At 58.7% G+C, this 115,343-nt stretch carries 80 protein-coding genes and 1 riboswitch (2 of these 81 running past the window's edge); of the genes, 36 read left to right on the top strand and 44 right to left on the bottom strand.

Going from position 1 to position 115,343, the window contains the following annotated elements; all coding sequences use genetic code 11:
* Nucleotides 1–87: the start of a hypothetical protein gene (locus HFP54_RS05250; RefSeq protein WP_168564336.1), read on the bottom strand. The gene continues 1,488 nt to the left of window position 1, outside the view; the window shows 87 of its 1,575 coding nt (coding positions 1–87); it begins with the start codon at nt 85–87; its stop codon lies beyond the left edge, outside the window.
* Between the two features lie 278 nt (nt 88–365).
* Between HFP54_RS05250 and HFP54_RS05245 the strand changes: the two genes are divergently transcribed.
* Entirely contained in the window at nt 366–2,804 is a 2,439-nt protein-coding gene (locus tag HFP54_RS05245; RefSeq protein ID WP_168564335.1) for an HzsA-related protein, read from the top strand.
* A 14-nt stretch (nt 2,805–2,818) separates the two neighbouring features.
* The gene (locus tag HFP54_RS05240; protein WP_168564334.1) at nt 2,819–4,663 is read left to right on the top strand and encodes a c-type cytochrome; all 1,845 of its coding nucleotides are present in this window, start codon (nt 2,819–2,821) and stop codon (nt 4,661–4,663) included.
* A 69-nt stretch (nt 4,664–4,732) separates the two neighbouring features.
* Here HFP54_RS05240 and priA read toward each other — a convergent pair whose 3' ends face one another.
* Nucleotides 4,733–7,078, bottom strand: coding sequence for a replication restart helicase PriA (priA, locus tag HFP54_RS05235; RefSeq protein WP_168564333.1), 2,346 nt, complete (start codon nt 7,076–7,078; stop codon nt 4,733–4,735).
* 236 nt (nt 7,079–7,314) lie between these two features.
* On the opposite strand from priA, the gene nadD reads away from it, so the two are divergent.
* Complete coding sequence (nadD, locus tag HFP54_RS05230) at nt 7,315–7,935, top strand: nicotinate (nicotinamide) nucleotide adenylyltransferase (protein WP_168564332.1); 621 nt, start codon at nt 7,315–7,317, stop codon at nt 7,933–7,935.
* Nucleotides 7,936–8,049: 114 nt separating this feature from the next.
* On the opposite strand, the gene HFP54_RS05225 is transcribed toward nadD, so the two are convergent.
* The 3 genes from HFP54_RS05225 to HFP54_RS05215 form a co-directional block, all read right to left on the bottom strand.
* Nucleotides 8,050–9,657, bottom strand: a complete 1,608-nt coding sequence (locus HFP54_RS05225; protein WP_206036012.1) for a calcineurin-like phosphoesterase C-terminal domain-containing protein — start codon at nt 9,655–9,657, stop codon at nt 8,050–8,052.
* Nucleotides 9,658–9,853: 196 nt separating this feature from the next.
* Nucleotides 9,854–10,405, bottom strand: coding sequence for an NADPH-dependent FMN reductase (locus HFP54_RS05220; RefSeq protein ID WP_168564331.1), 552 nt, complete (start codon nt 10,403–10,405; stop codon nt 9,854–9,856).
* Between the two features lie 108 nt (nt 10,406–10,513).
* Nucleotides 10,514–11,224, bottom strand: a complete 711-nt coding sequence (locus tag HFP54_RS05215; RefSeq protein WP_168564330.1) for a hypothetical protein — start codon at nt 11,222–11,224, stop codon at nt 10,514–10,516.
* A 512-nt stretch (nt 11,225–11,736) separates the two neighbouring features.
* Between HFP54_RS05215 and HFP54_RS05210 the strand changes: the two genes are divergently transcribed.
* Nucleotides 11,737–13,533: a transglutaminase domain-containing protein gene (locus HFP54_RS05210; RefSeq protein ID WP_168564329.1), complete on the top strand. Its 1,797-nt coding sequence runs from the start codon at nt 11,737–11,739 to the stop codon at nt 13,531–13,533.
* 7 nt (nt 13,534–13,540) lie between these two features.
* Here the strand turns inward: HFP54_RS05210 and HFP54_RS05205 are convergent, their stop codons facing one another.
* Nucleotides 13,541–13,987 carry a bis(5'-nucleosyl)-tetraphosphatase gene (locus HFP54_RS05205; protein WP_146410751.1) on the bottom strand — a complete coding sequence of 149 codons (447 nt, stop codon included), beginning with the start codon at nt 13,985–13,987 and terminating at the stop codon, nt 13,541–13,543.
* Nucleotides 13,988–14,194: 207 nt separating this feature from the next.
* Here HFP54_RS05205 and HFP54_RS05200 point away from each other — a divergent pair, with 207 nt between their 5' ends.
* The 6 genes from HFP54_RS05200 (at nt 14,195) to HFP54_RS05175 (ending at nt 21,123) form a co-directional block, all read left to right on the top strand.
* Nucleotides 14,195–14,743, top strand: a complete 549-nt coding sequence (locus HFP54_RS05200) for a cob(I)yrinic acid a,c-diamide adenosyltransferase (protein ID WP_146410753.1) — start codon at nt 14,195–14,197, stop codon at nt 14,741–14,743.
* A gap of 235 nt (nt 14,744–14,978) precedes the next feature.
* The gene (locus HFP54_RS05195; protein WP_145302971.1) at nt 14,979–15,317 is read left to right on the top strand and encodes a P-II family nitrogen regulator; all 339 of its coding nucleotides are present in this window, start codon (nt 14,979–14,981) and stop codon (nt 15,315–15,317) included.
* 268 nt (nt 15,318–15,585) lie between these two features.
* Nucleotides 15,586–18,231: a [protein-PII] uridylyltransferase gene (gene glnD, locus HFP54_RS05190; protein ID WP_146410755.1), complete on the top strand. Its 2,646-nt coding sequence runs from the start codon at nt 15,586–15,588 to the stop codon at nt 18,229–18,231.
* Between the two features lie 353 nt (nt 18,232–18,584).
* A complete protein-coding gene (locus HFP54_RS05185) occupies nt 18,585–18,797 on the top strand; it encodes a hypothetical protein (RefSeq protein ID WP_168564328.1) in 213 nt (70 codons plus the stop codon).
* Between the two features lie 84 nt (nt 18,798–18,881).
* A complete protein-coding gene (locus tag HFP54_RS05180) occupies nt 18,882–19,688 on the top strand; it encodes a hypothetical protein (RefSeq protein WP_168564327.1) in 807 nt (268 codons plus the stop codon).
* A gap of 409 nt (nt 19,689–20,097) precedes the next feature.
* Nucleotides 20,098–21,123: an ROK family protein gene (locus HFP54_RS05175; protein ID WP_146410761.1), complete on the top strand. Its 1,026-nt coding sequence runs from the start codon at nt 20,098–20,100 to the stop codon at nt 21,121–21,123.
* On the opposite strand, the gene HFP54_RS05170 is transcribed toward HFP54_RS05175, so the two are convergent.
* The 4 genes from HFP54_RS05170 to HFP54_RS05155 all read right to left on the bottom strand — a co-directional run bounded on the left by HFP54_RS05170 (nt 21,120) and on the right by HFP54_RS05155 (nt 31,512).
* A complete protein-coding gene (locus HFP54_RS05170; protein WP_168564326.1) occupies nt 21,120–22,118 on the bottom strand; it encodes a glycosyltransferase family 2 protein in 999 nt (332 codons plus the stop codon). The two genes, HFP54_RS05175 and HFP54_RS05170, sit on opposite strands and share 4 nt — an antisense overlap.
* Nucleotides 22,119–22,156: 38 nt before the next feature.
* Entirely contained in the window at nt 22,157–23,590 is a 1,434-nt protein-coding gene (locus HFP54_RS05165) for an O-antigen ligase family protein (protein ID WP_168564325.1), read from the bottom strand.
* A 432-nt stretch (nt 23,591–24,022) separates the two neighbouring features.
* A complete protein-coding gene (locus tag HFP54_RS05160; RefSeq protein ID WP_168564324.1) occupies nt 24,023–24,673 on the bottom strand; it encodes a PEP-CTERM sorting domain-containing protein in 651 nt (216 codons plus the stop codon).
* A gap of 95 nt (nt 24,674–24,768) precedes the next feature.
* A complete protein-coding gene (locus HFP54_RS05155) occupies nt 24,769–31,512 on the bottom strand; it encodes an Ig-like domain-containing protein (protein WP_168564323.1) in 6,744 nt (2,247 codons plus the stop codon).
* A gap of 107 nt (nt 31,513–31,619) precedes the next feature.
* Between HFP54_RS05155 and HFP54_RS05150 the strand changes: the two genes are divergently transcribed.
* Nucleotides 31,620–31,847: a hypothetical protein gene (locus HFP54_RS05150; RefSeq protein ID WP_168564322.1), complete on the top strand. Its 228-nt coding sequence runs from the start codon at nt 31,620–31,622 to the stop codon at nt 31,845–31,847.
* A 185-nt stretch (nt 31,848–32,032) separates the two neighbouring features.
* On the opposite strand, the gene HFP54_RS05145 is transcribed toward HFP54_RS05150, so the two are convergent.
* From HFP54_RS05145 to HFP54_RS05135, 3 genes are all read right to left on the bottom strand, one after another.
* Complete coding sequence (locus HFP54_RS05145) at nt 32,033–33,109, bottom strand: DUF1559 family PulG-like putative transporter (protein ID WP_168564321.1); 1,077 nt, start codon at nt 33,107–33,109, stop codon at nt 32,033–32,035.
* A gap of 85 nt (nt 33,110–33,194) precedes the next feature.
* Nucleotides 33,195–33,479, bottom strand: coding sequence for a hypothetical protein (locus HFP54_RS05140; protein WP_146410776.1), 285 nt, complete (start codon nt 33,477–33,479; stop codon nt 33,195–33,197).
* Nucleotides 33,448–34,521 carry a DUF1559 domain-containing protein gene (locus HFP54_RS05135; protein WP_146410778.1) on the bottom strand — a complete coding sequence of 358 codons (1,074 nt, stop codon included), beginning with the start codon at nt 34,519–34,521 and terminating at the stop codon, nt 33,448–33,450. Before HFP54_RS05135 ends, HFP54_RS05140 begins: the two co-directional genes overlap by 32 nt.
* Before the next feature lie 274 nt (nt 34,522–34,795).
* On the opposite strand from HFP54_RS05135, the gene HFP54_RS05130 reads away from it, so the two are divergent.
* Nucleotides 34,796–35,395: a hypothetical protein gene (locus tag HFP54_RS05130; RefSeq protein ID WP_168564320.1), complete on the top strand. Its 600-nt coding sequence runs from the start codon at nt 34,796–34,798 to the stop codon at nt 35,393–35,395.
* A 54-nt stretch (nt 35,396–35,449) separates the two neighbouring features.
* On the opposite strand, the gene HFP54_RS05125 is transcribed toward HFP54_RS05130, so the two are convergent.
* On the bottom strand, nt 35,450–36,304 hold the full coding sequence (locus tag HFP54_RS05125; RefSeq protein ID WP_168564319.1) for an SDR family NAD(P)-dependent oxidoreductase: 855 nt from the start codon (nt 36,302–36,304) through the stop codon (nt 35,450–35,452).
* Between the two features lie 126 nt (nt 36,305–36,430).
* Here HFP54_RS05125 and pyk point away from each other — a divergent pair, with 126 nt between their 5' ends.
* Nucleotides 36,431–37,870: a pyruvate kinase gene (pyk, locus tag HFP54_RS05120; protein WP_146410784.1), complete on the top strand. Its 1,440-nt coding sequence runs from the start codon at nt 36,431–36,433 to the stop codon at nt 37,868–37,870.
* 51 nt (nt 37,871–37,921) lie between these two features.
* On the opposite strand, the gene HFP54_RS05115 is transcribed toward pyk, so the two are convergent.
* On the bottom strand, nt 37,922–38,554 hold the full coding sequence (locus HFP54_RS05115) for a thymidine kinase (RefSeq protein ID WP_145302947.1): 633 nt from the start codon (nt 38,552–38,554) through the stop codon (nt 37,922–37,924).
* 95 nt (nt 38,555–38,649) lie between these two features.
* Between HFP54_RS05115 and HFP54_RS05110 the strand changes: the two genes are divergently transcribed.
* Both HFP54_RS05110 and HFP54_RS05105 read left to right on the top strand, forming a co-directional pair.
* Nucleotides 38,650–39,519 (top strand): hypothetical protein, encoded by an 870-nt coding sequence (locus HFP54_RS05110; RefSeq protein ID WP_168564318.1) that lies wholly within the window; start codon nt 38,650–38,652, stop codon nt 39,517–39,519.
* On the top strand, nt 39,516–40,214 hold the full coding sequence (locus tag HFP54_RS05105) for a class I SAM-dependent methyltransferase (protein WP_168564317.1): 699 nt from the start codon (nt 39,516–39,518) through the stop codon (nt 40,212–40,214). Before HFP54_RS05110 ends, HFP54_RS05105 begins: the two co-directional genes overlap by 4 nt.
* Nucleotides 40,215–40,227: 13 nt before the next feature.
* Here HFP54_RS05105 and HFP54_RS05100 read toward each other — a convergent pair whose 3' ends face one another.
* From HFP54_RS05100 to HFP54_RS05085, 4 genes are all read right to left on the bottom strand, one after another.
* Nucleotides 40,228–40,602 carry a hypothetical protein gene (locus tag HFP54_RS05100; RefSeq protein WP_168564316.1) on the bottom strand — a complete coding sequence of 125 codons (375 nt, stop codon included), beginning with the start codon at nt 40,600–40,602 and terminating at the stop codon, nt 40,228–40,230.
* A gap of 62 nt (nt 40,603–40,664) precedes the next feature.
* Entirely contained in the window at nt 40,665–45,194 is a 4,530-nt protein-coding gene (locus tag HFP54_RS05095; protein ID WP_168564315.1) for an Ig-like domain-containing protein, read from the bottom strand.
* A 247-nt stretch (nt 45,195–45,441) separates the two neighbouring features.
* Nucleotides 45,442–48,027, bottom strand: a complete 2,586-nt coding sequence (locus tag HFP54_RS05090; RefSeq protein WP_168564314.1) for a dockerin type I domain-containing protein — start codon at nt 48,025–48,027, stop codon at nt 45,442–45,444.
* Between the two features lie 262 nt (nt 48,028–48,289).
* Nucleotides 48,290–63,028 (bottom strand): dockerin type I domain-containing protein, encoded by a 14,739-nt coding sequence (locus HFP54_RS05085; RefSeq protein WP_168564313.1) that lies wholly within the window; start codon nt 63,026–63,028, stop codon nt 48,290–48,292.
* A gap of 550 nt (nt 63,029–63,578) precedes the next feature.
* On the opposite strand from HFP54_RS05085, the gene HFP54_RS05080 reads away from it, so the two are divergent.
* Nucleotides 63,579–64,382 carry a tetratricopeptide repeat protein gene (locus tag HFP54_RS05080; RefSeq protein WP_197135937.1) on the top strand — a complete coding sequence of 268 codons (804 nt, stop codon included), beginning with the start codon at nt 63,579–63,581 and terminating at the stop codon, nt 64,380–64,382.
* A 60-nt stretch (nt 64,383–64,442) separates the two neighbouring features.
* On the opposite strand, the gene HFP54_RS26115 is transcribed toward HFP54_RS05080, so the two are convergent.
* From HFP54_RS26115 to HFP54_RS05060, 4 genes are all read right to left on the bottom strand, one after another.
* Complete coding sequence (locus HFP54_RS26115; RefSeq protein WP_206036010.1) at nt 64,443–65,924, bottom strand: DUF1559 family PulG-like putative transporter; 1,482 nt, start codon at nt 65,922–65,924, stop codon at nt 64,443–64,445.
* Nucleotides 65,925–65,963: 39 nt separating this feature from the next.
* Nucleotides 65,964–67,439 (bottom strand): hypothetical protein, encoded by a 1,476-nt coding sequence (locus HFP54_RS05070; protein ID WP_168564311.1) that lies wholly within the window; start codon nt 67,437–67,439, stop codon nt 65,964–65,966.
* A gap of 92 nt (nt 67,440–67,531) precedes the next feature.
* Entirely contained in the window at nt 67,532–68,194 is a 663-nt protein-coding gene (locus tag HFP54_RS05065; RefSeq protein ID WP_168564310.1) for a hypothetical protein, read from the bottom strand.
* Entirely contained in the window at nt 68,169–68,687 is a 519-nt protein-coding gene (locus HFP54_RS05060; protein ID WP_261346679.1) for an RNA polymerase sigma factor, read from the bottom strand. The genes HFP54_RS05065 and HFP54_RS05060 overlap by 26 nt, the downstream gene beginning before the upstream one ends.
* 252 nt (nt 68,688–68,939) lie before the next feature.
* On the opposite strand from HFP54_RS05060, the gene HFP54_RS05055 reads away from it, so the two are divergent.
* Nucleotides 68,940–70,544 carry a glycine--tRNA ligase gene (locus HFP54_RS05055; protein WP_168564705.1) on the top strand — a complete coding sequence of 535 codons (1,605 nt, stop codon included), beginning with the start codon at nt 68,940–68,942 and terminating at the stop codon, nt 70,542–70,544.
* 136 nt (nt 70,545–70,680) lie between these two features.
* Nucleotides 70,681–72,852, top strand: coding sequence for an RNA polymerase sigma factor (locus HFP54_RS05050; protein ID WP_168564308.1), 2,172 nt, complete (start codon nt 70,681–70,683; stop codon nt 72,850–72,852).
* Between the two features lie 12 nt (nt 72,853–72,864).
* Here HFP54_RS05050 and HFP54_RS05045 read toward each other — a convergent pair whose 3' ends face one another.
* Genes HFP54_RS05045 through HFP54_RS05035 form a run of 3 tightly spaced genes read right to left on the bottom strand, consistent with a single transcriptional unit; the run spans nt 72,865 to nt 74,930 of the window.
* Nucleotides 72,865–73,404, bottom strand: a complete 540-nt coding sequence (locus tag HFP54_RS05045; protein WP_168564307.1) for a hypothetical protein — start codon at nt 73,402–73,404, stop codon at nt 72,865–72,867.
* A 24-nt stretch (nt 73,405–73,428) separates the two neighbouring features.
* Nucleotides 73,429–74,289 carry a hypothetical protein gene (locus tag HFP54_RS05040; RefSeq protein WP_168564306.1) on the bottom strand — a complete coding sequence of 287 codons (861 nt, stop codon included), beginning with the start codon at nt 74,287–74,289 and terminating at the stop codon, nt 73,429–73,431.
* Nucleotides 74,286–74,930: a MotA/TolQ/ExbB proton channel family protein gene (locus HFP54_RS05035; RefSeq protein ID WP_146410813.1), complete on the bottom strand. Its 645-nt coding sequence runs from the start codon at nt 74,928–74,930 to the stop codon at nt 74,286–74,288. The genes HFP54_RS05040 and HFP54_RS05035 overlap by 4 nt, the downstream gene beginning before the upstream one ends.
* 264 nt (nt 74,931–75,194) lie before the next feature.
* On the opposite strand from HFP54_RS05035, the gene HFP54_RS05030 reads away from it, so the two are divergent.
* From HFP54_RS05030 to HFP54_RS05020, 3 genes are all read left to right on the top strand, one after another.
* Entirely contained in the window at nt 75,195–77,342 is a 2,148-nt protein-coding gene (locus tag HFP54_RS05030; protein WP_168564305.1) for a spermidine synthase, read from the top strand.
* Nucleotides 77,343–77,800: 458 nt separating this feature from the next.
* Nucleotides 77,801–78,097: a flagellar biosynthesis anti-sigma factor FlgM gene (locus HFP54_RS05025; RefSeq protein ID WP_168564304.1), complete on the top strand. Its 297-nt coding sequence runs from the start codon at nt 77,801–77,803 to the stop codon at nt 78,095–78,097.
* 401 nt (nt 78,098–78,498) lie between these two features.
* Entirely contained in the window at nt 78,499–78,993 is a 495-nt protein-coding gene (locus HFP54_RS05020) for a Fur family transcriptional regulator (RefSeq protein ID WP_146410821.1), read from the top strand.
* A 55-nt stretch (nt 78,994–79,048) separates the two neighbouring features.
* Here HFP54_RS05020 and HFP54_RS05015 read toward each other — a convergent pair whose 3' ends face one another.
* A complete protein-coding gene (locus HFP54_RS05015) occupies nt 79,049–79,474 on the bottom strand; it encodes a hypothetical protein (protein ID WP_168564303.1) in 426 nt (141 codons plus the stop codon).
* 204 nt (nt 79,475–79,678) lie between these two features.
* Here HFP54_RS05015 and HFP54_RS05010 point away from each other — a divergent pair, with 204 nt between their 5' ends.
* A complete protein-coding gene (locus HFP54_RS05010) occupies nt 79,679–80,560 on the top strand; it encodes a tetratricopeptide repeat protein (RefSeq protein WP_168564302.1) in 882 nt (293 codons plus the stop codon).
* A 202-nt stretch (nt 80,561–80,762) separates the two neighbouring features.
* Nucleotides 80,763–81,089, top strand: coding sequence for a hypothetical protein (locus tag HFP54_RS05005; protein ID WP_146410828.1), 327 nt, complete (start codon nt 80,763–80,765; stop codon nt 81,087–81,089).
* On the opposite strand, the gene HFP54_RS05000 is transcribed toward HFP54_RS05005, so the two are convergent.
* From HFP54_RS05000 to HFP54_RS04990, 3 genes are read right to left on the bottom strand one after another with little or no spacing between them, the layout of a single operon-like run.
* Complete coding sequence (locus tag HFP54_RS05000) at nt 81,082–82,020, bottom strand: CNNM domain-containing protein (RefSeq protein ID WP_146410830.1); 939 nt, start codon at nt 82,018–82,020, stop codon at nt 81,082–81,084. The genes HFP54_RS05005 and HFP54_RS05000 overlap by 8 nt on opposite strands.
* Nucleotides 82,017–83,339: a CNNM domain-containing protein gene (locus HFP54_RS04995; RefSeq protein ID WP_197135947.1), complete on the bottom strand. Its 1,323-nt coding sequence runs from the start codon at nt 83,337–83,339 to the stop codon at nt 82,017–82,019. Before HFP54_RS04995 ends, HFP54_RS05000 begins: the two co-directional genes overlap by 4 nt.
* A 9-nt stretch (nt 83,340–83,348) precedes the next feature.
* Nucleotides 83,349–85,118, bottom strand: coding sequence for an ABC-2 transporter permease (locus HFP54_RS04990; protein WP_168564301.1), 1,770 nt, complete (start codon nt 85,116–85,118; stop codon nt 83,349–83,351).
* 312 nt (nt 85,119–85,430) lie between these two features.
* Here HFP54_RS04990 and HFP54_RS04985 point away from each other — a divergent pair, with 312 nt between their 5' ends.
* From HFP54_RS04985 to HFP54_RS04975, 3 genes are all read left to right on the top strand, one after another.
* On the top strand, nt 85,431–85,625 hold the full coding sequence (locus HFP54_RS04985) for a Flp family type IVb pilin (RefSeq protein WP_145302886.1): 195 nt from the start codon (nt 85,431–85,433) through the stop codon (nt 85,623–85,625).
* Between the two features lie 201 nt (nt 85,626–85,826).
* The gene (locus HFP54_RS04980) at nt 85,827–86,378 is read left to right on the top strand and encodes a hypothetical protein (protein ID WP_146410835.1); all 552 of its coding nucleotides are present in this window, start codon (nt 85,827–85,829) and stop codon (nt 86,376–86,378) included.
* Between the two features lie 73 nt (nt 86,379–86,451).
* The gene (locus HFP54_RS04975; protein ID WP_168564300.1) at nt 86,452–87,366 is read left to right on the top strand and encodes an NAD-dependent epimerase/dehydratase family protein; all 915 of its coding nucleotides are present in this window, start codon (nt 86,452–86,454) and stop codon (nt 87,364–87,366) included.
* Here HFP54_RS04975 and HFP54_RS04970 read toward each other — a convergent pair.
* From HFP54_RS04970 to HFP54_RS04955, 4 genes are all read right to left on the bottom strand, one after another.
* A complete protein-coding gene (locus HFP54_RS04970) occupies nt 87,332–87,898 on the bottom strand; it encodes a DUF6580 family putative transport protein (RefSeq protein ID WP_206036009.1) in 567 nt (188 codons plus the stop codon). The genes HFP54_RS04975 and HFP54_RS04970 overlap by 35 nt on opposite strands.
* A gap of 73 nt (nt 87,899–87,971) precedes the next feature.
* Nucleotides 87,972–88,145: a DUF1289 domain-containing protein gene (locus HFP54_RS26330; RefSeq protein WP_390656861.1), complete on the bottom strand. Its 174-nt coding sequence runs from the start codon at nt 88,143–88,145 to the stop codon at nt 87,972–87,974.
* A 97-nt stretch (nt 88,146–88,242) separates the two neighbouring features.
* The gene (locus tag HFP54_RS04960; RefSeq protein ID WP_168564299.1) at nt 88,243–89,019 is read right to left on the bottom strand and encodes a DUF4465 domain-containing protein; all 777 of its coding nucleotides are present in this window, start codon (nt 89,017–89,019) and stop codon (nt 88,243–88,245) included.
* 247 nt (nt 89,020–89,266) lie between these two features.
* Entirely contained in the window at nt 89,267–90,073 is an 807-nt protein-coding gene (locus HFP54_RS04955; protein ID WP_315853849.1) for a DUF1559 family PulG-like putative transporter, read from the bottom strand.
* Between the two features lie 228 nt (nt 90,074–90,301).
* A riboswitch (cobalamin riboswitch) is annotated at nt 90,302–90,583 on the bottom strand.
* Between the two features lie 240 nt (nt 90,584–90,823).
* On the opposite strand from HFP54_RS04955, the gene kdsB reads away from it, so the two are divergent.
* The 3 genes from kdsB (at nt 90,824) to HFP54_RS04940 (ending at nt 93,901) form a co-directional block, all read left to right on the top strand.
* Nucleotides 90,824–91,606, top strand: coding sequence for a 3-deoxy-manno-octulosonate cytidylyltransferase (gene kdsB, locus HFP54_RS04950; protein WP_168564297.1), 783 nt, complete (start codon nt 90,824–90,826; stop codon nt 91,604–91,606).
* A 155-nt stretch (nt 91,607–91,761) separates the two neighbouring features.
* Nucleotides 91,762–93,408 (top strand): CTP synthase, encoded by a 1,647-nt coding sequence (gene pyrG, locus HFP54_RS04945; protein ID WP_146410845.1) that lies wholly within the window; start codon nt 91,762–91,764, stop codon nt 93,406–93,408.
* A gap of 88 nt (nt 93,409–93,496) precedes the next feature.
* On the top strand, nt 93,497–93,901 hold the full coding sequence (locus HFP54_RS04940) for a DUF1844 domain-containing protein (protein WP_146410847.1): 405 nt from the start codon (nt 93,497–93,499) through the stop codon (nt 93,899–93,901).
* Between the two features lie 94 nt (nt 93,902–93,995).
* On the opposite strand, the gene hisB is transcribed toward HFP54_RS04940, so the two are convergent.
* The 3 genes from hisB to hisD all read right to left on the bottom strand — a co-directional run bounded on the left by hisB (nt 93,996) and on the right by hisD (nt 97,213).
* Nucleotides 93,996–94,583 carry an imidazoleglycerol-phosphate dehydratase HisB gene (gene hisB / locus HFP54_RS04935; protein WP_146410849.1) on the bottom strand — a complete coding sequence of 196 codons (588 nt, stop codon included), beginning with the start codon at nt 94,581–94,583 and terminating at the stop codon, nt 93,996–93,998.
* A gap of 137 nt (nt 94,584–94,720) precedes the next feature.
* Entirely contained in the window at nt 94,721–95,788 is a 1,068-nt protein-coding gene (gene hisC / locus HFP54_RS04930; protein ID WP_206036065.1) for a histidinol-phosphate transaminase, read from the bottom strand.
* 63 nt (nt 95,789–95,851) lie between these two features.
* A complete protein-coding gene (hisD, locus tag HFP54_RS04925; protein ID WP_146410851.1) occupies nt 95,852–97,213 on the bottom strand; it encodes a histidinol dehydrogenase in 1,362 nt (453 codons plus the stop codon).
* A 190-nt stretch (nt 97,214–97,403) separates the two neighbouring features.
* Here hisD and HFP54_RS04920 point away from each other — a divergent pair, with 190 nt between their 5' ends.
* Together HFP54_RS04920 and HFP54_RS04915 are read left to right on the top strand one after the other, a co-directional pair.
* Nucleotides 97,404–98,468: a threonine aldolase family protein gene (locus tag HFP54_RS04920; RefSeq protein WP_146410854.1), complete on the top strand. Its 1,065-nt coding sequence runs from the start codon at nt 97,404–97,406 to the stop codon at nt 98,466–98,468.
* Nucleotides 98,469–98,517: 49 nt separating this feature from the next.
* The gene (locus HFP54_RS04915; protein ID WP_168564296.1) at nt 98,518–100,224 is read left to right on the top strand and encodes a glycosyltransferase family protein; all 1,707 of its coding nucleotides are present in this window, start codon (nt 98,518–98,520) and stop codon (nt 100,222–100,224) included.
* 31 nt (nt 100,225–100,255) lie between these two features.
* Here HFP54_RS04915 and queC read toward each other — a convergent pair whose 3' ends face one another.
* Nucleotides 100,256–100,960, bottom strand: coding sequence for a 7-cyano-7-deazaguanine synthase QueC (gene queC, locus HFP54_RS04910; RefSeq protein WP_390656859.1), 705 nt, complete (start codon nt 100,958–100,960; stop codon nt 100,256–100,258).
* Nucleotides 100,945–101,913, bottom strand: coding sequence for a 3'-5' exoribonuclease YhaM family protein (locus HFP54_RS04905; RefSeq protein ID WP_146410860.1), 969 nt, complete (start codon nt 101,911–101,913; stop codon nt 100,945–100,947). The genes queC and HFP54_RS04905 overlap by 16 nt, the downstream gene beginning before the upstream one ends.
* A gap of 387 nt (nt 101,914–102,300) precedes the next feature.
* Between HFP54_RS04905 and HFP54_RS04900 the strand changes: the two genes are divergently transcribed.
* Nucleotides 102,301–103,374: a c-type cytochrome domain-containing protein gene (locus HFP54_RS04900; protein ID WP_168564294.1), complete on the top strand. Its 1,074-nt coding sequence runs from the start codon at nt 102,301–102,303 to the stop codon at nt 103,372–103,374.
* 243 nt (nt 103,375–103,617) lie between these two features.
* Entirely contained in the window at nt 103,618–105,828 is a 2,211-nt protein-coding gene (gene ppk1 / locus HFP54_RS04895) for a polyphosphate kinase 1 (protein ID WP_146410864.1), read from the top strand.
* A 124-nt stretch (nt 105,829–105,952) separates the two neighbouring features.
* Here ppk1 and purB read toward each other — a convergent pair whose 3' ends face one another.
* Nucleotides 105,953–107,407, bottom strand: a complete 1,455-nt coding sequence (gene purB, locus HFP54_RS04890; protein WP_315853848.1) for an adenylosuccinate lyase — start codon at nt 107,405–107,407, stop codon at nt 105,953–105,955.
* Between the two features lie 168 nt (nt 107,408–107,575).
* On the opposite strand from purB, the gene HFP54_RS04885 reads away from it, so the two are divergent.
* Nucleotides 107,576–109,648 carry a membrane or secreted protein gene (locus HFP54_RS04885; RefSeq protein WP_168564293.1) on the top strand — a complete coding sequence of 691 codons (2,073 nt, stop codon included), beginning with the start codon at nt 107,576–107,578 and terminating at the stop codon, nt 109,646–109,648.
* A gap of 111 nt (nt 109,649–109,759) precedes the next feature.
* On the opposite strand, the gene HFP54_RS04880 is transcribed toward HFP54_RS04885, so the two are convergent.
* The 4 genes from HFP54_RS04880 to larB all read right to left on the bottom strand — a co-directional run bounded on the left by HFP54_RS04880 (nt 109,760) and on the right by larB (nt 113,734).
* Nucleotides 109,760–110,755: a DHH family phosphoesterase gene (locus HFP54_RS04880; protein WP_145302829.1), complete on the bottom strand. Its 996-nt coding sequence runs from the start codon at nt 110,753–110,755 to the stop codon at nt 109,760–109,762.
* Nucleotides 110,755–111,771, bottom strand: coding sequence for a bifunctional riboflavin kinase/FAD synthetase (locus HFP54_RS04875; protein ID WP_168564292.1), 1,017 nt, complete (start codon nt 111,769–111,771; stop codon nt 110,755–110,757). Before HFP54_RS04875 ends, HFP54_RS04880 begins: the two co-directional genes overlap by 1 nt.
* 81 nt (nt 111,772–111,852) lie before the next feature.
* Nucleotides 111,853–112,770, bottom strand: a complete 918-nt coding sequence (locus HFP54_RS04870) for an NAD(P)H-hydrate dehydratase (protein WP_168564291.1) — start codon at nt 112,768–112,770, stop codon at nt 111,853–111,855.
* Nucleotides 112,771–112,879: 109 nt separating this feature from the next.
* Complete coding sequence (gene larB / locus HFP54_RS04865) at nt 112,880–113,734, bottom strand: nickel pincer cofactor biosynthesis protein LarB (protein WP_168564290.1); 855 nt, start codon at nt 113,732–113,734, stop codon at nt 112,880–112,882.
* A 275-nt stretch (nt 113,735–114,009) separates the two neighbouring features.
* Here larB and HFP54_RS04860 point away from each other — a divergent pair, with 275 nt between their 5' ends.
* Both HFP54_RS04860 and HFP54_RS04855 read left to right on the top strand, forming a co-directional pair.
* Complete coding sequence (locus HFP54_RS04860; protein WP_146410874.1) at nt 114,010–115,224, top strand: argininosuccinate synthase; 1,215 nt, start codon at nt 114,010–114,012, stop codon at nt 115,222–115,224.
* Between the two features lie 84 nt (nt 115,225–115,308).
* On the top strand, nt 115,309–115,343 hold the 5' end (the start) of the coding sequence (locus HFP54_RS04855; RefSeq protein ID WP_146414167.1) for a glycosyltransferase family 4 protein. It continues 1,144 nt past the right edge of the window; only the first 35 of its 1,179 coding nucleotides appear in the window; its start codon is at nt 115,309–115,311; its stop codon lies off the right edge, out of view.

Raw genomic sequence — 115,343 nt, 5'->3', positions numbered from 1 at the left:
CGCCAATTTCCACAGGTCGGTTTGGGCGGCGGCAGAGGCGCTGAAGGCAAGAACGCCGACGATCAGAAAGGCGGGAATGCGTGACATGGTGTTCTGCCGGAAGGCGGGAGGGAATCGAAGGGGAAGCATGAATGCTCTTGGACGTGCACATTTTAGGCGAGACAAATTCGCCGTCGGAAAGCGCATGGCATCCTGCACCGCGGTGCGTCGATTTGACCGCTTTGATCTGGCAGTGATTCGTTCGCGGTTTGATACACTGGGATCACACGTGGAATCCCCTTCACGCCCGCCCCCGCCAAAGAATCCAACCGTCACGGACCGTCGGATCAAATTCGCCGACGTGCTCCGGTCGTGGATTGACCGCTATGCCCACCGTAAAGTTTTGTTGTGCGATCGGCATCCTGTTTTGCAGTTTCCGCTTCTTGGAAGCCGCATCTTTAGAACAGGATCCGTTGCCAGGCAATGTCGCGGAGATCGTGTTTGCCGAACGGTCACTGAACTATGACGGGCATTGGTACGCTAATTTCGGATACTACGCCGATGACCGAGATCGTAAAGCGTACGGGGATCTTGGACGCTTGGCAAAATTGGATGTCGCTACTGGCAAAGTCACCATCTTGTTAGACGATCCAAAGGGGGCGGTTCGCGATCCGGTCGTACACTATGACGGCCAAACGATCGTCTTTTCGTACCGCCCCGGCGATACCGATTATTACCATCTGTACGAGATTCAAGCCGATGGCACGGGGCTTCGGCAACTGACCGATGGTCCCTTTGATGATATCGAACCGACCTGGATGCCAGACGATTCGCTGGTGTTTGTTTCCACACGTGCCAAGCGTTGGGTGAACTGCTGGCTGACGCACGTCGCGGTACTGTACGCTTGCGACCGAAACGGCCAAAACATTCGCCAGTTGTCAGCCAACATTGAACATGACAACACCCCGTGGCCATTGAATGATGGCCGCATCTTGTACCAGCGTTGGGAATACATCGACCGATCACAAGTCGACTATCACCATCTTTGGACGATGAATCCCGATGGTTCCGGTGCAATGGTGTTCTATGGGAATCAAAGCCCGTCGACGTTGATGATCGATGCCAAGCCCATACCGGGAACGGACAACGTCGTGTCTATCTTTTCACCCGGCCACGGACGCAAGGAACATGCCGGCGCGGTCTACGTCGTCAGTCCCAAACGAGGACCGGATCAAGAATCGTCAGCGATTCGAATCACACCAGAGAAGGATTTCAACTATCGCGATCCCTATCCCATCACGCGAGATCTGATTCTTTGTGCCCGAACCAACAAACTGCTGTGGATTCGTTCTGATGGCCAGAAGGGTGAACTGTATCAAGTGGACGCCGAACGCGCCGAGCAATCCGTCTGGGTTCACGAACCACGTCCCCTGGTCCCGAGGCAACGCGAGCCGGTCATTCCATCGCGGGTCGATGCAAGCCAAGCGACTGGACGAATGTTTTTGTCGGATGTCAATCAAGGACGGCGGATGAAGGTGGGCGGGAAACCGATCACTCGTCTGCTGGTGGTCGAATCCTTACCAAAGCCGATCAACTACACCGGTGGTATGGAACCGATCAGCTATGGCGGAACCTTCACGCTGGAAAGACTGTTGGGAACGGTTCCCGTCGAAGCAGACGGGTCTGCATTCTTTGAAGTGCCGGCGTTGCGATCGTTGTTCTTTATCGCGGTCGATGAGGATGGGGACACCGTGAAGCGTATGCAGTCGTTCACCAACGTGATGCCCGGTGAGACCACCGGCTGTGTCGGATGCCACGAGCATCGGACACAAAGTCCCGACATGATCGACACCACCCAGGACTATCTCGCGATCGGCCGGCCGCCAAGTCAAATTCAGCCCATCGAAGGTGTTCCCGATGTTTTTGACTTTCCGCGTGACATCCAGCCCATCTTGGATCGACATTGTGTCACTTGCCACTGTACGGAACGTCGCGACGGCGGTGTGATGCTAACGGGAGATCACGGGCCGGTTTACTCGCACAGCTATTACATGCTGACGTATTTGAAGCAGTTCGTTGACGGACGCAACGAGGCGAAAAGCAATCTGTCACCTTATTCCATCGGTGCCGTGGTCAGTCCGTTGATGCAAAAGTTGTCAGGCGAACATCATGGCGTCATGGCAACCGAGTCGGAACGAAAGATCGTGAAGTACTGGATTGAGACGGGGGCACCCTATCCAGGGACCTATGCGGCGTTGGCCAGCGGAATGATTGGCGGCTATCAAGAAAACAAACAGGTGCATCATACGGGTCGGGAGTGGCCGGAGACGGTTTTGGCCGCGTCGGCGATTCGGCGACGATGCGTTTCTTGTCACGAGAAGATTCCGAAGGATCTTTCCGACAATTCCCAGATCTCGTTTTGGCGTCCGACGTGGGACGAGCCGAATTTGGGGAGAACACGTCACATCGTTTTCAATCTGACACATCCCGAGAAGTCTTTGGTCCTGCGGGCACCGCTGGCCAAGGACGCAGGGGGCGATGGCCGTTGCGGTGACAAACCCGTGTTTCGGTCTAAAGACGATCCCGACTATCAAGCAATTTTGTCGATGATTCGCGCCGGGCATCAAGATTTGCAGAAGCGAAAGCGGTTTGACATGCCGGGGTTTGAACCAACCTGGCCCTATGTCCGAGAAATGAAGCGGTTCGGAGTTTTGCCAGCGGAGTTTCAATTCGGACGCGATGCCATTGATGTGTACGAAACAGATCGGGCTTATTGGGAATCGCTTTGGTATCATCCGGTGGATCACGAGGTCACAGTGCCATGAAAAGGTTCGGTCGGATGCCAAAGTTGCTTGTCGTGTTCTGGTTAGGATTGCTGGTTTGGGAATCTCATTTTGGCCGGGCGCGGACGGCCGATGCCGGTGCTTCTGAATTCAAGTCTCCGATGCATTTGCTTGTCTCGGAAGACCAGCAAACGTTGTTTGTGTGCGAGACGACCGGACAAGCGCTCGCGGTCATTGATACTGAAAATCGAGGGCTACGAAAGAGAATCCGGTTGCCGGAGAATCCAACCGGGGCGGCGATTCTGGATTCAAATCGCTTGTTAGTGACCGCCGGTGCCGCTGACGGGGTGGTGCTGGAGGTGGACGTTGAATCGTCGAAGGTGAGTTCGATCCAACATGGGCTGCATGCGCCGGTTGCTCCCGTGGTCGATGCAAAGCGGAAACGAATCTACGTCGCTGATCGATATCGATCCAGCATCGTTGTGATGGGGTTGGACGGCAGGGTGATCGAACGTGTGGCGGTGTCACGCGAACCCTGTGCCGCGGTGATGACCCCTGATGGTCGAGCGTTGGTCGTTGCACACGAATTGCCCGATGGCACCGCCGACGGTCAATACTTGGCGTCAAAGGTGGTGTTGATCGACCTCGATTCGCTGCACACGGTCACGCTTGAACTGCCCAACGGATCCAATTCGCTACGGGACGTTTGTGTGGATGCCGATGGTCGGTTTGCATACGTGACGCACGTTTTGGCCAGGTATCGATTGCCGACCACTCAGTTGGAACGAGGTTGGATGAACACCAATGCGGTGACAGTGATCGATGTTCCGGAACAGCGAGTGGTCAACACGGTCTTGCTGGATGAAATCGATCGTGGGGCTGCCAATCCGTGGGGCGTTGCGGTTGATGGGGGCGGCAGTCGACTTTGTGTTGCCCATGCGGGCACGCAAGAAATTAGCGTGATCGATCGGGCGGATTTGCATCACCGATTGAACGAAGTGGCAGCCGGTCGAAAGGTGACCGAGGTGTCGAATCAAGCGAAAAACGTTCCCAACGATTTGGCATTCTTGGCGGGGGGGCGACAACGCATCGACGTGAACGGCAATGGTGCCCGGTCGCTAGTCATCTTTGGTGACACCGTGGCAGTCGCCATGTTTTTTACGGACGAAATCGCTTTCGTTGATTTGTCGGGGACGAATCCGAAGCAAGTCGGCCGATTGAAGCTTGGCGATGATGTGGAGATGACGCCGCAGCGTCGGGGCGAGATGTTTTTCCATGATGCTTCATTGTGTTTTCAGACTTGGCAAAGCTGTTCCAGTTGCCATCCCAGTGATGGGCGGGTGGATGGATTGAACTGGGACTTGCTGAACGATGGGATCGGCAACCCGAAGAACACCAAGTCGTTGTTGCTGTCGCATCAGACGCCGCCGGCTATGGCACTGGGCGTTCGTGCGAATGCGGAAGCCGCCGTGCGTGCCGGGATTCGGCACATTCAATTCGCCGTGCGTCCGGAGGCGGATGCGTCGGCAATCGACGAGTATTTGAAAAGCCTGCGTCCGATGCCCAGCCCCCACCGTATCGATGGCCAACTGAGCGAAGCGGCCCAGCGAGGTCGCGAGGTTTTCGCCACATCGGGCTGCATCCACTGCCACGCCGGACCGAACTTCACCGAAGGCAATGCTTATGACGTGGGGACTGGTTTGAATCGGGAACGTGGAAAGCGATTTGACACACCGTCGCTGGTGGAAGTCTGGCGTACCGCGCCGTATTTGCACGACGGACGTGCGGCCACCATCGAAGACGTCTTGGTGAAGTTCAATGAAAATGATCGTCACGGACGAACGTCCGAATTGAGTGACGAACAGGTCAATGATCTGGTGGCGTACGTTCTGTCGCTGTAATCAGGTGGGAAGGTTGCTCAGCGATTCGATGCCAGGCACGAGTGAGTGGTGAATCAGGATTTAGTTTGGCTACAGCATGTCCATCGGGTCGATGTCCACGACGTACTGGACGTCATCCTTTTCGGGGATACGGAAATCCTGGCAAGCACGCCGAATGGTTTCGCCCAGCGGGCCGGATTCCGGGCACTGCAGTAGAGCGTGGAAACGAAACTTGCCGCGTAGACGAGCAATCGGGGGCGGGGCAGGGCCCAGGATGCGAATTTCGTGTTTCAGCAAGTCCCGCGTTGCTTCGATGCGTCCCACCAATTCTTCGGCGATACGTTCGGTGGTCTCTTCTTCGGTGCCACGGATGATGATCCGAGCGACGCTGCCCCACGGCGGGTAGTTGTACTTCTTTCGGTTGACCAATTCGTCTTCGGCAAACCCGATGTAATCGTGCCGCGATGCCGCTTGGATAGCGGGGTGTTCCGGGGAATAGGTTTGCACGATCACGCGACCACCGCGGTCACCACGGCCGGTTCGTCCGGCGACTTGGGTGACCAGTTGGAATGTTCGTTCAGCGGCGCGAAAATCGGGGAAGTGCAGGGCACTGTCGGCGTTGATCACGCCAACCAATAACACGTTGGGAAAGTCCAAGCCTTTGGCGATCATCTGTGTTCCCAACAGGATGTCGATCTTTCCTGATCGAAATGCTGAGAGCACCTTTTGGTGGCTGCCCGGTCGCCGCATGGTATCGCTGTCCATCCGTGCGACATTGGCGTTGGGGAACCGTGCCTTGACTTCGACTTCTAGTTTTTGTGTGCCCAGGCCTCCGTATCGGATACCGTCGAATCGGCATGCCGGGCACCATGGAGGCGTCGCGATGCAAAAGTCACAGTAGTGGCACATCGCTTTGCCGCCGTCGCGATGGTGCGTCAGTGGCATGTCGCAATCCGGGCACGCGACAACGTGACCGCACGATGGGCACTGGATGGTGGTCGCAAACCCTCGCCGATTTAGCAGCAAAATGCACTGGCCCTTTTCATGGATTGTTTCTTGAACCGCTTGATGAAGCGGGCGGCTGATCGCACCCACGGTTCGATCGTCTTTGATGCGCATGTCGACCAATTGAACGTCGGGCATGGCCCGGTCATGCACTCGATCAGGCAGCGATAGACGTTCGGCGTGGCCGGTTCGTGTGGCATGCCAAGATTCCAGCGACGGCGTGGCGGAACCCAGCAGCACGGGAATGCCCAGTGAATTTGCACGAGCGATGGCCACCTTTCGGGCGTGATATCGAGGCTGGGTGTCCTGTTTGAACGAACCATCGTGTTCTTCATCGATGATGATCAGCCCCAGTTTGGGCAGGGGGGCGAACACGGCGCTTCGCGGGCCGATGACGACTTGAACTTCGCCGCTGCGGATTCGCTGCCATTGGAAATGGCGTTCGGCGGGCGTCATCTGGCTGTGTAAAACCGCGACGCTATCGAAGCGTCGTTCGAAACGTCCCCGTGTTTGCGGAGTCAGGCTGATTTCGGGCACCAACACGATCGCACCGCGGCCGAATTTCACCAAGTGTTCGATTGCACGAATGTAGACTTCGGTTTTTCCACTGCCGGTCACGCCATGCAGCAGCATGACCTTGGTTTTCTCCGATTCAACGGCTTGATTGATCTGTTTCAATGCGTCCGATTGCGAGTCAGTCAGATGGTGTGTTTTCTCCGCTTCCCCGTCGTTGATTTGCCAGCGGGTGGACATGCCGCTGTTTTGTTCACGTCGGCGTTCGCTGGACAGCAATCCCTTTTTGTGTAGACGCCGAATCGGGTCTTCGGTGCAACCGACTTGGATGCTGATCTGGGCCGCCGTCATGGGGGCGTTTGCGGCCAGCAGTATTCGCGCAACAGCTTGTTGCTTGGGTGACAGGCCGGCTACGATTTCTTCTGTCAAATCTTTGGGGTCGGCCCGGAAATACGTCTTCTGTTTCGTGCCGGCGCTGCTTCGTACGCTGGACGGAATCAGCGTGTCGAAGACTTGTCCGGCGGGTGCCTGGTAGTAGTGGGCGATCCAAAGGACCAGTCGAACCAAAGCTGGATCGCACAGAGGTTCCTCGTCCAGCAGTTCACTGATCTCACGCAGTTTGTGCCGGCTTTTGCCGGCCATGTCGACATGGATGCACCAGCCCATCGTGCCGCCCCGTCGTCGTCCCAGCGGGACACGGACTCGCGACCCGGGTTGGATGTGTGACCGCATTGCATCGGGAATTGCGTAGTCATACGGGCCGTGCGGCGACTGGCTGAAGACAACGCGGGCGATTGCGGTTTCTTCGGCTGCGACCAATTCCCAGGGCGGCGGCGATTTATCGAACAGATCCACCTGACGCGACGCGTCATCCCCGCGGTTGCGGTGGGGCGGATCGTGGTCAAAATCGTGCGTCATGGCGTTGCCCGACGGCGGACTCGTGTCGTGGGGGGCGTGATTGCAGGCATCTGTCAACATAATGCATCCCTTCGAAAGTGTCGTTGGCTGGCATTTTGCCGATGTCGTTGACACGTCTGGTCACCCGCGGGGCGAACTGAGGCATGCGGATGCGTTGGGGCCATGGCTCGAGAATGATTCACGGTCGAAAGATGGCCGTCGTTGCCCGGACCGATAGACAAGAGTGACATTTCATCATGCGTATTGGCGTTTTTGGGGGATCGTTCGACCCGGTGCATCTGGGGCATTTGTGGATCGCCGAATCAGCAATCGAAACACTGGGGTTGGACCAATTGAGGTGGATCCCGACGGCGACGTCCCCGCTGAAACAGGATCGGCAGGCGGCCGCGGATGAAACCCGTGTGGCCATGCTGCGGTTGGCATTGGGCGGTGCCGACCAACACATCGTCGACGATCGCGAAATTCGCCGGGGTGACGTTAGCTATACCGTCGACACCTTGGCGGAGCTGAAAGCAGAATTTCCCGACGATGATCTGGTGTTGATCGTCGGCAGCGATTTGGTCCCCACCTTGCCAAAGTGGCGTCGACTGCAAGACATCTTGTCCCTGGCCCAACTGTCGGTGTTTCATCGCGGCGGCGAACCGCCGATCGACTTTGGGGGGCTGGAGCAGGCGTTGGGTGCTTCGGTCGTCGGTCGTCTGAAAGACAGTCTTGTCGAAGTCCCGCGGATTGAAGTTTCCAGCAGCGAGATTCGCCAGCGGGTGGCCCGCGGAAAAAGCATTCGGTTTCGCGTGCCCCACGCGGTCGAAATGCTAATCAAGACCGAATCGCTATACCGACGATCCGCAGAGGCCTGAGGTCCGCGATCGTTCCGATGCTTCGGTCCGGTCAACGGATAGACTTAAGCTTTCAATCACAGCAGCATCGCACCGGCGGTACGATCACCGGTGGGAACAACCACTGCAAGCTGACTATTCGACCCGCATGATTCGGTGATCGATGATTTCACGGCCATCGGCAAAGACCGCTTTGACTTCGATGCGGTGCGTGCCGGCTGGCAAATGTGTCGGCAGCATTCCGCGGAACATGTGTGGCGTTACGTGCGGTTTGGGCAAGTCGATCCACGTTCGCTCGGCCAGAGCTTCTTCGGACCGTTTAGCACGAACGTATGCCGGGTCTTCGATGCGGATCGCGTCCATGTCCGACCAGTCAGCATCGTTCACGCGAATTTGGCACTGGGTGTTCGCATCGGCGGCGAACACGTTGGCGATTGCAACGGTGGTTGCCAGATCTGATGACGCGACCTGTTCGGGCAAGTAGATGTTCATTTGGTGTTCGGCGGGACGGCTGGCCGCACGAAAATCCAACGAATAATTTTGGCCGTCAAACGACATGATGGAATAGCCGTTGGGGGCACCGTCGCTCATCGTGGCGTGCGGGATTCCACGTTCATCAGGTTGGCCACGCCACCAACTGCCACACACCGTGACGTTGATGATGTGGTGATGAGGCTTGGGGCCTTGCCAGCCGTCTTCGTCACCGATCAGCACGTGCTCCATGTAGTGCGTGTGAGCGGAGATTGAAACCGTGGCGGGGCGTTTTTCGATCAGTCGATACAGATCTTGGCGGTCGTCGACGTTTTGCAGGGGGATGTGCATCATCAGCACGACCAATTGATCCTCAGGGATCATGGCCAAATCGTTACGGATGAAGGTCAATTGATCTTCGCCCAATCCACCGTGATAGTGGGCCCGCTGACCGTCGTGCTTGGCGACCCAGGTCACGTCATCCAAAACCAAGAAATGCGTCGGGCCGTGATCAAAAGAGTAGTAATTCGGGCCGTAGTGACTTTCGAACGTTTCATCGCTCAGTCGATCGTTCGGCGCGTCGTAGTTGATGTCGTGATTGCCGATCACGTTGTACCAGGGGATACCGATCAGCGCGATGGCTTGATTCAACGGTGGCATCACCGACAGGTCATCGAACACGATGTCGCCCAGCGTGACACCGAACGAGGCGCCGTGACCATCTTCGGCAATGATCTGTTCGATCACATCGTGCGCCATGTATTCGACTTCCTTGACGTTGCGTGGTTGGGTGTCGCCGAACAACAAGGCTTTGAATTGGTCCGGTTCGTCACGACGTGTCAAAGGAAAGTCGACGGATTCGGGCAGCGGCCCGGTCGGTTCGACGCCGGGATATCGAAAGTCCTTGGGCGATCCGTTCGGCTTATGGATGTAATAGAACTGAGGCAGATTGTCGGAATCGACCGGTGTCATCCAGTTGCGAGGTTTGATGACGAACAGAATCGTGTCGTCGGTGACCGGCAAGCTGTACTTTCCATGCTGGTCGGTTTTGACGATGTCCCTTCCGTTGCTGACCTTAATGTTTGCCAATCCGGGTTCGCCTTCATCACGAATGCCATTCGCATTGACGTCTTCGAAAACAGTGCCGACGGCGGTTTGGCCGTTAGCCGGGGCGTGATGCGAATCGTGTTGGTGGGCGGTCAGATTCGCGCCGCAGATCGCGACAATCGCGGCCGCAAAAATGGATCGAGTACGAGGGAACCGGATGTTCACGAGAGACCTCAGGCAGGGGCATGGTTGGGATGTCGAAGCATCGGCCGCACCGCCACTGGGAAGTGGTGAATTAGGGCGAGGCGGGCGGCCGAGTTTCCTTTGAAGACAGAACTGTACTCGTTGGTTTCAGAATGATCGCCGTTAGATTCGTAAAGGCCCGATGAAGATTTCCTGAGGCTCACCTCCATTCCGGGGCCTAGGCGTCGTCGTCGGCTTCACCGGAGGGTTGAGCCAGCAGGGCGTCGGAGATCGTCAGCGTTTCGCGGATCAGCAGATCGACGCGGTCAGAAATGCTGTCGTCGGCCAGGGAGTTGCCTTCGAAACTTTCGCCGGTCGCATAGATGAAACGCGGCACGATCAGACAGCGAAAATCCAACATCAGACTGTTCGCCAGCCCCATCGCTGACATGTAACTACCGGCACCGCCGGCGGCCAACATCAGTCCAACGACCTTGTCGGTCCATGCTTTGCCGGTCAATTCCACCGCATTTTTGATCGCCGCATTGACGTCATAGTTGTAGACCGGCGACGCGATCAAAATGGCGTCGGCGTCGCGAATCCGTTGGGCCAGATCGGCCACGTTCTCGTGCCCATAGGCGGTGGCGCCGTCGCAGGGGGGCAGTGGGGTTTCGGCCAGGTCAAAGAAATAACACTGACGGCCCTGTTGGTCCAAACGTTGATACGCCGCCTTGGCCAAAATGCGGCTGCGGCTGGTCGGGTGCAGGCTGGAGCTGAGAACAAGCAACATGAACGAATCCTTGGCGTGGTGAATCGCCAACGATTGTTTCGGACCTTACGTCCAGGGGGAAGGCCGCCGGTGACGGCTTTCCCGACGTGCTGGCTTTTTCCAGAGGCTTCAAACGCCCCAGGATTCGGCGTCCAAGCTCGTTTCTGAATCCATCCCCAAACGATTCTTCAGCATGGTGAATCGGTTCAAATAGGCTTCGCTGCTGCTGTGAACATGTTCCGCCTCGGTGATGAATTTCAGTTTTTCATCGGGGTACACGTCGCCTTGGATCAGCACTTGGCGAAAGTCGTCCAGCGGTTCGCCGTAGGCGATCAACAGTTTGTGCTCGTCCAATTGGACTTCCTGTTTCTTGGCCGGGTTGATCACCGCGATCCCGGTGCAGCCGTCATTAAGCAGCAGGTCTTCGAATTCCCACAGGATACTCTTCAGCACCGGGACATCGATGTGTTCGCGATACAGATCTTCGTCACGGCCGCGAGCGTGATGGCTGGATTCCAGCGCGACGTCGACCACCGCGCCGAGCGGTTCGACCAGTTCCAGGAACAGTTCCATTAGGCTGCCGCGTGTGGCGGAAGCCATGATCACCGGGGTCCGTGTCTTGCTGGCTTCGTCGACGTATTCGTCGTATCGGAAGCCTTGCCTTGGTTTGATTTGCACGTCGTAGGACGGTCGGATCGCGTCGGTCAATTCGAACGCATCGTAGGTCCGGATGCCCATGTGGACTTGCAGTTCTTCGTCGCTGAGCGATTCAAAGCTTCCCGATGCTTTGCCGGTGGCGTCGCTGGCGTTGGTTCGAAGGATGCGTTTCAGGAAGCCCATAATTGAAACTCTGTGGCGTTAGCCCTTGGATAATGACGACCCCGTCTTGGTCGCCTCGGATGCCGTGCGTGTGCGAAACTTGATCGACCGCACCGACGACCCTGTACACCCAACGCTAGGCCCCGATCCGCCCGCAAGCGTGCCGAAGTGAACCGCCGAACGGCAAATCTGGGAACCGAAGGTCACCCCAAGCGTCAAAGCCGGAACAGTCGATACGACCGCGCTGACTGCGATAGCCGATGCATGATCGCCCGCCTGCGGCCGGCGGCGTCATCGAATGGTCCGGCGGCGGAGCGACAAATCGGGCAGGCGGGATAGACTGGTGGCAGACACCCGGCGTTGCTTGTTGTCCCTGGACAGGTCGTTATCGCGACCGGCCCGGCGGTTTTCCGATGGGGGTTGGGCGTGTTCCAATGGTGCGATCGGATGGACCGGATGTACGCACGGCATCATTGAATCCCGGCTTTTCTTTGATCCCCCATTGCTTCTTACTGGCACGGTTAGGACCCAACATGATCGATCCCATCGCAGATTCGCCTCACGCGATCCGACAGACCGTGTGGGCCTTGCCGCTGACGCACGGACTGGGGGTGATATTGGCACTCGGTTTTTGCGTGGGATGCGATTTGCCGGAACGACCGATCGTGGATAAGAAGCCCGCGGCCCGGCCGACCCTGCCCAGCGACGAAGAAACGTTTGAGGTTCCCACCACGGTGTGGAACGACGACTGGGACGCCTGGTTTTACTACGTGATGGATCAGCGTCCGGTCGGGTACAGCCACATTTCTGCCCGCATGGGCGCCCAACGCCGCGACGACTTTTTGATCGATGTGCCTGCCGCGCCGGCGCTGGAACTGATGCGGACCGAGACCCGCTCCAATTCGCTGTGGTTTGATGTCCGCGATGTGATCCGATTTGATCGCGGAAATGCCTCCTTTATCCAATCGCTCAGCCAGGTGACGCGTGAGTCGGTCGAGGGGGAGCTGCGTTCGTTTTGGAGCCAGTTGAGGGTGGGCCCCGCCGAAACCCAATCGATCGGCGTTGTCGAAAACGATCAACTGTCGATCGAAACATTTCGCGGGCAACGTCGGATCACACAAAACGCTCCATGGGAAGACAGTGTGCGCGGGGCGATGGCGGTGATTCAGTCGCTGCAGTCCAGTCCCATGCAGCCGGGAGAAACGCGAAAGATCAAACACATTCTGCCAATCACGAATGAACTAGCCACGGTCAATCTGAGCGCCATTTCCAAGACATCTGTGCCCTGGCACGACGGTACCACGCGAATGTTGTTGGAAGTCATCGAAGAAGTGAACACTGGCGGACAAACCAGCAACGAATTGGTCTTGTGGGTCGACGATGAGGGCCAGATCCAGCGGACGTTCACACCCGCGCTTCGACTGTTGTCGTATCGCGTCAACAAAGAAGAATTGCCTGACTTGTTGGAGCCGGCGGATGGCCCGGGAGCCCAGCTGGACATCGACAACTTGGCAATGACGCCCCCGGCATGGGCGGCGGTCGAAGGTAAAAAAATCGATGCCCCCGAGCGGGCGTCCCGAGTGGCTTTTGTGATCACGCCGATCCGCGAAAATCCGGAGCAGCCGACGGTCCTGGAACCTGCACCGGATCAGTATTTCAATCGCATGAAGGACGGGCGGATTCGTCTGTTGATCAGCCGCCAACGTGAAAAAGTCAGTCAGGGATTCGAACCGTACGAAACGGAATCCGGCCCCGGCGACACTCGCCCGACGTCTTTATTGAACTTCAACGCATCCAATGTTCGAGAACTGGGACGCGTTGCGTTGAAAGGGCTGGACCTGACCGAGCGTGACATGGCGGTGGAACTGAATCGTACAGTCCACACTTTGGTTCAGCAGTCCACCTACGCGGGACAGTTCACCCGGGCGTCGGATGTTTTGCTGGCGTCCCAGGGTGGTGCAATGGAGTCTTCGGTCTTGCTGGCCGCTCTTTTGCGTGAACGCAAACTACCGTCGCGGTTGGCGCTGGGGTTGGTCTATGTGCCCGGCGACCAGCCCAAGTTGGCATTCACCGTCTGGACGTTGGCGTTGGCCGATGGCAGCTGGGTTTCATTGGATCCGGTGACCGGACGCGAAGCACCGGCTGATCGTATCGTGCTGAAGATGTTGGACACGACCAAACCGATTGATCGCGATGTGTTCGTGCCGATCTTTCAGTGGATGCAGAACACAAAAATACGTGTCCAGGGATTCTCTTTGAAGAAGGAAGAAGAACCCGTTGCCGAGGACGATGATTTGAACTCGGAATTGCTGTTGCCGCTAAGCCAGTGACCGGCGGCTAGGGGGTATCGCCCCAGAACTGCGCAACACTTTTCAGCAATGGGTCGATCGTTTGCGGCTGAATGGCGTGTGGCGGTGCCCAGGCCCACCATCGGAATCCTTCGTGTTCGGTCAGTTTGATTTCGGGTTTATGATCGATGTGCCCTAAGAAGTAGGTCACCACTTTCTCATACGATTGTCCGGCCCATTTCTTGTACTGGACGGGATAGCGGATTTGGAAACGAAAGTCCGGGTCCCATCGCACAAGGTCCGGGGAAACACCAATCTCTTCTTCCATTTCCCGCTTGGCGGTCTGTAAATCGTCTTCGCCCGGATCGCGGTGCCCTTTGGGCAAGTCCCAGCGATTCGGGTGTCGCATCAACAGGAACTCGGTGACCGGATCACCGGTAACCAACAGCACCCCCGCCGCATAAACCTTGCCGTCGTCAGCGATGTGTTTCGTCATAAGGGGTCAAGCGATCCGAACAGAAGTAAACCGGAAGCGACGCGTGCCAAGCTGACCCGCATTGGAATCCCATGACCGGGCGTCTGGGGGACTTGTCGTCTTGGTGCGAACGTCTACAAAGCAATCGAGCCAAGCAGGATTGGCTCCTTGCCTGAGGCGAGTCAAGTCGAAACGTATCATCCGCGAACAAGTGAAAGCCCGGCTCAAGTGAAAATCTATACCCGAAGCGGTGACGGTGGCAGTACGGGATTGTTCGGTGGGCCTCGTGTTGAAAAGGACGATGTCCGGATCGAAGCTTACGGAACCGTCGATGAACTGAATGCCGTTTTGGGATGGTCGCGGTCGGCGGGATTGCCCGAAGCGATCGATGGTCAAATCGAAAACGTCCAAAGTGAATTGTTTTCGTTGGGCGCGGAATTGGCGACACCCGAGCCGGACAAGCACGGCTTGCGGGTGATCGGATCCGACCACATCGAACGGTTGGAAACTTGGATCGACGATGCCGAGCGGTCACTGCCCGAATTAAAGTCGTTCATCTTGCCGGCCGGTGATGAGGCGTCCACCCGGTTGCACATCGCACGCGGGGTCTGTCGCCGAGCCGAACGCCGGGTCGTATCGCTCCGTCGCCACGTCGGTGATGCGATATCGGAAGATCTGGTGATCTATTTGAACCGTCTCAGCGATTTCCTGTTTGTCCAGGCAAGGGCAGCCAACCATCGGACGGGGCAGGGCGATCAGCCCTGGCGAAAACCCTAGCCAAAGGCCCTGATTTTCGCTCTGTGACGGGCATTGTGGCGATGGTCCGCCACGGCCTGCACATCGGCGTCGCCCGGCTGTTCCCAAGCCCTCGACGTTGTACAATGCACGTCGAAATTGGGACTCTCGTTCGGACGATTTGATCTGTCGTTCGGCGGCCCACCCGTCCATCGGCTCGCCGCGTCTCTGCCGGTAGCCAACCCTATGATCAGCTGCCTGTTAGAGGATATCGGTCGTGAAGAAAGTCGAAGCCATCGTCCGCCACTTCAAATTGGAAGACGTCAAAAACGCGTTGACTGACCATGGGATCCACGGAATGACGGTCAGCGAAGTTCGTGGTTTTGGCCGTCAAAAAGGGCACACCGAAATCTATCGCGGCACGGAATACGCCATCGATTTCGTTCCCAAGGTGAAGATCGAAGTCATCTGTACCGACGAGAACTTGCAAACGGTGATCGACACCATTTTGCAGACCGCCCAAACCGGCCAGATCGGTGACGGTAAAATCTTCGTGACCAATTTGGAAGATTCGATCCGGATCCGTACCGGCGAGCGCGGCGAAGAAGCGCTGTAGGCGACGCCGAAGTATCGCGCCGATGGTGATGTTCGTCGCGGTCTTCCGGTCCGGACCAGCATCGGTTTTCTGCGTCGGGAGTCTTTCGGTCGGTGAAGTCGCCAAGCAGGGCTCAGTGGCCGGGGACGTTTGCTTCGATGCAAGCCACGGACCGATTGGTGCGACAGGTTTTGGCCGTCATGCCGTATGACGGTCGATGGGAACAATAGGCGGCCGCCGTGGATCGCGACCGTCTTGTTTGCGGAATTGATTCACAGAATCGAATTACATGTCTTTTCAACCGGTCGTTCTAGCAGCGCGAGAGCGACTGGCTCAGGTACGCGAAAAGATCCGTGGCCAACACGCCGACGGGTCGCCCGGATTTCAAGTCGCCAATCGTATGGCCGACTTGTACGACGATGTCGTCTTGATGGTCTGGGAATCCGCATCACGGAAGTTGCAGCACGATCTGGGGTTTCGCGGTTTAGCGTTGGTCGCGCACGGCGGATTCGGACGTCGCGACTTGGCACCGTTTTCCGACGTCGATTTGATGTTGTTGACGACGGCACGATCGGCCGGATTGGCGACCGAGGTTGCCGGGATTCTGACACGTGATTTGGTCGATGCCGGGCTGGACCTGGGGTTTTCCATTCGCGGTCCGGCCGAAGCCTGCAAACGGGCCTGGACAGATCCCGTCATTTTTTCATCGCTGGCGGAATCACGTTTTCTGGCGGGCAGTTCCACGGTGTTCGGTCAATACTTTGATCGATTGCGAAAGGGCAGCATCCGACGCCAGTATCGTTTGACCAAAGCGGTGGTCGAAGCGCGAAGAAGCGAACGCCTGAAATGGGGCGAGACAAACTATCTGTTGCGTCCGAACGTCAAGAAGTCGCGTGGTGCACTTCGTGACATCCAGCTGGTGCGTTGGATCGGGTTTGCCCGCAGCGGCGAATCGGATTTGGAGAAGCTTTATCGGCTGGGAGCGCTTCCGGCGGAAGATTTGCGACAACTGCGTCACGCATACGCGTTCATGTTGCGGTTGCGGAATGAGTTGCACTTTCGGGCCGGCCGCAGCCAAGACGTGCTGGATCGCGCGACGCAAATGGAGATCGCTGAACAGTGGGGATATGAGAACAGCGAAGGGGTGTTGGCGGTCGAGCATTTCATGCAGGACTATTTCGAACACACACAGAATGTTCGCTATGCCGCCGCCTATTTCACCGACGACACGCTGTCACAATCACGATTGTCACGCGTCAGTGAACGGGCACTGTCACGCAAGTTGACCGAAAACATCCGGATGGGGCCGACGCAAATTTGGGTGGTCGATTCCGATTTGGATCGCTTCGCCACCAGCCTGCCGGACGTGTTGCGTTTGATGAATCTGGCCAACCAGCACTTCAAACGGATTTCGCACCGAACTTGGCAAGCGATTCGGCATTCGATGGCCCGTCGCAACCCCAGTCCACCAGATCCCGATTCGATCAATGCGTTTTTGGGCCTGTTAAGCAAGCCCGGGCGTTTGGCGTCGCTGTTGCGGCGGTTGCATGAATTGCGTGTCTTGGAACAGCTGATTCCACCGATGAAGCGGTGCCGAGGCTTGTTGCAGTTCAACGCGTATCACAAGTACACGGTCGACGCACACTGCATTCGCGCGGTCGAAGCGGCAACGAAGTTGGAAGAATATTCGTCGTCGATGGCACGGCGGTATGCCCGGCTGAAAGACAAGGCCATTCTGCACTTGGCCCTGCTGATTCATGACCTTGGCAAAGGTTATGAAGAAGACCACTGTGAAGTCGGGCGGCGGATCGCCGGTGAAATCGCGGATCATCTGGAGTTGGACGACGCCAGTCGCGAAACTTTGCAATGGCTGGTTCACAAACACTTGATTGTCAACGTCGCCGCATTCCGCCACGATCTAAATGATTCCCAAGTGGTGTTGTCGTTCGCCGCAGAAGTCGGGTCGATTCGAAGGCTGGAGTTGCTGATCGTGCACGCCGTGGCGGACTTGATTGCCGTCGGCCCCGGCGTGGCTTCCGATTGGAAAATGAATCTGATCGAAGACTTGTACTTGCGGACCCGACGCTATTTCGAATCCGGGACGTTGCCCGATGAGATGGATGCTGAAACCGCCAGCCAACGCAAACAGATTGCCGAGCAGTTGGCGGACTCGGGTGCACCGAAGATCGGTTTGGATATTCTGAACGCATTGCCGTTATCGATTCTTCGGCGAATCACACCGGACCAATTGGTCGGCGAATTGACAGGCATCGCCCAATGGTATGAAACCGGGCGTTCATCGTGCTGCGTCGCAAACTATGACTCCAGTTTCTTGGCGATGCGATACACCGTGTTGCATCGCGAAGCACGCCGAAATATTGGAACGTTCGCACGCAGCACCGGCGCGCTTAGCGGTTTGGGGTTGCAGATCATGCGCGCCGATGTCGACACGATCGAAGTGGATGATCAAGAGGTGGCGTGGGATTCGTTTTGGGTGTTGGACCCCGATCATGAAGACCCGCCACCACAGCACCGGGTGAATGAAGTCTGCAACCACGTTTGCCGATTGTTGGCCGATCCCACAGCGCCGGTGACTGCCCACCGAGATACATGGCGTGGCGCATCGATCCGTGAACCTGATTCGGTGGATGTGTTGCCAACGAAGGTCACCTTCGATAACGACACGTTGGAACAGTACACCATATTGTCGTTGTTCGCTTATGATCGTCAGGGCTTGTTGTATCGCGTGGCCCGGGCGATGGCGGAACTATCGATCGTGCTGCACTTTGCCAAGATCGACACACACCTGGATCAGATCGCCGACGTCTTTTATGTCACCGAATCGGATGGCAACAAGATTGTCGATCCGACACGCCAAAAAGTCGTCCAGCAGTCCATCTTGGAATCGCTGGAAATGGCCGGGCGTCGCGTGTAAGACTTTGCCGGTTTTGCAGCAAAGATCGATCGACGTCATCGAATCGGAATGACGAAATCAAGACGATCGATTCGGATCGAAGGATCACCAATGTTGATGCGAATCGGCGAACGATTTTGGATCGCATTGGTTCTCACGCGGGGGGCTTTCAAAGCCTACGCCAAATTTCTGCAGCTTGTTTGCACCGGCGCAACGGCGCGGCAATGGTTTGGTGGTTCAATGACCGCCTTCGTTTGTTGATTCCCCCGCCGCGGTAACCAACCCGCGGATAGATGTGGTTCAGGTTACCACGATTCCGGGACGCGAATCCGACGCGGTGATCGAACAGCTATATGCGTTGATTTCGACTTGGTTTGGCCTGGCAAGCAGATGCACGCCAAGCGGGCCGATTTCGACTGGCCGTCATCCATCCCGGTGCATTCGCCGATGCCACGCGACGTGGCGTCGGCAATGCACCGGGCAATGACGCAACGCGTGACGCATGGGATCAATCATCGCCGGTGGCAATCACCAGCGCTTTTGTGATCGACCGCGTCACCGCCGCAGGCTGTTGGGTCTTCTTTTGAATTCCGCGTAGGAAGACTGTGGGTTTTAGACGCCGACGGGATTCTGTTCGAACAAGTGTTCCCTTTCAACAAGGAAGTCTGTTTATGCGTACCTTCGCGACACTTGCCATCATTTTGCTGTTGGTCACCCTGGCGGTTCCAGCATCGGCCGATGCCGATTTGGATGCACTGCTGGGCGAATTGTCGTTCGGAGAATCCCAATTGGTCAGCGACAGCGCGATGCCGTCGGACGCTGAAGAAGCCATTGATCAGTTGCCACCCCCGGACGCCAACGTTGCCAGTGAGCAACCGGAGTTGGGCTTTGCCAACGATGGCATGATTGAATCGGATCAAGATGACCTTGCCCTGACAGACCCGATTCCGGCGTCAGGAACACTGGTTCAGCAACAGCCGGCGTATCAGGCAACACCGTCCGTTGAACTGGCACCACAAACCGCCATCGGTCCCGCTGTCGAACAACCGACCGCATTGCCACAGCCGATCGTCTCGGAAAACACCGCCATGGCCGGGGCCGCCCATCAGGCCGGTTGTTCGTGCAATCGGTGCAGTGGACACGGGGCAAACATGCGGGGTCAGGCAAGCTTTGCGGGTTGTAGCTCGGGGCAATGTGGTTCGGCCTATCAATGCACGCCGCACCGCAAGCCGACTCTACCGCCGCCATCGACATTCCAACAGGTGTTCCACAGTCGACCGGCCAACGCTGATCTCTGGGCCGGCTATGAAGCCGAGGCGGCGCATCGCGAAGCACACGCCTACAAACATGTTCGCGGCCAATGCGATTGCTTTAAGAAAAAATCTTGTTTCCTGCACCGGGCGTCGCCGCCGGTGTACCGAGGGTCCTGTGACGAGTGTCAATGTTCGTCAGGGGGCTGTGACTGTTCACACCATTAGCGGGTTGTGAAACCGAAGGGTCGGCGTTCATGAAGGACGCCGACCCTTTTTTCGTTTGATGGGAAACGTCCCGCGGTTGGATGGCCTGCAATGCCGCGTCCCGGGGGACTTTGATCCACCGGCGAAAAAAGGCCGAAAAAAAATTGCCGGCCTGAAAATCCGCTACAGGATTCGGACCGAGGTTGCCGATCAGACTTGTACCATGGATTGGGAGGGTGGAACGATCGGTGCCATCGTTCCAGCAATGATGGGCCATGGTGAGGCAGGGAGGGCTTCACCATGGCCCTTCTCTTTGCGCTAAGGCGATTTCGTCAGTGAATCGACGCCGGGCTGGCTTTTGATCGGCGCCCGATGGGTGTTTAATGAGCGGCTGATCCTGTCGCATGAACCCTGTTGAGCCAGCTACGCCATGTCAGAACCGAATCGCAGCAACGAGAAAGACACCGAAAAGGCGGACAAGTTTTGGATCGGCTTTGATCTTGGTGGCACCAAGATGCTGGCCATCGCCTATGACCAAAATTGGAAGGAACTCGGCCGCCGCCGTCGCAAGACCCGCGGACGTGATTCGTCCGACAGCGGATTGGACCGCATCTGTTCGACGATCGAGCGATTGCTAAACGAAAACGATCTGTCCGCAGACCAGATCGCGGGCATCGGTATCGGTTGCCCTGGACCAATCGATGTGGACAAAGGACGTATCTTGGTCACACCCAACCTGGGTTGGAACAACTTGGACGTTCGTGACAAGTTGAAGAAGCGATTCGATTGTCCGGTGGCCGTGGTCAATGACGTTGATGCCGGTGTCTATGGCGAGTATCGCTTTGGTGCCGCAAAGAAGGCCCGCTGCGTGGTGGGGATTTTTCCGGGAACGGGCATCGGTGGCGGATGTGTGTACCAAGGCCAGATTCTTCAGGGTGCCGGAATCAGTTGTATGGAGATCGGTCACACTCGAATTTCCAGCAGCGATCGTGCAAGCGGTTATGACTTGCCCGGAACGTTGGAAGCTGAAGCCAGCCGATTGACCATTGCCGCCGAAGCGGCCAAGGCGGCTCATCGTGGCGACGCGCCAGCGCTGAAAGAAATTGCCGGGACAGATCTGGCGGAAATTCGCAGCGGTGCGCTATCGGAGTCCATTGAAAAGGGTGATTCCGCGATTCACCACTTGGTGGAAACGGCCGCCGAAACGGTCGGCATTGCGGTCGTCAACATCGTGCACCTGTTGGCACCCGACAAGATTGTGTTGGGGGGTGGCTTGGTCGAAGCGATGGAAGATCTGATTGTCGGCACGGTGAAACGCACTGCACGCAAACGCGTGATGAGCGTTTACCGCGATCGATTCGACGTTGTGCCGGCAAAGTTGGGCGACGACGCCGGGGCACTTGGGGCCGCTGCGTGGGCAGCCAGCACCTTTGGCGACGAATCGGAAGAAGACTAATCGATTCGGGATTGAAAACGTCGTCCGATCCGATTCAAGGTTCGACGTGGATTCCACAACGACGCTGACAGCAATCGCATGCGGCCTCGCAGCGGCCTGTGCCCGTAGATTTCCCCCATCGCGCGTCGATAGTTTGCCAGCGCGATGTTGTCCAACCGCTCGCCGATTGCCTTTGTCACCGGGCGGTTTTTTCGCTGTGATTGAAATTCGGCCAGGTCACATGTCGGTATGCCTTCGCGACGACGCTTGGCTTGGTCGATCGCATAGTCGTAGTGCAGTCGCATTTCTTCCAATCGTCGGCTGCTAAGACTGGTGTCGTGCGCGCGATATAGATACAGACTGTCCGGAACATTCATCAACTTTCCGACTTCTGCCATCCGTAGGAACAAGTCCCAGTCTTCAAAGAACCGGTGTTCCCAGTATCCGCCCACCGCCCGCATGCAATCGGTTCGCATCATGCTGGCGCCATGAACCATCCCGTGGTCGCCTCGTAGCAGTGCACGGTAAATCGAATCGTGGTTTTGCGGCATCGGTACCGGACGTCCCGCGGTACGGTCACCAAAGTACGCAAAGCTGCTGCCCACCATGGACACGTCAGGGTTTGCGTCCAAAGCATCCGCCAAGCGTTCCAAGCGACTAGGGTCCGACCAGTCGTCGGCATCCATTCGCGCTAAGTACTGTCGGGTGCAATGAGCTAAACCGACATTCCCCGCAGCGGCCGTTCCCCGATTGGATTGGGGGATGATTTTGATGCGTGCATCATCGACGCTTTGCAGATATGCCAGGGAATCGTCTGTCGAGCCGTCGTCGACGATGATGAATTCGAAGTCCTGATAGCTTTGGTACAGGATCGATTCCACTGCGTCGACCAAATACGGCATCGCATTGAAAACCGCCATCTGGACGCTAACGCCGGGGCGCAGCGGACCGCTTGCCCCAGATATTCTTGCGAATGTCTGCGGTTCGCTGGTCGACAGTGTTCCGGATGCGGGCACGATGAATGGAAGTCAGGCGGACAAACGATAAATCAGCATCATTGGACCGACGTTTGATCGGAGGGACGCTTCGGTGGATCAACCGAAGCAGACGCGGAACCGGTGAAGTCGGCGTTGCCGACAAGCGATGGCCAGCTTGGCATTCCAAACCTTTTGTCGCTGGCCAAGTTCCCATAGATCACCGGCGCAAACAGTCCGGTCATCCACAGCAACGTGGACGAAAAAGGAAACGTTTCAAAAACGGTGTCTTCGAACATTCCCGAAACAAGGACGTAGGCGGAGATTCCTCGCACGAAAGGCTCATTGGACGTCAGGCCTACCAGCAGTGTCCAGCCGACCAAGACCAACGCAAGAATGCCCGCGAAGATGCCGCCGGAAAACAAACAGTGCAAAACAAGGTTATGCGTGTGCTGGGAAAACTCAGCCAGGAGAATCGGCGCGCTGTTCAAACCCCATCCCGTCCATGGACGCTGGGCAATCAACGACAACGCTTCGGTCCAGATGACAGTCCGCCCCGTCGCAGTGGTCAATTCCGATGCGTCGCCCGTTTTGGTGCCCAGCGAAACAATGGTCGAACCAAAGTCTTCTGCGCCGTTGCCTAGCCCATAAACCAGTATTGCGGCGAAGAAGCCGACGCCGGCCATGGCGGCCAAGATTCGTCCGAACCGACTGGCCGCCAGGTCGATCAGCATCACGATGGTCGATGCCATTCCGGCCGCGATTGCGGTGCGGCTTTTTGTTTCGATTGCCGTCGCGATGGCCAACGCGATTAGGGCATACAGGATCAATCCTTTCTGCGGTGACACCGTCCCGACACGACCACCCCGCAACAAGGCAATGCAAATCACAATCGCAAGCACGGCGACGCGTCCAACGGAGTTGGGGTGTGCTGTGCCTGACATCCGCAAAACAACGGTTTCGCCGATCAGCCGTTCCTCGTAGACGCCGATTTCAGGGACGAACAAATACAGAAACCAAGACACCACCATGTGCATGACCAAACCGGTCAACACCATCAGCACGATGGTTCGCAATGACAGGAACGACAACGCGGTCGGGATGAACAGGACGTAAATGCAATAGATCAATGCAGCGACGCGGCACACATTGGCGACTTCGTCCAAGGCAAACAGTGACGTCCCCAAAAAGACGAATCCCAGTGCGACGAAGAACATTCCGGGCAAACGGGCCAATGCATCGCGGACCCGCCAGTTGGTCAGAAAACCCAAGAAGCCGACGCCACCGGCAATTCCCGACACGACCAGTTTGAGCGCGACCTGCCAGTCCAAACCGACTGAATCGCTCTCCGCCGCGTTCCGGAAGCCCACGTCCAACGGATTGACCAACGCGGCCGCTAAGAGAGCCAACGCGCAGGCCAATGGTGCCAGTGGCGCAGCCAAGACCGCTTCCAACCGCGATTCGGGCGGTGATGGGGCGGAGCTTGACAAAGGGATCGACAGCGGACGACTCATGGGGAAACAGTCTGATTCAAAGCCGTGCCGTGGCCAATGGAAAAGAGGTCCCGGTGGCGAATGTGGGGTGGCCCTGTAGGGGTTGTGCCAGATCTTTGTGGGGACCCAGCCGGCAGACCTGGTCAAGCGTCGCCGCTGACTCCTCTGTGGTGGGGGGCATCAGTATTGATGCGTCCACGCGTCCGGGCAAGCACCTGCGGTGATTCAAAGGTGCGAGGTCATCGGCCATCTTGATTTGCAGACGCTGAGGAAGAATCCCTCATTGATGCGGTCAAAGAGATTCGCGATGCCACCAAGCTTTCGCGTGGAATCGACCGCGTTAGCGCATGAAAAAAGCGGAACTGGTCACTTAGGACCAGTTCCGCCTTGTCAGTTTCGGGCCGAGATCGACGGCGGGCCGACGATCATCCGCGATTGAAGTCGCAGACCCCTTTACTTCTTGGCTGCCGTCTTGCGACGAAGACGCATGCGATAGGCAACGCCACTGCTGATCAGACCCAACGCGGCCAACGACGTCGGTTCGGGAACCGCGGTGATCGAGACACTAGCCGGATTGAAAATGATACCTACCGGATCGATCGCGGCACCACCCACCGCATTGACTCCATCAAAACCGGTGAAAAACGGGGTGATGTCGGCCAACCCGTCGTCAACGGTTCCGATCGGCTGTTCAAGCGTCACGAATTCAGCGCGACCGAACACAAAGCTCGTTGGCCCTTGGACGCCACCTACAAACGTAGCGGCATCAAAGCCACGAATTTCTCCGGGCACACTGTCGTCAACACCGGGAGCCAATTCGATGGGGAGTCCAGTGACGGCAACTTGCTCGGCGTTGACCAGACGCAGTTCGGTCGCATCGTAGACAATGGAAGTCTGGAAACTGCCGACGGAATCACTTGCCAGGAGTTCCATCGAGAAATCGGCGAAGATCGTGCTGTTCGGATCGAACGCATCACCAACGCCAAGTCCGTCAGTGCGTGTCAAAGCAACGCTGATGCTAACTTCTGCACAACTCTGGCGGGCGACTCCCGCGACCAACAGCACTGCCACAAGGCTGGCTGCAGTTTTATGGAAACAAATCATCGAAAGGTCCTATTTGTTGCGAATCAAGAATCAAATGAAAGAGGAAAGGTTTGGGGATAACCGACGGCGTGCATCGGTGAATCCAGTCCTGGGGATCAGGAAGCGGGGGGATCCAGCTGAGTGTTGAATCGCCCTTGAAACGCACCGAAATCGCCGATGCCGATCAGCCCATCGCCGTTGGAGTCCAAAGCGGGGTTGAAGTCCTCGTCGCCATCCTGCTTGTTGAATGAGGCTTGGAAGGGACCAAAGTCTCCAATGCCAACGAGACGGTCACCGTTGACGTCGCCGTAGAACCGGAAGAAGTCATCGACGCGGTCATCGGCCATCGACATGCCACCGGTCACGCCGGTGATCAATTCGCGATTGATCGTCAGTCGATAGTTGCCATCGGTCAGCGAGTTGGTTGCGTTGGCTTCCACCAAGCTTCCGCCGAACGTCAGAATGATTTCCCACTGGCTGGTGGCCGCGTTGAAGACGGCATCCGATGCGGTCACATCGACCATGCCACCACCATTGCCAAGCTTCTCCAGTTCAAACGCACCGGGTTGAACGTTGACGTCTTGATCGAACGACACCGTGACTTCGCTGACCATCGATCGTTGGTCGGTGCCATCGGCGATGACCACATCAGAAACTTGTGGTGCCGTGCCTGCCGGTGCATCGGTGTAATAGATTTCCAAACGCGGGCGTTCGGTGATTTCCGATGCTTCGGATGATTGGAATCCCCAACCATCGGTGCCGCTTTCCCAGTGGTTGACGAACCACCCGTTGTTGTCGGTCGTTCCGTTGACCCAGGCTTGAACATCCGTGGTCACGTCCCAGTCATGGAAACCGCCTTGGACGTTCGGGTTGCGGCTTTCAAAACCGGCTTGGGTATGGAACACGTCGGATGCTTCGGTTCCATCGGTGCTGACGCCGTCGACCAATGTGTTGTACGTGTCGGTGTCCGACCACGTGGTCAGCATGGGATAGAACCGACCGCCATCCCCTTGGGCGTTACTGGTCGTGCTAGCGGTGCGAAGCCGAGCCGAGATGATCTGTGATCCGGCGGGGATTTGGCCGACCGCCTCGCCGATGATGTCATCGAAACGAATCAATGCACCGGAGCTCGGCGAATCGATGAACAGGGTCGTGGCGGCGGACAAGTCGCTATCCGCACCATTGCTGTCGATCTCGGTATCGACCGTGCCTTCGTATCCATCAACGCCGTCTTGGAAACTGACAACGTCCACCGCATCGGCCGGCAACCATTCGATGCTCAGCCGGGGACGATGAGTCGAGTTGGGATCTTCAGACGAGTCGAAGTACCAGCCGTCGCTGCCGCCTTCCCAAGGGATCATGGCCCAGCCGTGGTTGGCTTCACCACTGGCCCAGGCTCGCAGATCAGGCAGAACGCTGAAGTCTAAAAAGCCGGTGCCTGTGGAACCTGACAAGGACTCCGTACCGATGGCGGACTCAAATTCAGTGCGAGCTTCGACGCCATCGGGAACCCCGCCACCGGTCGTGCTTTGATTGACAAGGCCGTCGGTGAAGTAATCCCACGACGCTTGCGACTCATCCCAGTCCTGCAGCATGCGGAACATGCGGGCACCGTCACCTTGTGCATTGGAAGAAGCGCCCAGGTCGGAGTTCAATGTCAAGGTTGCTGATGTGATGATGGATCCGACCGGAATCTGCCCGGGGCCGTCCCCAAAGATGTTTCCGAATCGCAAGACGCCTTGAGAGTTGCTGCTTCCGCTGTCAAAGTCGATCCAGATTCCTGCGGCTGGGTCTTGAACGATATCGGATTGCGACTGGAGCAGACGTGCGTCGTCGGTGCCTTCATAGATCCCATAGCCCCAGTCGACGCCCTCTTGGATCTCACGTGATCGGATGTAACGAAGTTCAACAGTAGTCGCGGCCGCGTCCTTCGATCGTCCGCCGCCATCAACCAAGCTAAAGGTGACTTCACGAGTACCGGGTAGGATTGCACTGTCGGTGTTGTTGAACGTGATCGTCTGCAGCAATCGTTCGGTGATCGCACCGTTGGCCGAGGCGTTCAGGGTGATGACCAGCGGGTTGGTGCCATCGCCACCGGTGAAGGATCCGATCATCGTCCCTTCATAGGTGATGTCCCCACCGCTGACGCCAAATTGGCCCAGGCCCGTGCCTTCGTTCCGGATAGCCAGTTCGTCGGTGGCAACACCGCCGCCGGTGATTTCCACCGTGACGACGGCGCCGTCGACGTTGGCATCGTCGATTTCAATCAAGTCAGTAAACGGTGCAATGCCAACGGGTGAATCGCCAATGCCGAAGTAGGCCGGGCCGGTGCCCAGGTCGATCTCCGGAGCTTCACCGAAACCATTGATGTTGACCGTAACGGTGGCCGTATCGGAACCGCCGAATCCGTCGGTGGCGGTGTAGCTGAAGGTGTCGACAACCGATTCGTCCGAGTACAAGTCGTCAAAGAGGGTGCCCGGTTCGTACAACAGCGTGCCATCGGCATTGATCGTGACGCTTGCTCCCAATGCACTCGTCGCGTCGACCGATTGAATCGACAGCGGTCCGGTAACCGGACGGCTGACCGGCTTGGCGGTGCCGTCAAACGGGACGAACATGAACGTGAACGGCTGGTTTTGGCGACCCAATCCCGGCATGTCGTGGTTGCGGATCAGGAAGCTGCCCGAACCGTCTGACTCGTAAGACAAGTAGTTGTCTTCCAATTCGCCATTGTCTTGGTTCGTCAGCACCAACATGCCCGTGTCGGGTGACTGGCCAGGAATGGTCAACTTCCACTGCTGACCACCATCGGTGATGTCTTGACGCTCCAAGGTGAAGTCGCCGATCGCAAGGCTGACCGGGTTGGCCAAGCCCGATCCGGCATTGACGGTCCCGGCGATCAGGTTTTCAGCGTTACGCGGAACGAACAGGAAACTGAAACCGCCGTCTTCGCCATCACCAAAGTCTTGCTGGTTGTCACGCACGGCGACTTCGTACATGCCCGAGCCGGAAATCGCACGCGACGACACAGCGTTGTCGGAGTCTTCATTTCCGATGACGAACAAGAATCCGTCGATTGAGGCATCGGTGACGCCGGGGATAGTGACTTCATAGCGGCCATCGCCGGTACGCACGATGTCGGTCGCGGTCAGTCCGTTTCCGGACATCAAGGCACCACCGGCGTCGACGTGTCCACCGATCCATCCATCGGCAAACGGGAAGTATGCGACCGATACGTCGGCATCGGTGCTAGTGTCCGTCGCAAAGGCTTCGATTGCCAGCGACGTGCCGCCCGAACCGTTCGCAAAGGCCTGCACCAAGCTGGCGTTGGGGCCCGCATCGTCGTGATTTTCGCGGACGGTTGCCAAGGTGATGCCGCTGGCTGGCGCGATCGCACCGCCATCAATTTGGACTTCGACTTCACCAGTCGTACCGGCACCCAGAGTGATCGCGTTGGTGGTCGCACTGGTTTGCGCGACACTCCAGACGCTCGATTCGTCAACCGACAGATTGCCGGCGGCGACGCCTTGGATTGGGCCACGAAGGTCGATGACGTCCGGGTCGGTGTCATTGCCCAGGACCGTCAAAACGGCACCCTTACTGTTTTCTTCGTTCAGGTTGACCGTGTCGTCGACAGCGTCGGGATCGCGGTTAGGACCTTGAACGGTTACCGTGACGGTTGCGGTCGATGTCCCACCACGACCATCGGTGACGGTGTAGGTGAAGGTGTCTTCGACAAATTCGCCATTGCCAAGCCCGGTGATCGAAGCGTTGCCGGTGGACGGATCGTATTGCAAGGTTCCATCCGGACCGGCCGTGATCGTTCCGCCCAGAGCCGACGTCGTGTCAAACGACGTCATGCTGAAATCGAGATTCTCGACACGTTCAAGTGGCTGATCGAACGGCAGGAAGATGAACTGAACGTCCGGGGTCTCGACGCCTTCGACCGTCAACGGAATCGCATAGTCGCCGGATTGCTTCAATTGAATGCGGAAACTGTTGCCATCGGCGACGGCGACGGTTTGGTGATTGGCCGGGACCTGAGTCGGGATGCCATCAATGGTGGAAAATACCGAACCAGAAGACACGGCGATCAACGCACCGTCATTGGGCGTGTAGCCAGGGATGTTGACCAAGTAATCGCCGGATTGCGAACTGAAGTCAAGCGACGCGCCCCCGAACGACTGGACCAGGCTGACAAAGCCTTCTTGTTCCTGCGTTCGACCGCCGATCAATCCGGCGGTCGACGCCGGGATGTAAACGAAACTGAATGCGTCGTCTTCGAATCCGTCGATATCGCTATCGCTGTCCATCTGACGGATCTGCCATGTGTTGCCGAACGCCGATGGCATCACCGAAACAATGTTGTCATCGTTGTTTCCGCCGATGGCAAACAGCATTCCGTCGAACGAAGCGTTGGTAACACCGGGGATCGACACCTCGAACAGGCCTGTGCCCAATTTGGTCACGTTCGCTTGGGAAACACCGACGCCGCCTAGCAACGTGCCGTCTGATGCGACGTGGCCGCTGGTCCAGCCTTCCGCGAACGGGAAGAACGCGGCATGCAAAGGTGAGTTTCGCTCGCCACCACCGACACCGGTGTCGGTGGCGAAGCCATAGCTGCTGAACGCTGCATAGGCGTTGACCGTTTGGAACGGATCCGTGTTATCGCGAACGGTGCCCAAGAAGACACCATCGGTCAGCGACAGATCGCTGCCACCACGTCCAACCGCCACGTCACCGCGGTTGGCAGGGCTTTGGATCGTCAAGTCGTTGGGCGCCGCCGTGGTCGCATCCACCGTCCAAACGGTGTCGCCGTTGCCGGTCGCTTCGGGGTTTCCGCCGATGTGAGCGGCGGAAACCGAGAACGGCGAAGTGTCTGGGTGGTAATCGTTGTCAAGGATCGCAATGTCCAGCGGAGTGACTTTGTCTGTCACCGCCACGTCGTCGACTGCGACCACGTCATCATTGTCAACGGGAACCAGGTTGAACGATGCGGACAAGGTCAATGTCAAGCCCGTGCTATCGGTCGCGGTGACCGAGATGGTCGTGGAACCGAATGCATCGGGTGTCGGGGTCACGGTCAACGTGTCGCCAACGATTTCGCCCGAGAACAATCCACCGATCCCGGGATCGAACGAGTAGGTCAGTGAATCCCCGTTGTCCAAGTCATCGAAGATGGCCGCCAGGTCGATCACTTCGGTTTCGTCTTCGTTGATGTCGCGATCCGCCAGTTCGCCGATGGCGATCGGGGCATCGTTGGTTCCACGCAGCGTCACGGAAACCGTTCCGATGGCCGATTCCATGGTCGCCGGGTCGGTGGCTTCGTAGACGAACGTGTCGGTATGGACGTCACCTTCGACCAAAGCAGCCAGGTCAAAGTCGTAATTGATCGATCCGTCGGCGTATACCGAAACCGGAACGCCCCCATCGCTCAGGCCACCCAGCGCGCCCGGTGCATCGGTGGTTGCCCCCAGACTGGTGACCTCCAGATCCGACGTCACACCCAGGTCGTTTTCAAACGGGATGAAGAAGAACACAAAGTCCGTGTCCAAACGTTCTTCCGTGTTGCCATTCCATGCGAACTGGCGGATCAGGATCGACGACGGATCGTTGGGGTCGGCGTCGTAGGTGAAGTAGGTGTTCCGCGGTTCGGTGACCGTCAGGTCATAGTTTTCCATGATCAGGACACCGGAGGTGATGTCGTGACCGGGAACGGTCAGCTTGTACAAGCCGTCGCCTTGCGGCAGCAACGTAAAGTCGCCGAACTCATCCAGCATCGAATTGGTATCGGTGCTGTCGCCATCGACCACACCGCCGATCAAACCTCGCGTGGTGCGAGGGATGTACAGCACATTGAAATCGTCGCCTTCCGAACCACCGATCTCTGCGGCGTTGTCGCGGTGCTGGACGGCCCATTGGTTGTCGCCGATCGGACGAGTCCGGGTGTAGTTGTCTTCGTTGTCGGCTCCCATGCCGAACAAGAATCCGTCGGAGAAAGAATCGTTGACCCCGGGGACGGTCACTTCGTAGACGCCCCCCGAGCCGGTTGCCGACAGGATCCCGTTTCCGTCAGCATCTTTGGCACCCGTCGTGAAGCTGGCACTGCCGTTGAAGGTTGCACCGATCCATCCAGCGTCGTAGGGGAAGAACGCGGCGGAGGTGTCGATGGAAAGTTCGCCGTTGTTCTCTGGTCCCGCCGCGATGGCGATCCAAGTTTCTCCGCCACCTTCGCTGGCATATTGCGGAACGCCCAAATTCACATTGGACGCGTCCACCGGATCGTTACTTCGCAGCGTTGCAATCAACATCCCTTCGGACGCGTCAAGACGGTCGCCGGGGGTCGTCGGGTTCAGCCGGTTGCCGTTGGTCAGCAGGTGGTCGTTGGTGAAGTCGGCGTCGTCATCACGCAGCAAGTCGATGTCGCCGTTGTTCGCGCCGCCGTTGCTGACATCCTCGCGTTCATCATTGAACAGCACCGCGCCTTCAAAGATCGATCGCTGCGGGATTTCCTTCGAAGGATCGTTCGGATCCTGACGCATCGGAATGAACCAATCCGAATCGTTGACCGGAGCCAAATCCGGAAGAGTCGTCAGGTCGACCTCGGCGTTGAACGCCGAGACGGTCTGAGCCTCGTTCCCGGTGCTGTCGTTGATCAGGACGTTGAGGCCTTCCGAGTTGACGCTGGACAGCTCCGTGGAGTCAATCACGTCGTCCAGGACGTTGGCGGCCATCAGTTGGCGGTCTTCCAGGTTCTGGACCAGCAGGCTGCGGCTACGTCGGCTTCGCCGCGATCGCTTCTTGTTTTCTTTTCGTGATCGAGATGCTTTGGCAACGTGAGGCTTCTGCGAGGCGCTCATTGAATGGGGCCTTGAGGGTGAGTCTATAGGATTTGGGGAATCTGACGGTTTGTTGCGGGAGAGTACCCGCTGCGTCTTTCCCTGCAAGAAACAAAGACGGTGACGACATGCCCCCCATCCCCCACGGGATGCGTGTTCGTTTGTTGACGGCTATCCGCGTTCAGAGCAGAAAACACGGGGAAACTGAAAGTGCCTCAAGACTTTCTGTGCTCAATCGTCGCGGAACCTTTATGGAATTCTCATCTTTGTATGTGAGTGTCAGTGGTGAGTTTTATAAGGATCTGGTTACGACGGATGCCTTCTCGTTCTCTGATCCCGACTGGATTCAAAAATAGTGATGGTGGCCATTCTTTGGCCGGGTCTATGTGGTGCTGGATTATCAGGTCAGCTTGGGAAGGTTGTTCCGTTCTCGTGCCTGATCAGACAGGCCTGCGGGCCTGGCGCATAAAGAACCTCAAGCTCGAAACACAAGCTTGAGGTCATGATCGATGGATTGAATGACGATTCAGTCGACGCCTTCTTATAAAGCTTCTTCGTCAATGGTCGCATCGTCGTCACAGATGCATAGGTACATCCAAACTTCAGGATCAACCATGTAGGAATAGAAATTTACACTTCCGTCCGCTCGGGTCGCATTGAGGCCCTCCGCGTGGGCGGACCCAAAATATCGTCGCCAAGCGGTGCTGCCGGTGGTGCCGGGTTTGTAAGGCGGTGCCTGGGCATCAGGGATGGGCGGGAAGTGAAATCGCAGGTCGTCGACATCCCATCCGGCGTTGTTCCAGCGTTCATTGTCGCCACCGTCAACACCATGCCGATCCTTGGGAAGGCTCTTTTCGCCAAACATAACGGTGTTGGAAAGTCCGTCGGTGATTTCGGATAGCAATCGCTTGGCGCCCAGTGCAGGGTTAACGATCACGCCTTTTCTTCCCGGTGTGTCACCCATGTTGGGTGAACCACGTTCGCTAATTTCAGGGCCTTCGCCCAACGGAGCCTCCGGGATGTCATTGGTGCCGGCGATGGTCGGTCCATGCATGAACCCCGCACACCCTGCGTAGTCAACACGTGCGCGAAGGTTGTTGTTGTAAAGTTTGGGACTGCGGCGTGAAGGGCAATGGTATCCACCGATCGCAACCTTGGCGACATCGTCTTCACCCGCGTTATTGGTGACATAGGGCCAATACGGCGGATCATCGCGGCTTAGTTCATAAACCACTTGCTGTTCCATAAAGGGCAGGATCTTAAAGAAGTGATTCCATCCGCGGCGGGTGGCGGCACGGCAGCAAACCGTCCCACCGTACGTCGGGGCACGTCCGCCGTGGTTTCGGCCGGCATGATTAGGGCTTCCATCCAAGTTGATCGCTTCTGGATCGCCGTCCATCGGACCAGTGGGAAGATGTTTGTAGGCACTTTCGAAATTTAGGGCTGCCAAGCCCATCTGTTTCATGTTGTTCATGCACTGGGTGCGGCGAGCAGCTTCTCGGGCGCTTTGCACGGCCGGCAAAAGCAAGCCGACCAGAACCCCGATAATGGCGATCACCACGAGCAGTTCGACCAGGGTGAAGCCGGCGTGTGGAGGCGGGTTTTTGCGGTGTTTCATGGAATTGGTTTCATGCGAAAATGGGGCGATGGAATTACCATGCCCCAAGACGTGTAAAGTCGATAGCGACCGGTCTGGTCGATGATCAGCCGCCTTCGGCTGCGTCAATTTCTTCGTCGATCTGCTTGATGTAAGCTTCGTCTTCTGCGGACAGCGGTTCATCATTGATGACATCGCCGCCGCCACATCCGAGGCTGGTGACGGTGATTATCCCGGCGATCATGCAGATGCCGAATTTGGCAGGCGTCATCCAGGTTTTTGCAATGTTTAAAATGTTCATTTCTTTTTGTGGTGTTTTACGGTTTGAATGTTGTGATTTGATGAACTTGATCGGGCGTTTATTCGGATTCTTGGATTTGTTCGCCGTCATCGATCACGCATAGGTTTTTCCAAAGTTCTGCGTCGACGGTGTAGGCGTAAAAGTTGACACTGCCATCGCATCGCACGGCATTCAAGCCTTCCGCATGAGCAGCGCCAAAGTATCGACGCCAGGCGGTGCTGCTGGTGGTTCCCGGGCGAAACTCAGGTGCCTGGCGGTCGCTGATCGGGGGGAAGTGCCAGCGAATGCAGTCTTCGTCCCAACCGCTGTTGTTCCACCGTTCGTTGTCTCCGCCGTCGGTGCCATAGCGTTTTTTGGCGATGGATTTTTCTGCGAACATGATGGAATTCGACAACCCGTCGGTGATATCACCTAGGGTTCGTTTGGTCCCAAATCCGGGCCAAACGATTGCACCTTTGCGACCCGGGGTGTCGCCCTGATTGACGTTGGAGCGTTCGTCGCCACGCGGGCCCAGTCCCAAGGGAGGTTCTGGGATGTCATCGGTGTTTTCAATCGTTTCGCCTTGAAAGAAGCCGGCACAGCCCGCGTAATCTAGACGCCCGCGAAGATTATTGTTGTAGAGCTTGGGAGGTCGACGACTGGGACAGTAGTAGTGGCTGATGGCCACCTTGGCGACGTCGTCTTCGCCGCCGTTGTTGGGTTGGTTCGGCCAGAACGGAGGGTCATCCCGCCCGAGGTCATAAACCTGCGGAAGTTCCATGAAGGGCAGGATCTTATAAAACTGGTTGAATCCGCGTCGTGTTGCAGCACGGCAACAGGTGGTGCCACCGTAGGCCGGGGGTGTTTCGCGATAGTTGTATCCGGCGGGGTTTGGTGATCCGCTGTAGTCCACCGCTTCGGGGTCACCGTCCATCGGGCCTTCGGGCAGTTTCTTATAAGCACTTTCGAAATTGAGTGCGGCCAGTCCCATTTGTTTCATGTTGTTCATGCACTGGACGCGTCGAGCGGCTTCCCGTGCACCTTGTACGGCCGGAAGCAATAGCCCGACCAGAACGCCGATAATGGCGATCACAACCAACAGTTCGACCAGCGTAAAACCGCTGGGTCGATTTGTGCGTCTTGAAGAAGACATGAGGTTTTCCAAAGGAATGTGTTTATGGAGATTTGATGAAGTGGCTTGATTCGGCAGCAACCAGTTGCTTCGGTGGTGTTGACAGGCGGGAAAGTTAGTAGCGGCCATCCGGGTGTGCAAAGCCAATTCAGTCTTTTCCGAGAGACTTCACGAGGGCTTCACAATGAAGCACTTTGTTAGGTCTCGATGTTCAAAGGTTGCCGTACTTCTGGTCGCGGCTCTAATGGCTCGCTTCGTGATTCAACGCTCTCTTAGATCCCAAGAAGGTTTGGTTATGCCCCCAAGAGTCCGGCTGGCTGTAATATCGATTTCGTTCTTGTTCGTGTTGTCGACGTTTGTGCAGGCGGGGCAACGGTCCGCTTCGCAGCGGGAGAATCCCGTGTACACCGCGTGGGAGTCTTTTCCTGTCGGGACCAAAGTGGTGGTTCGCTCCGTCACCGAACGCGACGGCAAAAAGCAGATCGAAAAGACGTCCAAAGAACTTTTGGAGAAGACCGATGAGGCTGTGGTGATCGGCCGGACCGTGGTCATGGTTTCCGAGGACGGATCAGAGTCCAAGCTTCCGCAGATGAAGCTGCGTAACCCGCATTACTTCCGTTTGCCGCCGGGGATCGATCCGAAGCGGTTCGGTCAAGCCAAGGGTGTGAAGGAGCAGGGCGAGCAACGTTTGCAGGTCGAAGCTGGCACCTTTGAAACCACTTGGAAAAAGATTGAATCCAAGGTGGAAGCCGGGATCACGTACACGCAGACGTGGTCCAGTAACGAAGTGCCCGGCGGATTGGTCAAGGCGATCAATCGCACGCCGGCGACTGAGGTGGTCAACACGATGGAGTTGATCACGTTGGAGATTCCGGGCCAGTCGTCAACGCAGTAGGACGGATTCGGCAGGCGTCATCGCTTGGCGGCGGTCAAAGAGAGTGCGTTCGGCTTATTTTCCGCTGGTCATGCGCAGCAGAATTCGATCACCCCAAGCCGGAAAGATTGCCCGCAGGATGATCAGTAGCCTTGCTTTGCCGGGCAAGATGATCTCGCGTTTGCGTTTGGCGATGCAATCGATGACGGCGTCGGCGACTTTCTGCGGCGGCAGTCCCTTGATCTTTGCACCACCACCGGGGGCAGCGGCTTCCGGTGGCAGATCGTCTGCCAGCAGTTTGTCGTAGCGATGTCCGGCATCTTGTCGTGCGATCGGTCCTGGGCAAACCAGGCCGACATGCACGTTGTGTTGCCGCATTTCCAGGCTCAGTTGATCGGTCCAGCCGCACAACGCGTGTTTGGCCAGGCAGTAGCCACCCAGGTACCGGGCCGGAATTTTCGATGCAAGCGATCCGATATTGATGACGCTGCCCCGGTTTTCGCGAATCAACGGCAGTAAGGCTTCGGTGCAGATGACGGCCGAGTGGACGTTCATGCGGACCAATTCGTCAATTCTCTGCAAGGTGATCTCACTGGCCAAGCCGCGGTCGCTTTGGCCCACCACATTGACCAAGACATCCAGCCGGCCGAAACGGTCGGAGACGAACTCGGCAAGCTTGGTCACTTCGTCGAGATTGGTCACGTCGCATGCGTATTGGTGCAATTCGGCAGACGGCGCAGCTTTTTCCTCTGACGCCAATTGGTCTGCCGTCAGACGCAACCGCTCGAAGTCTCGGCCCACGATCAAGACGTGGTAGTTTTGATGCAGAAGCGCGCGGGCGATTGCCGTTCCCAGCCCCGCCGAGCCGCCGGTGACCAGGGCGACCGGGGATTCGAAACGCAACGAGGGGGAATCGTGTGGTTGTGTCATCGAAAAGCCTGCGTGCCATGATTGCCAAGCCTGGATTGCCGTGGCGGACTCGCATGATAGCCGTCGACGTTTACATTCATAGAACGGACGAACCGTTTCGCATCTTGCCAGAAAGACCCCGACCCGATGACGCGACCACGATTTGAAGAAGCATCGACCAAGATTGTTGCCACCGTTGGACCGGCCAGTGACAGTGTCGACCGGTTGGCGGAATTGATCGAGGCGGGCGTCGATGTTTTTCGGATCAACACGGCACATGGAACTCGAGAGGATCACGATCGGGTGCTGGCCGCCATTCGCCAGGCAGCCGAGCAGACACGATTTCCCGTCGGGGTTTTGTTGGACTTGGCCGGTCCGAAGATGCGACTGGGGCAGTTGGTTTCCGATCCGCTGCAGTGCGATTGGGACATGCGTGTCAGCTTTGTCCGGGGCGATACACCGGGAGCGCCGAATGAGCTGACCAGCAGTTACAAGCGGTTGATCGACGAATTGGAAGTCGGCGATCGGGTCATGTTGGCCGACGGTACGGTGGCCCTGAAGGTCGAAAAGGTGACAGCCGATCGTGCGGATTGTCGGGTGACCGGACCGGGTGAAGTTCGCAGTCGCCAAGGTATCAATCTGCCCGGCGTGAAGCTTTCCGTTTCGGCATTGCTGCCCAAAGACATCGACAATGTGATTTGGGCGGTGAAGAATGACATCGACTTTATCAGTCTGTCTTTCGTGCGTTCAGCCAGCGACGTGAAGTCGTTGAAATCGCTGTTACAAGGCTATGAATCGGAGGCCTTGGTGATCGCGAAGATTGAAAAGCCTGAGGCGTTGGAAGACCTTGAGAACATCGTGGAAGAATCCGACGGGGTGATGGTGGCACGTGGCGACTTGGGCGTGGAAATCGATGTCGCCGACACGCCGGTCGCCCAAAAACGAATCATTCGCGTTTGTCAGGACAAGATGAAGCCGGTCATCGTGGCGACACAGATGTTGGAATCAATGCACCACAGTCGTCGGCCGACCCGGGCGGAGGCCTCGGACGTGGCCAACGCGGTTCTGGACGGAACCGATGCCTGTATGTTGTCCGGCGAAACGGCCATCGGCGACTATCCCGTCGAAGCGGTCAAGACGATGAATCGAATCATGCGACAGACCGAGCGGCAACTGTTGGGGCTGCAACGTGTCGAGCCACCGGAAAACAACCACGTGCATCCGGTGACCACCGCGGTCACGCTGGCGGCGACGGGGATCGCCGAAACGATCGCCGCGAAGGTGTTGGTGATCGCGACGCACAGCGGTGGGACGGCCTGGGTTAAAAGCAAAAGTGGGATGCGAAGCCTGATCCCGACGCTCGGTGCCAGCGATGATCCGAGATCGGTTCGCAGGATGAGTCTGTTTTGGGGGATCAAGCCGCTGTTGATGCCACAGATTGACGATGCCCAACGACTGATTTCTGAAATCTGTCAGTGGGGTCGGATGCACGACAAGCTGCATGCCGGCGACAAGGTCGTTTTCGTTGCGGGTACCGGTGTGATGAAGCGGGCCAACAATTTCGTGTTGGTTCACACCGTGGAATGAATCGATCGCTGGTGAAATGGGTGATGCAACGTTGCCGCCGAACGTGTCGACCTAGCCAATGCCGTTGTCATCCAATTTATCCAGCAACGGCAATTCGTCGGGACGCCGTTCGGCCATGCCTTGTTGAAAGTGCAAACGGCAAACCGATGCATAGCGTTCATTACCACCGATTTGGATTTGCTGGCCGTGTTTGATGGCACGCCCCTGATCATCGATCCGCATGTTCATGGTGGCTTTGCGTCCGCAGTGACAGATCGTTTTGATCTCGGACAGGGTGTCCGCCCAACCAAGAAGCATCTCGCTGCCTTCAAACAAGTGCCCCTGAAAGTCGGTTCGCAAGCCGTAGGTTAGAACAGGGATATCCAGGCTGTCACAAACGTCGGCCAGTTGCCGAACTTGAGTGCGGGTCAGAAACTGGGCTTCGTCGATCAGAACACAATCCACCGGCCCTTGTTCCACCAGACGTTGGACGATCGCGAACAGGTTGTCGGCTGTGGTGAAGCTGATGGCTTGTTGCGATAGGCCGATGCGTGACGAAACGGTGGACCGTCCTTCGCGGGTGTCGATCTCGGGAGACAAAATGACCGGCGTCATACCCCGTTCCCGATAGTTGTAGGCTGACTGCAGCAGCATGGTCGACTTGCCGGCATTCATTGCCGAATAATAGAAATACAGTTTGGCCATCAGTTTTCAATGAAACATCTGATCGGGGAAAAGTGGCGTTTTTGAAATCAGTATGGCCGAGTCGAGCGCGCGGGCTGTGGCGGCTGATTCTTGTGTTGAACGTCACCAGTTTGGATGCACCGATCGTGGCAGTCGTCTGGTTCGTCGTGCTGACGTGCGAGAATGACCACAGTGCGAACATTTTTAGCGTAGCAAATCGCAAGGATATCGCGACGGGCTCGGTTCTGGCGATGACCGTTTGGTTGATCTATTGCGGCGATCGGCTGTTGGATTCATTCCGCAGCGGGGCCGCCGTGCGTACGGCCAGGCATCGATTTTCGCGTCGAAACTGGCGGTTGTTGCTGATTGTGTGGACGACGGTGTTTGGCATCGATGCGGTGGTGGCGACCATCTATTTGCCCTCGGCGGTGCAATTGTTTGGCGTCGTTCTGGCACTGGCTGTTGGCCTGTACTTGTTGTGGGTTCATGCCTTTCGTCGCCGGTCGGCAATGCAATGGAAGGAACCGATCGTCGGAGTCCTGTTTGCCGCCGGTGTCGTCGGGGCATACGCCACAAACGCAGGCATGATGAACGGGGGCAGGGGAGTTTCCGTTGGTGTTTTGCTGGCCGGCCTGTTCACACTGAACTGCTGGATTGTTTCCAGGTCGGAAAGCGTGTGGCTGTTGCGGGTCGGCGATGAATCCGTGTCAGCGGGCCACATCCATGATCGCTTTCTGTACGTATGGACGATCGGCTTGGTGGCGTTGTCAGTGTGGGGGCTGGCGACCGAGTGGTTGGCATGGACGCTGGGGGCGGCGGTGGTCGCATCATGCTTTGCGTTGTCGGGTCTGGTCTACCGAATGCAATGCGTGACGCCGGGGAAAGCTTCACGGTTCGCTTTGCTGGCTGACCCCGCGTTGATCGTGCCGCCGATGTTGGTGGTCGGCACACAACTGCTGTATCGATCGTGGATGCATGTCCGATGAAGCAACCCGATGGTTATGATCGGCTGGCCAAATGGTATCGCTGGGTGGAATGGAGTCGTTTTGGTGGCCGGTTGCAACGTGCCAGGCAGCGTGGGCTGGATGACCTGCCAGCCAGTCCAAACGCGGTGCTGTTCGTCGGTGACGGTGACGGGCGTTTGCTGGAAGCATTTCTTCAGCGGTTTGCACCGGAGCAAGTCGTCAGTGTCGATTACAGTCGACAGATGCTGTTGTTGCAGCGAAAGCGAATCGATGGGGCAGGGTGGTCGCAGGATTCAAACGCTTCAACGGACAACCGGTCGGTTGTCCGTTTCGTCCAGGCAGATTCAAGGCAGTTGCCGATTGAAAGGCGTTTTGATGTGGTCGTCACCGCGTTTCACTTGGACTGCTTTGTGGATGACGAATTGGACGACGTTGTGCGACAGATTGGTTGTTGCGTTCAATCCGATGGCGTTTGGTACGTGGTTGATTTTATCGAGCCACGTGGCGGACTGACACGCTGGTGGGCGGTGATGTGGATCAACCTGATGATCATCTTTTTTCGTTACGCGACGGGATTGAAAACGCGCCGATTGCCAGACGTCTCCGGTGCAATGTGGCGCGCCGGATGGCAGAAGCATTCGCAGCGTCGCGACTTTTTGGGATGGATCGACAGCAGCGTCTATCGTCGGAGGATCGATCCAAGCGTCAACGGTTAGCGTGATATCTGATTCAGGCTGAATTGGAAGAGGTGTCTTCAATCAACAGGCAGACTTCACCGTTTAGAAGAGCCTGCTGATCGGTCGCTCGCAGTCCAATTCGCAACCGATTGCCGGATTGCAGTGAAGGTGTGACATCGATCCGCAGCGGGCCGCGGCTTTGCGGAAGGTCACGAGCGAGTGCATCGCCGTTCAGGTCGACCCACGCCAGATGCCCGGCCCAACTGTCGATTTGAAGATGGACACGTGTGGCATCGCCGATGCCGGTCGGCCGATTGAACGTTCGTTGATAGACCAAGAACCCATCGGCACCGGGAGGCAACAACGACGTATCGGTGTCCGGAACGTCGGATTTGATCGCGTCGACGTCCAAGGGTTGGTCATTCATGAAAGAAGCCGTGGTCGCTTTCAACCACGGCTTGCGTAAACGAATTCGGTGCATTTGATGGATCAGACGTCGCTGCCCAAGTCAGCCAGGACTTCATCGATCGCGTTGCGGTATTGGTCAAATTCTGCACGCAGCAGATCGATGTCGGCGGGGGCGAAGTCAAAATCGTCCACCGATCCAAAGAATTGAACACCGGTGCCCGCGTCGTTGACCACAAAGTGATCCTGCGACAGGCGAGCCGTTTCGATGACGCCATTTCGAATGATCGTCAACAACGCTTCGTCATGGCTGTCGTTCAGCACCAGTTCGGCAAAGTCGACGTCGTCAAATCCTTCGTTGGGCTGGAAGAACTCTTGAGTGCCGTCTTCATGAAGGGCAACGACACCACCTTCGACGCCGCCACCGCTGAGTTCGTTGATGGCACCGTTTTCGTTGATGTGCTTGGTCGCCAACAGGTTCAAGTATCCCAGGCCACTGCTGCGGACACCGTACAGGCTGAAGTTCAGGCCGGCGATTTCCTCGTCACCTTCATCATCGATTTGCACTTCCATGGTGCTGCTGGTCAGCGGCGTTGCCGAACCCGTGGACATGGTCGTTCCGACGATGATCGATCCCGGTGCGTCGTACACCACTTCGTAGGTGCCGGGCGCGACATTTTCAAACTTAAAGCTGCCGTCCAGGCGGGTCAGTACATCCAGTTCGATGTCTTCGCCAAGGATGTTGTTTGCCGCGGATGAAACCAGTTTGACTTCCGCGCCGCCGAGTCCGTTTTCGTACGTGTCTTTGACGCCGTTTCGAATGGGGGTGACGTTCAGCGGATCCTGGCTGTATTCGACGATGTTGTCGACCAAGTCAAAGAAGACAAAACCTTCGACGGTTGACGGGCCGAACACACGGACGACCACGTTGACTTCCGCGGTGATGGTGTTTTCACCGTCGCTAAGTTCATACGTGAAGGAATCATTCCCTTCGAAGTCAGTGTCGGGTGTGTACGTGATCGTGCCGTCGCCATTGTCCACCGCGGTGCCGTTGGCTGGGGTGCTGACGCTGACGATGCTGAGCGTATCGTTTTCGTTTTCCGCACCGGATGATGCACCGGCCAGGACGTTGAACGTCACCGACGTGTTTTGCGTGGCGCTGACGTTTTCGGTCTCAGGATCCGCAATCGGTGGGTCGTTGACGGCTTCGATATTGATGGCGACCGTCGCGGTGTCGCTGCCGGTCGAATTGGTGGCCGTGAAGCTGACCGAGTCTGTGCCGAATTCATCGGGGGCCGGTGTGTAGTTCAACACGGTTCCGTTCAATGTTGCCGTGCCACGCGCGGGAGACCCATTGAGCGTGATGCTGAAAGTGTCGCCGGTTTCCACCGTGACCAAGGTGGCCAAGTCCAGCGTGACTGTTCCCGCGTCTTCGACCGCATCGAGCGTTCCGTTGACGGCGGTCGGCGGATCCAAGACGTCAGTGACGGTGATGTTGACCGTCGCGGTGGCCGTGTCGGTTCCATCGGTGACGGTGTAGGTCAGGCTGTCGGAGCCGAAGTAGTCGGTGTTCGGCGTGTAGACGATCTGATTTCCGGAAACCTGTGCCGTCCCGTTGCTCGGCCCCGAGGCGATTCCGGTGATGGTCAGCGAATCGCCTTCGTTGGCCGGTCCGGCGCTGTCGTTGGCCAGGACGTCGATCGTGACTGCTGTATCTTGTTCGGTCAGGGCCGTGTCGTCGGTCGCAACCGGTCCATCGTTGACCGGATTGACGGTCACCGTGACCGTTGCCGTATCGGTATCGGTTCCGTCGGTGATGGTGTAGGTGAAATTATCCGAACCGAAGAAGTCGGCGGCTGGGGTGTAGGTGATCGTGCCGTCACCGTTGTCGACGGCGGTACCGTTGGACGGGGTGCCGACAGCGGTGATCGACAGCGTGTCGGACTCGTTGGTGGCTCCGTCATCGTCGTTATCCAAGACACTGATCACGACGCTGGAATCTTCGTCCACGGTCGCGGTGTCATCGACGGCGACCGGCGGATCATTGACCGCATTGACGGTCACGTTCACGGTTGCTGTCGCGGTCAGTTCACCATCGCTGATCGTGTAGGTGAAGCTATCAGTGCCGTTGAAGTCGGTGTTCGGGATGTAGGTGATCGTGCCGTTGGCATTGATCGAGGTGGTTCCGTTGGCACCATCGGTCACGGCGGTGACTTCGATCGCCTCGGTTTCGTTGGCCGGGCCGGCGGCGTCATTGCCCAGCACGTCGATCACGATTGCGGTGTCTTCGTCACCCGACGCGGTATCGTCGTTGGCAATCGGTTCGTCGTTGACCGGATCGATCGTGACGGTGATGGTCCCGGTATCGGTTCCATCATTATTCGTCGCTTGGTAGGTAATCGTGTCGGTACCGAATTCGTCCTCGCTCGGGACGTAGGACAGAATGGTTCCGTTCAAGGTCGCCGTTCCGCGGCTGGCCCCGGTCGCAATCGAGATCGTCGCGTCGCCACCGGAGTTGATCGACACCAACGTTTCCAGGTCGATCGTCACCGCCGCCATGGCGTCTTCGGTGGTGGTCAGGGTGCCATCGGCGGCCACCAATCCGGTGTTCACTTCGTTGACGGTGATCGTGACCGTCGCGGTCGTCGAATCGATACCGTCGGTCACGCTGTATTCGAAGCTATCGCTGCCGAAGAATCCGGCGTTGGGAGTGTAGACGACCTGGCCGTTGCTGATCTGTGCCGATCCATTGGCCGGTGCCGTCGAAATCGATGTGATGCTAAGCGTTTGGTTCTCGTTGGCGGGACCGGCGCTGTCGTTGGCCAACACATCGATCGTGACGTTGGTGTCTTGATCCAGCGTGGCCGAATCGTCTCCGGCGACCGGCTCGTCGTTGACCGAGTTGATCGTCAGCGAAATGGTTCCCGAGTCACTGCCGGCGTTGTTGGTCGCCGTGTAGACAAGGGTGTCGCCGCCGAAGACATCGGCGTTCGGAGTGTAGGTCAGCGTGCTGCCGTTGATCGTGGCGTTGCCGAGCGAACCGTTGGTGGTCAGGCTGAAGGTCGGTGTGTCGCCGCTGTTGACGGTGGTCAACGCTGCCAAGTCGATCGTGATCGGTGTGTCTTCGTCCAGCGACTCTGAGGTATCGCCGGCGGTCACACCGATCGCATCGCCCGTCGCATTGATAATGATCTGGCTTTGAGATTCGTTGACGAACACCAAGTCGTTCGGAACTTTCTCGTCACGTCCCAGCAACAGGATCGCTTCGTCGTCTTCGCCCTTGGTCATCGTGACTACCAAGCCGGTCACCGGCTGGGTAATGGTCACGGGGATGCTGAAGGTGTCAAACGGTTCGAACAGGCTGCTTTCTCCCACTGAGCCCAGCACGCTGTTCGGGCCCGCAACACCAATTTCGTCAAAGGCGCCGGTGGTCTGGTCGAAGGTGCCGTATTTCAGGCTGCCGTAGATTTCGTCGCCGAAGGTTCCAAACTGCCGAGCGAACGGAACGGTATTGCTTCGGGTGTCAACGTTGTCACCTGCGGCATCGCCGTTGATGGCACCGGAGCCGTCGATCGGCGGCGTTGCGGTGCTAGCGGCGCGGACATCGATGTCCAGTCCAGCGATGACTTCTTGTCCGCCCGACATGGTGGTCGAAACCGAAATGTTGGGCACATCTTGGTTGGCAAACTGATTGATGTCGTAACGGATTTCCCAAGTCTGGTTGGTCGGGTCGACATCATCCGGCTGGCCGTCAAACAGCACGCGGTTGTCGAATCGTCGCAACTGGTATTGATCGCTGGAAACGCCAAGAGCTTCGATGGCTGTTTCCAGAGCGGCGGCCCCTTGGTCCAGGTAGTCCTGAATTGGAATCTGTGTCGAGCCCACTCCCTCTCGTTCCAGGGTGATGGTGCCACTGGTGGCGCTACGGATGTTGCCTTCAAACGTCAGTTGCTGCGTTTCGCTAAGGACCGGGATGAGGAAGCCCGGCCGGTCAACTTCAAAATCGGTACGAACCTGGAACGCACCGATATCGTCGCCGGCGGTGCGTAGGTCGCTGTAGCTGACTTGCAGATAGAAGATCTCGCCGACTTCGACATTGATCTCACGATTGGACGCATCGGTCAGGATCTGTTCGCTTGGCAGACCGGGCAGAACGTCATCGCCCTCAATGGTCGCATTGGCGAACAATTCCACCAGTTCGCCGGCCCCTTCACCGCGGTTCAGCGAATTGATCACCAACAGGGCATCGGACGCACTGACCATGCCGTCGGCGTTGACGTCGGCGTAAGAATCAATCTGGCCGGCGTGAGTCACCTCCACCGCGCCGCCGGACCGATTCAGCAGGTTGATCACTCGCAATGCATCGCTGGCGGTCAGCTGCTGATTGTTATCGACGTCGGCGGCGTGCCAGTAGTTGTGGGCAAAGGCATAGTCGCTGGCCAAACCGATATCGCCAGCCAACAGGTTCCGCTTCTCCAAGGTTTCGCTTCGCAGCTGGCGATCGGCATAGGAGCCGCCCATCGCTTTGGATCGGCGACGCTTCGGGGCGTTTGCCCGCCGCGGTGCACGTGCCATCCATCCGGTGCGGCGAAGCAAATCACTCAGATTTTTCATCTGTAAATCTCGGGAGGTGATCGAAGACTTTGGGGAAGGTGGGGAGAAGCGAAGCCGCCGAATCGTGGGGGGTACGGCGGCTATGCGATATCGCGTGTGTCAAAGTGAGACGAATAGGCGATTCTGGGTAGCGCTAAACCGCAGAATCGGGGTTGGGTGTCGGCCCTATCTTATCTGGGCGACCTGCTTTATCAACTTTCCGGTTTCGTGAAGTTCGGTCCGACCGATCCGATCCGCGTACTCACTGTTAGGCGTTGGATTCGCCCGTGCCCGGAAAGTTCCAAGGATCTGTGTCATCGCTGGAATGAATTTCTTGTCCCAATTGGCCAAAGAAAAAATCTCGGGGCTCGTCGATTCCGTCCTCACGATCGGAAGAATCCGCACCGGAACGACCCGAGGCAAGGGGCGACATGGCGCCGTTGGTCGATTCTGTCTGGCTTTGCGAGCTTTCCCCTAAGCCTTCTTCACCCTCCGCGGATGCCGAAATCGCCCAATCGCCGAGGACGCTTTCCGATGATCCGGTGGATGAGGTGGCGGATGCCCAAGCCTGGGGGGCGGGGGGCAAGGTGGCGGGAGCCGGCTGGGCGGCTTCGCCTTCGCCACCGCCAGCGGTGCCGGCGGAGGTTGCCCCGCGGGCCAAAGCGTTGATCACACGCAGTGCATCATTGGCGGTGACTTGGCCGTCGTTGGAAACGTCGATGTCCAGCCCCGACATTTCATCGTGACCCAACGTGCGATTTCCGTTTCGGTTCAGGTCGTTGATCACCAGTAGAGCGTCCAAGGCGCTGATTTCCTGATCACCGTTGACGTCCACCGGGTTGTCGGCGTTGAAACGGGGGCTGTCGACGACCTGGACCGGAATCGTTTGCTGCGCGGCGACGCCGCCGGTCACGGTAACGTCGATCGATTCGGAAACGGTCTGCAGGGTCAAGTTGTCGGGCGTGATCGCGACTTGGTAGGTGCCGTCGGCCAATCCGTCAAAACGAAACGATCCGTCGTCGCCCAGCGATGCATCGAATGCTTGTCCGAAATGCAGGCCTTCGATGCCGATCGAGGTGCCGGCGTGACCACCGACGATGATTTTGGCAATGCGTCCCTGTGGGTCGTCGACCACCAGTTGGAAAGATTCGCCGGGGTCTAGAGGGGGACTGGCCTGGCGGGCGATCAGATTGCCATCGACGTCGTAGGCCTCGATCCTGCCATAGGACCCATCGGAATATCCGATGATGTCGGCCGTGGCAGTGCCGACGGTCTGGGCGGGTTGGGCGACCAAGCCGGAGCGATCGTCCCAGCGGTCAACCCAGTTGTTTTGAAAGACGTTGTAGGGTTGAAAGACGCGTCGAATCGTTGTGTCAGGCCAGAACGTGTCGGACACCGCCACACGATCGTTGATGTAGTCACCGGTTGCCGAAAAGACGCCTGCGGGGTGGTTCGATCGAACTTCGTGATCGGGCAAGTCGGCTGCGTTTACGCTGGCAAAAAACAGCGGGTCGCCATTGGTATCGCGAAGGGTCACGTCACCAAGGACCAGCCACGATTCGCCGGCGTCACGTACACCGTCGGCGTCGGCGTCGATGAAAACGCCGCCACGGACGGCCGATTGGCTGATCGCCAGGTCGTCGCGTTGGCCTTCGACGGTTGGGCTGGTGATTCCCGTGGTGTCATCGATGACGCGAAAGCTGATCGACTGAAAATCCGTCCCAACGTCCAGATCCAGGCTGAAATCCCAGGTCTGTGTTTGTGGCGATTCGGCGGTGATCCATGGGCCGTCGTCTAAACGGTATTCCAGACGGCTGATTTCGTTCAGCGTGATGTCGCTTTGGTTTCCGGAACTGTTCGCGTTCAACAGCGGGACCGCCGACGCGGAGCCTTGGATCCGGTACAGGCCCGAATCGGGATCCAAACTGCCGATCAAATCCAAATCCAGCGGGACATCGGCCACATCGAAGATGCCATCCCCGTCGCTGTCGCGCCAGCCGATCATGGCCAAGGTGGATGCCGGGGTGGTCAGGGTGTTGTACGCCAGCGATGCCGATTCGCGGCCACCCATGATGCTGACCTGTTGGACAAATCCGGGGGTCGTGTTGTCGGCGGCGTTCCAGTTTTGGGCGTCGTAATAGCCGCGGGTGTCGGTCCAGGATCCACCGCCGGAATATTCATCGCGGGCCCAAAAGATATGGCCCATTTCATGGGTGATGGTCGACGCCGGGCGGGTCGACGGCGTGACAATGTATTGCCCGCCGGGATACGCAAAGGCGGTCGAAAAAGAACCGCCGGATGCGAAGGCGCCGTCGGGATCGTCCGAGGCGTCGGCGACGAAAATCGTGAACGCCCAATCGGTGTTCAGCTTTTGACGTTGATCGTGATTGAAGCGGACAACGGCATCACCCAGCGACGCGGAATCACCGTATCCCAGCGGGCTTAGGAAGGACGACGCCGGTTGATTGTGGCCGTTGCTGGTCAGTTCGATCGTTTCATAGGGAACCACCACGGGTTGGCGGGCCCATGTGTCATCGATGACGAATTCCAGTTGATGAACCGTGTCAAAGGAATCCAGCAAATCCGACCACCAGGCGACGCCGTCGGCGATCTTTGCCAAGGTTTCATCGATTTCTTCGGCGGTCCAGTTCTGCGTGTTGGACGTCGCCTGTGAGCTTTCGAAGAAGACCGGTGTGACGGCAACCCGGCCCAGCAAGAATTCACCGGTGTCGGTGGGGGTTGCCCCTAGGGGGATCCCGTCGGCGGCCAGCATCTGACGCGGCTGTAACGCCTGCAGTGTGGGCAGGCGTCGTGCCGAAACGCGTTTTCGCGGACCGTTCGGTCGTCGAGCCATGAGCGATAAGGGGATCTGCTTGGGATAAGTGGGTGGCCTGCGGCGCTGACGCTTCATCAGCCGATTCGACAAACCGCTGCACCATTATCGTTCGCCTGGGGGAAAACGATCGCGCGCAAGTCCATCAAGAACGACTGCGAAGTCGCGATGGACTCGCAAAATCGTTGGACGCGTTAAAACCCGCAAGGGTTCCCACCGCCAATCGGGCGGCGACAGACGCACAGGTCTGCCGCCGGCCCGAATGGCTGGAGGCCTATCGCTATCAAAACTCGCTAAGGACTTGGTCAAACAGGGCCGAATCCGAATCGTCATCATCGTCCTGTGCTGCGTTGGCAGCGGCGATCAAATCGACGGTGTCGTCCAAGGCGACGACCGCGGCGTCGTCGAAGACGCTGGTCGAACCGGTCGCAACCGATTCTTCGCCTTCGGCGATGCCCACACTGGGGATCGAGTCGGATTTGGTCGACTGATTTTCGGCGATCAGCAAGTCACCTTGGACCGTTGCCGCACTGGCCATGACCCCCGAGGCCACCGGCTGATAGGCGGTCGTCGCGGCGGCTTCCCCTTCGCCTTGGCCGAAGTTGTTGCCTTGCATGCGGTTCAGGTAATTGATCACCAACAGGGCGTCGAATGCGGACACACTGCCGTCGCTGCTGACGTCGGGATAGATCGCCGGCGGCGGCAGGACATCGCTGGGTTGCAGATCGATCGTATTGCCACCATTGCGGTTAAGCATATTGATGATCTGCAACGCATCGAGCGGCGTGACGGCACCGCTGGCGTTGACATCCGGTCCGAGCGACGGGTTGGTGAACGGATTCGACGAAACCACCAATCGGTAATCTTCGACTTCGCCGGTCGCGGCATCGCCGGTGCTGCCCAGGTTGTCGACCTCGCTCAAGCGGAATCGAGCGTAGGTTTCACCCAGCACCGCGTTGACGGGAACCTGGACCGTGATGGTGTCGCCGTCGCTGATCAATTCGCGACCGTTGCCGGCCACCGATCCGTAACGCTCAACGGTTTCAAACACGCCGTCGGCGTTCCAGTCGAACCATGCGTCGAAGTAGAAAGCGCGGCCGTCGGTGTTCAAGTCAACGGTGAACGAAGCATCGAAACCGTTGCGTACGACCGATGGAACCAAGACCCCGTCGTCATCGTCGGCGTTGTCCAGTCGGGCGTCCGAATCGGGCGACAGAATGGTGCCGATGCTGAAGCTGGTGTCGACGCCGTGTCGTGCACCGCCGTCAGCGAAACTGCTGGCGTAGGGTGCCGGAGCGTCGCCGTAGTCGAAGCCGCCGCCGATAAAGATCGTCAGCTCGGTGCGTCCGTTGGTTTGGTTGCTTTGCAGCGGGTTGCCGACGTCATCACTGATGGTCGACGACACGACCGATCCGTCGCCGGTCAGTCCCGCAGTTCCTTCGACAAAGACAACACCGCTGATCGCATCGGCGGTGACGCCGAACAGTCCCGCGCCATTGATCGCATCGGCGATTCGCTGTGCGGCCTGTTCGTCAGTGGCATCGACGGGGATGACGACCGGAACCGAGGCACCGTCGCCCGGTTCGCCGATCTGGGTCAGTCCCGAGTCATTAAATGTCAGGGTGACATTGTCGTTGCCGCTAAGTGCGACGCGACCGAATCCGGAGTTGGAAGCCGTCAAGCCAAGGCTTTGTCCGCCGATCGCACGGACCATCGCGTCGGCGATTTGATCCAGCGACGCTCCCAATGGGATCGTGACCGGAACCGCGCCTGCGGTGGTCGTGGCACCGTTGTTGTCGAATTCGAAAATGACCGTGCCGACACCGTTGGCAGTGATCTGGAACGTGTCGCCGTCGCCCAAGGCGGAAGCCGGTTGATTGCCGTTGACCGGAATCTGGATTCCGAATCCGGGGCTGACGCCGATCGATCCGCTGTTGGTGCCCAAGGCACCGGTGATGGCAACGGTCGACAATGGGTTATTGCCAAGCAGCTGGACCACGTTGTCGGCCGATGCCGCGTCGACATTCAATCCGACGCTGTCGATGGCCGCAGCGATCTTGGCAGCGATTTCGGTCGAGTCGTCGTCGCTTTCGATGGCGATCCGAATGTTGCCGCCGGTGCTGGCATTGTTGCTGTCCAGTTCCAGCGTCAGTTCGCTGACGCCGTCGAACACGACCACTTCCATGCCATCGACGTCGGCACCCGTCAATGCGGAGTCGACCGTAACCGTGATACCCGATTCGTATTCAAAGGTGGTTGCCGTTGCCGTGGCGTCCGCCAGGCTGAACAGGCTGCCGTCGACGTAACCGGTGCCCGCCGACGCCCGGATCAGTGAATCCGATCCGGAAATCAGCCGCACCGTGTAGGTGGATTCTTCTTGCCAGACGCCGGCGATCGGTGTCAGGCGGATCGTGTTGCTGCTGGGGTTGTAGCCGAAGCGATAGTCGACGCCTTCGGTCAACAGTTCGCCGTCACGCAGAAGGATCAAGCTGTTGCTGCTGACCGTGCGGTCATCGATGCCCGTTCCCGGGGTGACATCGGCCGGCGCCAAGCCATCGATCAGCTGAATCTCAAAAGCGTCCGGGGCGTTACCGAATACCGAAACGGTTCCGGCGCCGGTTCCCAGTCCGGCAGCCTGTGGGGAAACCAGAACGGCACGCGGACCGGCCAAGTCGCCGCGGTCAACGGCACCACGGTCCTTGAAGACACGTTCGCCCAGACCGCTGGGGGTTTCGACGTTGGGATCATCCACACGCAGCTGGCCGTTGACGTCCAGGCTGGGTGCCAGGATCGGCGACGGCGGCAGGCCGATCGGGTTCTTCACCGTCACCAGGCTCGGTCGGTCTTCCAGCGAATCAATGCTGCTGTCGATGATTCGCGAGTTTGCCGCGGGCGAGAACACCAAGTCGGAAGGTGCAACAAAGACGGATTCGCCGTCGTTCAACAGCAACGAGAATTCACCGGGCGTCACACCGGTCGCGTCGTTGGCGTTGCGGTAATAAGCGTTGCCGCCCAAGACAATGGTTTCCGCTGGTGTGTCCGAGGCGATGCCGGTGTCGGAGTTGGCCACCAAGTTGTTCAGCAACGTCGGGGCGACGGCACCGACCAAGTTGATTCCGGTTCCACCGCCGGTGAACTGATCGGCGGGAACACTGCTGATCGCACCCACCGCATCAATGTCAGCACCGCGTGATGCATCGGCGGCGTCACCCTGACCCAAGTCGGTCAGTCGAACGTAGGCCACGCGGTCACCAGGGCCGAAGCCGGCCGCGTCGATGTCCAGTGTCTTGTTGTCACCGAACACCATGCCGACGTCGATGAAGTTGATGCCGTCACGGCTGAGTTCCACCATGACCGATTCGATCGATCCGACTTCGAAGATCGCCAAGTCGGGACTGGAATCTCCGCTGCCGGTCAACAGGTTGTCGGTGAACTGCAGCGTGATGGATCCGCCCAGGCCCAACGACGTGGTGAAGTTTCCGTTGGCGGGCTCGGTGGTTGTTGACCCTGCATCGGGAGCGCCCAACGCACGGGTTGCGTCATCGAAACCGGTGTCCGGAGCATTCGCTCCGGTGGCCGGGTCATAGCTGACGACCGTGTCCGCAAAGGCGGTGTCGCCCAGGTCGAACAAGATGTCGTCGAAGATCTCCGCACCCGAGGCAGCGCCGGCGGTGATTGTTCCACCAACGATCGTGTTGTTGATGATCCGTTCGAATGGCAATGGCGGGTTGCTGGTCCCGTCGCCGCCGGATGCCAGGCCGGTGACCTGCAGTCCGCCGGTTTCGTTGTACGCCAACACGTTGCTGCGGACCACGACACCGGGGACCAAGCCTTCGGTGTTCTGTTCGATCAGGTTGCGTGGGTATCGCTGGATCGAATCGCTGGTGACGCCCGCCACGGTTGCCGTTGCGTCGTGGTTGATGTTGACGCCGTACTGGCCGTTGAACAGGAACTGGCTGTTTTCAACCAAGATGACGCCCTGGCCGCCACGATCACGGTTGGAATCACCACGTCGAGTTTCAAAATCGACCGCGGCAAAGACACCGTCGTCGTCGACGATTTCTACATTGCCGTACAGGTTGATCTTCGGATCCGCGGTGCTGTCGATGCCGCTGGCGGGCAACGCACTGACGTTGACCACCGATTGAACATCGGCGCGGTTGATGGCCGCGATGATCGCCGCACCGACTTCGCCCGCCGTTCCGGGACGCGTCGTGGCGGTGCCGGGGATCGGCTGGCCGGTGGCCGGATCGATGTCTTCGGTACCGGCGATTTCCTGTTGCAGGGTAAACGGCACACGGACGTTGCCGGGCTGCACACCGTTATCGGCTTCGACCAAATCAAATTCAAACGTCACGGTGGAACGACCGTCATGGATCTGGAACGTCTGGCCGTCGGACAACTGATCGGCCGACATCGCCGTGATGCTGCGCGAATCGCTCAAGCGGTCATTCGTGTCGAACGTGCGGAACCGCTTGTCCAGTCCGTTGGGGGTCGAGGACACGACGTATTCGCTGGCATCGCGAATTTCGACCTGATACGTCCCAGTGTTCAGGTTGCTGGTTTCGTCATTGGGCTGGGCGAAATCGGGACGAGCGTCAGTGATGAACGAGCCATCGACGACCGCCGATCCGGTGGCGATTTCACCACGTTCGGCGAAACCGATGATGAAATCGTCCAGGTAAACGCCTTCGACCTCGTTGTCCAACACGCCGTCGCGAATCGTGCGTGTGTCATTCAGGTTGACACCGAATCGATCGCCGTAGCGGTTGTTTTCCAAAGCCAGCGGGCCGACGTCATTGACGACATGATTGCCCAGTTGGATCGACGATCCGGCGACCGGGACCGCGTCGGTGTTGCCACCGTTGAATCGATCCGCAATGGCTTGGCTGATCGCTTCGGCAACTTCCGCCGCCGACATGCCCGTGGTGACCTGAACCGGTGCCCCCACGATGCCCTGTGTTCCGCCGACCATGAATAGGGACGAATCGGACACTTGCAGGTTGCCGATGTTGGTCAATTCCAATACGCCACCGGTGACGCTGACGCCGCCCGGGGTGGCGATCGAAACGCTGGCGGTGTAGGTGTCGATTTGGCCCGGCGACGCCGAACCTGGGTCACGGATATCGTACGATTCGTTGCCACGGCCACTGATGCCGATGTAGATCGTTCCTGATTCCGTTGCGGTGTAACGGACCACACCGCCGGTGGATGTCGTCGTCAGTGGATTGCCGGCGGCATCAAAGAAACGGACCGCTGCGGTCAGTGACGGATTGATGTCCAGGCGGACGTCGACATCGATGACGCTGCCTTCGATCACATCGACGGTCAACAAATCGACGTCTTCGGGACGCGTGGGATTGCCCAGCGAATCCAAGCCGCCGATGCGGCCGGTTCCGTTGATCTCCACATTGCCCCCGGTGTAGGGCAGTGGAGTCGCTTCGTAGATGAAGTCGTTGGTGCCGTCGGTGACGGTCGGCGAATCCGAGGCATCGGAGAAATCGAATCCGTTGGTTTCGAATCCTTGCAGCGGAGCGATCGCCAGCGAATTGGCGATCGCCTGTGCGATGTCCGCACCGGACAAGTCGCTGAGCATGGTGCCCGCCGGTTGTCCGGCCAGCAGGTCGATCGAACGCTGACCCGGCAGGACGGTTCGCGTGCCATCGTTCAGCACAAACGTATCGCCTTCGATCGTGATCGAAGCCACTTCGTTCGGGTCGACATACAGTTCGGCCAGCGTGCTGCCGGCGGGCATCACGACCGTGGGAGCGAAATCAAATTCGAAGACCTGGCCGTTGACCGTGAAAGTCTGGCCTTCGTTTAGCTTGTTGGCCGGGACGGCACGCAATTTGGTCGAACCCGTGACCACCGCGCCGGCGGTGGAGAATTCGATTCGCAGGCTCAGGCCCGACATGCCGGCGAATTCGCCCAGCGGCACCCGGGCTTGTCGCCAAGTGCCGGTGTTGTCGAACAATTGTTGGACTTGCAGATCGATGTCATCGGCGTAAACCCCGGTTTGCGGCGGGTCGTCGAATTCATCGTCGCTGAAATTGCCACCGCGTGCGGTGTTGTTGGTTGCGACCAGGTGTTCCACACCTTCATCAGTCACGACGTAGACACGCAACGCATCACGATCGCTGACTTGTCCGTTGCGGTTGGTGCCGTCGACGCCATCGGTTTCCAGGAAATAGCTGAAGTACAGCATCGGCTGGTCGGTCGACGAATAGCCTTCCAGATCGAAGGTGTTGGTTTGCATCACACCGTGGGCACCACCGGGGAAGTTGATGGTGTTTTCGATCGTCTGGCCGTCTTGCCGCGGGTTCTGGACGACGTTGTTGTTGTTCAGTACGACCGGGTTTTCTTGCGGGCTGAACAGGCCGCCGAAAACATCGGTTTCGTAATTGAAGCCCAGGCTATAGTCGTCGGCTCCATTGGGACCCGGCCGCGTGCTGTTGTTGATGTCCAACGGCGTTTGGCGGTGTCCCGCATCGGTGGTGCGTTCTTCGCTGGTGTGCCAAAGGTTGAAGTCCAGCGTGCTGAAGTCCAAGCCTTGGGCGCCGCCGATGCCGGTGGAGATGCTGGTTTGGCCGCCGGCAAAGATCGGTTGCAACACGCCATTGGTATCGAAGGCATGGATGTCTCCCGACGCAGTGATCCCGAACAAGATCTGTTGCAGTTCGCCGTTTTGCAGCGTTTGCGGGCCGGCACGCAGGCCGGTGAAGTTGATCCCGCGAAGGTCGGTGGCGGTGGCCACGTAACGACCGACGGTTCGGGCACCTTCGCTGTTCAGTTCGCCGCTGGATACCACGTACAGTCCACCGGCGTTGCTGATCGCATACAGTTGGCTGCCGACCATTTCAGCACCCGTGATCAGCCCCCCCATGCCGTTGCCGCCTTGGATGAAGCTGCTGGACGCATTGCCGGCCGCACCGACGTCGGTGATGAATCCTTGGCCGCCGATTTGAATCGAATTGACGCGGGCGACCGCCGTGACGTTAGCCAGGCTTCCGCCGGCTTCGGCGTTGTCAATGGCTGCGACGATGCGTGCGGCCAAGCTGTCCAAACTGTCGCTGGCATACAGCGGAATCGCGACGCTGCCGGCGCTGACGCCCGGTGTGCCGGCGATGCCAACGCTTGAACCGGAGACGATCGACAGACTGGTGGAATTCGGCAGGGACACCAGCGTGCCCGACTGTACCGCTGCCACACCGACGTTGCGGATCGCTTCGGCGAGCGCCTTCATGGCGTCATCAGTTCGCGTTCCAGGTGCGATGAAGACTTCGACCGCACCGGCGTTGGACAGCGTCGGATCGCCGGACAGGTTGACGCCGCTGCCGGTCGAACTGACGGCGACCGGTGATGCGGACGTGAAGATGATCTGGTCGCCCATGCTGCGTGGCGACAATCCCGACAATTGCGTGCCCAGAATTCCGGAGACTTCCGCCGCAAGTTCGCCCGCGGTTCGCGTTCGCGTGCCATCGACGATCGAAACCGCGACGTTCCCCGGTTGGGCGACACCGCCGCCGGTGAATTCGATGGTCACGATTTGACCGCTGGCGTCTTCGACCATCAGTGTCGAACCTTGGGTCAAACCACCCAGGCCCGGAGAATCCAATTGGATTGCGACGCCGGTGTTGAATTCGAACGTGGTTCCATCGATCAGTACCGCGTCGCCGTCGGCGATCGCGATCGATGGATTGGCGGCTAATGCATAGCCGCTGTCCAATTCGAACTTCAGCGTGTCGGTGCCGTTGGACAGCGTGAACGAATCGCCGTCAAACACTTGCGGAACCAGAATGCCTTGGGAATTCAGGGTCAGCGGTTCTTGCAGCCCCAATTCGGTATCGATGGGGGTTGTCGCAGCGGTGTTGATTTGACCGACTTCGAACAGCGATGCACCGGCACCGGCTTGGGCTTCCAACAGCGGTGAGGGTTGGCTGTCGACGGTTCCGTCTTCGGGGTTGAAGCGGAACAAGACGTTTTCAAAGTAATCCAGGCCGGCACGCGAAGCACGGTTGCCCACGAAGAAGCCCGTTTCTTCACCGCCGCGGGCACGGATCGAGATTGCTTCGACTTCGAATCCGACATCGCTGGAATCTTCCAGCGTGATTTCGTTGTCCACCGGCGGGTTGCCCGTGACCGGATCGGGATCGTCGTGGAACGTTTGGATGTTGCCGCCGGTGCTAAGCGGAGCACTCAACGAACCATCGGTCGTGTCGATGCGGTTGTAGAACCATGTCGTGTCCGATGCCTGGCCGACAAAACCGCTGTAGCCAAACAGTTCGCCGTTGGCCGTGAACGCGATGTCGCGAACCGTTTCACCGAAGTTGCCCAGCAAACCATAGCTGTCACCGGTGTACGGATTGACGATGTGCAGGCCGCTGCTGGTGTTGACGTACAAGACGACGTCGTCCAGCGTGTAATCGACCACGCTATCGGCATCAAACAACAGCGGGACAACCGGATCGTCGGCGGTGCCGCCATAGACCCAGTCGGTGTTGCCGAACGGCGCGATACGATCTTCGGCAATGCGTCGGACCGAATCGATCGGTTCCAATCGCAACAACGGGTTGGTCGAATTGGCGTTGAAGAATTGGTCCAGCGGTTGTGGCACTTGTTGTTGGTTGGCAACCGCGACGTAGTACGTGCCTTCGCTCAGTTCGGCGGCACCGATGAACGGGTCATTCGTTCCAGCACTGCCGCGTGACAGGTCGGTCGAACCGTTGCTGCCGGACGACGCCGGCAGGTCGTCAGCGATATTGCTGTCGCCGCCGATCAAGATCAGTTGGCCTGCTTCGTTGAAGACGTACAATGCCATGTCGGCGCGGGCAAAGTTGTCCGCGTAGTCCAGGTCGAAGACGGTCGACAGGTACATCGCCGCGCCGTCTCGGGTCAGGCTTTCGTAGTTGATCGTGAACTGATACCAGTCGACATCGGTTGCGCTGTCGAGCGATCCGGAGAATGACTTGGCCAGCAAGTCACTTTGCAGCGGGCCGGCGTCGGCCGCGCCATCGTTTCCGGCACCGTAATAGCCCAACGGTTGTGCGTCGGCGCGGACATCATTGGACGCATCCGTTTCGGATTCTTCGCCCAACAGCGGCGAATGCATCGGCTGGCCGATGATTTGGACGCCGTTGTCGGCATACCGGACGTCGGCAAAATTGATTTGTGTGCCCGGCGTCTCGTCGGTTTCCTGCAGCCGGACCTGCAGTTGGTACGATCCGCTGGTCAGGCCGCCCAGCACTTGGCCGGGATCGGTCAGCGTCGCGAAATCGGTCGGGGTGTCCGTGTTGCTGCTACGAACGCGGACGTGATACAGGTTTCGCGTGCCCGCTTCGCCAGGCAACGTCAAACGCATGCCGGCATCCTTGGCGTTGGTGCTGTACGCATCCTGGCCGTCGCCGCCCAGAACGGTCAGCGGTTGCGCCGAACCTTCATTCAATCCGTCGGCGATGAACAGGCCACCGGCAGCCCCTGCGATCGAAGAATCGTTCGATGCAGCCAAGACGCGACCGTTCGCATCGATCAATTCCACTACGGAATCCAGGCTGTTGGACGTACGGTCGATGTCCAGCCAGACTTCGGTGTTGCTTTCGGCCACGAACGAGTACACATCGACGTCATCGGTCGTGCTGATTTCACCAGACACGACAAATCCCAGTCGGCGATTTTCGTCGCCCGATTGTTCATCGGGGGCCAATTCACCCAGGAAACTGGATTGTCCGGGGATCGCGTTGCTGTTGATTTTCGGACTGTCGTTCGATTCCGTTTCGTTGACCAATGCAACGTTACGGTCATGCGCCGCTTCGCGGATGATGATGCCGGTCCAGTCACCGGGGCCTGCGGTGGTATTGGCCGCGGGCGTGACGGTGGTGGTTTCCAACAACGGGTTGCCCTGGGAATCGAATCCGGCACCCACGGTGTTGTCAAACAGGCTGGTCAGCACAACGGGGAAGTCGGGTGAACCGACGATCTGAAGCGAACCGCCGATCCGGTCCGCGATATCGACCAGTTCGTCCGAACCGGTTTCGATGGTGCCGCCGACCACAATCGCGGCAGGTTCATCGCCGTCGGCAAACTTGACAACCAAACTGCTATTGGCGTCGCTTTGCAGACGCAAGCCGCCGAAGATGTGTTGGTTGGGAATTTCAATCGTGTCGGTCACGACGTGGACGATATCGGTGTCATCCCAAACGCCCGCGGTGGTCAGTTCACCGCCGCGAACTTGCAGACCGTTGATATCGTTTCCGCTCATCGTGTTGCCACGGATCAGCGGACCTTGATTGCCCGTCACATCGACGCGATCGATCGCACCTGTGCTGCGGCCGGGATCATTGATTTCTTTTTCGCCCAGCGAATTGACGTCGAAGGTAATCGCCGCGCCGCCGCCGTCGAAGAATTCGTTGTCGACGATGACCGGCTGCGACGCACGGACGAACAGATTGCCCGCCGCGTTTTCGCCGCGACCGACGCGGGTGCCGCTGTCATCGCTGTCGCCGCTTGCGTTCATTTCAAAGCGGCTGTTGGCCAGACGCAAATTCGCCTGGTGGACTTCCAATGCGTTGAATTCGGCAAAGCCACCTTCGATTCGGGTCAGGCCGCCGGCACCAGCGATGACCGCATGGTCGATGCTGGCGGTGGCGCCCTGGCCGATGTACAGGCCGCCCCAATCCCCGGGGTTCAGCGACGCGGAGGTGCCTTGGTCATTGGTGTCAAAGGTTCCGCCGGCACCGTAACGCGTGTCTTCCAGACCGGTGAAGACGACCGGCAATCCGTCAGTGCCTTCGGCATAGATGTCGGCACCAAAGCGGGCTTCGATGCGCGAACCTTCCAACTTGATCACGGTGCCCGGATCGATCTTCAAACTGGCATCCAAACGGCTTTGCAAACTGGCGCCCAAGCTGGAAAGCGGGCCGGCCGGAGAACCGTTTCGATCGACAAAGGATGTGCTGCTGGCGTTCAGTTGCGCGACCAACAAGAAGTCGTCGGCTTGCAACGTCGACGGATCCACGCCGGCGGGAATTTCAGCGCGGTACAGACGACGGGAAACAAAGTCGGTATTCGATCCGATTGTCGGCAAACCGCTAAGTTGAATGCCACCAAAGCCGTCACTGGTTCCCGTCAGTTCAAACGGAACTGTGAAATCGCTGGCGGCCGATTCCAAACCTTCGGCAGTCACATACGTGATGCGATAGGTGTAGTTGCCTTCGGCGATATCACCTTGGTCGGTAAAGGCCGATTGAACCAACAGCGACGACGGCGATGAACTGACCAATAGCGGACCGCCGGGCGTGCCCTGGACGATCAAGTTTTCGGTCAGCACGTGCGTGATGTCGGTGTCATCAAAACGCGCGGCGCTGGTCAACGGTTCCAGACGATCGCCTGTCCGAGTGCGTACCCGGACGAACAAGCCGTTGAACGAGTTGTTAACGACTATGTTGCCGTGAATGTCAGGTCCGACTCGCGTGTAGTCGGGCGTGAATGCACCCCCGCCTTGGAAGATGTTGTCGGTAAAACGAGTCTCGGTGAATGTCGACGGCGTGGCCGCGATGGCCGCGTCGGCACTGTCACTGATGACACTGTTGGCGACGGTTGCCCGGGTCACCGCCATGTCGATCGGCGAAACGGCAATTTGTTGCCCTGCGATCGATACGGCACCACCGCCGTAACGCATGTCGGCGTGCTGGATGTGGTTCAGGAAGACGCCTTCGTTTTCGCGGTTGCGTCGTGATTCGTCGGCCGAATCCAAGTCGCCACGCAGATCGATTCCGCCCCAATCGCCGGGGCGTGCGTCGGGGGTAAAGGCGGACGTGTTGCCCGTGCCGACGGTGTCGTCGTTGATACTGGTGAAGATCACGTTGCCGGGAATGATTTCTCCGACGCTGTCGCGAACCGGCAAACCGTTCGCACCGATGATCGACGGTGTTCCCAAGACTTGGATTGCCGCGTCGCTGGCATCGATCGTCGGTGAAACGCTGCCCACACCGATGCGGGCGCGTGAAAGCTTCAGGATCGCACCGCTGTCGATGATCAGCCGCGTTGATTTCGGCAGATTCAGCGTCGCGCCGTCGGCCAATTCAAAGCCGTTACTGTCGTAGCCGATCTGATAGCTGAAGTTGTCCTGCATCGTGGCCACGTCGCCGTCGATCCCGCCGTTGCCAACGACGCGGATCGTTGTTCCGGGACGTTGGGTCGCAGCCGCGACGGCGTCGTCGATGTTGCGATATGGATTGGAAACCGATCCCAAGATGCCGGTCGGATTCTGTGGTCCCAACTTGTCGACGTAGACCGTCGTGTCGGCGTCGGCCGGCACGAACCAGAAATTGAACACGCCACCGGGCTGTCCATCGGCATCACCATCCAACGCGACGCCGGTCGCGTCGGTGATGGTCGCCGCGGCGCGGGGGACAAAGTCCAATCGCAGTTCGTAATCGCCCTCGGTGCGGCCGCCGAATCCGGTGCCGCCGATGCCGGGGTCGTAACTGGTATTGCCCTTGGCACTGACGCCGACCGCGTAGTCACCCGCGGCCAGATCGATTTGCAGCATCGCGTCGTTGCTGAAATAGTCGTCGTTCGCGGCGACTTCTTCGTAGCTGACGATGTTTCCCGAACCGTCTTTGGTCACGCGATACAAACGCAATGCCGAATCCAGCAAGCTGGGGCTGCCCAAGCGTTCGGCGATCGTTTCGGCGGTCAACGTGCCGGCTTCACTCAGCGTGAATTCGAACAGGTCGACGTCCGTGCTTTCGGGACGGTACAGGTATTGTCCGTGAACGATGTCCGCGGTGCTGGGATACGACGGTTCGTTATCGCTGCCAGGGTTGAAGATAAAGCTGGTGCTTTGTGTGGTCGGTTGCGGCAGATCGTCCGCATAGCCGTAACCCAAAAGCTGTCCCACGATGAACATCGCACCGCGGAAGAATTCGTCGCCAAATTGGTCGTCGATCGAATCATCGAAATCTTGCAGGTCCAAGATGCCAAGATCGTCGATACCGTCGGCATTGCTGTCGGCAGTCACAGCCGCCAAGCCGCCTTCGCCACTGGTCGCGCCGTCGCCGCTGGCGAACAGGTCACCCACGGCGATGCTGATCGATGCCGGCGATGTCGGTGCACCTTCGACTTCGATAAAGCTGATGCCCAGGTATTCGCTGTACAGCTGGATCGCTTCGCGGACGCGCTCCTTTTGTTGTTCGCTGATGACGTTGAAATACGTCTGTTGTCCGGGCCCGTTGGGATTGGGGCCGGAAAACGAAGCCGGAAAGGCGTACTGCATGACCGCGATGCCGTCTTCGCTGTCGGCGTCGTTGCGGACGTAATCCAGCGGGACCGTGCGGGTCAAACGCGACGGGTCTTCCGGACGAATCGTGCGGGTCCCAGGCAGATCGGGGCCGGGCAGGGTGATGCCATAGGGCGATTCGTTTTCAATCGTCGACTGGACGACGGTCGATTGTGTGCCGCCACCGCCCAGCGTACCCAGGTCGGTCGCGGTCGAAAGCGAATCACCGGGCTCGGCGCCTTGCAGGTCGAATTCCGCCGGTGCCGCCGGAAGACCTTCGCTGGTGCCGATCCGCAATCGCGCGGCGCTATCGTAAAAACCGCCCGCCGGATTGGGGATTCGCGATAGCGGGAAACTGAAATCCAGCAACGCAATGTTGTTGATCGGATCGAACTGGACCGACGTCGGATTGATCGGTGCCGAATCGTCGGTGTTGTTGGCCGTGTCGCTGGTGAAGATCAGCTGGTAGTGAGCCGGATTGCTGGCCGTCGCGGCGGACAGGGTATCGTTGCCGAAATGGACTTCGATCTTGCCCGTTTGCGGTTGCAACGCGCCGGTGCTGGCATTGCGTCGAACCGGTTCGGGAACCACCGCAACGACTTGGGGGCCCAAATTGATTTGGAACTGACGCGACAAGTTCACGCCGTCTTGGAAGGGTTCGCCAGCGATGTTGGTCAGTGCAGTCGGGCCGACGCCGACGATGTCGATCTGATAGGTGTCATCGGGAAGCGGTTCGGCAAAGCGGAAAACGACTTCGCGAGACGAATCACCCAAGCCCACGTAACCGGGCTGGACCACCACGTCGCTGGCACCGGACAACGTCAGCGGGGAATACAGCGTGTTGCGGTTGCCCACCAAAGTGTCGCCGTTGCCACTGATCAACAGCGTCTTTACCAACGCGGCCGAATTCGGATTGTTATTCAGGGCGGCGACGAATTCGTCGGCCGTGGTTTCGTTGCCAAAGTTGCTGTTCAGCTGGACGTTGATCTGGCCATTGCTGACCAAGACGACCGGATTGGCCGCACCACCGAAGTCTCGTTTGGTGACGTTGACTTCGACACCCAAACCGTCTTCGCCCGGAACTTGGCTGATCATGCGAACCAGCACCGTTCCGGAGGTACCCAAGTCGGTGACGGCTTCGGCGGCGTTGGCCCCTTCCAGCGTCAGTGTGGTCGTGCCCGAAACGTCATCGCCGACCACGCCCAAGGTGGATCCACTGACTTGGATGACTTCGACCAAGTCGTTGGCCAAGGGGTTGTTGGCAACCGCCAGGATCACGTCCTGGGCATTGCTCAGGCGACCGGGCGTGTTGCTGACGGTGATCGACACCGTGCGATCGGAAACCGAAACCTGGGGCTGGCTGGTCGCCAGCGAATCAGCCGTGATGACCACTTGGATGCCATTTCCGGTCGCACCGCTCTGGCGGGCGCGGAATTCCAGCACCACATCCCCGTTGGTGCCCAGGTCGCTGGTGGCCGTGGCCGAATCGAACACCTTGTCTTCGCCGGCCCGCGTGATGCGAATGCCTGACAAAGTGTTGGGGTCCAGTTGGGTGTCGTCGTCAAAGCGGAACACCAGTTCCTGCGGCGACTGCTGCAGCACGGTCAACTGGCCGTCCGGATCGACGTTCTGGACCGGTGATTCGAACAGCAACGATCCCACGTTGGGCTGGACGCCGATCAGATCTGGACCGGCCAACAGCTGCCGATTTTCCAGCGTTTCCAGCAAGCTGCGACGATTCTTCAACCGGCGACGTTGCCGATCACGCGACGCACTACCGCGATTCGGACCCGGCTTGGACCTCGGCGATTCGTCCGAAATACGAGCTTGGGTTGATGAAGATTGACTGCGATGAAGGGTCATCCAGAGGCCTCGTCTAGGGACCGCGGCTTCGGCCGCGGTGGTGTTCGTCAATGAGGTGAAGGGGGGCGACGCGGACCGTGCAACCGGCTAGCGGCCGCCTTCGGCCAGGAAAAGTCGTGGGGAAATGCGTGGACTGGGGCAGACGCGAAGGCTGGATAAATTGCGCGAGTCCACGATTCGAAGTCTAATCGGGCACCGCTTTGAAGCAACGAAAAACGCCGCTAGGCCTGGGGTTAGGTCGCCTCTGGGCGACTTGATCCGGTCTTATCGAACCGAACGTCTGTGGCGATTCGATGGCCTGTGTCGACGGAAAGTTCCTTCGCGAGGCCGCTGGTCCCTCATTTCACATCTCTATTGCCACTGGCGACGCGCCGTTGCTACCGTCGCGCCCGAACCCGAATCGCCCCTTTTTTGCCGCGTGGACGTTCCCCCGATGACCACCACCGCCATCACCACACGACCTTCGGCCACGTCCGACACCGATTTTCAGACCGGCCGGTCGAATTGGCTCAACGGCGCGTGGGTGTTCACCGCCTTTGTTGCGGGGTGCCTGGCCGCCTGTTTGACCGGGTGCCAGTGGGCCAGTAGCGGCCAAAACGCCCAGGGAGCCCGTTTGTATGAGCAGGGCCAATACAGCGCGGCGATGCAAGAGTTCCAGAAAGCGATCGCCAGCGACCCGGCCAATCCGGACAGCTACTACAACCTGGCCGCCGCGGTCCACCAGCAGGCCAAGCAACGCCAAGATGCGGAGTCGTACAAGCAGGCCGAAGCACTGTACAACCAGTGCCTGGACCACAATCCCAACCACGTCGAATGCCATCGGGGCCTGGCAGTGCTGTTGGTTGACACCGGCCGGCCGGATCGTGCTTTTGCTCTGCTGAAGAACTGGGCGGCCCGAAATCCGAACTATTCCGAGCCGCGAATCGAAACGGCTCGGCTGTACGAAGAACACGGCGAACCCCAGACGGCACTGAAGTATCTGGAGGACGCCGTGCAGTTGGACGCGAACAACCCCAGAGCATGGTTGGCCCTGGGGCGGTTGCGTGAATCGATGGGCGATCCGACCCAGGCCCTGCAGAATTACCAGCGGGCCTTGGCGATCAACGGCGCCCAACCGCTGGTGGCCGAGCGGGTCGCGGCACTTTCACGCCAGATCAACAGCGCTCAAGACGCCGCGCTATCACAGGCCGGCACCCGGATGGCGACCACACCGGACTTTTCGACCCAGCGTTACTAGGGGCTTCCCGCTGGACTTTGATCGACCGCGACCCTCGGGATGCCGCTGTCCAGCGTGCGGTCACCACTGCACGACTTCGCCGCCGGCAATCGTTAGCATGCCCTGCAATGTTTCGGCATCGACTTTCGCCCGGTCCAGCACGATGGCGGCTCCGTCGAACATCAACACGGGGACGGTGTCGCGGTCGCCAAAAAAGCTTTCCACCAAGCGATCGGCGTCCAATTTCCATAAACCGGGCCGTGTCCAAGGCACGGCTTGATCGGCGGGGGCCACCGCCAACGCGATCGTATTGCTGGTTCCGTCGGTGATCGAGCGAAACGATTTAGATGCGGCAGGATCGGCGTACATCGAACCCGGGATCACGGGGATCCGAATGTTGGTCATCTGGCCATTATGATCGGGCGTGCCGAAATTCGGGACCACCGTTTGGGTCACTTGCCGATTGACCTCCGCATCCCAGGCGGCGTCGCGCCGGATCGCTTTGTACAAAGCTTGCTGTTCCAAAAACGGTAGCAGCTTGACCCGCCAGCTAAGCAATTCCCCGCCAGCGGCGCCGCGGATCGCCGCGTCGGGAAACGCTTCGAAGGCGGCATGATGATTGTGCATCGCCAAGCCGATTTGTTTCAAGTTGTTCATCGTCCGCAGACGCATCGAACGCTGATTCAGGTTGCCCACCGCCGCAGCCAGTTGCTCGATCAGTGCATCCGGTGAAGTCTGGATGATGGCTGACGGACCGTCGGTCGACACGGACCAGCGGTCGTCGATCCAATCCAGGCTGGATCGCAAATGCGTCAGTTCATCGGCGACCGTCGTCGCGGCATCCGCGTCGGCGGTTTCGATTTGGATCACCGTGTCGTTTTGGGGCGGCAATGACAATGCGACGCGAGCCGATTTGACGATTTGGACCCACTGCGCCGGTGACAGTTTCGACGGGAGACTTTTCAAGGGTTGCTGGGGCCACATCGCCGCCAACGTTTGACGCATGTCATTGGGTAAGGCGATCGCCAACTGGCTGTCCTCGTCGTCACCGCGAATCAGTTCACGCCACCGCTGCGAACCGTTGGTTGCACCGGAGTCGGTCGCAGATGTCCAAGTCTTGACCGTCGTGGCGGGCCCCAAAATCAGCCAACCAGAATCAACGTTGGAATCAAGCTCCGTTTGGCCATAGATACTTTTCCACAACGGTTCGATCCGCTGTCGCACGGAATCGGGATCGTCCGTCTGGATCAGGACGGTGGCAACGCCACGCAGCATGTCTGACGTGTGGATCGCCAAATACACGTCGGTGCATCCCAGCGCGCGTAATTCGGCGACAAATTCGTCAATCTTATTTGCCGTCGGTGCAATGTCGCCGGCGTCCACCGACGCGGCATCAGCAATCAAGCGACCGGTGGCGGCCGCGTCCAGCGTTCGCAGATTCAGCCGTGCCGCGGCGACGATTTGATCGGACCAGGGAACATCCCCGGCCGCCTGGGCCGGCGCCGGTCGTTCGAAGACACCAAGCGCTGCGGCCAACACCAGCAGAATTCGGGAAATCGCCACGGGGGCGGTACGAAAGGGGATCCATCGTTTCATCGGTATTCATTCCGCCAATTGGAGTTCGAAAGTGGTTTCATCGTCGTTGGGGTACCGTGGTGCTCGTTCGAACGTGGCACGGTCGGAGCTCTGGCGTTGGTACTTGAAAGAACCCGGACGCAGGCCATCGGGAAGCGCGGGCAGATACAGATCATCCAACTTCGATGGCAGTTCGCCATGTCGAGCGGCATGATCGCGAATCGCCTGCAACGTTACGGTGAAGTGGTGCGTCTGTTCCAACCGGCGCGACGCCTGGTCGACGGCACGCAGCGCTGGTGCAATGGCTTGTAACAGAAGCTGTGCCGGATCCGGTTGAGATTCGGCCGATTGATTGCTGTTGGCCAGCGCATTTTCAGAACGTTGCAAATGGTCGCTTCGCATGTCACGGGGCAGGCTGTACCACTTGTAATAGTCGTGGATGCCGCGTCGCAGCTTCAGGGCGGTCGCTCTTAACACGCATTCGACGGATTCCAATTCGTCCACGCGGTCGCCCCATTGCGAAACGGTGCGGAGATACTCGCGTGACGATGGCCCCATCGTTGCGATCATCAAGCCACTGACCACGCGGGCCTCGGGCGCTTCTTGTAGGTCGAATCCCGTATCCAGCATTTGGACCACGGCGGCAAACTGTTGGTTCAGTTCGGCCAACTTTTGTCGCGATGCTTCGCCGCCCATCGGATGATCGGGATACCTGCCGGCATCGGGCAAAACTTTCAAGACGGCGAAAGCTTCCTTTTCCGCCGTGCGTTTCAGTTCAAACAGATCCGCGGGAACCGCATTAAGCGCCCAATAGAAGTTTGGGCTATCGCTGATCTCACTGGCTTCGCGCACCAACCGAAGCGTTTGTTCCTGCATCGCCACGGATACCAGTTGTGCGACCAGAAAGTCGCTTTGCATGCCGATCATGTCGGCCAAACGGTACAGGGTCCGCACGGTGCGATCAAAATCATTCCAGCGATGCTGATTGGCTTCCAAGCGTCCACGGATCAGCAGGAACCGGCACAGCGTCCGTGATTCTTGGACTTCCGGCAGCAGCAATTCAAACGTCTCGGTCAGATTCATCTGGTCGGTGGCCAGTGGGTAATCGAAACGCATGAAGTTTGCCGCGCGGTCGATTTCCGACAGCACCGATTCGTGGTAGGACAGAAACTGTTGCATTTCTTCCGCATGTTCGGGCTGCCAGGGAGATTCGATCCAACGCTCGATACGCTCGTCCGTCAGCACGCCCGGGTGAACGTTGTCGCGGCTGTGTTGCGTATGCTGAACGGTCATCAAGACGGCACGCGACAACAATCCGGCCGCGTTGGCATCACGCTGGTCGTTTGGCGAAGGCCAGAAACGATACCGCAATGCCGGGTCGGGTTCTTTGGACGCCGAGATGCGAATCAGCGTCGCATCATCCGCGAAAGTTACGCCCGCTGGTCCGCAGACCAGCCAAGCGATCACCGCCACAATCGTTGCGGTGCGAACAGGTTTTTGCATCGGAGGGCTCCGGGGCACGCGACAAGGGGTGAAGGGATGGGGGCCGATGGCCCGTGGGACACACGGCCTGCGTGGTCAAATTGGCGGTACGATCAATCGGCCGTTCGTCCGGCGAAGTCCAGCAATCGCGTCAATCCGTCGACGACACGCAGGTTCGCGGCCGGCCGGTTGACCGATTTGCCGTGGGGAATTTGACCGCTGCTGGTAAAACGGACACCTCTGGATGACACCGCGCCACGAGGTGCCAACCTGGCTTGCGGATCATCCAATCGAGAGAGGTTCAACCGGCTGTGGCTGGTTTGCATCGTCGACGCCAAGCGAATCGATTCCGAAAACATCCATCCTTGATTCGATGCGGCGCTGGACGGGCGGTCGACGGTATCGCGCACCGTTTCGGCCGAAACGACCTGGTGGCCGGGGCGGGACGACCCATCGGCAGCGTTGGCGGGGCGTGTGATCTGGGCGTTTTGCGTTGTGGGAACACCGCGCACGACATCGGCGCTGCCACGCCACTGCCCGGCCGCGAACGCGCCCACTGCAACGGCCAGCCAAGACGCGGCCACCGCAATGCGCCGGATAACCGGGCGATGGGAATCCTTCACCGGGGAAGCGTCAATCGCGGAGGCGCGACCCGCTTCGAAACCGATCTGATACAGGCGTCGGCTGTCGCCATCGGGGCGGGGCAGGGGGGCAAAGTTTTGGCGCAACACGCGTGCGAAATCACGGTCATCATCGGATGCAGCGGGATGGTTCACGTTGTGTCTCCGGGGCCAAAAGGGTTCTTAGGTGTGCGATGCCGTGCTGGTACTGTCGATGCGTGCGACTGCGTGATTGGCCCAGCACGCCGGCGATTTGTCGAAACGTCATGTCGCCCCACCATCGCATGACGATCACTTGACGTTGGTCGTCGGGCATCGTCTGCAGGACTTCGGTCAATTTTCGAGGATCGATATCAATTGCCGCGGAGTCGTCGCGGCGGACCAGCCACGTCAGGCGGGCATAGTCGTTTTCTCTTTCACGACGTCTTTGTCGGCCGCGTCGCCACATCAGCAGGCGATTGCGAATGATTCGGGCCATCCACGCCACCGGGTCGTCGGGCGGTTGCCCGCGTTTGGCCAGTTCGATGAACGCTTCCTGGACGGCGTCATCGGCGCCGCCGTCGCTGACCAGCGGATCCATCGCACGTGCGATCAGCATCAGCCGATCACGGTGCGTGTCCCAAATCCGGCATATTTGTTCAGCGTCCAAACGTCTTTTTCCACAAGCGTTTTGTCGTCGGGGGCACCCCAAGGATGCCGCCAAAGCCCGCTTGTCCCAAAAAACGTTGTCGAGAAACGAAGATTTCCCGCCTCGCCGGGGTTCCGCCTGGTCTGGGACGAAACGGACCGTGCGGTCATGATAGGCGACTTCCCTTTGTCATCTGATTTGTCGACCATCCCCCAATACCCACCGATGACCGAAGCAAACGCCCCCGAAACCAACGCCCCGCAAACCAAGTCGATGGACAAGATCGTTTCGCTTTGCAAGCGACGCGGGTTCCTGTTCCAGTCCAGTGAAATCTATGGCGGCGTCCAAGGATTTTGGGACTATGGACCGCTGGGCGTCGATCTGAAGCGGAACCTGAAGGAAGCTTGGTGGCAGGACATGATTTGCGGCCACAACGAGCTGAAGCAGCCCGCCGGTGCGCCGTCGACCTATGAAATGGTCGGTTTGGATTGCACGATCATCATGCACCCGCAGGTGTGGAAGAACAGCGGCCACTACGATCTGTTCCACGATCACATGGTGGATTGTCGTGAATCCAAGAAGCGGTACCGCTTTGACCAGGTACGTGGACGCGAAGTCACCTACCAAGACCGCACGATCTTTGTTTCCACTTTGGCCGAAGCGGAACAGGAAGAAGATGACATCCGCCGCCGCGGCATGAAGTTCTTCAAGCTGCGGAACAAGGACGCGGACAAGATCACCATTGGCAGCGAATCGATCACGATCGACAAGCTGGACAATACGGACAACGTGCTAGGACCCGATGCGAAGACCCTGGGCACGCTGACCGAGCCGCGTGAATTCAACTTGATGTTCAAGACGACCCTTGGGGCCTTGGGCGGCGAGGACGATGTGACGTTCCTGCGACCCGAAACGGCCCAGGGCATCTTTGTTAATTTCAAGAACGTGCTGGACAGCAGCCGGGTGAAAGTGCCCTTCGGCATCGGCCAGGTCGGCAAGTCGTTCCGCAACGAAATCACTCCGCGAAACTTCACCTTTCGCAGCCGTGAATTCGAACAGATGGAAATCGAGTTTTTCTGTCATCCCGACCAATCACAGGACTGGTATCGCTATTGGCGTGATCGCCGCATGAATTGGTACCTATCGCTGGGCATGGGATCGGAATCGCTGATCATGCGCGAACACGATCCGGAGGAATTGGCTCACTACAGCGTCGGTACCGCGGACATCGAATACGCATTCCCATTCTTGCCGCCGGGCGAATTCGGAGAATTGGAGGGCATCGCCCACCGTGGTGATTTCGATCTCCGCAGCCACATGGAAGGCAAGTTGGACCCGGCGACCAATCCCATGACCGTCGAATTGAACGAACATGGAAAGCCCAAGTATCGCGGCAGCGGCAAAGACTTGACCTATCGTGACGAAGCGACAAACCAGAAGTTCATTCCTCATGTGATCGAACCATCCGCCGGTGCCGATCGCGGCGTGCTGGCGTTCTTGTGCGAAGCGTACACCGAAGACCAACAGCCAGACGAAAAGGGCAACTTGCAAACACGTACGGTGATGAAATTGCATCCCAGGTTGGCGCCGGTCAAAGCGGCGGTCTTTCCCTTGGTCAAAAAGGACGGGATGCCGGAAATCGCGCAGGACTTGTATGGCGAACTGAAGAAGCACTTCAATGTGTTCTACGACGACAAAGGTGCGGTCGGGCGTCGTTATCGTCGTCAAGACGAAGCCGGAACGCCTTACTGCATCACGATCGACGGCGACACGGTCAGTGATCAGACCGTGACGATCCGCGATCGCGATAGCTTGGAACAAATCCGCGTCAAGCTGGATGACGTCGTCGACACGTTGACCAAGAAGATCGACGGCTGATTCGACGTGGCGTGACGAACAACACGCCGGGCGATTTTCGAGAAAACTTTTGTCACGTTGGTCGCCCGAGATACGACCTATAGGCAGACAATGAATCCTGCCAGCTGATTGGTCCGCTTTCTCGGGTGTTTCGACCGTGACAATCAATCATGACACGACACTGCAATCTTTGACCGTTGACCAATTGGTCGTATCGGCTCGCCAGGGTGATCGGTCCGCATACGGCGTCTTGGTCCAACGCCACGCCGCAATGGTGACCGGCGTGGCGTATAGCATTGTCGGCGACTTTGCCCACAGCGAAGACGTGGGGCAGGAGGTGTTTCTGGAGGCCTGGCAGAAACTGTCCGAATTGTCAGATGCGTCGCGATTCGCCGCTTGGGTCTGCTCGATCGCCCGGCACCGTGCGGTTGATGCGGTGCGTCGCCGTCGCCGCGCGACCGATGTGCACGCGGCCGAGAGGATGCCACCGGAAATTGCCGACGGAGGCGAAAAACATGATCCAGTGTCGGATGACGAACGCCAGGCGGTTGTTTGGGCAAGTCTGGATGCGCTCCCGTCCAAGTATCGCGAAACGCTGGTGTTGTACTATCGCGGCGGGAAGTCCGTTTCGGAGGTAGCGGCGGCATTGGATTTATCGCAGGCCGCGGTGCGTCAGAGGTTGGCTCGCGGCCGCAAAATGCTGCGAAACGAAGTCGAATCCGTCATCGATCGGACTCTGCGCGGGACGACGCCGGGTGTGGTGTTTCTGGCCGCCGTGCTGGGCAGTCTGCCCGGTAATGTTGCGGCGGGTGTCGCGGGGACAGCGGCTGGGAAATCATCCGCGGTCGGTGTGGCGGCCACATCGGCCAAGGTTCTAGGCACAGGAACGACAATCTCCGGTGCGACATTTGGGTTGTTCGGCGGCTTAGCCGGTGGCCTGTTCGGCGCTTGGGTCAGTTACCGCAATGCACCCTACACAACACAGAAACTTCTGATCGTTCGCTTCTTGCTGCTGACCGTGTTTGCTTTGGTCGTGTGGGCGGCCATGTTGATGTGGCTGGTGGGGCAACGTTCGGGACCCGTGTCGATGGACGATGGACGATACGCAATTGCGTTGCTGGGTCTGATTCTGACGATGCAACTTTTGTTTTTTGCAGCGTCTTGGTGGGGCGCGCGTCGTTTTCGGCAACTGGGTGATATCGCGCGCAGCGAAGGTCGGGCAATGGATCCCGTCGCGTCACGACGACTGGCGGGGATCCGTCGTGCAGAGTTTCACTGGTCCACTCGGAACAGGTTTGCAGGTCGGCCATGGGTCGATGTTCGATTCGGCCCGGTATCCCACGATGGGCAGGTTGCCCCAACGGACGTCGCCAAAGGTTGGATCGCGGTCGGCGATCGCGCTGACGGATGGCTGATTGCCATCGGAAACCGGGCACGTGGCTTGATCGCCTGCGGCGGGTGGTGTTTTGGGGGGCTGACGATTGGCGGATTCGGGATCGGGGTGATCCATTTGGGCGGACTGGGTGTGGCGATACTCAGCATCGCTGGGCTCGCGTTTGGAGGGATCGCGATCGGTGGTATCGCAGTCGGTTGGTACAGTTTGGGCGGGCTGGCGATCGGCAAAGCCGCGCTGGGAGGTGCGGCCATTGCCAGCCATGCGGCGATTGGCGGGGTGGCATGGTCGGCCGGTCAAGCGAAGGCGAGACTTGACGAAACCACGGAGGCCGGTGGGGCGGACATGGAACGTCTCGAAATGTGGCGACGATGGACCGAAAACGGGCTGCCGACGCCCTGGGCCGACGTTTTGCTGCTTGCCGGCGGCGGAATCTTGTTTGCGTTGGTCTTGCTCAAGGTCATTGCTTGGCGACTAGCCATGCGTCAGGCGGTTTTGACCGGTCGAATCGATTCAAAACACCCCGCGGTTGCTTCGACGATCAACGACGCTTTGGCCTTTTATGGATCACTCATCGGCTGCAGCGTTTGGGTGGTCGGAATTGGTTTTGACGTCGCTTCGATAGCGACAGCTACCGCCGGATTGATACTGTATTTGGCGGCCGCCGCAGTGGCGTTTTGGACGGCGCGATACGACTGGCCTACGCAGCGGCTGGGGCGAGCCTTTGCGGTTTCAATCCTTGCGGCAGATTTGGCGACCACCACCGCAATAGGGATGAGTCATTGGATCGATGGCTGGGAACGTTCCAGCGGTTTCAGCTGGTGGGCTTACCTGGGGCTCAGTCAGATTGGATACGTCGCCCTCGCAATCTTGGCATTGGTGTTAACGCAGACATCGGTCACACGATCAATTGCACCGGAGTCAACGTGCGGCTGATCGTTTCCAGCATCAACCCTCGGTCGCCCCCACCGGATTGCCATTTGTCGATTCATCTTCGACCAGCCGTTGTCGCGTTTCGACAGCGTCGTCGGCGATCCCCGCGTCATGAAGGGCGGTGGTCAGTTTCTTTTCCGCCGATGCGACCGCTTCGGGGGTTCGACTGATACGAACACGGGTGCCGCTGGCGTCGCCTTCGGCTTGCCCTGCGGCTTGGACGATTTGGTCAAGCGACATCGATTGTCGTGCCGCTGAATCGTCGCCGGCGTTGGATTCGGTGACCCGTTGGACGCTGTAGTCGGTGCCGTCGATCAGCACATCGATCAGCCACAGTTTGGCGTCTTCGATCATCGAGCTCTCGCCGCTCGACTGGACCATCGCCGGTGCATCAACGGATGTTTCGTCCGACGGTTCGGCGTCCGGATTGACCACGCTGGTTTCCGATTGGTTGACACCAACGTTGATGGAAAAGAACTGGCCCGCGATGAATGCCAAAATCCCGCCGATGGCGGCGACCGGAAGAAGCCGTTTGGTTTTGAACATGGAGCGCATGGGATGACCGCAGTGGAGGTTGGATTAATCGGTTGTCTCGTTGGATGCATCGACCGCTGGCGTGTCGGTGGATTCTGTCAGCGGGATCAGCGTGTCGGTCTGCTTGGCGATCACATCGGGCAAAGGTGTCGCGCCCAGGACTGTGTATTCAAAACGCGTTGCCGGCAGATCCGTCCGCATCCTTTCCAGCGCGTGGGGCAGGGCATCGATCATCGGCTGATAGACTCCCGCCACCGCCTCGGGCGAATACGACGCCAGGATGACGACCAAACCCTTGGGCTGGGGTAACTGTTTATACGCGGCGAACAGTTGGTCTTCCATTTCGGCGGTCCGGTTGTCTTGGCCGCGGCGTTCCAGACGCATCGACAGGCCGCGATCGCCGGTGCCTAACAGCACGCGGCGGTTCGGATCGGCGTGCACATGCCAGATCTCCGCCCGCTTGAGCAGTTCGGCGTGTCCAACCAAGAAGCGCACGACCTCCTCGGGCGACGCCTGTGCGACCTGTTCCGACATCGCACGCACAACGTCGGCCGATCCGTCGTCTTCGTCGCCGACCATTTCGTTCAGCCGCTTGAGCGTCGGCAGGGGCAGATCGAATGCCTGAGCGATGGTCGACATCGCTTGGCGTGTCCGCATGGCTTGACGTTGTGCGGCTTGCCGAGCGGCCTGCTGATTTTGCCGGGCAATCGACGCCTGTTGTTCCGCCGCATCGCGTTGACGCTGCAACTCCGCGACGGATTGCTGGGCGGCGGCGCGTTGTTCGTTGGCGGTTTCGCGGACATCCATGAATTGTGCAAAGACGACGATCAGCAACAGGTCCACCAACGGAGCCAGCTGGATCCCGAATCGTCTGCCAGGACGGTGCGACGTCGCGGTGTCGGTCATGCCACCGCCTCGGCATCCCGCACTTCGCCGTTGCTGGCAAGTTCGCGTTTCGCTTTGGCGACCGTGTCGCGAACGTGGCGTCGGTTTTCCGACAATCGACTGAAACCGGGTTCCAACATGCTGTGGATGAACATCAGCAGAATGGCCGAGACCAGTCCCGCAAACGTGCTCCAGATCGCATCGCCGAATCGGCCGACGATGTCCCCGACGCTGGCGGTGTCGCCTCCGGCCAGTGCGGCACCGATCGCACAAATGGTGCCCAGGACTCCGGCCAGCGGATAGGCTTCGATCATTGTCCGGGCGACGTTCCAAACCGTGTCGAATCGCATCGATTGCAGATAACGGCGACGTTCGTCCAGGATCTTCATCCGCTGGTGCAGCACTTTTCGGCCGGGGGATCCCGGTGGTTCGGCCAAGACGTCATCGATGTCGGCCAGAAAGCCTTCGATCCGGTCTGACGGATGCGCGTTCCAGTCCATCTGGCTGCGGTGCGGAAGACCTTCGGTGAATTGCGTCAGCGTGGTCGTGATGTCGTGGCGATCCTTGCGTGCCCAACCTGCCAGGTAGATGAAGGCCAGGGTGTGTAGCAGAGCCACCACGGCGATCGCATGCGTGGAGAATTCGGAGACTTGTTCAAGCACTGACGGATTCCAAGCGGCGGTCGGGCGTCAATCATCATGCCGCAGACGTTGTCCGGTTTCGTCCGCGTTGGTCCAAAACACCGATACCGCCGGCATTCACCGGTCGATCGGCCTTGTGGTCGTATGCTAGCAGCCCGCGGGCGATCGGGTCCATTCGGATCCGGAGACCGGTTCGGTCTGGAAGCAGATCGGCGGGGCGGTCAGGCGTGGTCCATTTGGTGACCTAAGGTTTGGCAAAAACCGTGCCACATTCCGGTGTTCGACATGACTGACGCGGCCGCACAACCCGCAAATTCCACCCGAACCGAATCTCATGCAGCGGCGGCGACGTCGCCACCGATCGCATGGTTTGCGTTGACGATTTTGTTGTCGGCGTTTTTGGTTTTTCAAGTCCAACCCGTCATCAGCAAGTGTGTGCTGCCGTGGTTCGGAGGCACGCCGGCCGTTTGGACGACGTGCATGTTGTTCTTTCAGATCGTCTTGTTCGCCGGCTATGCGTACGCGCACCTGTTGCGTTGCTGGTTTTCGCCGGCGGTGCAAGGCGGCATTCATTTGGTCTTTTTGGCCGCGGCGACGCTGTTTTTGCCGATCCAACCTGACGAGATTTGGAAGCCACAAGGGGATGAAAACCCGACGATCTATCTGCTGATGTTATTGGTCGCCCACGTGGGGTTGCCCTATTTTGTGTTGTCGGCCACCGGGCCGTTGGTCCAATCCTGGTTCAGCTATCGAGACCGAACCGATCGAGTCTATCGGTTGTACGCACTGTCCAATGTCGGCTCGCTGTCGGCGCTGCTGAGCTATCCATTCCTGATCGAACCGTTCGTTTCCCTGACAGGCCAGTCGGCGACCTGGTCCATGTTGTTTTGTGGATTCGTTATCGCCGAAGGCTATTTGGCGATTTGGTTGTTGCGATTGTCGGGGCTCGCGTCACAGGCGAATGCATCGGAGGATCTGGCAGCCAAAAGCGAAGGTCCCCCGGAAAACGCCTTTGCCCAATATGCGTTGTGGCTGGGGTTGCCGGCCTTCGCGTCGGCGGGGCTGTTGATCGTGACCAATCATGTTTGCCAGGACATCGCAGTGATCCCGTTTTTATGGGTGTTGCCGCTGAGTTTGTACCTGCTGAGTTTCATCATTTGTTTTGATTCACCGCGGTGGTATCGACCCAAGTGGATTGCCGCAGCGGCGTTGTTGTGCGTCATGCTGACACAGATCCACTGTGTGTTGCCTGCGGGAGCAAAACTGGTCACCGAAGCGGTCGGCTATTTCGGTTTGCTGTTGGGCATCTGTCTGCTGTGCCACGGTGAAGCGGCGCGTTCCAAACCGTCGGCCGAACGATTGACCACGTTCTATTTGTGCCTGTCCGGCGGTGGAGCGATCGGGGGCGTTCTGGTTGCGGTGATTTGTCCGTTGGCGTTTCGCAACTATCTGGAATTGCCCTTGTGGTTGGGCGTCAGCACCGTGGTGGCGTTTGCCTTTTTTGTGGCTTGCACTCACTGGGGATCGGCCGATTCAACGGTCGGGCAATCGCTATATCAATGGGCCCAGCTGCGTCGCTATCGCTGGGGTTTGGCCGCAGCGATGTTGATTCCGTGTTTGGTTGGATTGACGACCACGCAGGACGAACTGCTGGCCAGTCGTCGAAACTTTTTTGGCGTATTGAAAGTCACCCGCGATGCGGGGCAGACCAAATTGATCCACGGCCGCACGGTCCACGGGATTCAGTTGTCGGGCGACCGCCGGACTTGTCCCACCAGCTACTACGGCTATGAAAGTGGCGTCGGCCGAACGATTGCCGCGATGCAGGATCGCGATCGCGAAATGCGTGTCGGTGTGGTCGGTTTGGGCTGCGGTGTTTTGGCGACCTATGGCAGACCGGGCGACCGGTTCGATTATGTCGAAATCAATCAAGACGTCGTCGACATCGCGGATTCGCATTTTTCGTTTCTGAAGGACGGTGCGGCCCAACAGCAGATCCACGTCGGTGACGGCCGTTTGGTGTTGGAGCGTTTGACGGATGCCAAGTTTGATTTGTTGGTATTGGATGCCTTCAGCAGCGATGCGATTCCGGCACACCTGTTGACGCGGGAAGCCATGGGGTTGTATCGAGATCGCTTGGCGACCGAGGGTGTGATCGCGGTTCACGTCTCGAATAATCATTTGGACTTGGTGCCGCTGGTTCACCGATTGGCCCAGTCGGTCAATCTGGAAAGCCGACTGGTTGAAAGTGACCGCGACGCCGAAGCTGCGGTTTGCCGTGCCCGGTGGATGATCCTAGCGGCTCCACAATCCCCGTGGTGGGAAACGGGACCATTGGCCGAATGTCCGCCGGTTTCCTCGCAGATTCGTCGCCGGGGACCGCTGTGGACCGACCAGCACCACAACTTGGCCAGCGTCCTGCGGTTGTGGTGAGGGCCTGATTGGGACGCCGCCAAAAAAGGGCGTCAAAAAATCGCTCGATGGTCAAGTTTGGATTCAAGAACATCGCTCTTGCGACCGACATCCTGGTGACGCTAAGGTGCCGTCGTTGTCTCGGATGGATTCGAGCTGTGAAAGCAGATTCGACTGAAGCGAAGACGTTGGAAGGCCGATGAAACAAATGTTTTCGCCTTTCTGCGCTGTCGAAGTCTCTCTTCAAGGCTGACGGATTGCATCCTGGGACAAGGAATGCAGCGCGGGCCGACCCGAAAACTGTGTGCACGATCACCTCGTGAAACTTCCGGAGGAAGTCCACGTTTGGGGTGATGGTCGCACGGTCCACGTTGCCCGTCCCTGTCGTTTGTGTAGTGAAAAATAAGCGTGAGAAGTCTCGCGCGGTTTTTCCATCAACCCCGACGACGTCCAAACCCGCATGGGGAGCAATCCATCCGATGCAGATTTACGGTCCTTATCGAGTATCGACACAGCAGCCGGTCGGTCCGAGTTCGCGAACGGCCAAACCCGCCGCTCCGGCTGAGAAAACAGCCGCTTCGTCGGTCGATCAATTGGATCTGTCCAGTGCGGCGACCGCCGCAAATCGTCTGTCCGGCATCACCAGCCCGTCCACTGAAAGCGACATTCGCGTCGATCGGGTGGCCGAAATTCGGCGACAGATCGCCAGCGGCAGCTATGACACGCCGGAAAAAATGGACGCAGCATTGGACCGATTCCTGGATCAATACGCCTAAGCCGTGGGCGACCTGATCGCCCGCTGTTTCACACACGCGACGCCCGGGTGTGGGGACCCGAAATCCGCAACCGTGTTGTTTTTGGGGCGTCGAAGCGGTCCTAGGATGGCGAAGCATCTGCGTCAAAACGTCGTTGCCCACGCCGGATCCGTTGCGAAATTCCGCTCGATGGCACACGATGGGGATAGATGGTGTGCATCGATCCGGTCACGGTGTCGGTTCTGGGGCGGTTCAGGATCCGACGGTGGGCACGGGGCGGTCGCTTCGTCTGTTCTGTACCGCTTGTCTGCATGTTGATCGTCCCGTCGGGTTACCGCCCGGGCATCGCCCGATGGTCCCCTCGTGGACGTGCGGCCGGCAACCCGTATTCGTGATCCCCCGCTGGCCCCCGAGCATTCCACATGGCCTCATCCTTGCAACCTCTGGCGACGTCGCTTTCGCCCCAGGAACGGTTTCAGGAATACCTGCAGGCCAAGGGATTGCGTCAAACGGAGCAGCGAAAGTTCTTGATCGACGAAGTGTTCAATCAGCACGAGCACTTTGACGCTGACGAATTGATCGAACGGTTGCCGCGTCGGGGAAGCCCCAATTACGTCAGTTCCGCGACCGTGTACCGGACGCTTCGTGAATTCGTCGATGCGGGGCTGCTGAAGAGTTTTCAGCTGGAAGGCCGGACGGTCTACGAGCACGATTATGGCTATCCCCAGCACGACCACCTGTACTGCACCCGGTGTCAAGAGTTGTTCGAATTCACCAGCGATGAACTGATTGCGTTGCGTGATCGCGTGGCGGCGGATCAGGGGTTTCGCGTGACCGGACACCGCTTGATCATTCAGGGCATCTGCCAAAAGTGTTCACAAACACGCCGCAAGAAACGCAAACAAGACCTCGTTTAATCGTGGTCGGGTTTGCCCCGGTGGCTGCCACCGGAATTGTTCGGTGGGACGCGGTTTAGTCTTGGTTTTGTAACTGGACCAGGATCGCTTGAAAGACTTGTTCGTTGGCGATGAAGTCGCGGTCTTCTGCCTGGATTTGAACCAGCATGCGTCGCTGCTGGCTGCTTAGCAGCACCACGCGGGACTGGATCAGCAGGTCCAGGTAATAGAAGCGGAACTCCATCGTGGGTGGTCCGGCAGGATCGGCGTTTTCGATGGATTCCGATTCCAGGTCTTCGTATTCCGCCGCCATCGCCTGGCCGACTTGGGCCAAGACCTGTGCGTCGGTCAGAGCCGGGTCCGTCCACTCAACGGCCAGGAAGCCGCCGTTGGGCAATTCCAGAGTGACGCCTTGGGCATCATCGCTGCCGTCATCCTGTGCCACCGTCCAGTTATCGGGGTACATGAATCGCAGGCCGTGATCGTTGAATTCCGCAGGCATTGGGTTGTGGGAAAGCGTGGTCGGGCTCGAATCAAAGGTGTGCGACCCGCATCAGGCGGGCGACCTCCGGTACATCGGGCGATCCTAACAAACGAACTCCGATTGCATCAGCCGCAGGATTCTTGTTAGCACCACCCATGCCTCCGTCGCTAATCAGGTGAAATTGGTTTCGTGCGAATCTGCCATCTCTTTTGCTGCGTCGTCGTGGCCCTGGCGATCGCATCACAGGGCTGTCGGGCGATCGGTCATCTGCGCCAAAACCGGCCCGCCATCGAAGCTCGCAAGCTGTCCCGCGAAGGCCAGCGATGGATGTACGACGGGAACTGGGATGCCGCGGAGGCCAAGTTCGCCGCCGCGCTGAACGTCAGCGACGACGACGATCGTGCGCACTGGGGCCTGGCCGAATCTTTGTGGCAGCGAGGCGAATACGAAGAAGCGCTGCAGCACATGGAACAGGCGGTCCGGTTGAGTGCCGATGATCCGATGCTGCTCAGTCGTTTGGGGCGTATGGATTTGGAACTGGGGCGTCTGGACGCGGCCGACCGAAGGTGCGAACAGGCATTGGCGGCCAACCGAAATTCGGCGGAAAACTGGGTGCTGCGCGGCGACTGCTTGGCGGCACGGCAACAGTGGGATGATTCGTTGTCGGCCTATCACCGGGCGCTGGCGATCCAGCCGGATTTGTCGGCCGCGCTGTTGAAAGCGGCTGAGGTCTATCACCGACAGGGCCGCTATGACCGGTTGCTGGCGTCGATGGATCGCATGCGGGATCACGTGGGTGAAACCCAAACACCCGCCCGCGCCGATGTGTTGCGGGGCATTGCACTGCGACAGCTCGGCCGACCCTGGGAAGCCCAGCGGTGCTTCGTCGCCGCGGTCCAAAAGGACGACAGCAACCACGCCGCGTATTTGTTGTTGGCGTCCCAGTCGGTCCGCGTGGGCGATTTGGAACAGGCGCGACAGGCTTTGTCCGAATCCTTACGGCTGAATCCATCGTTGCGACGGGACGAAGACGTTCTGCGTGAATTCCAGCATCCCAGCCTGGCGGCTGTCTTTCGTCAGTCGCCTGGGACGGAGATGCGGTAGGACGCAATTCCACTGGCGGCATGGATCAATGCGATCATTTGTCGCGTGTTGGCAACCCAAGGGGTGACCCAATCGTTGCGACCTGAATCATCGGACCGGTGATTGCGGCCAAAACGACCTGGGGAAGACGACCGACTGTCGATTTCCGTTCTAGGTTTTCGATAGTTCGAATCACCGGCCCACTTTTGACGCAGTCATTGCCATGCATTTACCAGCGATACCGTCGACCGCCGATCCCGAAGCGGGACCTCAGTTCATCATCGGCGGCACGGCATCGAAAACGACCGCCATCACTGACAGTGCAAAACCCGGCAAGCCTGGGTTTGTCGATCGACGTCAAGGATCCGGTGGTCGCGGCGGTCACAACGAGCGGCGACAGTTCGGCAGTTCCCACGCGGAACTGTCACAGGAAGGCCGTGAATTGGCACTGGCGATCGATCAGTACAAACTGCAAAACCACCGACGCTACATCACCTGTGATGAAATGCTGAAAGTCTTGCATCAGTTGGGATACCAACGCGTCAGCTGATCAAATGTGCCAGCAATTGACGCCGGGTCACGATCGACTTGGCGTTGCCACGCGAATCCAACAAGATCGCGACTCCGCTGGCTTGGTCATTCAGGCGGACCAACGTCTTGAGGTGGCTGTCACTGACCGTGCCACGCACCAGCGGCAAAACTCTTGGCGGACCTTCATCGCAAACCAAGTCGATGAACCGGAGATAGCCAAGCCATTCTTTTCCTTCTTTGACCAGGACGATCGACTCGTTCAGACGCTGGGCCAATTTTGCCGCGGCCGGTACGTCGATCGGCGTTGTCACCTGTGGAATCCGATCAGGCGAACGACCAAACGTGGCCGCCGACAGATTTCCGACTTCGAACAGTTTGGCGGCCAAGTTCCGCTGACTCTCGGCCAGCAATCCTGCTTCGTGGCCCGCACGCAGAACTTGATCCAGTTCGCGACGTGCCATCGCAAGCCGCAGTTGGAACGGCAATTGACCCGTAACCCGCTGCAGCAACCCGCCCAGCAATCCCAGCATCCATGACACCGGTGCGAACAGGCAGGTGGCTGCAATCAAGATCGGCTTGGTCGCCATCAACAGGCGATAGGGGGCATGAAAAAACAGGTACTTCGGCAACAGTTCACCGAACACGAAAACGATCGGCGTCATCAACATCGGGCCGATCAGCTCCGCCGCCGGATTGGCGGTGAACCATTGCTGAACCGCGATCACCACGGCAACGCTGGTCAAGTAATTCGCCACGTTGTTGCCGACCAGTGTGGTGGCAACAAAGATGGCCGGATGATTCAAAAGCCAGACGATCCATCGGGCCGACCATGAACCGTCCAGACCGTCCAGCACCAGACGCGTGCGCGAGACGCGATACAGCCCCGTTTCACTGCCGCTGAAAAACGCACTGAGCGCCAGTCCGATCAAGAACAATCCGATCGCGATCACGGTGTGCCATCCTCCCCGTCATCGTCGATGCGTCCTGCTGATACGTCGATCAACAGGTCGTCGTCGGATTCCGACAGCACGGTCAACACGAAACGATCCAATTCGGCGGAATCACCTGGACGTGGCAAACGTTCGTTGCATCGCTGGATGTAGCCTGCCACCGTGGCGGCGCGTTCGGCGGGTTCGTCGACGCCCAGCAATTCGACCAGCGAACGAAGGCGAACGGATCCGCTTAGTCGCCAACGATCAGGGCCGATCACGTCGATTTCAGCCAGCCCGCCTGGTCCCGCGTCGGATGAACCCAGGATGTGACGCAACAAATCTTCCATCGTCACCACGCCGATGGATTCGCCGAATTCGTTGACGATCACGGCAACGTTTCGTTCTTCGGTGACCAATTGATCGAACACTGCGGCAATCTTGGCCGTCCACGGCGCGTAGATCACGTTGGTCGCTTGGGCGGCCAATTCGTGATGATGTGCTTGGCGTTTCCATCGATTCGGACGCATCGTTCGCAATTGCAGGGCCGATTCGATGGCTTCGTCGTCTTTGTCCGCGAAATACAGATACCCGTCCTCGGCAACGCATTTTTGAATCACTTCGCGTTTGCCCGTGGGCGTCATCAGATTCAGTCGCCCGCGAGGACGCATCAATTCATCGGCCCGCAAATCAGACAGGCTGACCAGCCGTCGCAAGACCTCGCGTTCGCGTTGCCGGAGCGCCGCATCGTCGGTCCCCAGTTCGATCGCGCGTTCAATGTCCGTCAGGTCCAACTCGGGCTCGGCGCGAAAGGTCGGCCACAACAACCGTCGTGCGATCGCGTTGGACGAACGGATTAAGGGCAGGGCAGGGCTGATCAAACGCACCGCCCACTGCAACGGTAACGCCACGACGATCGAAAAACGCGTCGGTGAAACAACCGCGATGCTTTTAGGTAGCATCTCGCTTAGAAAGATGATCGCCAACAAACTGCCCACCGTGAACAACACTGCACCGGTCGAACCGGTCGATGCGTTGCTTTCCAGCTGCCCACCGACGATGGCCGCGATGGCAAAGTAGGTCATGTTGATCAGCAAATTCCAAAACAGAATTGCTGACAACAAGTGTTCGGGGTTTTGCAGCAAGCGGTCTGCGATCTGACCGGGCAAACCAGACATCCGCAGCCGGCGGCGGTCGCGGTCGCGTAGCGAGAACAGGGCGGCTTCGCTGCCGCTAAAGAAAGCGCTTAGCAAGATCAGCGCGATCATGGCGGCGATCCAGCCCCAACGTTCGGCCGTCACTTCCAGGGTGGATTGCAGCGTCGTCCAAAACGTGCCCATGCAGCGCATCTAGGTCGATTCTCCGGTCCCGCCACGGTCCGGTTCCAAGCAGACGTCGAATTCACTGAGCGCCGGAATCATCATGGCGGCCACCGCAAAGCCGTAGCCCGCTACGAGTGCCGAAACGACGTAAAGGTGGTCCATTTGCAACAAGAATTGGGTGATCGCATAGAACGTGATCAGCGGCAAAAAGAACGATGCCGCGAAGATCGCGCTGGAGGGGTTCCGCCAACCCAGCGATGCGAACAATGCCGCGCCACCACCCAAGATCATCACCAAGAATGGTGCCAGTTGCAATTGAAACGCGCCGCGGAAACTGACCATGATCGTCATGCAAATCGCGATTCCCACGCACAAGAAAAACACGGTTCCCAAACTGGCCATGGTGGCGGTTCGACCGGCGACGTAATTCAGCCCCGTGTGAATGCCCAGCATCGAAACAAAGATGTACAAAACCAACGCACCCAATACCGCATAGATCGTATTCTCCCACGTCATCACACCGCTGGCCCCCATGTAGATCAGCAACAGGACCGGCAAAACGATCATTTCCTTGGCAACGTACAGGACGCCCAGCAATTTCCCGAAGATGAACTCACGTGGGCTGAGGTCAGTGACCAGCAACAGGTCCAACGCCAGCCCGTCGCGTTCGCCGGTGATGCTGTTCACAGCCAATGCGTTGACCAGAACGAGGCTGACCACGCCCAGGATGGCCACAGGGATGGTGGCCGAGGGAAGGGCACGATCGATGCGGCCGGCCGGTTCCAAGGCGACGCCGCTGCGGACCTGCCATGCAATGGAGGCCGCGACAATCGCGAACAGAACCACGAACGTGGCACGAATGATCAACACCTTGCGGCCATAGGCCCACGTGCGGACTTCACGCCACAGCACCGGATTGTCCCAAACGGCACGCGGCTGGCGGACTTTCCAACTGGCTGGTTCGCCGGGCGATTCGACGTCCACGCTGTTTTCCGCTTTGGGGGCCTTGAAACGGACTTCGCGAGATGGGTTCCAGATGCGAACCATCACGACGCCGTAGATTAGCAATGCCACCGACAGGGCCAACGCAAGCAAGACGAACAGCACCACACCGGCAAGCACATCGCCCTGCAGGCTGGATAGCGGCGACGCCGCAGCGGTCAGTGCGCGGATCGGACTGACGGCTAACGTCCAGGACGTCGGCAGTGGGACCAGGGTCGCAATCGCTTCGCCCAGACCCAGGAACAACAACAACGTCAAAACGGTCAACGCGATCGCTTGGAACGTTTTTTCACGCCACAAACCGATGACCGTGCCCACCGTTCCCGACAGGATGATCATGGCGGCGGTGACCGCAAACACACTGATGACTTGTTGGGGGGAAACACCGCCCAGCAACGGGAACGTTAAGAAGACGGGCAGTCCACAAATCAATAGCGACAAGGGTGACAGCAGAGTCGCGGTCAATTTACCGCCCACCACTTCGAACCCGCTCAGACGCGTCAGCAACAGCAAGATCAGCGTCCGCCGGTCCTTTTCCTGGGCGACACTGCCCGCCGCCCCCACCGCGGCCAGGGCGGAAAGGACCAGCAGTTGTAACGGGGCCAGCAGTGCGAACATGAATCCGCCGAACCGAGCCGAATCCGACGTCGTGGCCAACGAATGTGAACCGTCCAGCACCAGATAGCCCGTGCACAACAACAGAAACAGGGCACCGACGTAAATTCCCCGCGACAGATACGTTTGCGGACGCTTGGGCGTAACGATTGCCTCGCGATTGAAGACCGGGCCTAGCATGGTCACCGTACGGGGAATGCAGCGGGAAAAAGGTTCGACATCTAAAAAACGACGGCTTCGGCCGACACGCCCCGGGCACCCGCCGGGCGGACGGGACCCCCGGGCGAATGGGGCTGGTACGATCCAGCCGGGCGATTGGATCGTGGCGGTATCAGCATAATCGCGAATATCGGTACAGCTGAACATGGCCGGTCGATGGAAATGTCCGTGAACCGGCCGGGGACGGTTTCGTTTCAGCGCAGCGACCTAGGTTTCCATTGTTCCAAGTTGCTTAAACACCGTTGCCAAAACGCCCAGTCTTTGACACTCGCGATGAACCTACGAAAAACCATCCGTTGCGTCGGTCGGTTCGCCACCGACGAAGAAGCGACGACGGCGGTCGAATACGCCGTCATGTTGGCGTTGATCATCGCGGTCTGTATCGCCTCGGTCAGCTTTTTGACGATTCAGACGAAAGAAAGCTTTGACAATTCCGGCGAAGCCATCGTCGGTGCTTTAGGCAACTAAGGATCCACGCCGGTTTGCTTGACCGGCCTGCTTTTCGCAACTACCCCGGCGGGACTCACCCTCCCGACAGGCACGTTGGTGCGATTCTCACCCGATCGCCGCGCCCACAACGTTCGTGCGAAAAGAAAAAACAAGCAGGGCATCTGCCCCGATGCTCCCCACATGCCCCACTGCCACCATACACCTTAGGTGTAGAAACCCATGTTCAATAAGAGCGACCAACGTTCCGCGCCTCGCGAACAACTGCTAATTGAGAAAGACGTTCAATCGGCGCTGCTGCTTCGAGCCGCCCTTCACGGCGGTGCTTTGGCGACGTACTTCACCGTCATTCAATTTTTTGCCCAGTCGATGATCAATCCTGAAGTGGGTTGGTTCGACACGGCACTGCGATTCTTTGACGAAGCGATCTATTGGGTTCCGGCCTTGATTCTATTGGCACCATTGTTTGCCTATGACCTGCTGAAGCTCAGCAATCGATTCGCCGGCCCCGTGTTTCGCCTGCGTCGTGAAATGATCCGTCTGTGTGCGGGGCAAAGTGAAGAGCCGATCTTTTTTCGCGGGTCCGATTTCTGGAGCGATCTGCAAGATCCCTTCAACGAACTGCGCGAAGAACTGTTGGATCTGCGACGCGAAAATGAGCGTCTGAAAACAGAACTCGGCGGTACGGCGGCATCGGCACCGCCGCCGCAATCGGATGCGGCGGACAAGGGCACCAAGGTCGACGCGCCACATACGGTTTTGCAGGAAGTGTGATCCCAATACGGCACGCCGGTGCAAGGTTCATCGCCACTGCGGCGGTGGGTTGATCCTATCACGCAGCGTGCCCATGCTGGTTCGCATGAAGATTGCATTGACCGGCGGCAGCGGATTCTTAGGACGGTACGTCATCGATCACCTCGTCGATGATTTGGGGCATCAAGTCGTTGCCCTGACGCGGCGTGATGATCCAGGACCCGATCGCCAAGGCTTGCACTGGATGCATGGCGACTTAGCAGACCCGGCGTCCCTGGATCGATTGACCGACGGGGCCGACGCGGTCGTGCATGCCGGTCTGATGCGTGGCGGCGATTCCTTCATGGATCATCCGGATGACCCGGTCGCCTACTTTGACACCAATGTGTTGGGCACACTTCGTTTGTTGCAGAGTGCAACGGACCGCGGGATCAACCGCTTGGTGTTCGTGTCCTCCGGTGCGGTTCACCAACATGTGGTCCAAGGACTTTCGTTGGATGAAGAACACCCGCATCGACCGGGCAGCCTGTATGGGGCCGCCAAAGCGTCGGCCGAAGATTTGGTGCACGCGTATGGTCTGTCCGGCCGATTGACGGCTGCCACCGTGCGTCCGCCGACCATCTATGGCGTGGATGATCCGATCAGCGACAGCCGCTGGTATGCTTTGGTCAAAGACTTGATCGACGGCAAAGAAGCTGCCGCGACCGGCGGTGGAAAGTGCGTGCACGCCGCCGACGTGGCCAAAGCGATCGGGCTGGTCTTAACCGCACCGCAGTCAAAAGTCGCCGGCCAGACATTCAACTGTTGTGACCGATTCTTCAGCGAATACGAAGTGGCTCAGTGCGTCCAGTCACTAGGGCACACCGCGGCCCGCTTTACCGGTCCAGCCAAATCGCCCGGTTGCCCGATGGCGACGGAAAAGATTCGGTCGCTGGGGATGGAATTTGGCGGTACCGATTTGCTGCGTCAGACGATCAAACAGCTTGTGCAAGCGGCCGAAGTTGCGTGACCGGACGGCTGGCCAGGGCAGCCGAACCGAACATCGCAACCGTGAAGATCGCGTCGCTGGCCAAAGTGTTTTGGAAGAACGGGATGGCGGCGGTAAAGCAGGTCACCAAGCCGGCCAACGACGGGTCGTACCACTTCATCCAGACCGCCAGATTGGTCATCACAAAAAACAGGGTCGAACTGGCCAGGCCGGCGGTGGTGATTCGCATCACGCCCGGTTGCCGGCGGATCCATCGTCCCAGCATCACGCTGGCAGCGAAGCACCCATAGGTGGCCCACATCGCCACGTGAAAGCCCAGGAACATGTCGCTGATCAGCATTGCGGCCAGCGGAACCAAGACGGCCATCCGCCGCGATGCGAACATCGCGCCGCCGAACAACGCCAACGATCCGATGGGCGAAAAGTTGGGCGGGTGAGGCAGGAAACGGCTGACCAAGCCGATCGCCACCATGGCTGCTGCAACGGCCACGGCCGATCGTGCGGAAGACAATTCGGGCAGCCACTGGGAATCACGCGGAGTCGACGATTTCATGACAAGTGTCCTGATGAAAAACGGATAAAGTGGGTTCAAAGCGTGGCGGATCGGCGTGGACCGTCCGCCAAGTTTAACGGTCGATAAGGGTTTCGGCACGGCGTCGCATTGCCGCTGCCACAATCTGTTGTTTCTGTTGGTTGCTTGCCGCCGACCACAGGCCGATTTCTTGGCTGTGCCGAAAACACCCCGTGCAAATCCCTTGGCCGTTAAGCAGGCATTGGCGAACGCAAGGCGACGCAACCACGCCGGTGGGGATAGGCGGCTGAGAAGCCGGGGATCCGGCCCTGCCGGATGCCGGGACTGGCGAATGCGGCAGGCTGCTTTCGATTTCGGGGGAAGTCTCAGGCACGCACCTTCTCCGATTCTTGGTTATCGGTCGAGACTGATTGGCCGGCCAGTGCGTTTCGTCGCCGACGCAGGCGTGCCGCCGCCAGTGTCGACCCGCCTAGCAAGACCGCCAGCATCGACGGCTCGGGAACGGCCGATACCGTGACATTGTCCATGGCCACATAGGCGGGCAGATTGACGCCAAAGCTTCCCGAATTGCTTCCGACGAAATCCAGTCCAATCGCGGTCGCTTCGCCCAAGGCACTCAGATCCACGGTGGTCCATTCATCTAGCAGGACGGGGCCTGCATCGCCGACGGTAAAGGTGGCCAAATCGACTTCGACGAACGAGCCGGCGGTTCCGTCGGAGATGTCATAGAAGCGGACGCTCAGAAATTCGTTTCCGCCCGAACTTCCCATTGGGTCCGTGAATCCGCTGCCATTTTGGACCACATGTGCCGTCGTTTGCGTGATCTGTACATCCAGAGATTGAAAAAATGAGCCGTTGCTAGCTTCCAACGAAGAGTTGAACAGACCAGCGGCCACAGTCGAATCGGGACCATCCCCCGAGGCGACGATCCAGGTCGACGAGCCGCCGGCACCGTCACCCGTCGTGGTCACCGTGTCGTTGTCATTTTGATATTCCAATGGAATAAAGCCGCCCATCGGATCGTTGCCCGATGTCCATGAAGGTAAGCCGCGTTGCGAAACCGCGACTCCCCGCCAGCTGTCAAAATCTTGGTTGTAGTAGTTCTTCAAGGTGACCCCGTCGATCGTGAATTCGGAAATCACCTCGGTGCCTCCAAACGCACCGGGTTGAGTTCCCGTTTCCGTCGGAAAGGGACCTGAGTTCGCGGAGGTTGACTGAATCGGAACCGGGACTGATTCGAAATCGATGACGGTGGATGCGTGGCTATCCGAAACCAAAAACGCAAGGCCGGCGACAATCCATCCGCGACGGAAAATGTGATGAAAAACGGTCATGGTGTAGAAATCTAGATGTGTGGTTTGTAAAAGAAATGATTGGGCGTATTTGCTGTTAAAGCCGATCGGTCACCACGTCACTCTTGGATCGTGTGATGAGTTTTCCGAGCGTCTGTTTGTCGATCGATTCGGATTCAAATTCCACGTGACCGTCGGCGTACAAGACCATCGCGCCGCCGCTGTGTTGGCTGCGGATTTCGTTGTCGCCGATCCAGGCGGTCGAATCATTGATGCCGTGGGCTTGAACAAACACGTTCAGCCCGTTGATCCATTCCGAATGGGGGCCACCGACGTCTTCGCCGATGATCAACGTTTGGCTCAGGCCGTCACGGATGTCGCGGAAGCGGATGCGTCGGTCGTACAAGAACACGCCGTCTTCCGGTTCGCGGTCGACCAGCCGTTCGCCGAACAGACCGCCGTAATCGCTGGGGCCTCGCTGGGCATCGCGGGGCAGGGCGGATGGGCACACATAGGTCGGCACCACTTCGGCCGCGGCCGCCGCGTTATCGGGGTGATCAAACGCGATGTTGAAATCGATTCGGTCGTGTAGGTTTTGTTGCTCGATGAACGGCAACAGCATCGCCGACCATGCGTATTGGCGGTTGGTCGCCGGTGCACCATACGACCGCCATTCGAAACAGCCCACCGGCAAGCAACCGTGAGTGTTGTGATAGGCGTGAAGCCCCAAACCGATCTGCTTCAAATGGTTTTGGCACTTGGTTTTCCGGGCCGCTTCACGAGCCGCCTGGACCGCCGGCATCAATAGCGAGACCAAGATGCCGATGATGGCAATCACCACCAGCAATTCGACCAAGGTGAACCCGGTCAAGGGTCGTCGCTGTCGTTGGACGGTTTGGATCACGGCACTCGTTCCGACCTGACGGACCGATCCCACCGATGGCATCGCGTACCGATCGCACTGCTGCGACGGATGAACGAGCCGCGTGAAGAATCAACCGTTGGAAGACGATGAATCAAAGAGAAGATCGCGAAGTCATGCCGTTACCGGCACACCCGTGGACTTCTCACAACGCCGACCTCGCCCAAGAAGGTCCCGCCCTGGTTCTGACAAAGAGCCAAGGCATGCGTCCAATTCGCGGTAGGTCTTCTGACTCTCGATGGATGTCCGCCCGGTCGCCTTCTCGTTTCGCTCAACGGGTTGCGGGGCGGACATTTCGTCACGTGTCCCGCAGGTGCGTCGATGGAAACAATGGCAGAAAGAAAGACCGGTCGGCTGATGTGCGTCACCAAAGTGGATGCCACCCAGGTTTGTCATCGCCATCGATCACAGCGGCCGGGCCGTCTCGGAATTTCACCGAAGTTCCCTGTTCACGCGGCGTGCCAAAATGGACCACCGCGTCACCGTGAATCGTTGCTCGGACTATCCACCCCGTCATACCGACTGTCAAGTCGAAAGCCATGACGATCATGCGAAATTCAACGACCGCGACGACTTGTCCACTCACGTGTCGGGATGTCCACTGTCGGGCCTGCCGCCGTGTCCCCGGGCATCCGCCGAACCTTGCTTTGGGTGTTCTTGGAATCACTTCGACTGCGATCCTTGATCCGGATGATCGCCTCGTCACGAAGACCTGTTCACGAAAACTTGACCATGAAGATTCAAATCGTCATTCCCGCTCGGCTGGCATCGTCGCGGTTGCCGGAAAAGCTTTTGCTGCGTGCCGGCGGTAAATCGGTTCTGCAGCACACCTATGACGCGGCGATGCGGTCGCAAACGGCGATCCACAGCGATTCATCGTCACCGGTGATCGTGGCGGTCGATGACGATCGGCTGTACGACGAAGTCCTGTCGTTTGGCGGTCACGCCGTCCGAACCAGCGTCGATTGTGCCAGCGGGACCGACCGCGTGGCGGAAGTCGCCACGCAACAGCCGCAAACCGACATCTTTGTCAACGTCCAAGGGGATGAACCTGAAATCGATCCAGACGCCATCGATCGGGTGGCGACGGCGCTTTGCGATGACGCCAATGCCGAAATGGCGACCGTGGTCACGCCCATCCGCGACCATCAGCGGATGCAGGACCCCGCTTGTGTCAAAGCCGTCTTTGACGACGCCATGCGGGCGATCTATTTCAGTCGGGCTCCGATCCCGTTTGACCGTGACGGCAAATTCGGGACCGGTCACGGTGACGGGCCGGATTCGCCAGTGCTTGGATACCAGCATTTGGGGCTCTACGCGTACCGCCGCGAATTTCTGGCATGGTTCGCGGGTCAGGCTTGCGGCGTGTTGGAATCAATCGAGCGTTTGGAGCAATTGCGGGCCATCCAGGCCGGTCGGCGGATCGCCATCGGTCTGGTCGATGCGGCGACACCCGGGATCGATACCGAAGAAGATTTTCGCCAGTTTGCCGACCGCGTCGAAACGGCAAAATAGACTGCGCTTCGATCGTTTCGGACCAGGCCGCTGGCGGGAACCGGGGGGCGAATCACAACGTTAGGCCCGCCGCTGGCGACCCGCCGACGCCACAGCGTCGATGACGCCCCGAAAGGGCCTAGGACGCCCGCCGACAACCGTTACATTGAGCGTCCATGACAAAGCACATCTTCGTAACCGGCGGCGTGGTCAGCTCGCTCGGCAAAGGCCTGACAAGCGCGTCCATGGGAATGCTGCTGGAGCAGCGGGGCCTGCGGGTCCGAATGCAGAAACTGGATCCGTACATCAACGTCGATCCGGGAACCATGTCGCCCTATCAACACGGCGAAGTCTACGTGTTGGACGACGGCAGTGAGACCGACTTGGACTTGGGCCACTATGAACGGTTCACGTCCAGCCCACTGACCCGCGACTGCAATTACACGACCGGTCAGATCTACCTGTCGGTCATTGAAAAAGAACGTCGGGGCCAGTTTCTGGGCAAGACGGTTCAGGTCATCCCGCACATCACCAACGAGATCAAATCGGTCATCAAACGCATGGGCGGTGATGACGTGGACGTGGTGATCACCGAGATCGGTGGAACGGTCGGCGACATCGAAAGTCTGCCGTTCTTGGAAGCCATTCGACAGTTTTCGCTGGATGTCGGTCGCGAAAACTGTTTGTACATGCACCTGACCTTGGTGCCGTACCTGAAGGCCGCCGACGAGCTGAAAACCAAACCCACCCAGCACAGCGTCGGCCAGTTGCGTGAAATCGGGATCCAGCCCGATATCTTGGTTTGTCGCTGCGAGCATTCGATCAGCCGCGAAGAACGCGAAAAGATCGCGCTGTTTTGTAACGTGCACAGCGATTCGGTGATCGAAGAAAAAGACAAAGACTTTTCAATCTATGAGGTGCCCATCTCCTTGGTCGAAAACAAGCTGGACGAATTGGTCGTCAACAAGCTGGGCCTGACGTCCGCCAAGTCACTGGACATCACCCCGTGGACGGATTTGCTGCATCGATTGCGTAACCCGCGGCATGAATTGTCGATCGCCGTCGTCGGCAAGTACGCCGAGCACAAAGATGCGTACAAGTCGATCTATGAAGCGATCGATCATGCCGGCATCGCGGCGGACGCCCAAATCCGCGTCGGCCGAATTCAAAGTGCCGATATCGAACGAGAGGGAGCCGAGCGTTTGTTGTCTGGGTTTCATGGAATCCTGGTTCCCGGTGGATTTGGCGAACGTGGCATCGAAGGCAAAGTCGAAGCAATCAAGTTCGCACGGCAACGGGGCGTACCGTTTCTGGGGATCTGTCTGGGCATGCAGTGCGCCGTCATCGAATACGGTCGCAACGTCGTCGGATTGGATGGTGCCCACAGCACCGAATTTGACAAAGACAGTCCGCACCCGGTCATCTGTTTGCTGGATGAACAACGCAATGTCACCGATATGGGCGGCACCATGCGTCTGGGATCGCATCCGACGACGCTGGATCGTCACAGTGCATCCGCGAAAGCCTATGGTTGCGAAGACATCCACGAACGTCATCGACACCGGTACGAATTCAACAACCAATACCGGCAACAGTATGAAGCCAACGGGATGCGATTTGCCGGAACCAGCCCCGACGGTGCACTGGTGGAAATCGTCGAAGTCCCCGAGCATCCTTGGTTTGTTGCCGCACAATTTCACCCGGAATTCAAAAGCAAGCCGTTGCAGGCCCATCCGTTGTTCAAGGGCTTTGTCGATGCCGCCATCGTGCGACGAAAGCAGCGGGTGGAATCCAGTGAAAAGGCGGATCCCGCGAAAACTTGATCTTGTCAGCCGAGCCGGTGCATCGCGGTGATTCCGGTCGGTCGGAACTTGAATCCCTGATCCATACTCTTTCTCTTAAGCAAAGATCATGAGCGAAGAAGAAAAAGAACCCAAACTGGTGATCGACAGCGACTGGAAAGAACAGGTCCAAAAAGAAAAAGAGCAAGAGGCGTCCAAGTCAGATGAGCAGCAACCCGCGGCTGCCTCCGATGCACCGACGGACGCATCCGCAGGACCTGCCGGCGGTGGGCCGCCCGAAGCATCCTTCACCGTGCTGGTTTCGATGCTGTTCACCCAGGCGATGACTCTGTTGGGACAAATGCCGGGCCCTGACGGCAAGATGGAAACGAACAAGCCGTTGGCCAAGCACACAATCGATACCCTGGAAATGCTGCAAAGCAAAACCGAAGGCAATCTGGAGGACGACGAAAAGCAAGTGTTGTCCGAGGCGTTGCACGCTTTGCGGATGACCTTCGTCGGGGTGAAGTCATAGCGTCTCGCATGCGGGGTTCGTCTGCTGCGAACGCGTGCAACGCCGCTGATGCAACGGACGCGAACGTCTCATGTCGCTGCACCCCAAGCGGACGTTACAGCACGCCCTTGGTGCTGGGGATGGCGTCGCTGCGAGGATCACTTTCGGCCGCCATCCGAATCGCCCGCGCGGTCGTCTTGAAGACACACTCGGAAATGTGGTGGGCATTGCGGCCGTGATGCAGTACCACGTGTAGATTGCATCGAGCATTGGCGGCAAACGATTGCCAAAAATGCTCGACCAATTCGCTGTCGAAGGTTCCGATCTTCGCCGCCGCAATCGGCGCGTGGTATTCAAACGCGTAACGCCCGCCCAGGTCCACCGCCGCGGTGACCAAACACTCGTCCATGGGCAGGGTGAAGTGTCCGTAGCGGCGGATTCCCGCCCGGTCGGCCAACGCTTGGTCGACCGCTTGGCCCAGTGCGATTCCGATGTCTTCGCTGGTGTGGTGATCGTCGACATGCAGGTCCCCTTTGGCACGGACCGTTAGGTCGATCAACGAATGCTTGGCCAACAAGTCCAGCATGTGGTCCAAAAAACCGATTCCGGATTCACGTGTACCGGCACCGCTGCCGTCCAAATCGATCGACAAATCGATGTCGGTTTCACCGGTCGTGCGGCGGATCGTTGCGGTGCGTGCCATGGCGTTATCAACAGTGAAGGGCAGGGGACTTGGGAATGGATCCGTGCCAGGACTAAGGTTTGAATCGTGCATCCCAGCGGGTTCGTGCTGGGGGCGATTCGCCCCGATCCAATCGATGGATCGACTGATCAGGTCTACTAGATTGATCGTCGGATCAGCGCCAAACAAGCGTCGATCTGCTCGTCGGTGCCGACGGAAATTCGCAGGCCGTCGCCCCAATCGGGAAAATCCATGTAACGGATCAACACTTGCGCCTTCTTCAGGGTTTCATAGATCCCTTGGTGACCACCGCTGGGGTGTCGGCACCAGACGAAATTCGCGTGCGATGGGGTCACCTCGAAGCCCATTTCGGCCAGTTCCCGGTGCATCCGGCCTCGGGTCTGGTTCATTTTGGTCACCACATCACGCAGCCAATCTTGGGACGACATCGCCGCGGTGGCTGCGGCGATCGCCAAAGCGTCGCAGTTGTAGCTGTCTTTGATCTTGGTCAGTTCAGCCACCACGCTGGGCTGGGCGATCAGAAAGCCGAAGCGAATGCCGGCCAGGCCATAAGACTTGCTTAGCGTCCGCGTGATCATCACGTTTTCATGTTTCTGCACCAGTTCGATACAGCCTTTGCCGAACTGTTTCGGATCATCGCTGGCAAAGTCCACATACGCTTCGTCGATGATCAGCGGGCATGACAACCCTTGTGCGATCGATTCCAAGTCATCCTTGTCGACCAGCGTCCCGCTAGGGCTGTTCGGATTGGGAATCAGCACCAACCGCAGGTCATCATCAGCCTGGCCAAATGCCGCGGGCAACTGCCAGTCATCGACGAACGAGGTTTGTTGCCAAGTCGCGCCTTGGATATCGGCCAGGGTGCGATACAGGATATAGCTGGGGTAGGGCAGACGCAGTTTCTGTCCCTCCCCGACAAACCCCCGCACCAGCATGGTCAAGATTTCATCGCTGCCGTTTCCGGCCAGGACCCATTCCGGTCCTGGCAAGCCCAATGCGTCCGCGGCGGCACGCCGGAACGCCGTCGCCATCGGATCGGGATAGCGATTCAGTGGACCGGTGGCGGCTTTTTGAATCGCTTCGATCACCGCGGGGGGCGGTGGGTAGGGGTTTTCGTTCGTATTCAGCTTGATGTATTTCCCCGGCGGCGGTTGTTCGCCGGGCACATACGGCAGCATTCGGGAAAGGGCAGGGCGGTAGGGCAGCATGTTCAACGGGATCGAAGGATGGGTGCGTTGTTGGACGTCGACATCAGGCAGGCAATGCATTCACGACGTGCGAATGCTGACGCTGCGTGCATGACCGGTCAGCCCTTCCTTTTCCGCCAGCCGAACAACATCGGGTGCAATGTTTTGTAACGCAGTTTCGTCGAACTCGGTCAGGCTGCCGCTGCGAAGAAAACTGTTGCTGCACAGGCCGGCCGCCCAAGTGCAGGTTCCCCCGGTCGGCAGCACGTGAGACGGGCCCGCCGCGTAATCGCCCAACGCGACCGGTGTGTGGTGCCCCAGAAAAGCCGCACCGCTGTTGCGGATTTTGGCAATTTGAGATCGGGGATCAGCGGTTTCGATGTGCAGGTGTTCGGGGGCAAACCGGTCGGTCATTTCACAGGCTTGATCGGCGTCCCGAACCAAAATGATGGCACCAAACTGGTTCAACGAATCGATGGTCAGATCACTGCGGTCCAGAACCCCCAGTTGCGATTGAAGCTCGGTTTCCACGCGGTCCGGCAACGATTCGTCCCACGTGATCAATAACGCGCTGCCGGGGCTGTGTTCGGCTTGCGCGATCAAGTCGGCAGCCACATAGTCGGGGCGTGCGGTTTCATCGGCGATCACGATGACTTCGCTGGGACCGGCAAACGAATCGATGTCGACGGTTCCGTAGACATGCTTCTTTGCCAGGGCCACGAACAGGTTCCCCGGGCCCACGATTTTGTCGACCGCATCGATGGACTGGCAACCGTATGCCAGTGCCGCGACCGCTTGTGCACCGCCGACGCGATAGACCTCGGTGACGCCCAGTTCATGACAGGTCGCCAACATGTCCGTGTTGTAGGCGCCGAAGGGGGTCGGTGGCGCGACGACGGCGATTTCTTTGACACCAGCGACTTGCGCGGGCACGACGGTCATCAGCACCGTCGACGGATAGGCGGCGGCGCCGCCGGGAACGCAAACCCCGACGCGGCGCAGGGGCAGATAACGCTGGGTCAACGTCACGCCGGGCCTAGGAGTGATCGTGACATCGCGATGCAAAATCGCTTGTTGAAACTCAGCAACGTTGTCGCGGATACGTCGGACGGATTCGATCAGTGCGGGATCGGCGTTCTGGTGAGCCTGTTTCAAATCGGCATCGGGGACGCGGACGGTGTCGGCGGTCAGTTCGGCGGCATCCAGTGCTTGGGTGTATCGCAGCAATGCATCGATGCCCTGACTTTGAACATCGGCGCAAATGGTTTGAACCACTTCCACCGGTGTCAAAGGCCGCCCAAAAACTTTTTCGGTCAGTGCTTTTCCGCGGGGGCTGACGACGTCGCCTTGGGGGCTCAAGCGGTCGCGCAGTTCATCCAAAAAGGGTGGTGATTCACGACGGGCATCGACGCGTTTCAGGGAAAGAGCGGGGCTTGGAGTCATTGGAACGACGGGATTCGGGTGCAGGTCAAAACGGGACGTTGGTTCAGGTAACGAATTCGCCGGGCATGAATCTGAGGGGGCGACGAACGGCTTGGTCGACTCGACCCGCCATCCTAGCAATCGCAACGGACTGTTACGATGCACCCAAGAGGCGGCTGGTTTCTACGTCAAACTATCTTTCGGACGCTCCATGATCGACCTGCGAAGTGACACGCTGACCAAACCCACCGCCGCGATGCGGCAAGCCATGGCGACCGCGGAAGTCGGTGACGCCGTGATCGATACCGATCCGACCGTTGAACATCTGGAAAGGTTCACAGCCGAACTGTTGGGAAAAGAGGACGCCGTCTTTATGCCCAGCGGATCGATGTCCAACCAAATCGGGATCCGAATCCACTGTGAACGTGGTACCGAGTTTCTTTGCGAAACGGAGGCCCACATCTATCAGTACGAACAAGGGGCGTTTGCCCAGTTGTCTGGACTCGTCGCGCATCCGATTGCGGGTGAAAACGGGGTGCTGCGGGTGGCCGACGTTCAGGATCAGATTCGTCCGGAAACCGACTATATGGTTCGGACGGCATTGTTGTGTTTGGAAAATACGCACAACCGATGGGGCGGCCGGGTCTTGCCGCACGACGAAACGATCGCCCTGTGCGACTGGGCGGCGGAGAACGGACTGCGGCGGCATTTGGACGGCGCCAGGCTGTGGAACGCTTCGGTCGCCAAAGGGATTTCGCTTGGCGATTTGGCCGCACCGTTTGACACTGTAAGCGTTTGTTACAGCAAGGGACTGGGCGCCCCGGTGGGGTCGGCGTTGGTGGGGCCGAAAGACTTGATGGATCAAGCCCGACGGGCCCGAAAGTTGTTCGGCGGTGCGATGCGTCAGGTCGGTATCGTCGCGGCGGGGGCCTTGTACGCGCTACAGCACCATCGCGACCGCTTGATCAACGATCACGAAGCGGCACGCAAGTTGGCCGTGGCCGCGTGTCGTTCACCCATGATCCGTGCCCGCGGCGACCGAGTGGAAACCAACTTGGTCGTTTTGGATGTACACCCGGATTGGGGAACAGCCCAGCAGTTTTGTGAAAAACTGGAGCAAGCCGGAATCCGCGCTTTCACGTTCGGTAAACAGGCGATCCGACTGGTCACCCATCTTGATGTTTCGCCTGAACAGATCGATCGAGCTTGCAAGATCTTGGTGGAAGTTGCCGATGATCCGGTCGCCGATACAGCGGATGCGTCCCAAGACGGCTAACCTGTGCGATCATTTCGGCACGGCAAATCCGGACGGCTAATCTGCTTTGATGCTTCAGTTGGAACACCAGTGGTCACCGCGACGGACGACGATGATTGGGTTCGTGGTCGCGTCGGGCGTTGCGATTGTGGCATGCCTTTTGAGGCTTTCGTCGTGCTACGAGAGCTTTTGGGTCGATGAACTTCACACCGCTTGGGCCATCGATGGTGATTGGCATCAGGTCCGCGGTCGTGCGGCGCTCGGAAATCAAATGCCCGTTTACTTTTGGGGGCTTTGGATCTGGAAGAACCTGTTCGGTGACAGCGAAATCGCGTTGCGATTGACCAGCGTTCTGTCGGTTGCCGCCGCCGCGGGCGCGATGACGTTCAGCGTCGCCCGGCACTGCCGCAGTCTGGTCGCCGGAGTGGCGTCGGGAATGGTGCTGGCGGTCGAAGCGAACGCAACTTTCTTTGCCACGGAATTGCGTCCCTATGCGGTCGTGTTGTTGGCGTCGGTGTTCGCCATCGACGGTTGGTTCACGCTCATCCGGCCGGATACGGCGGCGGGGCTCGATGCCACGTCTGGAACCGATGCGACATCGATCGGCATCCGGCGGGGCAGGGCGGCTTGGCAATTGACCATCGCCATGGTGCTGGTCGTGTTGTGCCAGCCCGCCAACTTTGCCGCGGTCGCTTGGTTGCCATTGACGGCATGGGCGTTTGGTCGTCTAGGAACCAACCACGAGCCCTGGTTGCGTGTATCGCTGAATGATGGATTGCGATGGACGCTGTTGGTCGCCGCCTTGCTGGCTGCCTGGCAATGGACACTGTTGAATTCTTGGGCACACCGTGACCACTGGGCGACGTTTGCCACGGCGCGATCTTGGAACCAGTGGTGGCACATCTGGCCGTGGGCGGGGCTGTTGATCGTTCCATTGACCGTTTCGGCGGTTCTCGGTGGAATTCGAACAACGTTGTGGCGGTGTGGGTTTGGGATCGCCTTGATTGCGATGGCGGCAACGACAACGTACTGGCTGGCATCATGGGCCGGCTGGGTTCCGCTTTGGCATCGTCGCTATTTCATCGTCGTCCTGCCGATGTTGGCAACCGTGCCGGGGTGCTGTGTGGCATCAGTTCATCACGGTGGATGGGCGTCGGCATGGCGGCGACTGTCGATGCCCGCGTTTCGCTTTGCGATGTCATTGGTTGTGGCGTTGGCCAGTTTGGGATGGATGATGTGGCAGCAGCGGACACCGTCGGGCATCGCTCGTTTGCCGCGTCCTTTGGTGGCACGTGGGGAAGACTGGCGTGGGGCGATCGGCTGGCTGGACGAACAGATGAGTCCGGGGGACACGTTGTATGTGGATGCGGGGCTGATCGAATACGACGCGTATTTGCAGCGAGGGTTATCCGAAGGCAGGACCGCGTCCGTGCCAGGGGATTCCGGTCCGATCGCCTATTTGACGTTGCCGGTTCACGGTCCGTATCGGGTGAATGTCGGCGACGGCGAAGCGATTGAAGTGCGTCCCATTGATCGCGATTTGCTGTTCCCATTGGAACAACTGGGGGCACCGATGAATTCCCGTGATCGTGTGTGGATTCTGTCCCGTCGAAACAAGTCCGCGATGAAAGCCACGTTGCGTCAATCGATCCGTCGTAGCGGGCCGTTCGATTACCGTGGCGTCCGCGTTGCGGGATTCGGCAACGTTTCGGTCGCCGAAATTCCTTGGTTGAATCGGCCGCCTGGACGGGGCTGGCTGCTGCCCTGGTCGCGATAGGTGGCGATGTACTGGCGGCTAGGCCGCGGGGCTAGGCCTGCGGTGCCGGGTCGGGCATGCCATTGGCTTCGAACCCTTTTTGCCGTAACAGGCACGCATCGCAGTGTCCGCAGGCGACGCCCCCGTCGCTTGGGTCGTAACACGAAAGTGTTTGTCCGTAGTCGACCCCCAGTTCCAAACCGCGTCGGATGATCTCGGCTTTGGACAACTTGATCAGTGGTGCGTGGATTCGAATCGGCCCGCCGTCTTGGACACCGATCTTGGTCGCCAAGTTGGCCGTCTGTTCAAACGACGCGATGAACTCTGGGCGACAATCCGGATAGCCGCTGTAGTCCAGGGCGTTGACGCCGATAAAGATATCGCGTGCTTGGATCGTTTCGGCCATCGCAAGGGCCAAGGACAAAAACACCGTGTTGCGTGCCGGGACGTAGGTCACCGGGATCCCTTCACCGATGCCGTGCACCGAAGCGCTCTTGGGGACATCGATCGATGGGTCCGTCAACGCCGATCCGCCGAACGTGGCCAGGTCGATGTCGACGATTCGATGCGATGCAACGCCGAACTGTTCGGCGACCGCGCGTGCCCGATCCAGTTCGTATTGATGGCGTTGTCCATAGCGAAAGCTGATTCCGTGAACCGCGAATCCTTCGGCGGATGCGATCGCCAGACAGGTCGTGCTGTCCAGGCCACCGGATAGCAAAACAACGGCCTTCCGTTTGGTCACTTCTTCCACAATTTTCGTCCGATCGACGGGTTGTAATTGGTCCAGCGTGGGTCGGCCGAAACGTCTTGTTCGATCACGCTGGCAAAGCTGCTGATCTTGGCGTCCAGGTTGTCAATGTGATGCAACGCTACCGCTTCCATCGTCGACGGCAAGCGTGGGCTGCCGTATTCGAATTCGCCGTGATGGCTGACGATCAGGTGTTCCAATTGATATCGCAAGTCCACCGGGAACGGTGTCTCCGGTGTATCGATTTGTTGAATTTTGTCGCCCAGCATTTGGATCCCGATCACGATGTGGCCGACCATTTGGCCACGATCGGTGTATGACAACTCGCCGTCGCTGGACAATTCGTGCATCTTTCCCAAGTCGTGCAGGAAAGCACCCATCAACAACAGGTCGCGATCGATTGATTCGTATCGATTGCCAACGAAGTCGGCCAGTTCCATCAGGTCGACCGTGTGACGCAGCAACCCGCCGGGGAACGCGTGATGGTGTACGACCGCCGCAGCGGCGGATGCCAATTGGTTCATCAGATCACCGTCGTTCAGATAGCACTGGGCCAATCGTGACAGTTGAGGGTCTTCGATCGAACCCAACTGTTCGGTCAGCCTAGCCATCAAACGCTGGGACTGCTCGGCGTCGAATTGCTCGAAATCTGCCGGGTCGACCTCCGACGGATCCATGCGTTCCAACCGTGTGACGATGACTTGCAGCGCACCGTTGTGGACTTGAGTTCGTCCTTCGGTGTGGATGTAGTCGGCCCGGTCGAACGAATCAGCCACTCTCTCGTCGACGTTCCACATCATGCCCACGATCTTGCCCGTTCGATCGGCCAGACGCAGGAACAGATACTTGCCGCCCTGGCGGTTGACTCGGATTTGCTTGTCGGCGACACGAAATGCCTGGGCCACCGTCTGGCCGTCGGCCAATTGATTGATCGCGATGCGGGGGGCGGTCGATGTCACGTTAAGGCGATTCCATTGTCGAAGGGGGCATGACGCGCACCGAAGATCCGGTTGGACTGCGGACGTTCGGTCGCAATGGCAATCTGACACACCCGGGCATGATGGTCCAGGGTTTGAAAGCCGATGCCGGATGATCCTTCAGCCTTGGTGTCTGTCCATTGCATACGCAACTGGCGTGTCGACAACGCGGGGGAAAGGTCAGCAATCAGGCGGGGGAACGATCAGCATCCCGCCAACCGCCGCGGTCTAGCCACGCCGTCGGCGCGGGATGACAATGGACTCCCCTCCGCCGTTCGATCTCGCACGCCGGCCGAAACCGACGCCATCGAACGCCACCACACTTTCCCGCCTTCCCCACCCGAAAGATTCGCACAAGGACCCTGGTCGATGATGGTTCCACAAATCTTACGATTCACAATCGCATTCGTCATGGTCCTGGGGGTCGCGGGGACCGCTGCGGCACAGGACGAACGCATGCCACGCGATGACGACGGGCGTTTGGTGGATTTTCAGCGTGACATTCTGCCGATCCTGCGTGACCGATGTTTGGAGTGTCACAATGCGGAGGAGGCCAAGAACGATTTTCGCGTCGATGACGCGGAGGAGTTCATGTATTACGTCGAGCCGGAGGACGCGGAATCCAGCAGCGTGTTTGCTGATTACATGGCCACCGATGATCCCGACATGTTGATGCCGCCGCGTTCCCAAGGCGGCCCCTTAAGTTCGGCCGAACTGACGTTGATGGCGACGTGGATCAACGAGGGGGCTCATTGGCCCGAGGGCGTGGTCGTCCGTGCGGTCGACGACGACACGCCGATTGAGCAAGCAATTGAACAGGCCGCCGATGTGGCGTTGCCCGTTGCTTCGCGTGTCTGGTCGTTCCAGGGGTTTTTCCACCCCGCGACCGTGCACTTTCCCATCGCGTTGTTGCTGGTCGGTGCGTTGTTTGTCGTGCTGGGGTGGCGTTGGCCGACGATCGGTACTCAGGTTCCCGCGGCGTGCCTAATTTTGGGCGCGTTGACCGCGGTGGCGGCCACGGCCATGGGCTGGTCGTTCGCGACGGAGAAAGGATATGCCGGTTGGACACGAGTGGATTTTGACAGCGAAGTCTTCTGGCATCGCTGGGGCGGTGTGATCGTCACCGTGTTCGCTTGCGTTTCGGCGTTCATCGCCATCGTCGCTTTGCGATCGGACAAGCCGCACTTGAACAAGGTTTGGAAAGGCGGGCTTTTGATTGTCGCCATGATGGTCGGAATGGTCGGTCACCAAGGTGGCGAATTGACGTACGGAAAAGATTTTTATCCCAAAGCGTTTCGTATTCTATTGGGGACTTCCGAGGTGGACGAAACGGCTTCCGGTGCCGAGGAAACCGAGGGCGAATCGGATTCGGAGGATTCACCGGTCGCCGCGACCGCGCGACGCCCATCCTCGACCGGGGGCGACGGTTTGCTGCCTCGTTAGGCCTTGGCCGAAAATGGTCGCCCGCTTTGGGTGGGCTGAGTGCGAATGTCACCAAAGGGGAATCGCGAACATCGTGCGATCCCGACGTCCGATCGGCGGTAAGCCCGATTGATTTTGTATTCGCCTGGGTGACGATAAGACGGCGGCGCCGGGATCGCGATCCACGGCCATTCCGGTCGTGGTGACGTTTGCAAACCCGGTGATCCCCGTTTTCCCGCGTTTTTTACCCAGCGAGTTCATCCTTTGAGTGCTTCGACCCCACGGACGTCCAAGACGTCGAAAGCCACGAAAAAGTCGACCAAGTCCGAGTCGAAATTGCCGGTCGATCGATTCGTCAATCGCGAACTTGGATGGCTGGAATTCAACGCCAGGGTCTTGGACCAGGCGACCGATCCCGATGTGCCCCTGCTGGAACGGGCAAAGTTTTTGGCCATCACCGGATCCAATCTGGACGAATTTGTGATGGTCCGTGTCGGCGGGCTGAAATTGCAGTACGAACGCAATTCCCTGTCGCGCGATCCCGCCGGTATGACGGTCAGCGAGCAACTGCAAGCGGTGCTGACCCGTTGTCACCTGCTGGTCGGACGCCAGGGGGCTCATTTTCGCGAACAGTTGGAACCGGAACTTGTCGAAAACGGGATCCATCGTGTCGACCTGTCGAATTGTTCCGAAAGCACGCGTCAAGACGCACACCGAACGTTCGTTGCGGATGTCTTGCCGGTCTTGACGCCACACGCGGTTTTTCATGACCGACCGTTCCCGATGCTGCAAGGATTGTCGATGCATCTTTGCGTCCGGCTGGACGGACAGGACCCGGGGCTGGGCAAGCCGGTGGTGGGACCCGACGGCGAAACCCCGTTGTGGCATTTCGCGATCATCCCACTGGGACGCGCTTTGCCGCGAATCATTCAATTGCCCTCGGATGACGGTTATGCGTACGTGTTGCTGGAAGACTTGGTGGCTCACTTCGCCGCAGAGTTTTTTCAGGGCCGTCGCGTTCTGGAAGCCACGCCGTTCCGAATCACGCGCAACGCCGATATCGAACTGCGTGAAGACGGCGCCGGTGACTTGCTTGAGGGCATGGAAGAAGTCCTGGAAGGCCGACGGCAAAGCGACGTTGTGCGGTTGGAATTGGCCGCGACGGCCGGCGATGAAATGACCGCCTTTCTGACCGAAACGATGGGCGTCCAGCAGCGGGACACGTTTCGTATCGATGGTCCGTTGGACCTGACGTATTTGTTCGGCCTAAGCGGCATCAAAGGGTTCGGCAAACTGAAGGACGTTCCTTGGCCGCCCCAGGGGACGCCCGGGATCGATCCCGCAAATTCGATGTTCGCAACGATGGGCGAAGGTGATTGGTTGCTGGTCCATCCGTACGAGCGATTCGATCCGGTGGTGCGTCTGTTGGAGGAAGCGGCTGGAGACCCCGACGTTCTGGCGATCAAGCAAATTTTGTATCGCACCAGTAAGAACAGTCCCATCGTCGCCGCGCTGATGAAGGCCGCTCAAAACGGTAAATACGTCTCGGCGATCGTCGAATTGAAAGCTCGGTTCGATGAAGCACGTAACATCGAATGGGCCCGTGAAATGGAACAGGCCGGGGTGCAGGTGATCTACGGCATTCGCGGTTTGAAAACTCATGCCAAGGTCTGTGTGGTCGTCCGCCGCGAACCGGAAGGCATTCGGCGCTACATCCATTTCGGTACCGGGAATTACAACGAGGCCACCGCGAAACTTTACAGCGATGTTTCGCTGCTGACGTGTGACGAAGTCTTGGGTGACGACGCGACCGCGTTTTTCAATGCCGTCACAGGAGCCAGCCAGCCCCAGCCGTTCGAATTGTTGGCCGCCGCGCCGCTGACGTTGCGACAGAAAGTGATCACGCTGATCGATGCGGAAACACGCCGTGCGGTGCAGGGCGATCAAGCGGAAATCATCGTGAAGCTGAACGCGTTGGTCGACACCGAAGTGATCGATGCGCTTTATCGAGCCAACCGAGCCGGTGTGAAAGTCCTGTTGAACATTCGCGGCGTGTGCTGTCTGAAGCCCGGCATCGCAGGGCTAAGCGAAAATATACGTGTCGTTTCAGTCGTGGATCGCTACTTGGAACATGCCCGAATCTTGTACTTTCGGCACGGCGGCGACGGCCAGTTGTTTATCAGCAGCGCCGATTGGATGCCGCGAAACTTGGATCGGCGCGTGGAATTGTTGGTCCCCGTTCTGGATCCGGCATGTCGTGAGAAGCTGTTTGACACGCTGCAAACTTATTTCCAAGACGACACCAACGCCTGGGTGATGCAGCCCAACGGGCAATACATTCGCACGGTGCCCGAAGATCCAGATTCTGCCTTCCGGTCTCAACAGCGTTTGTACGAGGACGCCGTTGCTCGCATGAAAGCGTCGACAGATCTGTCACGCGGCCAATTCGATACCCAGGTTCCACGGAAAGACTAAACGCTGCTTGGCCGGACGGTGCCGACACCGGGCATCACGGAACGAACATGATGCTTGGTGTGCTTTGCCGTCGGCACGGCGTCGATGTCTAAACAGCGTCGATCATTGTTCCCAGCTTCGACGCTTAAACGTGAACGTCGACGCTAAGGTCGGATTCGCTTTGGTAACGCTGGCGGATCGGACCGACGACGTCACCAAGGAATTCGTCGACTTGCTGCGGAGCCCGCCCGACAAAAGCCGACGGGTCGGTGGCAGCATCGACATCGATCCCCGAAAACGCGGTGTCTTGTTTCAGGCGGTCCAACAGATCATTGTCGGCGCCTTCGTTCTTCACTCGCTGGGCGGCCGCCTGGCTGTGGACCCGAATCTGTTCATGCAGCTCTTGCCGGTCGCCGCCGGCCGACACCGCTTGCATCAAGATGTTCTCGGTCGCCATGAAGGGCAGTTCGGCGGCCAAATTGCGGGCGATCGTTGCCGGATAAACCACCATGCCGTCGGCGACGTTTTGCATCAGCACCAACGCCGCATCGATGGCCAGAAAAGCTTGCGGGATGACCAAGCGTCGATTGGCACTGTCGTCCAAGGTGCGTTCCATCCACTGCGTCGCCGCCGTCATCGCAGGGCTGCTTTGCAGGCTGATCACAAACCGTGACAAAGCGCAGATCCGTTCGCTTCGCATCGGGTTGCGTTTGTAGGCCATGGCGCTGCTGCCGATTTGGTGCTTTTCAAACGGCTCTTCCACTTCCTTACGACCGGCCAACAGTCGCAGGTCCGTTGCGATCTTGTGAAGGCTTTGGCCGATACCCGAAAGGGCGTCCAAAATCTGGCTGTCGACCTTGCGGGGATAGGTTTGACCGGTGACGGCGTAAATCTTTTCGAAACCCAATTTTTCGGAGACCCGCTTTTCCAATTGCCGGACTTTGTCGGCGTCGCCACTGAACAGTTCTAGAAAGCTGGCTTGGGTGCCGGTGGTGCCTTTGGTGCTGCGGCACGCCAGTTGGTCCAAGCGATGTTCGACTTCGACCAAGTCCAGCACCAAGTCGTACATCCACAGCGTGCATCGCTTTCCGACTGTCGTCGGCTGTGCCGGCTGAAAGTGGGTGAACGCCAGGCAGGGCAGGGCACGGTGCTGTTGGGCGAATTCAGCCATCCGCAGAATCGTCGCGGCCAAGCGGCGGGCCACCAACCGCAATGCCTGACGAATCAACACCAAGTCCGCGTTATCGGTGATGAAGCAACTGGTCGCGCCCAAGTGGATGATCCCCCGGGCGTCGGGGCATTGGTCGCCATAGGCGTGGACGTGCGCCATCACGTCATGTCGCAGTTTTTTTTCGTAGTCTTTGGCGACGTCCAGGTTCAAATCGTCTTGGAACTGTTTCAGCTGGCGAATCTGATCATCGGTGATCGCGATGCCCAGTTCCTGTTCCGCCTCCGCCAAAGCGACCCACAACGACCGCCAAGTCGCAAAACGGCGGGTATTTCCCCAGTGCGTCGCCATCTCGGGCGACGCGTAACGCTGGATCAGGGGGTTCTGGTAGGTATCCAAGGACGTACCGTCGTCTGGGGGGGTGTTAGGCACGAAAGGTCTGTCTCAAACGGCGTATCGAATCAAAAACGAGTTCGATAACATACTGCTTGGCGGTGGGGCCGCAATCGAACGCGGATCCCGACAAGCGAGGGGCGGCGACGAACCCAAACGGATGCCGATCTTGCTTCGACAAATGCAACTAGCAATCTGACGGACTCTATGTCTCTTTTGTCTTTCTTTGCGATCCGGCGAATCGGTCACCTACGGTCGGTCTGCCGTCTGATCCTTTCGGCATGCTTGGTCCTGTGCGTTGTCGCAACGGGCGAAGCCCAAAACAACGCGGCCGCCCCAGATGCGGTCGAATCCGACGGCGATGTTTCCGTCGCCGAAGCGGGTGATGACGGGGAAGCCGGTTTCGCCTCGGCGATCGATTTGCTGCCCAGCACGACGGCCGGGCTGGTGCGGTTTCCCAGTCTTCCTGATTTCTGTGCATCCGGCGGCGAAACGAATTTCGGGCGGCTGTTGGACGATCCTTCGATGAAACCGTTCCGCGAAGCCCAACGCGAACTGGCCAATAAGTACCTCGATTCTTTGGACCAAAAGATCGGGCTGAAGGTCGAAGACGTCTATGACATCGCATCGGGGGAAGTCGTCGCGGCTTGGTTGCCGTACCCCAAAGAACCGCGTCGACCCTACGCATTCTGTGTGATCGCCGACATTCGCGGTCGCAGTGCCGCCGCCGATGAAGTTCTGCAGCAAGTCGATGCCGATATGAAGGTCCGCGAAGCCCAACGCAAGGATCTGGAACATGCCGGCGAAACGATTCGCGTGTACATGCCGAAAACCAAAGTCGGCCAATACAAGATTGAACAGATCGCGATTTGGAAAAGCGAAGATCGTGTGATCGCGTCTGATCGTGACACGTTGGTGACGGAACTGATCGATGCGATCCAAGGTCGTGCACCGTCGGACACGATCGGCGATGCGGAACTGTATTCAACGATTCGCTCGCGTTCCGAAGCGGCGATCAAGGATGATGTTCAGCGACTGGGCGACGACGTTCCCGGCGTCCCGATGGGCGTGCAGTGGTATGCCGAACCTTTTGCCATGGGCGAAATCGCACGCGAAGCATTTCACGTCGATCGACGTGGCAATGTTCAAATCTTGGAACTGTTGCAGAACCAGGGGTTCGATGCCATTCAGGCGGCCGGCGGAACCGTGGCGATCGGCACCGGTGATTTTGACTGGCTGCACCGTGGCGTCGTGATCGCACCACCGACCGCCGAAGATGATCAACGTTATCAGTTGGGGGCTCGAATCCTGCAGTTTCCGAATCGACCAAGACCGGAAATCCCGGATTGGGTCGGCGGCGACACCGCCAATTTCATGCGGCTTAGCTGGAAAGTTGGTGATGCGTTTCTGGCATTGGAAACGTTGGTCGACGAAGCAATGGGAAGCGAAGTCTTCATGGACACGCTGGAAGACATTCGCCGCGGTGAAGACACCGCAAACGTCGACATCTTGAACGACGTCGTGCCCAACCTGGGCGAAGAAATGATCTTGTTGACCGACAACGTTTTGCCCGCTTCCATTTCATCGGAACGCATGTTGGTTGCGTTGGAACTGAAGGACGCGGCGGTCATCAAGGATTCGCTGCGTCGCATCATGCAAAACGAACCCAATTTCACGTTGTTGGAATCGATTCCCGACCTGGAAGTCTGGAAATACGAAGTCACCGATGACGATGAATCGTTCGAGGACGAATTGTTTGGCGACTTTGGGGACTTCCAAGACGTCGCGCCCGCCGAAGAAGAAGAGCAGCAATTGTTGACGACCTGGGCGATCGCCGTTGTGCCCGCGACTCGCCAAGGCCAAGCGGACTACGTCGTCTTCAGCAGCCATTCAGATTTGCTGATCGAAACCGCCAAACGAATGCGAAAGCCGCCCGCCGATGGTCTGAACACAAATACTCGGGTGCAAAAGGCTGTCGCGGCCATGCAGTCGCTGGGAGCCGAAGACGTGGCGGTCGATCGGATCGTTCGAACCGATCTGTCACGCCGTATCAAATATGAATTGCTTCGCCAAGGAGAGCTGCGAAATAGCGATTCAGTGCTGGCGTCGTTGATCAAGCGAATCGTCGACGAATCGGAATTGCAAGACGAGCCCGACCCGATCGAAGCGAAGAAGTTGCCACCCTTCAAGACGATCCAAAAATACTTTGGTGTCGCCGGTAACTTTGTGATCACCACCGACGACGGTTGGGCATTGTGCGGGTTTGTGCTGAAGCAATAGGCGTCGCAACCAACCCTTGGCATCTAGTGGCCTGCGTTCTGTCCAATGCCTTCGGCCGAATCTTCGTTCGGCCGTGGACATGGTTGCAGTGACGCCGCTTCGCCGGACGTCCTACAGCCCCAACGCTTTTTGCATCGCTTGGCGGACGACCGGCAAAACGCGTTCTTGGGCTTCGGCCAACGTGCCCTCGACGAACGCCCCAGCCGCTGCCTTGTGGCCGCCGCCGCCGAATTGGCGTGCGATTTCGTTGCAATCCATGTCGCAGCGACTGCGAAAGCTCAGTTTGTATCCGCCACGCAGCTGGCCGACGAAAATAACCGCGCCCTTCGTGCCACCGACCGAAAGCGTCAGGTTGATCGCGTCTTCGGTGTCCGATGGTTCCGCGCCCATCGCGGCGAAGTCTTCTTTCTGGACGTAGGTGTGAACAAGAGCTCCGTCCAATTCCGCCTCAGTTCGTGACAGGATCAATCCACGCAGCTTCAAACGGCCCAGCGTGTCACGTTCGTAAAGATCGCCGTAAACTTCGCTGGGGACCACGCCGACTTCCACCAACCGCGAGATCACGCGAAACGTTTCCGGTGTCACGCTGCCGAAACGAAACCATCCGGTATCCGTGGCGATCGCCGCAAACGCCGCCACGCCCATTTTTCGAGTCAGCGGAACGTTGCATGCATCGGCCGCCTGGATCACCAGATGACCGGTCGCTTCGGCCTGGTAGTCCTTGAACATCGTCGCGCCCAAGTCGTCTTCGCCGACGTGGTGGTCCAGGACCATTTTGTCGCAGGTGGCGGTGCGAATCACATCACCCATGTCGCCCAACTGGGCCCATGCGCTGGTGTCCAGGATCATGAAGCAATCGCAATGAATGTCTTCCGCTTCGACATCATCCCCCAGCACGTCGATGTTGCCGGCCGGATCCAAAAACTGCAACGCCGGTGGTGTGCGGTGAGCGTTGATGATTCGTACGTCTTTGCCGATCGCCCGCAGGACTTCGGCCATCGCCAATTCGCTGCCCAACGCATCGCAATCGGGGCGAATGTGACTGACCAGTACAAAAGACTGATAGTGCGAGATTTGATCGACGAAAGCTTTCCAATTGACGCCCATTAGCGATTCATCCAATTCAAGTAGTGACGCCGCGTCGTGGCAACGTCGCGTTTCAACTGTGCGGTCAAGTCGTCCACCGATGCAAACGAATGGACCGCGCGAATGTGGTCGATGAAGTCGACCGCGAGAATTTGATCGTAAAGCGACCCACTGTAGTCCAACACGTGGATCTCAAACTTCAATTTCATCTCAGTTTCGAAAGTCGGATTCGGACCCAGGTGAATGGCCGCGGGATGTCGAGCACCCGATTCCAATTCCACGCATCCGCTGTACACACCTGGCGAAGGCGGCATCGTCGACCATTGATCCAGGTTGGCGGTGGGGAACCCGATCTTGCGGCCACGCTGATCACCGGTCACGACGATTCCGGACACTCGATGCGGCCGGCCCAGCATGGCGGCGGCCGATGCCACATCGTTTAGCGACAAACACTGACGGATGCGGCTGCTGCTGATCATTTCGGCGCCGTCGTCGGCGGCCGTCACAATCTGAAGATGCATTTGTTGTTCGTCGCAACGCTGCCGCAGCATCGCGATGTCTCCCCGGCGATCTTTGCCGAAGCAAAAGTTGGGACCTTCGACCATTCCGCGAGCGGTCAGGGTCGACACGATGAAGCGGTCGAAAAAATCGTCCGGCGAAAGATTCAAAAGCGCCTGGGTGGTTCGGCACACCAACAAGAAATCGATTCCCAGCGGCGACATCAATTCCGCGCGGCGGGGCAGGGTGGTCAGCCGTGGCGGCGGATTCTCCGGACGCAAAATCTCTGCAGGATGCGGGTCAAAGACGATTGCCACACTGGGGCCGCCCAGTTCATCGGCCATGGATCGCAACCGGCGTAACAACGATTGATGACCCAGATGCACGCCATCAAAATTGCCGATCGAAAGCACGCCGCGCTGCAAGCGATCTAAATCGGATTGTCGCGCACCAGTGTCCCCGCGCGGCGAAGTCCGCGAGGGCGTCCCGGCGGGGCCGGGGAATTCATCCAAGTACACGATTTCAGTCACGGGGGGCATGATGAACTTCACGCGACGAATCGGAAAGGCCCACCCCCAGCGGTTGCCAGTTTTGGACGGTAGATCGTCGCCGCATCAGCTTCATTGATCCGACGGACCGTCGCTCAGTCCGTCAATCACATCGGTTGCCACCATGAAGGCTTGCCCCAGCCGCTCCGCCGCACGGTCGCCAGCGGCGCCGTGCAGAAAAACACCCAGCCGTGCCGCATCCCAGGGGGACATTCGCCGACCATCGTCGCCACGTTGCCCCAACAGCGACGTGATCACGCCGGTCAACACATCGCCGCATCCCGCCGTCGCCATGCCCGGGTTGCCGGTCGTGTTGGTCCAGCGGCCCGCCCGGCCCACGACCACCGTTGGTCCGCCTTTGACCACGATGACAACGCCCGTCCGATCCGCGATCGAAGCAGCCGCATCGATTTGTCCCTGACGGTCGGACACGGAAACACCCGTCAATCGCTGCAGTTCGCCGGGATGGGGGGTCAAGACAGCCGGCCCGGGGTCCGGCGATGCGTCGGCGGACTGAGAAGGGTTCAGCCAGCCTTTCGCGGACAAAATGTTCAGCGCGTCGGCATCGAACACGCGGGGGACCTTGGTGGTTTGATTCCACAGCAAATCGACGACCCGCTGCGACCCCATACCGGTCGACATTCCAGGCCCGCACCCGATCGCATCAAACTTGATGTCCCCGCCGGTGGCGTCGTCTTGCAGAAATCCCGCCAGCTGCTTGGCCGCTTGATCGCCGAAATGACCGTCATGGTCGTCCAGCGGAACCGTCATCAGGCACGGGTGAAACGCTGCCACCGTTTCCAGGCAACGGTCGGGAACCGCAGCGGTGACCAGACCGGTACCGGTGCGCAGTGTCGCCAAGGTGCTCAGTGCGATCGATCCGGCCATGCCACGCGAACCACCCACCAAAAGGCATTTGCCGAAATCGCCTTTGTGAGCGTCAGTCTTGCGTGTCGGACGGGGCGGAAGCGGCGGCGCAGGGTCGTTCATCGGGTTTCGTCGTTCATCGGGTTTCAATGTGCCGAAAAAGTTGCGAAAGGTCGGGCACCAGCGGGACGCTCGCGGACGTGGACCGTTCGCGACGGCGACAATCGACCGGTCAGTCCGACGTTTTCGTCGTGGCGTGTTGGATTCGCGAAACCACCAGCCCGGCCAAATAGCCGCCTTTGAATCCGGCATCGACGTTCACCACGGCTACGTTCGCCGTGCAGCTGCTAAGCATGCCCATCAGCGGAGTCAGGCCGCCCAGATTGGCACCGTATCCGACGCTGGTCGGCACCGCGAAAACGGGAACCGCGACGTGCCCGGAAACGACCGACGGCAGTGCACCTTCCATGCCGGCGACCACCACCAGGGCATCCGCCTTTTGCAGCTGAGGCACCGACGCCATCAATCGGGCCGGGCCCGCGACGCCGATGTCGTCGAAACGACGAAACGGGATGCCCATCCAAAAAAGGGTTTCGATGGCCTCCTCGGCGACGTGCTGATCGGTGCTGCCTGCGGTGACCACCCCGACGTGCGGGATTTGGTCGACCTGTTCGATGTCCAACTGCTGCGCCGCCGGGCATTCCAACTGGCCGACACGCAGCGTGTGGGCCAGCGGATTGTAAAACGCATGCTCAAAACAGCGGCGAACCTGGGCCGCCGTGGTGTTATCCAATCGGGTAACCAGCGCGTGCTGCTGGGCATCCAGTTGGGTTTGGATGATCCGCGTGATCAGTTCCGCCGACTTGCCTTCGCCGAAAATCACCTCGCCGAAACCACACCGGTCGCGGCGTCCCAGGTCCACGGTCGCTCCGTCGATCGAACGCAAATTGTCCGCGGGGCTGGCCAAGTGTTCGGGGCCGCCGGCGGCTCGAATCCAATTGGTCACTTCGTCGACGCTGGCGTTTCCCGCGGCCAATTGTTCCAACTGGCGGATCAGATCAGCGGGCAGTGGGGTCGAATCAGACATAATCACGGTCGCTTTGGCGATGAAACGAGGGCAGGGCAGGGTGCGGGGCCGACCCGAGGCACCGATCGGATGCCAGGAGGCGAATGACGGGGGGACGCGAAAATGGAAACCGTGGCCCGTCGCACCGCCGGTCATCGATCGACATCGGCACAGACAGACGCGGTATCGAATCTATCGGCCGACAAAGGCCGCCGGAGGGGCGGTTGCCAGCGGAACGATTCGATTTTCCAATATCGTCAAATTCGTCACAAATTTTCTCAACAGAATAACGATTCATGAAAAGCTGCGTCCTCGCCTATTCCGGCGGCCTCGACACTTCGGTCATTCTCGGTTGGTTGCAAGACCAGGGCTATGAAGTGCATGCGGTCTATGTCGACCTGGGCCAACCCTGCGAGGACCGCGACGCGATCATGCAGAAGGCTCGCGATTGTGGTGCGAAATCTTCGCGGCTGATCGACGTTCGCGAAGAACTGTGCCGCGACTTTGCTTTCCCCGTGCTGGCATGGCAGGCCAAGTACGAACAAATCTATCTGCTGGGCACTTCCATCGCCCGTCCGCTGATCAGCAAAGTCTGTTTGGAAGTCGCTCGCGAAGTCGGAGCGACGGCGTTTGCCCACGGTGCCACCGGCAAGGGCAATGACCAATGTCGGTTCCAATTGGCTGCCGAAGCATTGGACCCGAAGGTCAAGATCATCGCGCCGTGGCGGATCGAGGAGTTCCGTGAACTGTTCCCCGGACGTACCGAATTGATCGACTACTGTGACGCAAAGAAGATTCCCGTCAAAGCGTCCGCCGCAAAACCCTACAGCAGCGACGAAAACGTGCTGCACATCAGTTACGAAGCGGGCCAGTTGGAAGAATTGGATGTCAATGGTGTGGAGCTTGTCGATTTCGGCATGGGCGTCAGTCCACAAGACGCGCCGGATCAACCCGAGGAAGTCACGATCGGTTTCGAAGCCGGAGTCCCCACGACGCTCAACGGCAAACAAGTCAATGCACTGGAGATGGTCGAGTCGCTGAATACGATCGCCGGTCGCAACGGGGTCGGGCGGATCGACATGGTGGAAAACCGATTCGTCGGGATGAAGAGTCGCGGCGTCTATGAATCGCCCGGCATGACCGTGTTGTACGACGCTTTGATGTATGTCGAACAGCTGACGATGGACCGCGATTTGATGCACCTGCGTGATCGCATGGCGCCCGAAGTCGCCGAAATGGTTTACTACGGTTTTTGGTACACACAAAAGATGGACGCATTGTTTGCGTTCATCCGTGACGCCCAAAAACACACGACCGGCGAAGTCACGTTGCAGTTGTACAAGGGCAACATCATGGTGGCGTCGCGAACCAGTCCCAACAGCTTGTACGACGCGGAAATCGCAACCATGGAAGGTGGCGGATCTTACAACCAAGACGACGCCGAAGGGTTCTTGAACATTCAAGGACTGCCCAGTCGCGTTCAAGGCACGGTGACACCGCGAAAGTATTGATCGTGTTCGTGTGCGACGGGGAACCCGGGCAACGGACCGGGGGCCTCGGTGAACGCTTCGTCGTTTTTTGATCGGGAAAAGTTTGTGCGCGTACTGCATGTCATCACGCGAATGATCAT

The sequence above is a fragment of the Crateriforma spongiae genome, assembly GCF_012290005.1.
In the GTDB taxonomy this organism is placed as follows: domain Bacteria; phylum Planctomycetota; class Planctomycetia; order Pirellulales; family Pirellulaceae; genus Crateriforma; species Crateriforma spongiae.
The sequence above is the reverse complement of the archived record's forward strand: the minus strand, read 5'-3'. Positions and strand labels throughout refer to the sequence as shown.

Coding starts and splice junctions, on each gene's coding strand:
- HFP54_RS05245 (WP_168564335.1), top strand. CDS start 366: ATGCCCACCGTAAAGTTTTGTTGTGCGATCGGCATCCTGTTTTGCAGT.
- HFP54_RS05240 (WP_168564334.1), top strand. CDS start 2,819: ATGCCAAAGTTGCTTGTCGTGTTCTGGTTAGGATTGCTGGTTTGGGAA.
- priA (WP_168564333.1), bottom strand. CDS start 7,078: ATGACGCACGATTTTGACCACGATCCGCCCCACCGCAACCGCGGGGAT.
- nadD (WP_168564332.1), top strand. CDS start 7,315: ATGCGTATTGGCGTTTTTGGGGGATCGTTCGACCCGGTGCATCTGGGG.
- HFP54_RS05220 (WP_168564331.1), bottom strand. CDS start 10,405: ATGTTGCTTGTTCTCAGCTCCAGCCTGCACCCGACCAGCCGCAGCCGC.
- HFP54_RS05215 (WP_168564330.1), bottom strand. CDS start 11,224: ATGGGCTTCCTGAAACGCATCCTTCGAACCAACGCCAGCGACGCCACC.
- HFP54_RS05210 (WP_168564329.1), top strand. CDS start 11,737: ATGATCGATCCCATCGCAGATTCGCCTCACGCGATCCGACAGACCGTG.
- HFP54_RS05205 (WP_146410751.1), bottom strand. CDS start 13,987: ATGACGAAACACATCGCTGACGACGGCAAGGTTTATGCGGCGGGGGTG.
- glnD (WP_146410755.1), top strand. CDS start 15,586: ATGTCTTTTCAACCGGTCGTTCTAGCAGCGCGAGAGCGACTGGCTCAG.
- HFP54_RS05180 (WP_168564327.1), top strand. CDS start 18,882: ATGCGTACCTTCGCGACACTTGCCATCATTTTGCTGTTGGTCACCCTG.
- HFP54_RS05175 (WP_146410761.1), top strand. CDS start 20,098: ATGTCAGAACCGAATCGCAGCAACGAGAAAGACACCGAAAAGGCGGAC.
- HFP54_RS05165 (WP_168564325.1), bottom strand. CDS start 23,590: ATGAGTCGTCCGCTGTCGATCCCTTTGTCAAGCTCCGCCCCATCACCG.
- HFP54_RS05160 (WP_168564324.1), bottom strand. CDS start 24,673: ATGATTTGTTTCCATAAAACTGCAGCCAGCCTTGTGGCAGTGCTGTTG.
- HFP54_RS05155 (WP_168564323.1), bottom strand. CDS start 31,512: ATGAGCGCCTCGCAGAAGCCTCACGTTGCCAAAGCATCTCGATCACGA.
- HFP54_RS05150 (WP_168564322.1), top strand. CDS start 31,620: ATGCCCCCCATCCCCCACGGGATGCGTGTTCGTTTGTTGACGGCTATC.
- HFP54_RS05145 (WP_168564321.1), bottom strand. CDS start 33,109: ATGAAACACCGCAAAAACCCGCCTCCACACGCCGGCTTCACCCTGGTC.
- HFP54_RS05140 (WP_146410776.1), bottom strand. CDS start 33,479: ATGACGGCGAACAAATCCAAGAATCCGAATAAACGCCCGATCAAGTTC.
- HFP54_RS05135 (WP_146410778.1), bottom strand. CDS start 34,521: ATGTCTTCTTCAAGACGCACAAATCGACCCAGCGGTTTTACGCTGGTC.
- HFP54_RS05130 (WP_168564320.1), top strand. CDS start 34,796: ATGCCCCCAAGAGTCCGGCTGGCTGTAATATCGATTTCGTTCTTGTTC.
- HFP54_RS05125 (WP_168564319.1), bottom strand. CDS start 36,304: ATGACACAACCACACGATTCCCCCTCGTTGCGTTTCGAATCCCCGGTC.
- pyk (WP_146410784.1), top strand. CDS start 36,431: ATGACGCGACCACGATTTGAAGAAGCATCGACCAAGATTGTTGCCACC.
- HFP54_RS05115 (WP_145302947.1), bottom strand. CDS start 38,554: ATGGCCAAACTGTATTTCTATTATTCGGCAATGAATGCCGGCAAGTCG.
- HFP54_RS05105 (WP_168564317.1), top strand. CDS start 39,516: ATGAAGCAACCCGATGGTTATGATCGGCTGGCCAAATGGTATCGCTGG.
- HFP54_RS05100 (WP_168564316.1), bottom strand. CDS start 40,602: ATGAATGACCAACCCTTGGACGTCGACGCGATCAAATCCGACGTTCCG.
- HFP54_RS05095 (WP_168564315.1), bottom strand. CDS start 45,194: ATGAAAAATCTGAGTGATTTGCTTCGCCGCACCGGATGGATGGCACGT.
- HFP54_RS05090 (WP_168564314.1), bottom strand. CDS start 48,027: ATGGCTCGACGACCGAACGGTCCGCGAAAACGCGTTTCGGCACGACGC.
- HFP54_RS05080 (WP_197135937.1), top strand. CDS start 63,579: ATGACCACCACCGCCATCACCACACGACCTTCGGCCACGTCCGACACC.
- HFP54_RS05070 (WP_168564311.1), bottom strand. CDS start 67,439: ATGCAAAAACCTGTTCGCACCGCAACGATTGTGGCGGTGATCGCTTGG.
- HFP54_RS05055 (WP_168564705.1), top strand. CDS start 68,940: ATGGACAAGATCGTTTCGCTTTGCAAGCGACGCGGGTTCCTGTTCCAG.
- HFP54_RS05045 (WP_168564307.1), bottom strand. CDS start 73,404: ATGCGCTCCATGTTCAAAACCAAACGGCTTCTTCCGGTCGCCGCCATC.
- HFP54_RS05040 (WP_168564306.1), bottom strand. CDS start 74,289: ATGACCGACACCGCGACGTCGCACCGTCCTGGCAGACGATTCGGGATC.
- HFP54_RS05030 (WP_168564305.1), top strand. CDS start 75,195: ATGACTGACGCGGCCGCACAACCCGCAAATTCCACCCGAACCGAATCT.
- HFP54_RS05025 (WP_168564304.1), top strand. CDS start 77,801: ATGCAGATTTACGGTCCTTATCGAGTATCGACACAGCAGCCGGTCGGT.
- HFP54_RS05020 (WP_146410821.1), top strand. CDS start 78,499: ATGGCCTCATCCTTGCAACCTCTGGCGACGTCGCTTTCGCCCCAGGAA.
- HFP54_RS05015 (WP_168564303.1), bottom strand. CDS start 79,474: ATGCCTGCGGAATTCAACGATCACGGCCTGCGATTCATGTACCCCGAT.
- HFP54_RS05005 (WP_146410828.1), top strand. CDS start 80,763: ATGCATTTACCAGCGATACCGTCGACCGCCGATCCCGAAGCGGGACCT.
- HFP54_RS04995 (WP_197135947.1), bottom strand. CDS start 83,339: ATGGGCACGTTTTGGACGACGCTGCAATCCACCCTGGAAGTGACGGCC.
- HFP54_RS04990 (WP_168564301.1), bottom strand. CDS start 85,118: ATGCTAGGCCCGGTCTTCAATCGCGAGGCAATCGTTACGCCCAAGCGT.
- HFP54_RS04985 (WP_145302886.1), top strand. CDS start 85,431: ATGAACCTACGAAAAACCATCCGTTGCGTCGGTCGGTTCGCCACCGAC.
- HFP54_RS04980 (WP_146410835.1), top strand. CDS start 85,827: ATGTTCAATAAGAGCGACCAACGTTCCGCGCCTCGCGAACAACTGCTA.
- HFP54_RS04975 (WP_168564300.1), top strand. CDS start 86,452: ATGCTGGTTCGCATGAAGATTGCATTGACCGGCGGCAGCGGATTCTTA.
- HFP54_RS04970 (WP_206036009.1), bottom strand. CDS start 87,898: ATGAAATCGTCGACTCCGCGTGATTCCCAGTGGCTGCCCGAATTGTCT.
- kdsB (WP_168564297.1), top strand. CDS start 90,824: ATGAAGATTCAAATCGTCATTCCCGCTCGGCTGGCATCGTCGCGGTTG.
- pyrG (WP_146410845.1), top strand. CDS start 91,762: ATGACAAAGCACATCTTCGTAACCGGCGGCGTGGTCAGCTCGCTCGGC.
- HFP54_RS04940 (WP_146410847.1), top strand. CDS start 93,497: ATGAGCGAAGAAGAAAAAGAACCCAAACTGGTGATCGACAGCGACTGG.
- hisB (WP_146410849.1), bottom strand. CDS start 94,583: ATGGCACGCACCGCAACGATCCGCCGCACGACCGGTGAAACCGACATC.
- hisD (WP_146410851.1), bottom strand. CDS start 97,213: ATGACTCCAAGCCCCGCTCTTTCCCTGAAACGCGTCGATGCCCGTCGT.
- HFP54_RS04920 (WP_146410854.1), top strand. CDS start 97,404: ATGATCGACCTGCGAAGTGACACGCTGACCAAACCCACCGCCGCGATG.
- HFP54_RS04915 (WP_168564296.1), top strand. CDS start 98,518: ATGCTTCAGTTGGAACACCAGTGGTCACCGCGACGGACGACGATGATT.
- HFP54_RS04900 (WP_168564294.1), top strand. CDS start 102,301: ATGATGGTTCCACAAATCTTACGATTCACAATCGCATTCGTCATGGTC.
- HFP54_RS04885 (WP_168564293.1), top strand. CDS start 107,576: ATGTCTCTTTTGTCTTTCTTTGCGATCCGGCGAATCGGTCACCTACGG.
- HFP54_RS04880 (WP_145302829.1), bottom strand. CDS start 110,755: ATGGGCGTCAATTGGAAAGCTTTCGTCGATCAAATCTCGCACTATCAG.
- HFP54_RS04875 (WP_168564292.1), bottom strand. CDS start 111,771: ATGCCCCCCGTGACTGAAATCGTGTACTTGGATGAATTCCCCGGCCCC.
- HFP54_RS04870 (WP_168564291.1), bottom strand. CDS start 112,770: ATGAACGACCCTGCGCCGCCGCTTCCGCCCCGTCCGACACGCAAGACT.
- larB (WP_168564290.1), bottom strand. CDS start 113,734: ATGTCTGATTCGACCCCACTGCCCGCTGATCTGATCCGCCAGTTGGAA.
- HFP54_RS04860 (WP_146410874.1), top strand. CDS start 114,010: ATGAAAAGCTGCGTCCTCGCCTATTCCGGCGGCCTCGACACTTCGGTC.